The sequence below is a fragment of the Halomonas sp. THAF12 genome (assembly GCF_009363675.1).
Classification (GTDB): Bacteria; Pseudomonadota; Gammaproteobacteria; order Pseudomonadales; family Halomonadaceae; genus Halomonas; species Halomonas smyrnensis.
Map to the genome: position 1 here is coordinate 1 of NZ_CP045399.1, position 113596 is coordinate 113596.

Genomic DNA, 113596 nt, shown 5'->3' on the forward strand with positions numbered 1-113596 from the left:
GTGTCGCTCGCTCTCTGGCAACAATGTCTGGATACCCTGCAGGACGAACTGAGTTCTCAGCAGTTCAACACCTGGATTCGCCCCTTGCAGGCGGAGGAAGGTGAGGCCAACCAGCTGCGTCTGCTGGCACCCAACCGCTTCGTGCGCGACTGGGTCAGCGACAAGTTCGCCAAGCGCATCAGCGAGCTCATGCGTGAACTGTCGCCGGCCAAGCCGCCCAAGGTGGTGGTGACCGTGGGCAGTCGGCGCGTGGCGTCGCCGGCCCCGCAGACCCGCGAACTGGGCGACCCCGTCTCCGCCGCGCCTCGGGCCCCGGCGGTACAGACCCCGCCGCGCGGCGACGTGGCCGACGAGAGCGAGATCGACCAGCTGCGTGACGAGGGCGGCGACGTGCCCCGCCGGCCCGGCAGCGAGCGCCAGGTGCAGGTGGAAGGCAGCCTCAAGCACAACAGCGGCCTGAACCCGAGCTTTACCTTCGAGACCTTCGTCGAGGGCAAGTCCAACCAGCTGGCCCGGGCCGCTTCCCGTCAGGTCTCGGAGAATCCCGGTGGCGCCTACAACCCGCTGTTCCTCTATGGCGGCGTCGGCCTCGGTAAGACCCACCTGATGCATGCCGTCGGCAACGCCCTGGCCGGGCGGCGCGAGAACGCGCGGGTCGTCTACCTGCACTCCGAGCGCTTCGTCGCCGACATGGTCAAGGCGCTGCAGCTCAACGCCATCAACGACTTCAAGCGCTTCTACCGCAGCGTCGATGCGCTGCTGATCGATGACATCCAGTTCTTCGCCGGCAAGGAGCGCTCCCAGGAGGAGTTCTTCCACACCTTCAATGCCCTGCTCGAGGGTGGCCAACAGATGATCCTGACCTCGGATCGCTATCCCAAGGAGATCAGCGGGGTGGAGGAGCGCCTCAAGTCGCGCTTCGGCTGGGGGCTGACGGTGGCCATCGAGCCGCCGGAGCTCGAGACCCGGGTGGCGATCCTGATGAAGAAGGCCGACCAGGCCAAGGTCGATCTGCCCCATGACGCCGCCTTCTTCATCGCCCAGAAGATCCGCTCCAACGTCCGCGAGCTGGAGGGCGCCCTGAAGAAGGTCATCGCCGATTCCCACTTCATGGGGCGGCCGATCACCCAGGACTTCATCCGCGAATCGCTCAAGGACCTGCTGGCCCTGCAGGACAAGCAGGTCGGGGTCGACAATATCCAGCGCACCGTCGCCGAGTACTACAAGATCAAGCTCGCCGATCTGCTCTCCAAGCGGCGCTCGCGCTCGGTGGCCCGCCCCCGCCAGGTCGCCATGGCGCTGGCCAAGGAGCTGACCAACCACAGCCTGCCGGAGATCGGCGACGCCTTCGGCGGACGCGACCACACCACCGTGCTGCACGCCTGCCGCAAGGTGCAGGCGCTTCAGGAAGAGAACGCGGACATCCGCGAGGACTACAAGAATCTGCTGCGTCTGCTGACCAGCTGATTGCCCGAATGCGAAGGGCCGGGCGCGGCGCCGGCCCCCATCCCTCCAGGACAAGAGAAGTGGAGTCGACATGAAATTTTCCATCTCCCGTGAAGCGCTGCTGCGCCCGCTGGCGCTGGTCGCCGGCGTGGTGGAGCGTCGTCAGACCCTGCCGGTGCTGTCCAACGTGCTGATTCAGGTCGAGCAGGACCAGGTCTCGCTGACCGGCACCGACCTCGAGGTCGAGCTGATCGGGCGCACCGTGGCCAGCCAGGTCGAACAGCCGGGCGGCATCACCGTGCCGGCGCGCAAGCTGATGGACATCTGCAAGTCGCTGCCCGACCAGTCCGAGATTCAGCTGTCGCTGGAAGAGGGGCGGGCGGTGCTGCGCAGCGGCCGCTCGCGTTTCACGCTTTCGACCCTGCCGGTGGCCGAATTCCCGAGCATCGAGGACGGCCAGAGCAGCGTCGAGCTGAGCCTGCCGCGCGGCACCCTCAAGCACCTCATCGACTCCACCTCCTTCGCCATGGCGCAGCAGGACGTGCGCTACTATCTCAACGGCATGCTGCTGGAGTTCGCCAGCAACCTGGTGCGCGCGGTGTCCACCGACGGCCACCGCCTGGCGGTCTGCTCGCGTCCGGCCGAGATCCAGGTCGAGCCGTCACAGAAGCTGATCGTGCCGCGCAAGGGCATCCTCGAGCTGGTGCGCCTGCTCGACGACAGCGACGAGCCGGTCAGCCTGACCCTCGGCGCCACCCACATCCGCGCCCACACCGGCGACTTCACCTTCACCTCCAAGCTGGTGGACGGCAAGTTCCCCGACTACGAGCGGGTGGTGCCGCGCAACGGCGACAAGGTGTTCATCGCCGATCGCTCCGAGCTGCGTCAGGTCCTGTCGCGTACCGCCATCCTCTCCAACGAGAAGTACCGCGGCGTGCGCCTCAACCTGGAGGAGGGCAACCTGCGGGTCATGGCCAACAATCCCGAGCAGGAAGAGGCCGAGGAGAACGTGGCCATCGAATACGCCGGGCCGGCCATGGAGATCGGTTTCAACGTCGGCTATCTGGTGGACGTGCTCAACGTGCTCGACCAGGAGCGGGTGCAGATGACCCTGGCCGATCCCAACAGCAGTGCGCTGATGGAAGAGACGGGCGGCGGCGACGCCCTCTACGTCGTCATGCCCATGCGCCTCTGACGGAATGCCCCTCGATCGTCTCTCCTTCCAGGGCCTGCGCAACCTGCAGGCCCTGGAGCTCGCGCCCGGGCCGGGCATCAATCTCTTCACGGGCGCCAACGGCAGCGGCAAGACCAGCCTGCTCGAGGGCATCCACGTGCTGGGCATGGGGCGTTCGTTCCGCACGCGCCGCCTGCCCAACGCCATCGCCCACGATGCCGAGAGCCTGACTCTCCACGGTCGCCTGGTGGGCGACCCGCCCGTTCCGCTCGGCGTGCGCCGCCGCCGCGACGCCGAGGAGCTCGAGCTGCGTCTCGGCGGCGAGCGCCTGGACCGCCTCTCGGGGCTGGTCGAGGTGCTGCCGCTGCAGCTGATCAATCCCGACGCCTTCCGCCTGCTCGAGGGCTCGCCGGCCGGCCGCCGCGAGTTCCTCGACTGGGGCGTGTTTCACGTGAAACACGATTTTCTCGACGCCTGGCGGCGCTATCGTCGGGCCCTCAAGCATCGGAATGCCCTGCTCAGGCATGGTAGAATGCACGATGCTTCACTGGATGCCTGGGAGCAGGAACTGGTGCTGTGGGGCGAACGACTGGACGCCCTGCGTCGCGACTGGATGGCGGACTTCCAGCCGGTGTTCAGCGAGACCCTGGCCGGGTTGATCGAGCTGCCGGGCCTGACCCTGCGCTATTCGCGGGGCTGGGACCGCAAGCGCTCCCTGGCCGAGGTGTTGCAGCAGGGGCGGGACACCGATCGCCAGATGGGATTCACGCAGCAGGGGCCGCAGCGGGCCGACCTGGGCATTCGCCTCGACCGGCGGCCGGCCGTGGAGGTGCTCTCACGGGGCCAGCAGAAGCTGGTGGTGAGTGCCCTGAAGCTGGCCCAGGGGCGTCTGCTGGAGCAGGCCACGGGCCAGTCCTGCGTCTATCTGATCGACGACCTTCCCGCCGAACTGGACGAAGCGCACCGCCGAGTCTTCTGCACCTGGCTGGAACGGATGCGCTGCCAGGCATTCATCACCAGTGTCGACCCGGAGGCGCTGGACGGCGCGTGGAGCGCGCAGACGCCGGTGGCGATGTTTCACGTGAAACGCACCGAATCGGGGCAGGGGCAGCTGCTGCCAATGGACAGACAGACTTCATGACGGAGTAGTCAATGAGCGAACAGGCTTACGACTCATCGAGCATCAAGGTCCTCAAGGGCCTGGATGCGGTACGCAAGCGGCCCGGCATGTACATCGGCGACACCGACGATGGCACAGGCCTGCACCACATGGTGTTCGAGCTGGTGGACAACTCCATCGATGAGGCCCTGGCCGGCTATTGCAGCGAGATCCGGGTGATCATCCATCCGGACGAGTCGATCACGGTCAGCGACAACGGCCGCGGCATTCCGACCGACGTGCACGAGGAAGAGGGCGTGTCGGCGGCCGAGGTGATCATGACCGTGCTGCACGCGGGCGGCAAGTTCGACGACAACTCCTACAAGGTCTCCGGCGGCCTGCACGGCGTCGGGGTCTCGGTGGTCAACGCGCTCTCCGAGGAGCTCAAGCTGACCATCTGGCGCAACGAGCAGGTCCACGAGCAGGTCTACCGTCATGGCGTGCCCGTGGCGCCGCTGTCGGTGGTCGGCAAGACCGAGCAGAGCGGCAGCCGGGTGCACTTCCGGCCGTCGCCCGAGACCTTCCACAACATCGAGTTCCACTACGATGTGCTGGCCAAGCGTCTGCGCGAGCTGTCCTTCCTCAACTCCGGCGTCGCCATCCGGCTGATGGACGAGCGCACCGGCAAGGAAGAGCTGTTCCACTACGAGGGCGGCCTCAAGGCGTTCGTCGACCACCTGAACACCAACAAGACGGTGCTCAACCCGGTCTTCCACTTCAACATCGAGCGCGAGGACGGTGTCGGCGTCGAGATCGCCATGCAGTGGAACGACACCTTCGCCGAGAACATCTTCTGCTACACCAACAACATTCCCCAGCGGGATGGCGGCACCCACCTGGCCGGCTTCCGTGCCTCGCTGACGCGCACGCTGAACCACTACATCGAGGCCGAGGGCCTGCTCAAGAAGGCCAAGGTCAGCACCTCAGGCGACGACGCCCGCGAGGGCCTGACCGCGATCATCTCGGTCAAGGTGCCGGACCCGAAGTTCTCCTCCCAGACCAAGGACAAGCTGGTCTCCTCCGAGGTGAAGACCGCGGTGGAGCAGGAGATGGGTCGGCAGTTCGCCGAGTACCTGGTCGAGAAGCCGAACGAGGCCAAGTCCATCGTCAACAAGATGCTGGACGCGGCCCGCGCCCGCGAGGCGGCGCGCAAGGCCCGCGACATGACCCGTCGCAAGGGCGCGCTGGACATCGCCGGCCTGCCCGGCAAGCTGGCCGACTGTCAGGAGAAGGACCCGGGCCTCTCCGAGCTGTTCCTGGTCGAGGGTGACTCGGCCGGCGGCAGCGCCAAGCAAGGCCGCGATCGTCGTACCCAGGCGATCCTGCCGCTCAAGGGCAAGATCCTCAACGTCGAGAAGGCGCGCTTCGACAAGATGCTGTCCTCGGCCGAGGTCGGCACCCTGATCACCGCGCTGGGCTGCGGCATCGGGCGCGAGGAGTTCAACCCCGACAAGCTGCGCTACCACTCCATCATCATCATGACCGATGCGGACGTGGACGGCTCCCACATCCGGACCCTGCTGCTGACCTTCTTCTTCCGCCAGATGTCGCAGCTGATCGAGCGCGGTCACGTGTACATCGCCCAGCCGCCGCTCTACAAGATCAAGCGCGGCAAGCAGGAGAGCTACCTCAAGGACGAACAGGCGCTCACCGACTATCTGACCACCACCGCCCTGGACGGCGCACGCCTGCACGTGAGCGCCGAGGCCCCGGGCATCGGCGGCGAGCACCTGCAGTCGCTGGTGGATCAGTATCGTGACGTGATGCGCCGCATCGAGCGCCTGTCGCGGGTCTATCCGGACGTGGTGCTACGCAAGATCGTCCACGCCGCGCGCGTCGAGGGCGAGGAGAGCCTGCGCGACCGTGCCGCGATGCAGGGCTGGATCGACTACCTGCAGCGCGAGATGGATGCCCTGGTGGACTACGAGGGTGGCCCGCGCTACCACTTCCGCCTGGAAGAAGACAGCGAGCGAGGCTTCTACCTGCCGGCGGTGACCCTGCTCGCCCACGGCGTCACCAGCGACTACGTGTGGGGCGTCGACTTCTTCACCAGCGCCGACTACCGCGCCATCGCCGGCCTCGGCGAGACCCTGGACGGTCTGGTCGAGGAGGGCGCCTTCGTGGCCCGCGGCGAGCGTCAGCAGGCGATCGGCAGCTTCTACGATGCCCTGGAGTGGCTGATGAACGAGGCCCAGCGTGGCCTGTCCATCCAGCGCTACAAGGGCCTGGGCGAGATGAACCCGGAGCAGCTGTGGGAGACCACCATGGATCCCGAGACGCGGCGCATGCTGCGCGTCTCCATCGAGGATGCCGTGGCCGCCGACATGATGTTCAACACCCTGATGGGTGACGAGGTCGAGCCGCGCCGCGACTTCATCGAGCGCAACGCCCTGGTGGCCAACCTGGATATCTGATCCCCGGCACGATGTTTCACGTGAAACATCGCTGGCGCCGCGCACAAGAAAACCCCGAAGGTTAAGCCTTCGGGGTTTTCTTTTTGCTGTGGGCGACTCCCGTCTGCGCCGACTGGCAGCTTACGGCTGTCGTTCGAGCAGCCAGTCGACGAAGCCGGCCAGGTCGTCGAACACCCGTGTCTGATCGTCACTCGCGCGCTCGGGATGCCTGGCCAGGGTCCGTTCGCCCTTGCCGGTGCGTACCAGCACCGCTCGGCAGCCGACCGCTTCGCCGGCTTCCAGGTCGCGCAGGCTGTCGCCGACCATCCAGCTGCCGGTGAGGCTCTCGAGTTCGAGAGCGGCCCCCAGCCGCTCGAGCAGCCCGGGCAGTGGCTTGCGGCAGTCGCAGTTATCGTCGGGGCCATGCGGGCAGTGAACGATGTGGGCAATCTCGCCGCCGGCCGCGGCGACGAGCGCCTTCAGCCGCTCATGCATCGCCGACAGCGTTGCCTCGTCGTAGTAGCCACGGGCGATCCCCGACTGGTTGGTGGCCACGGCCACCGTCCAGCCGGCCTTCGACAGGCGGGCGATGGCGTCGATGGCCTGAGGGTAGGGCAGGAACTCGTCGAGCGACTTCACGTAGTCGTCGGAATCCCGATTGATCACGCCATCCCGGTCGAGGATGACTAGCTGGGCGGCAGGCGCCTCGTCACACGGCATGACGGCTCCGGGCAGAATGGGAACGGTCACGGAAGTGTTTCATGTGAAACAGAAGATGCCAAGCGTCGGGTGGCGCCCGACGCTCGACTTGGTGCGGCGTCAATCGGCCCGGTGACCGGCGACGGGCGATTCAAGGAATGACGCGTCGTTCCCGCAGACGATCCAGGGCATGAAGGAGCCGCTCATGGGAGTCGCAGCGGGGGGTGAAGCCGTACCGGTAGATCTTGTTGACGTCGGAGATGACGTCACACTCGGTACGGAAGATGAAGTCACCGAAGCCCCAGCCGACCAGTCGATCTAACCGCGCTTCGACCAGATCGTGACGCCTGGCGATGCGCTCCCAGACCGGCTGCTTGTCGGCCATGTGCTGCGTGAGCGGAATCGGCACGGGAGAGGCGCTTTCCAACCCCAGGTGCTCGGCGGCTTCCGGCCACAGCCGTTCCCAGCGGAAGACGTCACCGTTGGTAATGTTGAAGGCCTCGCCGGCGATGCCCTCGGCGGTCGCCGCCCAGGCGCTGGCCTCGCCGAGCAGGTCGGCATCGGTGAACTGCATCAGTACGCGATAGGCGGCCTCGGTACCGGGATAGCGCATCGGCACGCCCAGCTCACGCGACAGCGCCGCGAAGACACCGATGACGACGGCGATGTTCATGGGGTTGCCATGGACGTTGCCATCGATCATCAGGTCGGGGCGCAGCACGACATGATCCCAGCGGGCGCTGCGGGCGCGTTCCGTCAGGATGGCCTCCTGAGCCTGATACAGGTTGGGCGGCAGATGGCTGGGGTCGTCCTCGCGAGCGGGCGTCGGTACCTTGGCGCCCAGATGGATGCCGTAGATCTTGAACCCCTGGTAGATGACGACCCGTTCGAGTGGCGCTTCGGCTACCTCCAGGGCATCCAGCAGATTCTCGAGCATCGCCGCGTTGCGTTGCGCTTCCACGGCGAGGTCATCGTCCGGTGACAGGGCCGCATAGAACAGGTGGGTGGTGTCGGCGGCCTGCTCGGCGATCACCCGGCGAGTGGCCTCGGGATCGGTGAGGTCGACGCACAGGGTGTCCATGCCGTCGATGGGATGGCGTGCCAGCCCCCTAACCACGTTGTGTGGCGTATCGAGGGCGCGGTGCACGCCGTGACCGATGATGCCGCTGGCACCGGCGATCAGGGCCTTGATGGGCTGGCTCATGGGGCCTCCATGTTGGGTAAGGGGAGGGGCGAGGATGATGCGTCGTCGATCAGGCGATACGACCACCGCCGTCGACGTGTAGTACCTGGGCGTCGATATAGCCGTTCTCGAGGATCGCGAGACCCGCGGTGGCCAGATCCTGTACCTGGCCGATACGCCCCACCGGCAGGGTCCTGGCCGTCTCGTCAAACATCGTCTGGCGTGCGGATTCGTCCATGCCGTCCCAGGTGGCGGAGTCCACCACCCCAGGAGAAATGACGTTCACTCGACGCGGCGCGAGCTCGACCGCCAGTCCGTTCATGATGCCTTCGAGCCAGTGATTGGCGGACGAGACCAGGCTGGCTCCCGGTGCCGGACGGTAGGCCGCCACGCCGGAGTAGAACAACAGGCTGCCCTTCGGTGCCAGATAGTGATGGGCGGCGCGTCCGAGCTGGATCGAGGCCCAGATCTTGCTGTCCAGGGTGCGCTGGATATCCTCGTCGGTGAGCTCGATGAACGGTTTGAAGGTGAGGTCCGCGGCCGTGCTGACGATATGATCGACCTGGCCGACCTCGTTCAGTGCCGCCTCGAGCGATTCGCGCCGACTGATGTCCAGCGGATGAACGCTGACGGGGCCGTCGAGGGAGGCCGCCACGGTGTCCAGGCGTTCGCGGCGACGGCCCGCGAGGGCGATACGCGCGCCCTGGGCGCTGGCCTGGCGGGCCAGCTCGGCGCCCATGCCGGAGCCGCCGCCGACGATGAAGAGGGTTTGTTGATCGAAGCGTTTCATGCGTCCGTCTCCTCCGCGTGCGTAGCATGTGCATTCATCCTCACCGCGGTAGCGAATTCAATATACACTCGTATGACGAAACCACTCTTCAATATTGTCGAATAATGGACGAGCTTCTTACCTACCGACTCTTCATTGCCACCATAGAGTCAGGCAGCCTGTCGGCGGCCGCGCATCAGCAGGGCATGGCACTGTCGTCGGCGAGCTACCGATTAAAGCGCCTCGAACATCGTCTTGGCGTCACGCTGCTCAATCGAACCACGCGCGTACTGTCGCTGACCGAGGAGGGCGCGGCCTTCCTCCAGGGATGCCGGCAGGCCGTTTCGGCCATGGAGCAGGCCGAGGATCGCATGCATCGTCGCCAGGCCGCGCTGTCCGGAGATCTGGTGGTGACCGCTCCCCATGATCTGGGTGAACGACGGATCGCTCCGGCCTTGCTCGCTTTCCAGCGTCGCCATCCGCGTGTCTCGCTGGAATTGCACCTCAGCGATGGTCTATCGAGAGGCGTCGGTCGGGGGATCGATCTGGCCATCAGGGTCGGCCCGTTGACCGATAGTGCGTTGATCGGTGTGCCGCTCGCCGACGACAAGCGTCGGGTCGTGGCATCGCCAGACTACTGGGCGCGCCGCGGTCGCCCGATGCACCCGCGGGAACTGCATGCGCACGACTGTCTGGTACTGACGCGAGACGGGGAGCCGCAGACCCCGTGGCACTTCCAGGAGGGTGGCAAGGCTTTGAGCGTGCCGGTTGCCGGCTCACTCAGGGCCAACTCCGGGACGCTGTTGAGGCGCTGGGCCATGGAAGGCGCGGGCGTGATTCTCAAGTCGTCTGCCGACATTCGTGCGGCTCTCGATGAGGGAGTCCTGGAGAGCGCCCTGGACGATTACATGCCGCCGTCCTCCGGCATGCATGCCCTGATGGCGAGAGATCGCTATCGTCCCCAGCGGCTGGAGGCCCTGGTGGCCTGGTTGAAGCAGTGGTTTCGTGACGCCTGTCAGTCCCCGTGACCGCGAGATGTTTCACGTGGAACATGGTGATCGTGAGGGGAGCGGTGGTCGCCGCCTTCTGTCGCCGGGAGGCTTTCTTGCCTTGCCCTCCTTGCCCCAATGTTTCACATGAAACATCGGCACAAAAAGAAGGGCCGGCGAGTCGCCTCGCCGGCCCTTTCGCATCGCTCGCTTCGCTCAGTGCTGGAGCTCGGCGATGTCCGCGACCTCGAGGAACAGCGCCTGGAGGCTGGCCAGCAGGACCAGACGATTGCGCTTCACCGCCTCGTCGTCGGCCATCACCATGACGTCGTCGAAGAAGCGGTCGACCGGCTCGCGCAGGGTCGCCAGCACGTCCAGGGCATCGCTGTAGCGTGCCTCGGCGAACAGCGGGGCGACCTTCTGGTGGCAGCCGCTCAGCGCCTCGGCCAGGGCCTTCTCGGTGTCTTCCTGCAGCAGGCCGGCGTCGACCTCGACGGTCACGTCGCCGCCCTGCTTGGCGAGGATGTTGGAGACCCGCTTGTTGGCGGCGGCCAGGGCCGCGGCTTCCTCGCGGCGGGCGAAGGCGTTCACCGCCTGCAGGCGACGGGCGAAGTCCAGCGGCTTGGTGACCGGGCGGGCACGCACGGCCAGGTAGACCTCGGCGCCGATGCCTTCGTCCTGGGCCCAGGCGCGGAAGCGGTCGAGCATGTAGGCCAGTACCTCGTCGACCAGGCCGTCGGCGTAGGGCAGTTCCTGATGCTGGGCGGCGGCCAGCTCGAGCAGCTCGCGCAGGTCCAGGTCCAGCTCGCCCTGGATCAGGATGTTCAGCGCGCCGATGGCGGCGCGGCGCAGGGCGAACGGGTCCTTGGTGCCGGTGGGGCGCTGGCCGATGCCGAAGATGCCGGTCAGGGTGTCGAGGCGGTCGGCCAGGGCCAGGGCCTGGCCGGCGCGGGTCTGGGGGATGGCGTCGCCGGCGAAGCGCGGCAGGTACTGCTCCTCGAGCGCCTGGGCGACCTCGGCATCCTCGCCGTCATGGGTGGCATAGTAGCGGCCCATGATGCCCTGCAGCTCGGGGAACTCCAGCACCATCTCGGTGACCAGGTCGCACTTGGCCAGTTCGGCGGCGCGGCGAGCCTGATGCACGTCGCCGTCGATGCGACCGGCGATGAAGGCGGCCACGGCGGCGTTGCGGTGGGACTTGTCGCCCAGCGAACCGAGCTTCTGCTGGAAGACCACGCTGGCGAGGCCCTCAACGCGGGCGGCCAGCGGCTGCTGGCGGTCGGTCTCGTAGAAGAAGGCGGCATCGGCCAGGCGCGGGTGGATCACCTTCTCGTTGCCGCGGATCACCTGCTCCGGCTCGGCGCTGTCGATGTTGGAGATGGTGATGAAGCCGGGCTTGAGGTTGCCCTCGGCGTCCAGCAGGTGGAAGTACTTCTGGTTGGCCTTCATGGAGGAGACCAGGCACTCGGCCGGCACCTCGAGGAAACGTTCGTCGAAGCCGCCGGCCAGGGCGACCGGCCATTCCACCAGGCCGCTGACCTCGACCAGCAGGTCCTCGTCGATGACCGCCTGGGCCTCCTGTACCTCGGCCTCGGCCAGCACCTGCTCGCGGATGCGCTCGCGGCGCTTGTCGCGGTCGGCCAGCACCCAGGCCTGTTCCAGCGCCTCGAGGTAGTCGTCGGCGTGGGCCAGCTCGAGCGGCTCGGGGGCGTGGTAGCGGTGGCCGCGGGTGGTGCGGCCGGCGCTCAGGCCGAGGGCGCTGGCCTCGACGACGTCGCTGCCGTAGAGCATCACCAGCCAGTGGGCGGGGCGGGAGAACTCGATGCGCGAGGCGCCCCAGCGCATGTTCTTCGGCACCGGCAGCCCGGCGATGGCCTTCTCGACGATGGCGGGCAGCAGGGCGGTGGTGGCCTCGCCCTGCTGCTGCTCGCGGTAGCCGAGCCAGGTGCCCTTGTCGGTCTCGAGGTGGATCAGCTGGTCGACCTCGACGCCGCAGGAGCGGGCGAAGCCCTGGGCGGCCTTGGTCGGCTCGCCGTCCTTGAAGGCGGCGGCCAGCGCCGGGCCGCGACGCTCGACCTCGCGGTCCGGCTGCTTGTCGGCCAGCGCCTCGACGCGCACGGCCAGGCGGCGCGGGGAGGCGTAGGCGGTCACCTCGCCGTGGGCGATATCGGCGTCGGCCAGCCCGCGGGACACGCCCTCGGCCAGGGCATCGGAGAGTTTGTCGATCGCACTCGGCGGCAGTTCCTCGACGCCCAGTTCGACCAGAAAGCTATCGGCTGCCATCTCAAGCGTCTCCTTCGGCAAGCAGTTCGCGGCGCAGGGCTTCGGGGGCCAGCGGGAAGCCGGCGGCCTTGCGCGATTCGTAGTAGGCGTGGGCCACGTCACGGGCCATGGTGCGGACGCGCAGGATGTAGCGCTGGCGTTCGGTCACCGAGATGGCGTGACGGGCGTCGAGCAGGTTGAAGGTGTGCGAGGCCTTGAGCACCTGCTCGTAGGCGGGCAGCGGCAGGCCGGCCTTGATCAGCTTGGTGCATTCGCCTTCCTGGTGGTCGAAGGCGGCGAACAGCGCCGGCACGTCGGCGTGCTCGAAGTTGTAGGTCGACTGCTCGCGCTCGTTCTGCAGGAAGACGTCGCCGTAGGTGACCCTGGTGCCGTCGGGAGCAACGGTCCACACCAGGTCGTAGACGCTGTCGACGTCCTGGACGTACATGGCGATGCGCTCGATGCCGTAGGTCAGCTCGCCGGTGACCGGGTAGCACTCCAGGCCGCCGGCCTGCTGGAAGTAGGTGAACTGGGTCACCTCCATGCCGTTGAGCCACACTTCCCAGCCTAGGCCCCAGGCGCCGAGGGTCGGGGATTCCCAGTTGTCTTCGACGAAGCGGATGTCGTGAACCAGCGGATCGAGGCCGAGACGCTTGAGCGAGCCCAGGTAGAGCTCCTGGAGATTGGCCGGGGACGGCTTCATCACCACCTGGAACTGGTAGTAGTGCTGCAGGCGGTTGGGGTTTTCCCCGTAGCGGCCGTCGGTGGGGCGGCGGGATGGCTGCACGTAGGCGGCATTCCAGGTCTCGGGACCGATGGAGCGCAGGAAGGTCGCCGGGTGGAAGGTCCCGGCGCCGACCTCCATGTCCAGGGGCTGGAGGACCACACAGCCCTGCTCGGCCCAGTACTGCTGCAGGGCCAGGATCAGGCCCTGGAAGGTTGTCACGTCTGGCGTCGACTGTGTCATTGGCGGGTCACCGTTGGCCATGAATTCACGAGCGGTCAAGTATACAATCACGGGCAGATCGGTTATAGGCGCAGCCCGGAATACCTGGGGTATAGGGCTGCGGGAAATCGCGAGGGGCGCCGGGGACAGCTCGCAGAGGAGGTCCTACGCCAGGGGTGAGGAGGATTCCTCCGAACGGGCTGGCCATGGATGGCCAGCACCGGCCCTGCAAGTGGCGCAGGATGCAAGAACGCCGCAGGGCGTCGGTAGCGCCCAGGGAAGGGTTCACAGCGCCTCCTCGGAGAGCTGTCGCCGGATCAGCCCCGTTCGGAGGCACACGGCTTGCCCGCTAGTGCCCGCATAGAGAGGAATCCCCATGATCGTAGTGACAGGCGGAGCCGGCTTCATCGGCTCGAATCTGGTCAAGGCACTCAACGAGCGCGGCCGCAACGACGTGCTGGTGGTCGACGACCTGAGCGACGGCACCAAGTTCGTCAACCTCGCCGATTGCACCCTCGGCGACTACCTGGACAAGGACGACTTCCTGGCCCGGGTGAAGGCCGCCCTGAACGGCGAGACCTCGCATCTGCCGCCCATCGAGGCGATCTTCCACGAGGGCGCCTGCTCCGACACCACGGAGTGGGACGGCCGCTTCATGCTCGAGAACAACTTCGAGTACTCCAAGGAGCTGCTGCACTTCTGCCAGCTCAAGGGCATTCCCTTCATCTACGCCTCATCCGCGGCCACCTACGGCGGCAGCGAGGTGTTCCGCGAGGAGCCCGAGCACGAGAAGCCGCTCAACGTCTACGGCTACTCCAAGCTGCTCTTCGACCAGTACGTGCGCGCCCGCCACGACGAGTTCGAGAGCCAGGTGGTCGGCTTCCGCTACTTCAACGTCTACGGCCCCCGCGAGCAGCACAAGGGCAAGATGGCCAGCGTCGCCTACCACCACCACACCCAGATCAGCGGCGGCCAGGATCTCAAGCTGTTCGGCGCCTGGGACGGCTACGAGGCCGGCATGCAGAGCCGCGACTTCATCTACGTCGGCGACGTGGTCGACGTGAACCTGTGGTTCCTCGACCACCCCGAGGCCTCCGGCATCTTCAACCTCGGCACCGGCCGCGCCGAGCCGTTCAAGGCGATCGGCGAGGCGGTGGTCGACTACTACGGCAAGGGCAAGATCGAGTACATCGATTTCCCCGACGAGCTCAAGGGCCGCTACCAGAGCTACACCCGCGCCGACATCACGCGGCTGCGCGAGGCCGGCTACGACCGCGAGTTCCACACCGTCGCCGAAGGCGTGAAGGCTTACCTGGAGTGGCTGAATGCCTGACCCGGGCGAGCGCATCCTGGTCGTCGGCCCGTCCTGGGTCGGCGACATGGTCATGGCCCAGAGCCTGTTCAAGACGCTCAAGGAACGCGACCCGGCGGCGACCATCGGCGTGGTGGCGCCGGCCTGGTCGCGGCCGATCCTCGAGCGGATGGAAGAGGTCGACGAGGTGGCCGCGCTGGAAGTCGGCCACGGCGAGTTCGGCTGGGCCGCGCGGCGCCGGCTGGCCGCCTCGCTGCGCGGGCGCTTCGATCGCGCCATCGTGCTGCCGCGCTCCTGGAAGTCGGCGCTGGTGCCCTTCCTGGCGCGCATCCCGCGGCGCGTCGGCTTCCACGGCGAGCAGCGCTACGGGCTGCTCAACGAGCGTCGCCGCCTCGACAAGGCCGTGCTCGACCAGACCGTGAAGCGCTTCGTGTCGCTGGGGCTGCCGGCCGGCGAGGCGGCGCGGGGCGACTTCCCGATCCCGCGCCCGGCGCTGCGGCGCGACGACGCCAATCTGGCGTCGCTGCACGCCTCGCTCGGAATCGGCGGCCGCCCGGCCATCGCCATGATGCCCGGCGCCGAGTACGGTCCCGCCAAGCAGTGGCCGCTCGAGTATTTCCGCCGCCTGGCCGAGGCGCTGATCGCCGAGGGCTTCGAGGTGCGGGTGATGGGCGGGCCCAAGGACGAACCCGCCGGCGAGACCATCGCCGGCGGGCTCGAGCATGCCCATAACCTGTGCGGCAAGACCCGGCTGGCCGACGCGGTGGACCTGCTCGCCGACTGCCGCCAGGCGGTGACCAACGACTCGGGGCTGATGCACGTGGCCGCCGCCGCGGGCACCCGCATCCAGGCGATCTACGGCTCCTCCTCGCCGGCCTACACGCCGCCGCTCACCGGCAACGCCGAGATCCACTACCTGGCGCTGGACTGCTCGCCCTGCTTCGAGCGGACCTGCCCGCTGGGGCACACCCACTGCCTCAAGCGGCAGCCGCCGGAGAAGATCCTGTCGGCCATCCTGGCCGGCTAGGCGCTACTCTACCGAATCTCCAGAATGCTCCGCCCGAACCGACGCCGGCTCCGGGCGGGGCAGATCCAGCCCCTTCCACAGTCGGCGCTGCAGGGCGGTCTCCTCCTGCATCCGGGCGTTGATGGCCTCCAGGCCGTGGCGCTCGACCAGCGTCGGTTCCCGCGACAGCAGCGAGACGCCGAGTCCCGCGCGGTGGTGCTCGACGCGAAAGCCCATGGCCTCCAGCACGGTGGGCAGCACGTCGAGGGTCGACCCCTCGCGGTCGAGGCGCCGCGGTATCAGGTCGTTGTGCAGCAGCATGAAGGTATTGGCGCGTGGGCCGGCGATCAGCTCGTCCCAGGCCGAGACGCGCATGGTCAGGTGATCGCTGGCGAGCACCACCAGGGTGTTGTCCAGCAGCCCCTCGGCCTCCAGGCGCTCGACCAGCCGCCGGGCCAGCCAGGCCGAGCATTCCACCGCGTAGAGGATGTCCTCGCCGTCGTGCTCGCCCTGGCGTGCCTCGCAGGCGCGGGCCGGGTAGCCGGCGGGCGGATGGGTGCCGAGGCTCAGCGCGATCACGCCCCAGGGGCCGCCTTCGGCCTCGCGGCGGCGGATCTCCTCCAGGGTGAAGTCGTAGAGGCTGTCGTCGTACAGCCCCCAGCTGTTGAGGTAGTCCGGATCCTCGAGCCGCGGTGACAGGGTCTCGCGGCCGCGCACCCGCGTGACGCCGTGGCCGGTGTAGAAGCGCCCCTTGCCGGCGAAGCGGGTGCTGGCGCCGCCGAGATAGCTCAGGGCATAGCCCTGCTCCTGCAGCAGGTCGCCCAGGCAGTCGACGCCCGGCACCACCCGCTCCAGCGGCTCGAACTGGCTGTCGTGGAGCAGGCCGGCGGGCATCAGCGGCGTGCCGCACTGGCTGGCGATCATGCCGGCCATGGTCCAGCCGGTGTTGTCGAGCTGGCGCACGCCCTCGAAGACCACGCCGCGTTCGCCCAGCTCGGCGAGCGGCGCATAGGCGTCGCCGAAGCGATCGCGATCGGCGTAGGTGCGCTCCAGGCTCTCCAGGTAGAGCACCAGCAGGTTGGGCGGGTCGGCCGGCGCCGCCTGGATCACCGGCGCCACATAGCGGCGATCGAGCCAGGCGCCGTCCTCGGTGACCAGGGCCATGCCGCGCTGGCCGAGCCCCAGCAGCATCGGGTTGCCGAGCAGCAGCACCGCGGCCAGCAGGCGTTCATGGCGGGCCCAGCGGTCGTCGCGTCGGATCAGCCAGGTGAAGGCCGCCAGCACCGCCAGCATGGCCAGGGTATAGAGCACGGCCGCGACCAGCCGCTCGCCGCCGCCGTGATCGCTGATGCCGGCCTGCAGATGGAAGAACACCGCGCCGAGATCGACCTTGCCGAAGCTGTCGGCCAGGTAGACGTAGATGCCCCACAGGATCAGCGGCAGCAGCGACCAGGGCCAGCGGCGGCGCGGCATCGACGCGGCCGCGTCGATGCCCCAGCGCAGGCGATGGGCCAGCCACAGCCAGCCGGCGGCGATCGGCCACAGCGCAAGCGTCGGTAGCCGGGTCACGGTGACGGCGGCGAAGCCCAGCGCCAGGCCGAGGGTCAGCAGGGCCCATCTCCGTGGGCGCCTGAATCGCATGGGCCGGGCGTGCTCAGCGCGGGTCATGATCGGCACGCTCGTTCTCGTAGAGTTCGTTGAGCTTGGCGTACTTCATGTAGGCGTGAAATGCCGTGGTCATGGCCACGGTGAAACCGTCCGCGCCCTGGAAGAGGCCGCCCTTGAGGATCAGCTTGCGGAAGGTGGCGGTGGCCGCGTGCAGCGCCGGCCGCACCGCCGAGGGCCGCTTGCCGCGCTCCTTCATCGCCCAGGCGTCGCGGCTGGAGAGCGCGTCGATGCGGCTGATCCAGTGCGACAGGTCGCGGTAGGTGAAGTGGCGGATATGGGCATCCAGATCGACCACCGAGGGCGCCTGCACCGAGGAGTGCGCTTTTTTAGGCAGATAGCCCGAGGTGGTGCGGTGGTAGAGCCGGGTGACCGGATCGGGATAGAAGCCCGCGGCGCGGATCCAGTGGCGGCCGGCGAAGTTGCGGCGCCTGAAGCGGTAGGCCTGCCGGGGATCGTCCAGCGCCAGCCCCTGGATCGCCGCGATGGCGTCGTCGTCGAGGCGCTCGTCGGCGTCCAGCGCCAGGATCCAGTCGTGGGCGGCCTGGGGCACGGCGAAGGCCTTCTGCGGGCCGTCGCCGAGGTAGGGCTGGTGGATCACCCGGGCGCCGGCGGCCTCGGCCAGCGCCACGGTGTCGTCCTGGCTGCCGGAGTCGACGACGATCACCTCGTCGCAGACCCGTTGCAGGGAGACGACGCAGTCGGTGACGTTGTCGGCCTCGTTGAGCGTGATGATGATGCCGGAGATGGGCGTCATGGGCGGGCCTCGCTGATCGAAGGGGAGGTCAGGCGTGCGGCGATGGCCTCGGCGGCGGCGGCCAGATCGATGGATGCCATGTCCGCCTCGTGGGCGCCCTCGGGCGGGCAGAAGGCCAGGCGCCGGTCCTCGGCGTTGCAGGTCTGCCAGCGCAGCGGCGTGGCCGAGCGCCGCGCGGGGTAGAAGCCCGCGGTGGGCCGGTTCAGGCAGGCGGCGACGTGCAGCGGCCCGGTGGAGCCGGCGATGAACACATCGGCGGCCGCGAGGCTTCGGGCGAAGGCCTCCAGCCCAGCGCTCGGCGGCAGGCGCCGGGCCTCGAGCCCGGCCTCGCGCAGCGTCTCGCACAGGGCGTCGGCGTTGTCGGTCTCGCCGGGGCCTGCCGTGATCACCCAGGCCGGCGCCGTGTCCGCCTCGCGCAGCCGGGCGTCGACGCCGCGGGCCAGCCGCGCATAGGCCTCGGGCGCGAGGTTGACCGCCGAGCCGCCGCTGCCGGGGTGCAGGAACAGCCAGGGGCGGTCATCACTGAGCCCGGTGGCCTCGGCCACGAGACGGCGCTGGCGCGCGTGCTCGGCGTCGTCCAGCGGCCAGCAGGGCGGCGCCGGCCGCGTCGGCACCGTGATGCCCAGCGCCTCGAGCAGCGCCTCGGCGAGCTCCAGGTTGTAGACGTACTCGGGTTTCTCCGAGCGCGACCTGCGCTGGGTGACGCGGCGGCTGTAGAATAGCTGGGCCCACTTGGTGGCCGGCGCCAGGCGCAGCGGAATGCCGGCCCGCCAGCCCAGCCAGCCGATGCGCGGCGTGGAGTAAAGCGTCAGCAGCGCATCGAAGCGGCCGGCCTTGAGCCCGGCCAGCAGCTCGCGGCGGCCCTCGCGGCCGGCGTCGTCGCCCGGGTCGAGGATCACCTCGTCGATCCAGGGGCAGGCGCGGGCCAGCGGGGCGGTGTAGCTCGGCACCAGCACGCTGACGTGGGGGCGCGGCGAGGCGGCCTTGAGGGCCGCCAGGGCCGGCCAGGCCAGCATGAAGTCGCCGAGCTTGTCGTTGCGAACCACCAGCAGGCGCGGCGGCCGTTGATCGGAGAAACTCGTCATGGGGCTCCCGAGCCCCGATACCGAATGGAGGATGCCTTGAGACCCAAGGTCATGCAGCTCTGCCTCTCGAACGGCTGGGGCGGACTGGAAATGTATCCTGCGCGGATTATACCCGAGCTGGCCCGTCAGGGGTGGGAGGCCCACGGCCTGGCGCTCGCCGGCTCGCGGGTGGCGGCGAGCCTGGAGGCCGTCGGCGTCACGCCGCTGACGGTGCCGTCCCGCGGCCAGGCGCTGTGGCGGGTCGGGCGTATCCTGGCCTACCTCAAGGCCCACGGCATCGAGGCCATCCACTGCCACAAGTCCAGCGACCTGCGCCTGGGCGCGCTGCTGGCCACGCTGCGCCCGGGGCTCCGGCTGTTCTTCACCGACCACATGGGCGTCACCCGGCCCAAGCGCGATGTCTACCATCGCTGGGCCTACGGCAGGGTCACTCGGCTGTTCTCGATCAGCGAGGCGACCCGCGCCCGCAACCTCCAGGCCTTCCCGCTGCCCGCCGAGCGCATCCGCCGGCTCTATCTCGGCATCGATCCGGCGCCCTACGTGGCCGAGCCGGCCGATGCCGAGCGCGCGACGCTGCGCGCCGAGCTGGGCGTGCCCGAGGGCGCGGTGGCGATCGGCCTGCCGGGGCGCATCACCCCGGGCAAGGGGCAGCGGGTGTGGGTCGAGGCGTTGGCGCGGCTGGCCGAAACGCGCGACGGCGCGGCCTGGCACGGCGTGATGATCGGCGGGCTGACGGCCGAGGAGGGCAGCAACGCGGCCTTCGTCGAGGCGCTGCGCGAGCGCGTCGAGGCGCTGGGACTCGGTGACCGCATGACCTTCGCCGGCTTCCGCGCCGACCTGCCGCGCTGCCTGCAGGCGCTGGACGTGGTCTGCACGCCGTCGCGCAACGAGGCCTTCGGGCTGACGGTGATCGAGGCCATGGCCGCCGGCCGGCCGGTGGTGGGGGCCTCGAGCGGGGCGATCCCGGAGCTGGTGAGCCCGGACACCGGGCGGCTGGCCGATCCCGAATCGCCCGAGGCCTGGGCCGCGGCGCTCGCCGAGCTGGTCGACGACGGCGCGCTGCGCGAGCGGCTCGGCGCGGCGGGCCGGGCGCGGGTGCTGGAGGACTTCACCCAGGCGCGCCACGTCGAGGCGCTGGTGGCGGAGTACGCCGGTCAGGCGTCGCCGGCCTCGTAGCCGCGACGGATGGCGGTCATGGCGGGGGCGGCGTCGAACTTGGCCAGCGAGCGGGCCAGCCGCTCGAGGTTGGCCTCCTGCCACTTGCCGGGCGCACGCAGCCGGCAGCGGTCGAAGTCGATCAGCCACACGGTGCCGTCGTCGTCGATCAGCAGGTTGCGGGCGTTGAGGTCCACGTGGTCGAGGCCGGCGTCGTGGAAGCGGCGCACCGTGGCGCCGACCCGGGCCAGCAGGGCGTCGTCGGCGTCATGGAGCCGCTCGGCCAGGGCGCGGGCGCCGGAGAGGCGCACGGTGATCAGCGCGGCCTCGTACCCGGGGCCGTGGCGGGTCGTGACCGCCGCCACCGGGCGGGGCACCGGCAGGCCGAGCGAGAACAGGTGGGCGGTCAGGCGCAGCTCGCGGAAGGAACGGCTGCGCTCGGCGCCGGTCCACAGGTAGCGCGATTCGCTGACCCGGGCCACCAGGCCGCCGCGGCGGTAGGGGCGCAGCACCCACTCGGCCTCGCCGGCGGCCAGAAACAGGCTGGCGCCGCGGCCGGGGGCCTCGCCGGTGACCAGGCCCTGACGGCGCCAGTGGTCGGGATCGAAGGTCGACGGGCCGATTTGTGGCGCCCCATCGGCGTCACATAAACTGTCCGCATCATATAAAATGTAAACCTTTCCCGTTTGAAGCGTTGCCAATCGCATGAAGCATCCTCTGCCCGCCAGCCCCGCCCATATCGGCGTGCTGCGCCTTTCCGCCCTGGGCGATGTCTGTAACCTGGTTCCGACGATCCGCGCGCTGCAGCGTCAGTGGCCCGATGCGCGCATCACCTGGATCATCGGCAAGGGCGAGCACAGTCTACTGGCCGGTATGTCGGGGGTCGAGTTCGTCGTCTACGACAAGGCCACCGGCCTCTCGGGGATGCGCGAGCTGTGGCGGCAGCTGGCGGACACGCGCTTCGACGTGCTGCTGCACATGCAGCAGGCGCTGCGTGCCAGCGTGCTCTCGCTGGGCCTCAAGGCCGACCTGCGTATCGGCTACGACAAGGCCCGCGCCAAGGATGCCCAGCACTGGTTCACCCACCGCCAGCTGGCACCGCACCCCCGCGCCCACGTGCTCGAGTCGTTCCTCGACTTCGCCCGGCTGCTGGGCGTCGAGGACCTCTCGCTGGCGTGGGACATGCCGATCCCCGACGCCGCCCGGCACGAGGCCGCGACGCTGACCGGCGACGCGCCCTATATCCTGATGAGCCCCTGCGCCAACCCGCGGCTGCGCAACTTCCGCAACTGGTCGGCGGAGGGCTACGCCAGCGTGGTCGAGCACGCCTGGGTCCAGCACGGGCTGAAGACGGTGCTGACCGGCGGCGGCAGCACCCAGGAGCGCGAGATGGGCAGCCGCATCCAGGCGCTGTCCCAGCCCGGGGCGGTGATCGACGCCATCGGCGGCTCCTCGCTGAAGGGCCTGCTGGCGCTGATCGACGGCGCCCGGGCGGTGGTGGCGCCGGACTCGGGCCCGGTGCACATGGCCAACGCCTTGAATACCCCCGTGGTCGGCCTGTTCGCCACCACCAACCCGGACCGGGCCGCGCCCTACTGCTGGCGCGAGCACGTGGTGAACCGCTATCCCGACGCGGTGCGCCAGTTCCTGCACAAGGATCCCGAGACGCTGTCCTGGGGGCAGCGGGTCCGCCATCCCGACGCCATGTCGCTGATCCAGGCCGACGACGTCATTCGTAATCTCGAGGCGGTGCTGGCCATCGCCGCGTCCCGTCAGGAAAGGGAGCCTTCCGATGAAGCTTGATCTGACCGCCCTGGAGCACTCACGCCTGCTGGTGGTGGGCGACGTGATGCTCGACCGCTACTTCCACGGGGGCACCTCGCGGATCTCGCCCGAGGCCCCGGTGCCGGTGGTGCGGGTCGAGGAGGCCGAGGACCGTCCCGGCGGCGCCGCCAACGTGGCGCTCAACATCGCCTCGCTGGGTGCGCGGGCGGCGCTGGCCGGCCTGGTCGGCGACGACGACAACGCCGACCTGCTGAGCCGCCGCCTCGAGGACGCCGGTGTAAGCACTCACTTCGCTCGCAGCGCCGAGATTCCCACCATCACCAAGCTCCGTGTGATGAGCCGCAACCAGCAGCTGATCCGCCTCGACTTCGAGCAGAGCCTCGGTGACGTGGACACCGGCCCGCTGGCGGAGGAGGTCGAGACGGCCCTGGAAGACGCCGACCTGGTGATCCTCTCCGACTATGGCAAGGGCACCCTGGCCGATGTCCAGGGGCTGATCGGCCGCGTGCGGGCCGCCGGCAAGCGGGTGCTGGTCGATCCCAAGGGCAGCGACTTCCGCAAGTACCGGGGCGCCAGCGTGATCACCCCCAACCTGGCCGAGTTCGAGGCCGTCGCCGGCCCCTGCCCGGACGATGCCACCCTGTCCGAACGCGGCGAGGCGCTGCGCGCCGAGCTGGAGCTCGAGGCGCTGCTGATCACCCGCAGCGAGAAGGGCATGACGCTGATCCGCGAGGGCCACGAGCCGTTGCACCTGCCGACCCGCGCCCGGGAGGTGTTCGACGTCACCGGCGCCGGCGACACCGTGATCGGCGTGCTGGGGCTGGCGCTGGCCGCCGGCCACGGCTTCCCCGAGGCCATGACCCTGGCCAACCTGGCCGCCGGCCTGGTGGTCGCCAAGCCCGGTACCGCCACGCTGTCCGTGGCCGAGCTCTACACCGCCCTGCACGGCGACAAGCTGGCCGAATTCGGGGTGATCGGCGAGGCGCCGCTGATCGAGGCGGTGCGCGCCGCCCAGGCCCGCGGCGAGCGGGTGGTGATGACCAACGGCTGCTTCGACATCCTCCACGCCGGCCACGTGGCCTACCTGGAGCACGCCCGCCGGCTCGGCGACCGGCTGATCGTGGCGGTCAACGACGACGCCTCCATCGGCCGCCTCAAGGGGCCCAAGCGGCCGATCAACCCGCTGGCGCGGCGCATGCAGGTGCTGGCCGGGCTGGGCGCGGTGGACTGGGTGGTGCCCTTCGCCGAGGACACCCCGCAGCGGCTGATCGAGGCGGTGCTGCCCGATGTGCTGGTCAAGGGCGGCGACTACCGGCCCGAGGACATCGCCGGCGGCGAGGCCGTGCGGGCGGCCGGCGGCGAGGTGCAGGTGCTGGGCTTCGAGGACGGCGTCTCCACCACGGCGATGATCTCCACCATCCTCGACCGCGAGGCCTGATGGCCGGCCATCCCTGGGCGCGGCGCGGCTACTCCGCCGCGCTGCTGTCGCTCTCGCCGCTGGTCTGGCGGCGAGTGTGGCGGGAGAGCCTGCCCGGGCGCTCCCGTGTCGAGCGGCTGGGGCGCATCGCCGCCTCGCCGGAGGGCGCCCATAGCCTGTGGCTGCACTGCGCCTCGGTGGGCGAGGTGCAGGCCGCCCGCCCGCTGATCGAGGCCCTGGCGCGCCGTCATCCCGACCGCCGCCTGGTGATCACCACCATGACCGCCACCGGGGCCGAGCGCGCCCATGCCGTCGCCGAACGCCTGCAGGACGAGGCGGATGTGGCCGAAGTGAGTCATCACTTCGTGCCGCTGGACTTCCCCGGCGCCGCGCGGCGTTTCCTCGATCGCCTGCGCCCCGATCTCGCCATCTTCTTCGAGACCGAGCTGTGGCCCAACCTGCTGGCCGGCTGCGAGCGACGGGGCATTCCGGTGGCGGTGGTCAACGGCCGGCTCTCGCCGCGGGCCTTCCGGGGCTATCGTCGCCTCGGGCGGCTGATGGCCGAGGCGCTGTCCCACGTGAGCTGGCTGGGGGCCAAGTCCGAGGCCGACGCCGAACGCTTCCGGGCGCTGGGCATGGCGGCGGGGAAGACCGAGGTGACCGGCTCGCTGAAGTTCGACCTGGCCCGTGATGACAAGGCCTTCGGCGTGAGTGAGCGCTTGCGTGCCGAGATCGGCAAGCGGCCGGTGTGGGTGGCGGGGTCGACCCACGAGGGCGAGGACGAGGCGCTGCTCGAGGCCCATGCGCGGCTGCGGGAGCGCTGTTTCGAGGCGCTGCTGATCCTGGTGCCGCGCCATCCACGGCGCTTCGAGGCGGCGGCCGAGCTGTGCCGCCACGCGGGCATGCCGCTGGCGCGGCGCTCGCGGGACGAGGCGGTGACCGGCGAGACCGCGGTCTATCTGGGCGACACCATGGGCGAGCTGTCGGCGCTCTACGGTGCGGGGGACGCGGCCTTCGTCGGCGGCAGCCTGGTGCCGATCGGCGGCCACAACCTGCTGGAACCGGCCGCCATGGGCGTGCCGGTGCTGACCGGCCCCGAGCTCGCCAACTTCACCGACGTGGCCGAGGCGCTGCGCGAGCGGCAGGCGCTGGTGGAGGTCACCGACGCCGTGACGCTCGCCGAGGCGCTCGCACGCCTGCTCGGCGATGCGGCGGAGCGTGAACGCCTGGCCGCGGCCGGGCGGGCGGTGGTCGAGGCCAACCGCGGCGCCCTGGCGCGGACGCTGGAAGGCCTGGATCGGCTCCTCCAGGCGAAGTGAGTGCTTGCCTTCATCTCGCCTTCGGCGTCAGGCGCGCCCCCGGGGCGGGCGGCAAGGCGGCTGCAGCATGAAGGTCTGAAACGTGAGGCGCTGAAACTCGCGATCCAGCATGCCGAGGCCGACCAGGGAGGTGACCAGGAGTGACAGGGCATAGCCGTAGCCATAGAAGGCCGGCCCCAGCTGTTGGCTCACCATCGTCAGCCCCAGGTTGGTTCCCGCGAACAACAGGCACAGGCACAGCGCCGGCCTCAGGCGGTCGAGATAGAACAGCACGTTGAGGATCGCCATGAACAGCACCTGGATGCCCACCGCCACCAGGAAGATATTGAACAGCGGCAGATACCAGGCCGAGAAGCCTAGCCAGTCGAGCAGGGTCGGCCCGGCCATCAGCAGGGCCAGGATGGTGATGCCCTGAACCTTGAAGATATCGTAGATGCCGCGTCGTACGCTGGTGATCATCTGGCCGCGCAGCAGCTCGATATGGTCGAGGGTATCGCCGCCGCGGACGGCCTCGTAATAGGCGCTGCAGCGCTCGGCGAAGTCCGTCTCCATGCGCATCAGGAACACGGCCATGCCGGGGACGATGGAGAGGTAGGCGAGGAAGAGCGGGAGGTCGTGAATCGGCGCGGCACGCAGCGGGCCGATGATGGACTCGGATGTGTCGGGATTGAACCAGAAAGCCAGCTTGTCGACCCAGATGCCCAGGTTGTAGCTCAGGCCGATCAGGATCAGCGAGAGATGGCGTTGCCCCCGACGGTGGAGGTCGAAGGCCCATAGCCGCTCGCTGGGATAGTGGCGGATCACCATGAAGAGCAGGCAGTAGAGCAGCAGCCCCTGACCCAGCACGAAACCGCCCAGCAGCCCTTCGAGCCCCAGGTCGCGCAGCAGCAGGCCCGCGCCGAGTGTGGCGCCATAGCCCAGGGCAAAGGCGCCTAGCACCTGATGGTAGGCCTTGACGCCCGCCACGAAGACAGCCACGCACCAGATGTTGCTCAGCAGCACGAAGGCGACCGCCATCTCCAGTCGATAGACCACGCCGGTGCCGGCGAAGGCGGGCATCGCCGCCAGCCCCAGCGTGCCTGCCGCCAGCGTCACCAGGGTCAGTAGTCCGAAGAGATTGGGCAGCACCCGCTCGGCGTGGTGCTCGAATAGCCGATCGGCCACGAAGCGGGTGAACAGCAGCTGCACCAGGCCGGTGAATATCAGCGACGCGGCCACCAGCCAGGTCACCGAAACCAGGAACTCGGTGACGTGACCGCTGGCACCCTGCCGGGTCGAGGCCGAGATCATCCCCAGCGCCATCACGGCCAGGATCGACAACACCCAGGGGCCGGAGCCGATGATGCCCGCGTAGCTGTAGGCACGCAGCAGCCCCAGGTAACTGTCCTGCCGCAGCAGCCTACGCAGTTCGAAGCCGATCCCCGCCATCTTTGCTCGTCTCCTTCCCGTCACCGGGCAGTGCCCCGGCATCGACGTAGAGTTGCCGGTAGCGGGAGAGCATCAGCGCCTCGGTATATTCCGCCTCGACGCGGGCTATTCCCGCCTCCCGAGCCTGTTGCCAGGCCTGGTCGTCTTCCAGCAGCTCTGCCATGGCAGCCGCCGTGGCGCCGGGACTGGCGATGGGCACGATGCGCCCCGAGGGTCGCTCTGACCGATCGCTTCCCAGCACCAGTTCACGACAGGCGCCGACGTCGCTGCATACCACCGGCACCCCGGCGGCCATGGCCTCGAGCGCCACCAGGGGCTGGGCCTCGCTGATGGAGGTCAGCACCACCAGGCGGGACTGTGCGAGGATCGTCTCGGTGCGCTGGAAGCCGAGAAAGCGCACCCGCGTCTCGAGGCCGAGCTGCTGCACCAGGTCGTGGCACTCGCGCGCATAGTCGGGATCCTCGCTCTCCGGCCCGACGATCCAGCCCTCGGCCTGGGGAACGCGCGACAACAGCTGGTGCATGGCGCGTATGAAGGTCTTGATGTCCTTGATGGGCGTGACCCGGCCGAGCAGCGTCACGACCTGCCGCCCTGCGCTCCTTGTGGTATCGCGCAGGGGGCGAAAGCGCTCGATGCCGATGCCGTTGGGGATCACGCGGGTGCGGTCCTCGGCGGCGCCGTCGAGCAGCTGACGCTGACGATTGCCTTCGTAGAGGGTGGTGATGCCGCAGGCCGAGGCGTAGGTCATGCGCCCGAGGCTCTGGAAGAAGCGAACCCACATGCGCCGCAGGTAACCGGTATGGGTCTGGAAGCCGTGGGTCAGGGGATCGGTCGGGTCGCGTATCCAGTCGGCCTGTACCAGGTCGATCTGGCGCTCCTTGGTGTAGATGCCGTGCTCGGAGACCAGCAGCGGCCGTCGGGTGATGTGGTGCGCCAGGGCTCCGAGAAAGCCGGCATAGCCGGTGGAGATGGCATGCAGACAGCGTCCCGGCGGCAGCTTCCTGGCGATGCGCGAGAGCAGAAACAGCGGGGTGTGCATGTTGCGCACCGACCAGAAGTAGTCGATGAAGGAAGGATCAGGGTAGTCGCGATGGTAGTGCTCGAGGATCTGCTCCCAGGCGGCCTGGCTGTACAGGAAGTCGTCCTGACTCAGGCCCCCGATACGCCCCAGCAGCCGAGCGGCCTGACACAGGGCGGCGTCCGGACTGGCCTCGGGAGCGCGCAGGGTCTCATGCAGCTCGCGACTGGCTGCGAAGGCGCGCCTGTTGCCGCGCCGTTGCCGCGGCGTGCCGGACCGCAGCATGTCGTCGAACAGGTAGTGGCACTCGAGGTGCACCACGTTCTCCGGTCGTGCATAGAGGATCCCCTCGTAGTCCTGTCGTCGTCCGCCCAGGAAGACCAGGGCGAAGCGCAGGTCGGGCAGTCCTCGGATCAGCTGGTCGACCCAGCCGGCGACCCCGCCGCGTACCATGGGGTAGGTGCCCTCGAGCAACAGGATGATGTCGGCGGGGCGCGCGCGCCGCCTGAGTGTCGGCCAGCCGTCCGTCATCGCCATGCCTCCTGTCTTTCCCGGGCGGCGGTCGTGGCCGTGTCGCCCCGAGGGGCGGCGTCCACACGCCAGAAGCTGGCCACCGGATGCAAGGTGGGATCGCCGGCAGCGGCGGCACTGAGCCGGGCCAGCTGCCGGCGCACTTCCGCGTAACGTCGCTGCCGGAAGGCCAGCTCCGCGCGATGCGGTGCCAGGTCGTCGTCGTTCATCCCCAGGCGCTCGCAATGCGCGAAGGCACGCTCGGCATCCGCGACATCGCCCAGCGTCGCGCACAGCCTGCCGCGCTGCAGCCAGCGCTGGGCAGTTGTCCGATGCTCCAGCGCCTGGTCGATGAACGCCAGGGCCTGTTCGAGCAGATAACGCAGCGTGCTGCCCTGCGCCAGGCCCAGGTAGGCATACTCCCAGTACAGGGTCGAGATGGCCTCGGCGCGGTGGCCGGCCGGGTCGTCGCCCTGTTCGATGGTCCGGGTCAAGGCGAGGAGTCGGCTATCCAGTTCGCGTTCGATGGCATTCAGCATCGAGTATGCGAGCAGGCGGACATCGTCGCTGGCATCCATCAGCCCCTGGCGTAGCAAAGGGACGGCCTGCCGCCGGGGCAGGTGTCGACAGGCCAGAATCGCCTGCTGACGCTGCTGGGGATCGCCGACGCCCGACAGCACGCTGCCCAGACCGTTGCGGAGGGTGGGGTCGTTCGCGGCCGGCAGGGGGACGGCGCGGAAGGGCAGGTCGGGGATGGGAAGCGGGCGCCAGGCCCTCGGCCTGGTGCGGCGAGCGCTGTGCAGGGCGGGCAGCACCCCCAGCGCGATCCCCACGGCACCGATGCCTGGCAGCAGGATCAGCGAGGCCAGCAGGAAAGCCAGCGTACCGGCCATGGGGTGTGCGATATCCCTCGGCAGTCCCTTCCACAGGCCGACGGCGAGCAGCAGGCTGGCCATCAGGTGCTGCGGCAGGCTGCGCCACCAGAGCAGTTCGGGAGTGAGCAGCAGGCAGTAGGCGGCGATGCCCTCCAGGGTCAGCCCGGCGAGCAGCCACGGGATGATCACCGGCAGCGGAGAACGCGGTGGCGCGTCAAGCCGCCGCATGGTGGCGCTCCTGAAGGTCGAGGCCGTCCAGCAGTGCCCTGGCCGAGCGGTGGCCGTCGATGAGCCGATGGCTAAGTCGTACGCCTTCCTGGCGAGGATCTTGTGGCAGCTGGGTCTCCAGGCGCTGCCAGAGACGCTCGGCAAAGGCGGTGGCGGCCCGCTCGTCGGCCAGCGGCATCAGGATATGCAAGCAGGTCGTGTGCAGCCTCGTGCCGAACACCCATCCCTGATCCAGGGCGCGCAGCTGGGCAAAGGCTTCGTCGATGATGGTCCGACCATGCGTCTCGTCCAGTGCCTCCGGGAGTTCCAGGGTGACGAGGAGTGAAGACAGGTGGTTGCGTCGGGCCTGGGCGACCCAACGGGCCAGGCTGGCGGATAGATCGGCGGGCGAGGCATGCCCCTGACGCGCTTCGGCCCGGTGAAGCAGGTCGCCGAGCTGGGCGCCGAGCACCGCCAGCAGATGCAGTTGTCCGCGATGGAAGTCGAGAAAGGGCATTTGCGTGACCGCCACCAGGGCATGGATGCGCTCATGCACATCGATCAGTGGCACCACCGCGAGCAGCGAGCCCTGTTCGGGTAGCTGGGGGTCGACGGCGTTGCCGGCATAGAGCATCTCGCGTTGCTCGAGGCAGGCGAGGATCATCGGGTCCTGGTGATCGATGCCGACCCCGCCGCCGTAGCAGACCGGTGCTTCCTTCAGGGGACGATGATGTTCGTCGAGGCGAATCAGCGCCGCCTGCTGGATACGGCCGTTGAGCGCCAGGAAGCTGAGGATCTCGCTACCGTGGTGGTGGAGCGGTGCTCCGTGCTCGGCCAGATGCTGAAAGCGCTGGGCGAGCCGATGCAGCGCATCGCGCAGCGTGAACGGATTGGCGGCCAGGCGCTCGGCCAGCTGATCGTGCGAGACGCGTAGCAGATGATAGTGTCGGACGAACTCGTCGAGCCGGGTGGCCTGATCGTGGTTGATGGTGGCCAACTGGCGCAGCCGACGTTGCCAGGTGTCGGCCATTTCGCCCGACAGCATTCCCACCAGCACCACCGCCACGGCATTGGGCAGTGCCTGCGCCTGGTCCGGCACCAGCGCCCCGGTTCGCCACCAGGTCTCGGCGCCGATCAGGGCGACGCTGATCAGGGCGCTGCCGAAGCCGAAGGCAAACCCGTAACGAATGCCGATCAACAGCGGTCCCGCCACCAGCAGCCAGGCCGTTCCGCTCTCCAGCAGCAGTGGATCCTCGGGATGCAGGATGAAGCCGAGCGCGGGTATCGCCAGGCTGATGACCAGGGTCTCCAGCATCCGTAGCCAGCGCGGTGGCGGCTCGACCGGGATGTGCTCGAAACGCGTCGCCATATTCACCTCAGCGCTCCAGGGGCAGTTCGTCGACCAGATCGGCCATCAGTTCCTGGCCGACGCCGCTGGTGGTGCTGAAGCCCCAGCCGCTGCGTGCGCCACTGGCGCTCCACAGCGTTTCGCCGCTGTTGACGTCGACCACCCGCAGGCTCAGGCCCACGGCGGGCTCGCCATCCAGGCCGGTCTTGTACTGCCATTCGTCCACGGAGCCCGTGACGCCGTAGCGGATACCCTGCTGCTGGGCCCAGTTCAGGGCCTCCTGCAGGTCATGGCCGCCGGTGAGGTCGAGCAGCCCCGAGGGAGGCGGGTGGGGGGCCTGGGTCAGCGACGCGACCCCATGCTGGTGCAGCAGGGTGGTCAGGCCGGATTCGGCGCGTCGTCCGGCCAACGGCGTTTCGGAGTGGTTGGCGATCGGCAGCAGCGCCCAGCGTGCATCGGGGTCCAGGGGGGCCGAGCGGTGCACGTCGGTCACGGCGCAGCCGCCGAGCGCGAAGAGACCGATGAGCGTCGCCATGGCCAGTGAGGAAGCGAATGAGCGGGACATGGGCATCACTCCTTGCTAGTGGCGGGCGGCCTTTTGGCGGCCCAGGAAGTACTGATAGGTCAGGGCAATGGCGAAGCGCGTGTCGTCGCTGTTGCTTGCCCCCTGTTCGGTGCCCTGATCGAGGGTGAGCCGCAGCCCCAGCTCGTCATTGCCCAGCAGCCGGGAGCCGACAGCGAAGGTGGTGTTGATGGCGAACTCGTCGTTCGGCATGTGGTAGCCGGCATCCAGGTCGAAACGCAGCCTGGGAGAGGCCACCCGGGGGTAGGCGTGGCCCGGCTCGCCTCGCGCAATGCCTATCCCGACGCCCACGAAGGTGTTGCTGTCGTCGAGCAGCCGGTCCGGTGTGCTGCCGGCGGGCAGGCGGGCGGCGGTGTCCTCGGGCAATTGGTCCACCGGATCGTGTTGCTCGTGACTGGCCATCAGGCGCAGCTCCAGCCGCCGGCTGGCGCCCGCCACCAGGGCGTGGCTCCAATCCGCCTCCAGGCGCATGCCGTCGCCCAGTCGTTCATGCTCCTCGCGGCTGCGGAAGATCAGGTGACTGGCATCGAACGACAGGACGTCACGGGCCGTGGGCTGCCATTCGAGATTGGCGCCGACTCGGTCTTCGACCCCCAGTACTCGCATCAGGTCGCCGATCTCGGAGGTCTGGCCCAGCGCACCGTAGACGCCGCCCGCCAGGCGCGATGTCGCCTGCCAGCGCTGGTCGAGCCGGAGCTGGACCCGGGTGTCGTCGTCGGTCTCGACGCCGCCCAGCTGCAGCCGGGTATCGCTGCGTGCGCCGTTCCAGCCGAGGGTCAGCCCTGCGACGCTCTCTTCTTCCAGGCCGTCCGCATCGAGATCGAGATGCCCGGTATCCAGCCGTCGCTTCGCCAGATCGAGCCTGCCCCACCAGCGTTCGCCGGCTCGCTCGTAGCTCAGCTGGCCGCCGTCGATGCTCAGGTCGCCGAGTTCCTCGTGGGAGGCACGAGTGACGAGGCGATGGGGCAGCTCGTTGGCCAGCGCCACGGCGTCGGCTCGCTGGTCATGGCCGGCGGCGGTCAGGTCGGTGGCCAGCGCCAGTGCTTCCTGGCGGCGGTCGAGCCGCTGGAGGGCCGCGAGCCGGTCGGCCGCGGACAGGGCGGCCGCGTCATCGTCGAGCAATCGCTTCAGGGTGGCGCGATCATTCTTCTCCAGCGCGACCGACAGGCGCTGCCAGTCGGGGCTGCGATGCCCCAGGTCGCGGGCCCGCAGCAGCAGGTAGCGGGCGTGCAGCGGCCGGTTCAGGGCCAGGTTGGCGTCGAACAGCCAATCGCTGTCTTCCACCGTCGGTGGCGTGTCGTCGAACGCCTTCAGCAGCAGGGTGTGGTACCAGCCCCGGCCGCTGTCGGGGCCGGCCAGCGTCGTCAGCGTGCCCAGTGCCCGGACCCGATCTTCCCGGCTGTCACGGCCCGGCTGCGTCGAGGCGTTCGGGTTGGCCGCGAGTTGGGGCAGCAGGTCGGCCAGCGCCTGATGACGTAGCCGGAAGGCGGCTGCCGCGTGACCGGTCAATGCCAGGGTGTCGGCATGATCGAGCCGGAGCCAGGTATCTCGAGGCGCACCCCGGGCTGCCGAGCGATACCATCTCAATGCCCGGTCGAGCTCCCCCAGCTGGCGATGGCCATTGGCCATGGCGGCCATCAGGTCGGTATGGCCGCGGGCGGCGGCGGCCCATTCGCCGAGGCGTTGGCGAAGCCTCTCGTGCTCCCCGTCGGCGGCCAGTGCATAGAGCATCCCGGCGCGGAGGTAGGGCTCGCCGGGGGCCAGGGCGAGGGCTTCCCGGTACGCCGAGACGGCACCGGGAGCATCCCGTTCCCGCAGCCGTTGGGCGCCCAGGGCCCCCCAGTAGTGGGGCGAGTCGGCCAGGGGGGCGGGATCCTGCTCGACCATCGCTAGAAGCGCTCGCGTGAGGTCGGGACGAGACTCACGCTGGGCAAGGTCAAGCATCTCCATGATCGCGTCGGTGTCGCGCTCGGCTTCCCAGCGCTCGCGAGTCACCCGCATGGCCAGCGACAGGTCGCCGCTGTCTCCCGCGGTGCGGATGAGGCGCGTCGCCTCATCGTTCTCCAGGCCACGGCGGGCGAACAGGGCCCGATAGGCCTGCCGGCTGCTCCTCGCATCGCCGACCTGCCAGGCCAGCTCGGCGCGCTGGCGCCAGTATTCGTCGGCCATGGCCGAGGTGCTGTCGGGGTCGATGCGGCCGAGGACGGTCAGGGCCTCGTCGAGTCGCCACTGCTGGGTCAGAAGGCGACTCCGCTCGCGGGTCGCCTCGACCTCCAGCCCGGAATGCCCCGCTAGCCTGGCCCAGGCATCTTGTGCGTCATCGAGACGGCCGACCTGTTCCAGCCAGGTGGCCAGGCGAATGCGCAGTTCCCGATCGCCGTCGCCGGCGGCTTCCCAGCGGCGAATCTGGGCGATGGCGGCGTCCGGCTCGCCCAAGGCATCGAGCAGGTCGACCAGCAGATGGCGCTCATCAGGCGTCAGTTCGCCGCGCTCGTTGAGGCGCCGCAGGGCGGCCAAGGCGGTGGTGCGATAGCGCAGACTCAGCGCGAGGGTCACGACCTCGCGATCATGCTCGGCCCGTTCGCTGGCCCGGGCCAGTCGCTCCAGAGTGTCCAGCGCCTGCCGGTGTTGGTCGGCCCACTGCTGGGTGTGGGCGAGGCGCTTGAGGTGGTCGAGCTGATTCGGTTCCAGGCGCTGCAGCCGCTCCAGGCCCTCGATGGCCGACCCCAGACGGTCGAGGCCCAGGGCGATCGAGACGTGGCGATCGAGGGCTTCCACGTCATCGGGATGCAGATCGAGATAGTGCTGTGACCATTCGAATGCCTGTTCCGGTTCGTCATGAGCCAGTGCCAGGCGAATCCCGAGCGTCAGCAACGTTTCATCATCGGGATAGTGGCTCAGATATTCCCGTGCATACGCCACGCCGATGCCGCTCTCGCTCTGTTCGGCGGCAGTCAAGGCGGCCAGGGCGGCTTCCCGGCGTGGCGGGTCCTCGGAGCCGAGGGAATCCTGCTGGGCATGGGCCGCGGGGATCACCCACCCCAGCCAGCCGAGATCGTGAGGGGCATTCCCGGCGATCTGCCAGGCCCGGTGCCAGGCCCTGGCCGAGCGCTCCGGTGCGCCGGCCTTGAGCCACCAGTAGCCGGCCTGGGTCAACCAGTGGTAGCCCTTCGGTGAGTCACGCTCGGCCAGCTGCTCGTAGCATTGGGCCGCGCGGGCGGGATGGCCGATTGCCAGCCAGTGATCGGCGATCGTGGCCAGGTGCGGTGGTGGAAGATCATCGCGCGACTCGAGCGCAGCGAGTTGCCGGGTCAGCCGCTCGAGGTGGCGAGCCCGCTCGGGAGCCTCTGCGGGCAGGGCCGCGTAGGCCTGCCAGTTCAGCTCCAGCAGCAGCCACTGGATGTCGATGTCGTGGTCGCCGCCCAGTGGCGCCAAGGTCTCGCGTGCGGCGGCGAGCTCGCCGATCTCCATGAGCTGGCGGGTCAGGGCAAGGCGCAGTCCGACGTTGTCGGGGCTGACCCTGAGCAGGGCCTGATGGTAGAGGATCGCCATGCGTTCGTAGGCAGTCTCCGGTGAGGCGCCGAGCTGCAGGAAGTGGCGGGCCGGGAAGAGGCCGATCAGGATGAGCGCCAGCAGGATGCCCAGCCCCCGCAGGGTCAAGGGCCGGAGCAGGTGACCGGCGCGCATGGGATGCCGGTGTCGGGAACGAAGGGGATCAGTCGTCACAGGACACCTCGATGCGATCGGAGTGGCTCCCAGCGTAGCTCAGGATCACCCGGTCGCCTTGCTGCTGCTGTCTGGCACCGGGGGCGTCGATATCGCAGTCATTCATGCCGGCCAGCTCGATGCGCAAGGAGACCTGTTCGGCGGCAAGGCGCAGCGAGAGGCGTTTGGCGTCGTGTTGCTCCCAGCGGGAGATACGGCCGTTGGCCAGCCTCAGGTGGGGGGTCTCGGGAGGCCGTGGTGACAGCTGAAGAAGGGAATCACCGGCGCCGCTCAAGGCGACATAGCGCCCGGTGTCGGTGTCCCTGACGCCGGCCACGCCCCGGGAGGCTGCCAGATCCGGCCAGCCCAGGGCCCGGGGCAGGCGCAGGGTGCGAAGCCGAGTGGCGGCGCGGATCTGCCAACCACCGTCGAGCCTGCGGGCGATACCCAGGTCGTACCACTGGCTGGCAACATCGCTCCACGTGCTGGTATAGACCGGGAGCGTCTCCTGGGTGCTGACGTAGTCGTAGACTTGCTGCAGCGCCTTCAGTGCGGCGGGGCTCGCCGCCGAATAGAAGTGGTAGTAGATGTCGATCGGCTTGAGCCGGCGGGGACGATCGGTCAGTCGGTAGGTTTCGATGACACGACGATAGCCCCACAGGGGGCCGCGCATGTGGTTGGTGTAGATGTTCTCGTTGGTCTGAGGGGCGTATACCTGAAGGTAGTCGCCCTGGGGACGCAGCATGGGCGACACCCGGGTCAAGGTGGGGAAGCTGTCGGTGATGTGGGTGTTGCCGCCGTTCATGTTTCGCAGGCCGATCCGTTCGGCGTGCGCAAGGGCCTCTTCCGGAGGCAAGGCGTTGCCGCTCCACAGCACCACGGACACCGACTTGTCGGGCGGCGCCAGGTGGTCATTGATGTATGCCGTGGCGCCGGCGATCTCGCGCTCAAGAGAGAACGCGTAGCCTGGTATCGGCAGGTTGTAGTTGAAGCCGGTCTGGGTCTCGCCCTGCCCGGCGAGATCGCCTTCGTCGAGCTTTTCCCACTGGAAGGGGTGACTGAAGGTGTGATTGGCCATCTCGACCCAGGGCAACTCGAAGATGCGTCGGGCGAGTGGTTCCAGCTGTGAGCGGAGATGTGGATGCATGCTGTGCGGTCCGAACTCTCCCTCGATCACCGACACGGTGGTCGGTACCCGGTAGCGTTGCAGGACCTCCGTCAACATGAGTTCGCCGGTGAAATGCGAGCCGGGAAAATCGGCTCGACTGACAAAGGCGTCGCCGTCGATCTGTGTCATCCAGTAGCGGGCGCCATTCTCCGTGGTGGGGTCCGGTACGGGTATCTCTGGGAGGGCCAGTGCGGTCTCGAGGAACGCAAAGGGATCGAGGATCCAGCGCTGCTGCGCCTCACCGGCCTGCTGAAGGATCCAGGGCCAGGTGGCGATCCCGCCCCAGGGCCCGCTCAGTACCGGGGACAGGGAACGGCCCCCCGGGGCCTCCAGGGTCAGGTGGGGGATGATGTCGGCACGTGTGGTCTGATAGCCGTGCTGATAAGGCGCGGGGCGTGAAGGCATGCCTTCGAATCCCAGCATGTCGTCGTGGTCCGCGATGCGCAGCTGGCGCTGCTCGGAGCCCTCGATGAGTCCCATGTGGTTGCCCAAGGCGCCATTCAATGGAATCCCGGGGTCACCCAGGATGACGACGCGCAGGCCATCGCGCATCTGTTCGAGCAGCCAGTCGGCGTAGCGTTGTCCATCGGGGATCGGACCATCGAACCAGCTGACAATGCCGGCGTAGCGGCCATTCAGGACGTCGTCGGGCAGTGCGGCGTTGACGTCATGATACTCCGCCGCATAGCCCATATATTCCAGCGGCATGGCCAGGTAACGGTGGGCATTGGTGTTGGCCAGCTCACCCGCCTCGGTAGAGGCCTTGTCATACAACATCAATATGCGACGAGGCACCGGCTCGATGAGCCCAACGCCCACCTGATTAAGCTGCGCCACGCTGACCCAAGGGATGAACCCCTCGGCCGCTATCCGCTCGGCGGTCCGGCGCGCCAGCGCACGATCGGCGGCCGGCACGTAATCGATGGCGATGGTGGGCAGGCCGTATTCGTCCCTCGCCCGACTCAGCTGATCATGCAGCCACTGACTGTCCGTGTCTGGCACCGAACCGTAGATGCCGGTCGCCGGGTTCCAGCGACGATAAAGGGACTCGGCTGCGATACCGACGATATCGCCATGAATGCGATCGAGGACCTCGAAACCGCGGTTGACCAGCAGCTTCATGTCGGGGAAGCGTTGTCGTATCTCCCCGATCAGCTCGACCAACGCCTGCTGCTGACGCCGAGCGGCCCTGCCCTCCGGGGCAAACAGCCGGTAGCTGTCGAGGGTGTCGAGGAAGAGTCCTCGGTAGCCGTCGTTCCACAGTGGCTGGATGCGTTCCTCCAGCAGGTAGCGTTGCCACTCGTCGCTGGTGAGGTCGGCCACCCTGCTGTTCCAGTGAGGGTTGTCCTCGAGGAGGACCGAGTCCGGAAGATGCGAGGGCTGGGGACGCCAGGCATCGAGTTCGCCGACACTCACGTAAGCAAAGGCCTGCGTACCATGGCGCTCCAGCCGCTCCCGCTGCCTGGGCGCGAGATTGGCCGCTTCTATCGCCACCCAGTCGAACTGATCCAGTAACTCCAGTGGGGCGTCATTCCCGTAGTAGAAGGCTACGCTGGGCGAAGAGGCGCCGTCCGGGGTGACCGCACGCGCGGTGTCAGGAAGCGCTGTCAGCGCTATCGCGATGAAGAGTAGCCCAACGATGTTGCGCATCTTTTCTACCTCGCACGCGGTGCCGTGCTTCTCTCAACCATGAGACGTCGTCGTGATGGCATCGGCCGGCTGCTGCTGAATCGTGCTGGACACCAGGGCGTGGAGCCCGTCTTCCAGCGACCACTCCGCCTGTATGCCGAGCCACTGCTCGAGGCGCTGGGTATGCCCGCACGAATCGCGAATGTCGTCTTGCCTGGCCGGCGAAAACTGAAGGGTGGGGGGGTGATGGGTCAGCGAGCCGAGAGTCTCCAGCAAGCCCAACAGGTTGGTGCGCTGCCCCGTGGCCACGTTACAGACGCCCTGGTGTCCGGTTTCCAGGGCCGACACGTTGGCCCGCGCGACATCCCGAACGTAGATGAAATCGCGAGTCTGGAGGCCATCGCCGAAGATTCGAGGGGACTGTCCGAGCAGGAGCGTGTCGAGGAAGCGTGCAATGACACCCGCATAGGGCGATTGCGGGTCCTGACGAGGGCCGTAGACATTGAAGTAGCGCAGCCCCAGGCTCGACAGACCCTGAGAGGTGTGCAGCAACTCTGCGTAACGTTCATCCGCCCACTTTTCCAGCCCGTAGGGCGAGATCGGAGATGGAGTGAGTGTCTCGCGTATTGGCAAATATCGGGGGATGCCGTAAACGGCCGCAGACGAGGCATAGACGATGCGCTCGACGCCAGCCGACGCTGCGGCGTGAAACACATTGAGCGTACCGAGGATATTGTGGCTGGCCGAGGCGGCCGGGTCCTCGACGGAGCGTACGACCGACACCTGAGCCGCCAGGTGGAGGCAGAGGCTGACGTCACGCATGGCCTGTGCCACGCTCGATGCATCGCGAATGTCGCCTTTGACGAACTCCAGACGCCTGTTCTGCAGAGGCAGGTTGGAGAGGTTGCCGCTGGAAAGGTTGTCCAGCACGCGCACTCGATACCCCCTTGCCAGCAGTAACTCGACGCTATGGGAGCCGATGAAACCGGCACCGCCGGTGACCAGCACCCGATGGGCGAACTGCGTCATGTTCCCTTACCCCCCCGTGTTGTCATGGCGTACGGCTTCTTCTGGCCGCTGCCATCTCCGTAACTGAAAGGTTACTCAGTTACAGAAATTAACCTATTGGGTGCAGGATAAGAGGGCGGGCCTACCGCTACCGCCTGTAATGGCTAATTATGCTGTGGTGGTTTTTCTCGTGGGGGAGTATGAGAGATGGGGCAGGGCCGGGCGATATCCGGCCCTGGGCAAGGAGACGTCAGGCCGGCGTCAGGCGCTGGACGCCCTGGTCGGTGCCCAGCAGCAGCACGTCGGCGCCGCGGGCGGCGAACAGCCCGTTGGTAACCACGCCGACGATGGCATTGAGTGTCGCCTCCATGGCCACCGGGTCGTCGATCATGAACTCGTAGCAGTCGAGGATCTGGTTGCCGTTGTCGGTGACCACGCCCTCGCGGTAGACCGGGTCGGCGCCCAGCTTGACCAGCTCCCGCGCCACGTAGGAGCGGGCCATGGGAATCACCTCCACCGGCAGCGGGAAGTCGCCCAGGCGCTTCACCTTCTTGGAGCCGTCGGCGATGCACACGAAGCGCTGGGCGCAGGCGGCGACGATCTTCTCCCGGGTCAGGGCCGCACCGCCGCCCTTGATCATCTGAAGGTGAGCGTTCACTTCGTCCGCGCCATCGACATAGACGGGCACGGTGCCGATCTCGTTGAGCTCGAAGACATCGATGCCGTGGCTGCGCAGGCGCTCGGCGCTGGCCTCGGAGCTGGCCACGGCGCCACGGAAGTCGCTGCTCAGCGCGGCCAGCTGGTCGATGAAGCGATTGGCGGTGGAGCCGGTACCGACGCCGATCACCACGTCGCGCCCGAGCAGCGGGCGGATCTCGTCGATGGCGGCAGCGGCCACGGCGTCCTTGAGTTCGTCCTGGGTCATGGAGTGCTCGTCTGGCTGGAGGGTGGAAATGCCGCGCCATTATAGGCCATGGCGCCTCGCCGTGCTGGACGCCGTGCCGGCGCGAATGCTACCAATAGAGGTTCCCTCCGCGCCGCGTCACGCGGCCCCTCGCGCTACTATCGGAATGTCAGGATGCTCGAAGATACCGTCAAGAAGATTCTCCAGGCCCGGGTCTATGAGGCCGCCCGGGAAACGCCGATCTCGTCGGCGCCGTTTCTCTCCAAGCGGTTCGACAACCAGATTCTGATCAAGCGCGAAGATCTCCAGCCGGTCTACTCCTTCAAGATTCGCGGCGCCTACAACAAGATGGCGCAGCTCAGCGACGAGCAGAAGGCCAAGGGCGTGATCGCCGCCTCGGCGGGCAATCATGCCCAGGGGCTGGCCATGGCCGCCAGGCAGATGGGGGTCAAGGCGGTGATCGTGATGCCGCGCATCACCCCGGAGATCAAGGTCGCCGCGGTGCGTGCCCGGGGTGCCAGGGTGGTGCTCAAGGGCGATGCCTTCGGCGAGGCCGCGGCCCACGCCCAGGAACTGATCGAGGAGCACGGCTACACCTACATTCCGCCGTTCGACGACATCGACGTGATCGCCGGCCAGGGCACCGTGGCGGTGGAGATCCTGCGCCAGAACCCCGGCCGGCTGGACGCCATCTTCGTGCCGGTGGGCGGCGGCGGGCTGATCGCCGGCGTGGCCGCCTACGTGAAGTACCTGCGCCCGGAGATCAAGGTGATCGGCGTGGAGTCCGAGGACAGCGCCAGCCTCAAGGCCGCCCTGGACCGCGGCGAGCGCGTGGTGCTGGACCAGGTCGGCGTGTTCGCCGAGGGCGTGGCCGTGGCCCAGGTCGGCGAGGCGCCCTTCGCGGTGATGCGCGACCTGGTGGACGATGTCATCACCGTCAACACCGACGAGATGTGCGCCGCGGTGAAGGACATCTTCGAGGATACCCGCGCGGTCTCCGAGACCTCCGGCGCCCTGTCGCTGGCGGGTCTCAAGAAGTACATCCAGCAGACCGGCGCCAGCGGCGAGACCCTGGTGTGCATCAACTCCGGCGCCAACACCAACTTCGATCGCCTGCAGCACATCGCCGAGCGCACCGAGCTGGGCGAGCAGCGCGAGGCGATCCTGGCGGTGACCATCCCCGAGCGGCCGGGCAGCTTCAAGAAGTTCTGCCGCACCATCGGCAAGCGCATGGTCACCGAGTTCAGCTATCGCTATGCCGACCCCGAGCAGGCGCACATCTTCGTCGGCGTGCAGGTCAAGCCGGGCGGCGAGGATCGCCAGGCGGTGATCGACAAGCTGCGCGAGGCCGGCTATCCGGTGGAGGACCTCACCGACAACGAGCTGGCCAAGCTGCACCTGCGCCACCTCGGCGGCGGTCGCCCCCAGGAGCGCTTCGACGAGGAGGTCTATCGCTTCGAGTTTCCGGAGCGTCCCGGCGCGCTGATGAACTTCCTCACCCACCTGCCCCACGACTGGAACATCTCGCTGTTTCACTACCGCAATCACGGCGCCGCCTACGGCCGGGTGCTGGTCGGCATGCAGCTGCCGGAGGACGATCGCGGGCACGTCGAGGAGCACTTCGACGAGATCGGCTATCGCTACTGGAAGGAGTCGGACAACCCCGCCTATCGCCTGTTCATGGCGTGACGCTCCCGGGCGGCGTGAGTGAGCGGTTGCTTGCGCGCTGCGCTCGGCCATGACAGCGCCGTTTGCTCTCATTCCCGAGCATGACGGTTGTCATGCTCGGGCGCTTCGGCTAGGCTGTGGCCCCGCTCGAGGCGGCCCCGACGGGCCTCCGGCCTTGCTCTCGCGGCCGGGTGGCCGGAAACCGTGAACAAACGGTGTTCGAGGGGGCAAATGCGCCTTTCGCGGCGGTCTCGACGCCGTATAGTCGAAAGCAGTCAACGTCAGCCGATGCCCGGAACGTCATCCGGACACGGCGCCGTCACATCGAAGGGAGTCGACGATGAAGCGCAAGCCCGACCTGGTCATGATCCTGGTGCTGATCTTCGGTATCGGTGTCGTGGCGACCGGCTACGCCCAGGCGCTGGTCGGCCAGTAGGCGCCAGCGGTCAGGACGATTCCCGAAAAAAAGCGGTCGATGCTCAGGCATCGGCCGCTTTTTTCATGCCGGAATGGCCCGCGAGGCCATCAGGGGCGCACGACGCGCCGGTCGCTGACGATGGCATCCAGCGGCACGTCCCAGGGCGCCACCGGCAGGCGCTCGACGCGCTGGCAGTCGTGGGCCAGGCCGATCAGGCGCGGCCGCGGCCCGCGGCCGCGGGTGAAGGCCAGGGTGCGGTCGTAGAAGCCGCCGCCCATGCCGATGCGCTGCCCGTCGTCGTCGAAGCCCACCAGCGGCATCAGGATCAGGTCCAGCGCCCAGGCCGGCGTGCGGCGGGCGCGATGGGCACCGTGACGGGTGCAGGGTTCGGGGATGCCGAAGCGGTTGGTCACCATCGGCGTGCCGGCGTGGTAGTGCACGAACCACAGGGCGTTAGGCGAAAGCGGACGCAGCACGGGCAGATGGACGCGGGCGCCGCGGCCGTTCAGCCAGGGCATCAGGCGGGTCGGGTCGATCTCGCCGTCGTTGGGCAGGTAGAGGGCCACGCGCCTTGCGCGCTGCACTTCGGGAAGGCGCCGCAGCTGGTGGCACAGGCGCCGGGCGGCCTGAGATTGCTCTTGCGCGCTCAGCCGGCGACGGCGACGGCGGAGGTCGCGACGCAGGGCGCGTCGCTCGTCGTCACGCACGGTGCAGGCGGCGGTGTCTTGCAGATCGGTCATGCAGAAAGGAGTTCCCCAGAGTGCCGCTGTCATTCTGGCCCTTGAACCCTGTGGTTCAAGGTGGGTGGCCGCAGCCGGACCGTCAGGCTTTCCGTCGCACGGACATGCACACGGGTCCGGACTAGCTGTTGGCCCCCTGGGTACTGCGCATAGGCTCGAGGGACTTAACGACTGGCGAACACCCCAGGGAACGCCTCTATCCTAGCAGAGCGAGGCCTGCGTCCAAAGCGAAGAATCCTCTAGCGCGAGGGCGCGTCGGCCAGCGCCTTCTCCAGGCGCGCGCTGAGCTCGCCGAGGCTCTTCTCGCCGGCGCGGCGCTCCTCGAGGGTCTCGAGCAGCTCGTGGGTGATGTTCAGGGCCGCCATGATGGCGACCTTCTCCCGGTCGACCACCTTGCCCTGGGCGTGGATGCCCTGCATGGCGCGGTCCAGGTAGCGGGCAGCGCGCTCCAGCTTGTCCTGCTCGTCCGGCGGACAGGCGATGACGTACTGGCGCTCCAGCAGGGTGATCTCGGTGGTGGGCCGCGAGGCGTCGGTCATGGGGGGCTCCGGCGGGCCCGGAGGAGCACGCGGGGTGCGGCGCCATGGGGGCCCGATGCGTTAACATCGTGGGGTATACGTACGTCAAGTCACTATAAGAGAGCCGTTTGCGGCCGGTCAACGCGCCGCGCGGCCCTCGCACCGGATGGTCCCATGTCTCTGATCAACGAACGCCAGGATTTCTCCGACATCGCCGACACCTTCCTGCTGCACGGCAGCATGCAGTCGCCGGCCTTCCTCGACGGCCGCCTGTGCGCCTCGCTGGCGCTGCACGACCTCAGCGCCGAGGGCTGGCTGGAAGTCGTGTGCCAGAACCTGAGCGTCGAGCAGCCCCGCGACGAGCCCTCCGCCGAGCGCCTGCTGGGCTGGCGCCGCCAGACCGTCGAGGCGCTCTCGGCCAGCGAGATGAACTACGAGCCGCTGCTGCCCGACGACCTGTTCTCCCTCGGCGAGCGCGCCCAGGGCCTGAAGGACTGGACCCTGGGCTTCCTCGAGGTGATCGAGGATGCCGGCGATGCGCCGCGCAAGGCATGGTCCGAGCCGCTGCGCGAGGCGGTCGACGACCTCAAGGGCCTGGCCGCCATCGACACCGACCTCGATGACGACCCGGAGAACGAGAACGACCTCTTCGCCCTCACCGAGCACGCCCGCATGGCCGCCATGATGCTCTATACCGAGCAGCATCCCGGCCAGCCGCAGGTCGAGAAGGTCGACGACCCCGAGTCCTACACCAAGCACTGAGACGGCCCGGGCCGCCGGCCCGGTACCGCGTGATGCCCGCCCCGCCGCCCGGCGGGGCTCCCGCCTGCCCCAGGAGCTGCCATGCCGCCCGAGATCCTGCCTCGCCCCGCCGCCATCGGCCTCGATGAATTCCGCGAACGCCGCCGCCGCCTGATGGCCACGCTGCCCGACGATGCCGCCGTGCTGCTGCCCGGCGCCGCGCTGGTCACCCGCTCCGGTGACAGCGAATACGCCTTCCGTCAGGACAGCGACTTCCACTATCTCACCGGCTTCCCCGAGCCCGATGCCCTGCTGCTGCTGCTGCCCGGCCGGGAGGACGGCGAGAGCGTGCTGTTCTGCCAGGATCGCGACCCGGAGATGGAGGCCTGGACCGGGCGCCGGCTGGGCGCGGAAGGGGCCGAGCGCGTGCATGGCCTCGACCAGGCCTTCGGCAACGCCGAGCGCGACGAGGCTCTCGCCGCGCTGCTCGACGGCCGCACCGCCCTCTATCTGCCGCTGGACGACAGCGAGGCGCTGCACCTGGCCGAGTCGATCCGCGCCGAGCTGCAGGCCGGCGCCCGTCGCGGCGCGCGGCCGCCGCTGGCCTTCGCCGACGTGTCCGCGCGCCTGCACGAGCAGCGGCTGATCAAGAGTCCGGCGGAGCTGGCGCTGATGCGCCATGCCGGTGCGGTCAGCGCCAAGGCCCACCGCCGGGCGATGCGCGCCTGTGCCCCCGGGCTCGCCGAGTACCAGCTGCAGGCCGAGCTCGAGCATGAGTTCCGGTGGCAGGGCGGCAGCGGCCCGGCCTACGCCAGCATCGTCGCTGGCGGCGACAATGCCCGTGTGCTGCACTACATCGAGAACGCCGATGCGCTGCAGGACGGCGACCTGGTGCTGATCGACGCCGGCGCCGAGTTTGACCTCTATGCCGGCGACATCACCCGTACCTTCCCGGTCGGCGGCCGCTTCGGCGACGCGCAGCGCGCGCTCTACGAGGTGGTGCTCGGCGCCCAGCAGCGCGCCATCGAGGCGGTGCGCCCCGGCACCACCCTGGCCGCCATCCATCGCGGCGTGGTGCGCGACCTGACCCAGGGGCTGATCGAGCTCGGCCTGCTGCCGGACGAGCTGGACGCCTGCCTCGAGCAAGAGGCCTGGCGGCGCTTCTATCTCCACGCCACCTCCCACTGGCTGGGCCTCGACGTCCACGACGTCGGCCAGTACCGCCAGGACGGCGAACCGCGTCCGCTGGTGCCGGGCATGGTGCTGACCATCGAGCCGGGGCTCTACGTGCCCGAGGACGACGACATACCCGTCGCCTATCGCGGCATCGGCATCCGCATCGAGGACGACGTGGCGGTGACCGAGGCGGGTCACGAGGTATTGACCGCCGACGTGCCCAAGCGGGTGGCCGATATCGAGGGACTGATGGTCAAGGAATAACCGTTAGCAAGCGCTAAAATATTACCGTTACGTAACGTACATTATGAAAAATGGGCCGTGAATCGGCGCCCCGGCGCCGAGGCATGAGCGCCGGATGACGAGGGCCGTGATGACAGTCGTGATGAATGAGAGGAGCCGGCCATGAGCGATCTGGGCGGGGGCGAGGCCCCGCGGCACGTGGACATCGCCATCGTCGGCGGAGGACTGGTGGGCGCCAGCCTGGGCTGTGCCCTGGCGCCGCTGATCGAGCGGCTGGGGCTGACGGTGGCCGTGATCGAGGCCGCGCCCATGGCGGCGGATCTCGACGCGCCCTGGCAGCCGAGCTTCGATGCCCGGGCCAGCGCCATCGCCCAGGGCTCGGTGGCGCACTTCCGCACCCTGGGGCTGTGGGACGGCCTGGCCGAACAGGCCTCGCCGATCCGCCGCATCCATGTCAGCGAGCAGGGGCGCCTGGGCGCGACCCGGCTGAACGCCGAGGAGCTCGGCGGCGAGGCCCTGGGCCAGGTGATTCCCAACGCCTGGCTGGGGCGCGTGCTGCATCGCCGCCTGGCCGAGCTGCCGCTGGACTGGCACTGCCCGGCCAGGGTCGAGCAGATCCGGCCCGTGGCCGGCGGCCACCGGCTGACGCTCTCCGACGGCGCCTGCCTGGAGGCGGGGCTGACGGTGCTGGCCGACGGCGGCCGCTCGGGGCTCAAGGAGCGCCTCGGCATCGAGAGCCGCGCGCGGCCCTACGATCAGGTTGCGCTGATCGCCGGCGTCGAGCTCGACCGGCCCCACGACGGCTGGGCCTACGAGCGCTTCACCGGCGACGGCCCGATCGCCCTGCTGCCGCTCAAGGGCCAGGCCATGGAGCTGGTCTGGACCCATGAGACGGGCCAGGAGAAGGGCCGCCTGGCGCTCTCCGACGGCGACTTCCTGGCCCAGCTGCAGCGCGCCTTCGGCGACCGCGCCGGGCGCTTCCGCCGGGTCGGCAAGCGCCACGCCTATCCGCTGTCGCTGGTCACGGCCCGGGAGACTACCCGGCCGGGACTGGCGGTGATGGGCAACGCGGCCCACTCGCTGCACCCGGTGGCCGGCCAGGGCTTCAACCTGGCGCTGCGCGGGGTGATGGACCTGGTGGCCGCCATCGAGGCCGGCGCCGCCCGCGGCGAAACCGCCGGCAGCGCCGAGACCCTCGCCGACTTCGAGGCCCGCCGCGGCGGCGATCGCCACGACGTGATCCGCTTCAGCGACGGCCTGATCCGGCTGTTCGGCCTCGACAGCCCCCTGCTCTCCCATGCCCGGGCCGCCGGCCTGATCGGGCTCAACCTGCTGGGCCCGCTGCGCCGGACCCTGGCCCGCCGGGCCATGGGGGTGGAGCGATGACGACGGTTCCCAAGAAGGAGGACGACGGCGTGAATGACGAGGCGAGCGGCATGCGCCGCGACGCGACGCCGGCCGGCGAGGCGATCATCGTCGGCGGCGGCATGGTCGGGGCGACCCTGGCCTGCCTGCTGGGCGAGGCCGGCGTGGCGGTGACGCTGGTGGACGCGCGCCCGGCGCCGCTGGACGCCGAGGCCGTGGGCCGCGGCCGCCCGGAGCGACGGGTCAGCGCCCTGACGCCGGTCTCCCAGCGCCTGCTCGAGGGGCTGGGCGCCTGGGCGTGGATGCAGGGCCGGCGCGTGACGCCCTATCGCGGCATGCGCGTGTGGGACGGCGAGGGCACCGGCGAGGTGGCGTTCTCCGCCGAGGAGGCCGGCCTGCCGGTGCTCGGCCATATCGTCGAGAACGACGTGGTGGTGGCGGCGCTGGAATCGCGGCTGGCCGGCCTGCCCACGGTGACGCGGCGCTTCGGGGCCAGGGTCACGGGCCTCGAGGACGGGTCGGGGGGGCGCGAGCTGGTGCTGGACGGCGGCGAACGCCTCGGCGCCCCGTTGGTGGTGGCCGCCGACGGTGCCCGCTCGCCGCTGCGCGAGCTGGCCGGCATCGGCGTGACGGCCAGCGAGACCGGCCATTCGGCGGTGGTGACCACGGTGCATACCGCCGAGCCCCACGGCGGCGTGGCGCGTCAGGCCTTCCTGGCCGACGGCCCGCTGGCCTTCCTGCCGCTGACGGTGGAGGGCGACGAGCATTACTGCTCGATCGTCTGGTCGACTACGCCGGAGCACGCCGAACGGCTCTGCGGCCTCTCTCCCGCGGCCCTCGGCCAGGCGCTGACCACGGCCTTCGACGGTCGACTGGGCGAGGTGGAGCCGGTCGACGGTGCCCTGGCGGTGCCGCTGACCCAGCGCCACGCCGAGCGCTACGTGCTGCCGGGGCTGGCGCTGGTGGGCGACGCCGCCCACAGCATCCATCCGCTGGCCGGGCAGGGCGTGAACCTGGGGCTGATGGATGCCGCGGTGCTGGCCGAGGAGCTGCTGACGGCGCGCCGGCGCGGCGTGGAGCTGGGCAGCGAGGCGTGGCTGTCGCGCTATGCGCGGCGCCGCCGCGGCGACAACGCCGCCATGCTGAAGGTGATGGACGGCTTCCGGCTGCTGTTCGGGGCCCGCCATCCGGCGCTGACCCTGGTCCGCAACCTGGGCATGTCCGGCGTCGACCGGCTGTCGCCGCTCAAGCGGCTGCTGATGCAGCAGGCGGCGGGGCGCCGGGGCCGGCTGCCTGGCTCTTGTAAATGAGGGCCTTCGCCCTCCGCTGAAGGCGCCTGCCAGCAAGGGTTCTTTTCAGGCGCTGAGGGCTCTCGCCTTCCGTCGAGGGCGCTTGTCCGATGCCGAGGGCGCTACGCCGGTCGTTGGGAGCCCTCGGCGCCTGCCGGCTTGGCGCTAGCCGTCGTTGCCTCGGCCGACGGCGGCGGCACCGCGCTCGCCGAGCACGTTGAGCGCCTTGAGCAAGTTGAGCGCCTCGCCGAGCTGGTAGTCGTCGCGCAGCCGCTCGCTCATCTCGCCGCGGGCGTCGTCCTCGCCGTTGCCGGCCAGGTGGCCTTCCAGGTCGGCCTCGCGTACCCGCATGCCGGTGTTCTCGGCGACCTCGAGGCGGCCGCGCACCACCTGCACGTCGGGCTCGATGCCCAGCGCCTGGATGGAGCGCCCGCTGGGGGTGAAGTAGCGGGCGGTGGTCAGCTTCAGCGCCTCGTCGTCGCCCAGCGGCATGATCTGCTGCACCGAGCCCTTGCCGAAGCTCTCGGTGCCCATCACCACGCCGCGGCGCTGGTCCTGCAGCGCGCCGGCGACGATCTCCGCCGCCGAGGCGCTGCCGCCGTTGATCAGGATGACCAGCGGCACGTCCGGCGCGGCGGTGTCGCGGTGGGCGGAGAAGCGCATGGCGCTGTCCGGCAGCCGGCCCTCGGTGTAGACGACCAGGCCGCTCTCGAGGAAGGCGTCGGCCACGTCGACCGCGGCCTGCAGCACGCCGCCGGGGTTGTTGCGCAGGTCGAGCACCAGGCCCTGCAGCGGGCCCTCGTCGCGCAGCGTGTCCAGGGCATCGACGACCTGCTCGCCGGTGCGGGTCTGGAACTGGCTGACGCGCAGGTAGCCGTAGCCCGGGGCCAGCAGCTCCTGCTTGACGCTCTCGGTGCGGATCACCTCGCGCTCGATGTTCATCTCGCGGGGCGCATTCTCGCCCTCGCGCATGATGGTCAGGCGGATGTCGGTGCCGGGCTCGCCGCGCATCAGGTCGACGGCCTCCTGCAGCGACATGCCCTCGGTGGGCGTGTCGTCGATGCGCAGGATGACATCCTGGGCCTGCAGGCCGGCGCGGGAGGCCGGGGTGTCGTCGATGGGGGTGATCACGGTGAGCTGGCCATCGCGCTTGCCGACCTCGATGCCCACGCCGCCGAACTCGCCCTGGGTGGACTCCTGCAGGCTCCGGTAGGCCTCGGCGTCCAGGTAGGTGGAGTGCGGGTCGAGCTCGCTGAGCATGCCGCGCATGGCGTTGCGCATCAGGGTGGCGTCGTCGACCTCCTCGACGTAGGCCCGCTTGATGCGCTCGAACACCTCGGCAAAGGCCTGGATCTCGGCCACCGGCAGCTCGTCGCCGGCCGGCTCGGCGTCGGAGGCGGCCTGCAGGGGCAGCGGCAGGGTCAGCAGGGCGACCGGCAGCAGGGCCGCCTTCAGGCGCCGCAGCGGGGCGTTCGTCGGGAACATGCACTCTCTCGCGGTGTGTCGCAGATGGGTTTCCAGCATAGCGTGGCGGCGGACGCGATTGGAATAGCGTGGCATCGGACGCTAATGAATGGCGTGGCGGCGGACGCTAATGAATGGCGTGGTAGTGGACGCTGTCGGAAGGGTGGAGGCTCTCGCAGGAGATCCCGGCAGTACTCCGCAGAGGAGCTCCTGCGCCATGGACGGCGCCGGGAGCTACAAGGAGGTATTCATGCGTCTCCTCGAGGGGTGCTGCCGGGGTGCCATTGCCCCAGTATGAACTCTAGCGCCGGGCGATCCAGCGGTTGGGATCGATGGGCTCGCCGTTGCGGCGCACCTCGAAGTAGAGCCCGGCGGACGACTGGCCGCCGCTGGCGCCCACCGCGCCCAGGGTCTCGCCGGCGCTGACCGCCTCGCCGACCCCGACCGTGAAGCGCTGCAGGTGGGCGTGGAGGGTCATCACGCCGTCGCCGTGGTCGAGGATCAGCAGGTTGCCGAAGCCGCGCATCCAGTCGGCGAATACCACCCGGCCGGCGTGGACCGCCTCGACCGGCGTGCCCTCGCGGGCGCGGATCACCAGGCCGTTGCGGTGCACGCCGTCGCCGCGGCCGAACGACGAGGTCACGCCGCCCTGCACCGGCCACGGCAGGTCGCCCTGGGTGGCGGCGATGTTGGTGGAGGGCGGCGGCTGCTGCATGCGTGCCAGGCGCTCCTGCACCTGGCGCAGCACCCGCTCGGCGTGGGCGCGATCCTGGTCGAGCTCGGTCAGCCGCGCCTGCTCGCTGGCGAAGCGGTCGTCGAGCCTCGCCACCAGGGCCTCGCGCTCGTCGACCCGGCGGGCGAGCTCGGCGCCCTGCTGCTGCAGGGTCTCGGACAGCTGCGCCAGGCGTTCGCCGCGCTCGTCGAGGTCGCGGCGATTGTCGGCCAGCGCCGCGTCGAGCCGCTCGAGCTCGTCGAGCCGCTGCCGGCGGGCCTCGGCGAGGCGGTTGAGATAGGCCTGCAGGCGATCCAGGCGGGCCGGGTCGTCCTGGTTGAGCAGCAGCTTGAGCTGCGGCGTCGGCCCCAGCCGGTAGAGGGCGTCGAGCTGCTCCTCGATCGCCGCCAGCTGGGCCTGGCGTTCGTCCTCGAGGGCCTGGCGCCGGTCCTCGAGCGCCGCGACCTCGTCACCCAGGTCGCGCTTCTCGGCCTGGAGCGCGTCCAGCCGGGCATGGGTCTCGGCCAGGGCGGTCTCGACCTCGCGCAGGTCCTCGTTGGCGTCGTCCCGCGCGTCGCGGGTGGCGGAGAGGTCCTGGGTGGCCGCCTGGATGCGCTCGCCGATGGCATCCAGGCGCTGCTGCGCCTCGCGTTCGTCCACCGCCGCCGCCTGGCTGGCCCCCAGGGCGGCGCTCAGCGCGGCGGCCATCACGAGGCCCGGCAGCCATCGCCGCCGGGCCGGGCAGCGCCGTCGGCTCACGCCTCGATCAGCACGCGGCCGGTCATTTCCTCGGGCACCGGCTGGTCCATCAGCGTCAGCAGGGTCGGGGCGAGGTCGCACAGCCGGCCGTCCTGGGCCAGGCTCAGCGGACGCGGGCCGACGTAGATCAGCGGCACGTCGAAGGTGGTGTGAGCGGTCTGGGCGACACCGGTCTCGGGGTGGACCATCTGCTCGGCGTTGCCGTGATCGGCGGTGATCAGGCAGGCGCCGCCGACCTTCTCGAGCGCCTCGACCACGCGGCCGACGCAGGCGTCGACGGCCTCGACGGCCTTGACCGCGGCGTCGAAGTCGCCGGTGTGGCCGACCATGTCGCCGTTGGCGTAGTTGCACACGATCAGGTCATGGGCGCCGGACTCGATGGCCTCGACCAGGCGGTCGGTGACCTCGACGGCGCTCATCTCGGGCTTCTCGTCGTAGGTCTTCACGTCCTGGGGCGAGGGCACCAGCACGCGGGTCTCGCCCTCGTACTCGGCCTCGCGGCCGCCGGAGAAGAAGAAGGTGACGTGGGCGTACTTCTCGGTCTCGGCGATGCGCAGCTGGGTCAGGCCGCGCTTCTCCATCACCTCGCCCAGGGTGTTGTGCAGCTCTTCCGGCGGGAAGGCGGCCGGCGCCGGGATGTCGGCGGCGTACTGGGTCATGGTCACCAGGCTGCCGCCGGCCAGCCGCGGGCGGGCCTGGCGCTCGAAGCCGGCGAAGTCGTCCTCGACGAAGGCGCGGGTCAGCTCGCGGGCGCGGTCGGCGCGGAAGTTCATGAAGAAGGCGGCGTCGCCGTCCTCCATGCGCAACGGGGTGTCGCCGCTGAGGATGGCGGTGGCGGTGACGAATTCGTCGGTCTCGCCGCGGTCGTAGGCCGCGTCCAGGCCGGCCTCGGCGCTCTGGGCGACGTGCTCGGCGCTGCCCTCGGTGGCCAGGCGATAGGCCCGCTCGACGCGATCCCAGCGGTTGTCGCGGTCCATGGCGTAGTAGCGGCCGATCAGCGAGGCCACGCAGCCGTTGTCGGCGCCGACCAGTTCGGCCAGCCTGGCGTTGACGCGCTCGATGGAGGCGCGGGCGCTCTTGGGCGCGGTGTCGCGGCCGTCGAGGAAGGCATGGACGTAGATGCGCGCGGCGCCGCGCTTCGCGGCCAGCTCGGCCATGGCGAGGATGTGGTCCTCGTGGCTGTGCACGCCGCCCGGCGACAGCAGGCCCAGCAGGTGCACGGCGCGGCCGGCCTCGGCGGCGGCGTCCAGCGGGCCGGTGAGGATGGCGTTGTCGCCCAGTTCGCCTTCCTCGACGGCCTTGGTGATGCGAGTGAAGTCCTGGTAGACGATGCGTCCGGCGCCGAGGTTCATGTGGCCGACCTCCGAATTGCCCATCTGGCCGTCCGGCAGCCCCACGTAGCGACCGTCGGTGTGAACCAGGGCATGGGCGCGGGTCTCCCACAGCCGGTCCATCACCGGGGTGTTGGCGGCCAGGATGGCGTTGTCGGTGGGGTCCGGGTTGTGCCCGTAGCCATCGAGGATGATCAGGGCCACCGGGCGGGGAGTCGGGGTCGATGAGTCGGTCATGCGTCGAAGCCTCTTGGTTGGGTCGTTGCCGCCCTGGCCCTGTGGCCTCGGGCGGGGTCGCGACTTGCCTCTGCTTGCGGCATCATATCGCACGGTCCCGCCGGGCGTCATATCGCACGCCCCCGGTGGTCCCACGGCTTCATGTATACTGGCGCCGCCGGCCCGGCCGGTTTTCGTTCACCGCGTACCCGAAGAAGAGTCTTTCCGAATCATGATCGATCAGCTGTTCGAATTCGTGCAGAACCACCCGCTACTGGTCGCCGCCTTCGCGCTGGTGCTGGTCGCCTGGATCGCCTACGAGATCCGCAGCGGCGGGGCCAACGGCGTGACCACCAGCGAGGCCACTCAGCTGGTCAATCGCGAGGACGCCGTGGTGCTCGACATCCGCGACAAGAACGACTTCAAGGCGGGCCATATCGCCGGCGCCCGCAACATCCCGCAGAGCGGCCTCGACGGTCGCCTGGGCGAGCTCGAGAAGTACAAGAGCAAGCCGATCATCGTGGCCTGCAAGCATGGCCAGACCGCCGGCGTGGCGATGGCCAAGCTGACCAAGGCCGGCTTCGAGCGCGTCTACAAGCTCAAGGGCGGCATGACCCAGTGGCAGACTGACGGCCTGCCGCTGGTCAAGAAGTGATCGCGCCCTCCTAACATTCCAACGACCAAAGGATTGCTTTCCATGGCGGAAGACAACAACCCGAACGGCGGCGCCAACGGCGAGGCAGCCGGCCAGCAGGACAAGCCCCAGGTGCAGTTCGCCCTGCAGCGTATCTACGTCAAGGACATCTCCTTCGAGGCGCCGAACTCCCCGGCGGTGTTCCAGCAGCCGTTCAAGCCGAAGGTCGGCCTGGACCTGAACACCACCCACCAGAAGGTCGGCGAGGACCTCTACGAGGTGGTGATCAAGGTCACCGCCCAGGTCACCCACAGCGAGGAAGGCACCACCTCCTTCCTGGCCGAGATCGAGCAGGCCGGCCTGTTCCGCATCGGCGGCATCGAGGGTTCCCAGCTCGAGCACACCCTGGGCGCCTTCTGCCCGAACATGCTGTTCCCCTACGCGCGTGAGTGCATCGACAACCTGGTCAACCGCGGCGGCTTCCCGCCGCTGATGCTCTCGCCGGTCAACTTCGAGGCGATCTACGCCCAGAAGAAGCAGCGCGAGGCCCAGCAGCAGCAACAAGGCGAGCAGGCCACGCAGTAAGCGGCCGTCGCCGGCAGCATCGCGCCGGGGCAGAGCGGCGCGAGGGCATCTCCCTCGCGCAGGCCTGCTCCGGCGCTTATCGTTTCGACCGTCCTCAGGAGAGTGTCTTCCCCATGGCGATCAAGGCCCCCCGTATCCATGTCGATGCCGCGCTGGCCGTCGGCGCCGACGTCGTCCTGCCGGAAGGTCCGGCCCGCCACGTGGCCCGGGTGCTGCGCCTCGGCGAGGGCGCCCCCCTGAGGCTGTTCGACGGCCACGGCAGCGAGGCCGAGGCGGTGCTGGTCGAGGCCGGCCGCAAGCGCGTGGTGGCCCGCGTCGAGGCGCTCCATGAGGGTCGCGGCGAATCGCCGCTGGCGGTGCACCTGGGCCAGGCGATCTCAAAGGGCGATCGCATGGACTACGCCATCCAGAAGGCCGTGGAGCTGGGCGTGGCCGAGATCACCCCGCTCTACACCGAGCACGGTGACGTGCGCCTCAAGGGCGAACGCGAGACCAGGAAGCTGGCCCACTGGCAGGCGGTGGCGGTGAGCGCCTGCGAGCAGTGCGGCCGTGCCACCGTGCCGCCGGTGCATGCGCCGGTCGCGCTCGCCGAGTGGCTGGCCGGCCGCGACGAGGCACTGCGCCTGGTGCTGCATCCCGGCACCCCGGGCGCGCTGGAGCGCGAGGACGCCATCGCCAGCGCGGCGCTGCTGATCGGCCCCGAGGGCGGCCTCTCGGACGCCGAGATCGACGCTGCCACCGCCGCCGACTTCGCCGCCCTGACCCTGGGGCCACGCATCCTGCGCACCGAGACCGCCCCGGTGGTCGCCCTGACGCTGCTGCAGGATCGCTTCGGCGACGTCTGAGCCCCGTTCGCTCCGCCCTCGCGCCCGGCGCCTTTTCCCGTCGTCGGGCCGCGCCCATAATGACGGCACACTCGCAGTGGAATCTCGATCATGTCCGACTCCCGCCGATCCGCCCCCCAGGCGGCCCATTCCCGCCGTGAGCCCATGCGCCGCACCCGCGAGCCGCGAGCCAGCGTCGGCGACGTTGCCTACCTGCCGGTGGTGACGGTCAACGAGACCGGCGCCTTCCTCGACTGGGGCCACTCGCGGGACCTGCTGCTGCCCTTCGGCGAGCAGCGCTTCCGCCCCACGGTGGGGCGCCGGGTGCTGGTGATGATCCGCGAGGACGACCGCGGCCGGCCCTTCGCCACCCAGCGCTTCGACCGCTACCTCGACGACCATGCCGAGGGCCTGGCCGCCGGCAGCGCCGTGGCGCTGGTGATCGCCGATCAGACCGATCTCGGCTACAAGGCGGTGGTCGACGGCCGCTTCTGGGGCCTGCTCTATCACGACGACGTGACCCGGCCGCTGCGCCGCGGCCAGCGCCTGGAGGGCCACGTGAAGCGGGTCCGCGAGGACGGCCGCCTGGATCTGTCGCTGCTGCCGCCGGGCCCGGCGCGGCTCGACGTGGTCGGCGAGGCGGTGCTCAAGGCGCTGCGCGAGAGCGGCGGCTATCTGCCGCTGTCCGACGCCAGCCCCGCCGGCGAGATCAAGGCCCGGCTCGGGGTCAGCAAGAACGCCTTCAAGCAGGCCATCGGCCGGCTCTACAAGCAGCGCCGCATCACCATCGAGAGCGGCGGCATCCGCTTCGCGCCCGGCGGGGAGCAGGACTGAGCGCCTTGGAGTCCATGGCGGCCCTGCGGCATACTGCTCGCCATCATTCCCCGCCGGGATCGCCCGGCGCAGACGAGTAGACCGATGAGCCAACGCCCCCTCAAGGTCGGCGTGGTGATGGATCCCATCGCCGACCTCAGCTTCAAGAAGGACACCAGCCTGGCCATGCTGTGGGCCGCCCAGGACCGCGGCTGGTCGCTGCACTACATGGAGCAGGAGGACCTGTTCCTGCGCGACGGCCGGGCCCACGCCCGGATGTGCGACCTCGAGGTGTTCCGCGACGCCGAGCGCTGGTACGCGCTGGGCGAGGCCGAGGCGCGCCCGCTGGCCGAGCTCGACGTGGTGCTGATGCGCAAGGACCCGCCGGTGGACGGCCACTTCCTCAACGCCGTGCACCTGCTGGGCTTCGCCGAGCGCGAGGGCGTGCTGGTGGTGAACCCCACCCGCGCGCTGCTGGAGTGCAACGAGAAGCTGTTCGCCCAGCAGTTCCCGCAGTGCTGCGCGCCGACCCTGGTGTCCTGCCGCGATGCCGAACTGCGCGCCTTCCACGCCGAGCACGGCGACGTCATCCTCAAGCCCCTCGACGGCATGGGCGGCAGCGGCATCTTCCACGTCCAGCCGGACGGCCGTAACCTGGGCGCGATCATCGAGACCCTCACCGAGGGCGGCCGGCGCCAGATCATGGCCCAGCGCTACCTGCCGGAGATCAAGAACGGCGACACCCGCATCCTGCTGGTCGACGGCGAGCCGGTCGAGTACGGGCTGGCGCGCATTCCCAGCGCCGGCGAGACCCGCGGCAACCTGGCCGCCGGCGGCCAGGGCGTCAGCCGCGAGCTGACCGACCGCGATCGCTGGCTGATCGGCCAGGTGCAGCCGATGATCCGCGAGAAGGGCCTGATGTTCGTCGGCCTCGACGTGATCGGCGACTACATCACCGAGATCAACGTCACGAGCCCGACCTGCGTGCGCGAGATCGACGACCAGCGCGGCACCGACATCGCTGGCCAGCTGATGGACGCCGTCGCCGACCGGCTCGCCGCGCGCCGGGGCTGACCCGGGAGACGCCGCCGTGGCCGCCCCCGTCAACGACCCGATCCGCTATGCGCCGGTGACGCGCGCCTACCGCTACTGGCTGGCCTGGGGCGTGTCGCTGCTGCTGCATCTGGCGGTCATCGGCGTGGTGGCCAGCCGCCAGTTCGCCCCGGCGCCGCCGGAGCGCACCGGCCTCGACGTGGTGCTGGTGACGCGGCACGCCGAGGCGCCGGTGGCGGCCGAGGCGCTGGCCGAGTCGGCCCAGCGCGCCGCCGGCGAGGCGGTGGAAGCGCCGCCGGCGGAGTCCCGCGCCGCGCCCCGGGCCGAGTCGTCGGCCCCGCCGGCGGAGGTCGAGCGGGCGGTGGACCCGGCCTCGCCGGCCGAGCCCGAGGCCCAGGCGCCCCCCGAGCCCGAGGCGCGTCCGGCACCGGAGGCGCCGGCCACCGCCGAGCGGTCGCGGCAGACGGCCACCCCCGAGCCGCGCGAGAGTGCGCCCCGCTCGGCCGAGGCCACGGCGATCGCGGCGGCCAGCGTGCCCGCGACCTCGGGGCGTGACCTGCTGGCCCAGGCCACCGCCAGCATCCGCGAGCAGGGGCTGTCCGCCGACTATGCCGGCGACGCCTCGGGCGCGGCGCGACCGGCGGCCCAGCGGGCCGCCGAGGCCCGTTACATCGACGACTGGACGCGGCGGGTCGAGGACTATGGCAATCGCGTCCACCCGGCGCCGCGCGAGCTCGCCGGCCAGCTGCGCATCCGCGTGGTGATCGGCCGCGACGGTCAGGTCAGGCGGGCGGAAGTGATACAATCCTCGGGACATCCCGAACTCGATCGGGCGGCCCTGGACACCGTCCACGGCGCCGCGCCGTACCGCCCCTTCGATGCGGGCATGGGCGAGCTGGACAGCCTGTCCATCAGCCGCATCTGGCGGTTCGGCGAAGGCAACGATTACGGCGTGCGCTAGCTACCCGACGGCGGCGCGCGCAGACAAACGGCAGGCGCGCCCGACGCGCGCCGCCTTCCGCTGGGGAGCCCCATGCAAAGCTTGAAAAACCACTTCCTGATGGCGATGCCGCACCTGGAAGATCCCAATTTCGCCGGCACCCTCAGCTACCTCTGCGACCACGACGACAAGGGCACCATGGGCGTGATCGTCAATCACCCCATGGAGGAGCTGACCCTCGAGGCGCTGTTCGAGCAGCTCGAGCTGGAATGCAGTGCCAGCCCGCACCTCAATGCCCCCGTCTACTACGGCGGCCCGGTGCACAAGGACCGCGGCTTCATCCTCCACGAGGGCGACAGCCAGCAGTGGGATTCCAGCCTGCAGGTGACCGACGACATCGCCCTGACCACCTCCATGGACGTGCTCGAGGCGCTGGCCGCCGGCCGCGGCCCGGAGAAGTTCCTGGTCTGCCTGGGCTGCGCCGGCTGGGAGTCCGGCCAGCTCGAGCAGGAGCTGATGGACAACACCTGGCTGACGGTGGAGGGCCGCGCCGACGTGCTCTTCGAGGTGCCGCCGGAGCAGCGCCTGGGCGCCAGCGCCAACCTGCTGGGCGTCGACCTGAACCTGATGACCCGCGAAGCGGGCCACAGCTGATGGCCGAGCCGGGCCAGCGCCTGATCCTGGGCTTCGACTTCGGCACCCGCCGCATCGGCGTGGCGGTGGGCAACGAGCTCACCGCCAGCGCCCGGGCGCTGGAGCCGCTGCCGGCTCGCGACGGCATTCCCGACTGGGACCGGGTCGCGCGGCTGGTGGACGAGTGGCGGCCCGACCTGTTCGTGGTCGGCCTGCCGCTCAACATGGACGGCAGCGAGAGCGTGATGAGCACCCGCGCGCGCAAGTTCGGCAAGCGGCTGTACGGTCGCTACGGCGTGCCCTGCGAGATGGTCGACGAGCGCGGCTCGACCCGCGAGGCCAAGAGCATCGCCCGAGAGGCCGGGCACCGCGGCAACTACCGCGAGGACAGCGTCGACGGCCTGGCCGCGGTGCTGATCCTCGAGGGCTGGCTCGCCCACCGCGAGGGCCTGCCCGGCGGCCGCGCCGGTGGCTGAGGCCGGCCCGGCGAAGGTGTCAGGCAGGCCATCGGCGACGGGGTGAAGGCCAGGCCGAAGGGGAGACCGCCCATGCCGAGCTCGGGCCGTGAGGGGAACGGTCGCGAGGGACGGTCGCGAAGGACGGTCGCGAGGGGCGGTCGCGAGGGGCGCCAGGCCGCTGGCCTGATCTTGCCCCCTGCCATTTCCGGTCCGCAGGATGGCGAGCCTCCGCGCCTCCCGTTGTCGCTAGCCTGGGACGGCGGGCCCTCATCGTTGAGGCGACGCGACGCCTCTGGCTCGATTATCATCAAGATCGAAAAAGTGATTGCCTTTTTCGCCCGGTTATCAGCAAGTCGGGCGGCAATTAAGCTCCTCTCCGTCATTCACATCAACGAGAGGATTCCTCCCATGTACATCCGACTGCCCCTTGCTGCCCTGGCGTTCGCCCTCCTGCCGCTGACGTCGCATGCCGACAACGCGGCGGAACGCGCCCTTCACCTCAACCAGGCGCCGCTGGCCCCGGTCACCGACAAGACGTCATCGGTCGAGCCCGCCCGGGAAGTCTTTCATTTCGCCGGCGAAAGCGAAGCGATGCAGAAGGCGCACGCGCGTCTCTCGGCGCAGGGCATCGAGACTCATGTCGTCAGCTCAACGGACCCGCTCGCCCCTGCCAAGCGTGCCACGACCGGTTGATGGCTGCAGGATGGCGACGAGGTCGGCTGGCGCCCCGTCGGGTCCCTCAGGGGATCACGGGGGGTGTCCCCCCGGCGTCTTTCTCCAGCAGGCGATCCCAGTAGGGCGGATTCCCGTAGTAGTCGGCGAAATGGTCGAGAAACGCCCTGACCTTGGGGGCCAGCTGGCGGGAACTGGGGTAGACGGCCCAGATATTGGTCTCGCTGCTCAAGGGATAGTCCTGAAGGATCGGCACCAGCTCCCCTCGCTCCAGGTGGCGATAGACGCTCCAGGTGGAGTTGACGGTCACGCCCAGGCCCGCCAGGCAGGCATCCCGCACCGCTTCGCCGTTATCGGTGCGCAGGCGTGCCCGGGTCTTGACGGTCATGGGCCCGGTCTCGGTATCGAAGGTCCAGTGCTCCAGCCCCATCAGATGGAGGCAGCTGTGGTCCTTGAGTGCGGCTGGACGATCCGGCTTGCCGAAGCGCGCCAGGTAATCCGGCGCGGCACACAGGATGCGCCGATCCGGCGCCAGCCGCCGTGCGATCAGGCTCGAGTCCTCCAGCGCCGAATTGCGGATGGCGATGTCGAAGCCACCTTCGACCAGGTCGATGATGGTATCGGTGAGCCGCAGGTCGATATTCAGCTCGGGGAAGCGGGTCAGCAGGCTTTTCAGGCCCGGCACCAGGTGCATGCGTCCGAAGGAGGCGGGGGCCGTGACCCTCAGCGTGCCGCTGGGGGCGATGCTGCCGGCCCCGACCGCGCCGCGCGCTGCCTCGACACTGGCCAGGATCGCCTCCGCATGAGGCAGAAATGCCTTGCCGTCTTCCGTCAGTGAGACCTGACGCGTGGTGCGATGCACCAGTCGCACGCCGAGGGTGCTTTCCAGCTTGCGGACATAGGAACTGGCCACGGCGGGAGACACCGCGAGCTCTTGCCCCGCGCGGGAGATGTTGTGGGTCGAGGCCAGGCGCACAAAGAGCCGAAGGTGGTTGAGATTCATCGCCTGCTTTCAACAAGAGTAGGAAAGTGGACGCCGACCGCGCGGGGGTAGCAACGCCCCGAGTGGCATGGGGGCTGTGCCAGGGCCCTCACCGCAGAGGGCGCGAGGCCGGGCGTTGCCCTGCAGCACCGGTGGATGGCGTGGCGAGCGCGGCCACCCCACAGGTATGGCATGGCCGATGCCTTGAGTCCATATCGCGCCGCCGAAGTTCCCGCAACACCTTCTGCATCGTGTTGAAACTGATTCGATGATTCATGCATAAAAAAGCGCCTGGCTGCCGGGTAGCGTTGGCGGGGGTGGGCAATAGATCGGCTATTGCCTCGTGCATCCCCGTCATCCGAAGGAGGCCCCATGCCATCCCTGTCCTCGAAGACCCTTGCCGCTCTGCTGCTGTCCCTGTCCTGTTCCGCCGCCATGGCCGGCCCGGAGATCACGCCGCGGGATCAGGTCCAATGGAGCCCGCTGAACGCCGCCCGTGGCGACCAGAGCCCCCAGGCCGGCGCCCTGTGGGGCGATCGCACCACGGCCTCCGGTCCCGCCGGTTTCCTGGTCGAGTTCAAGGACGGCTTCGCCTCGCCGGAGCATATCCACAACATCACCTACCGTGGCGTGGTCATCAGTGGCGAGATCCACAACGACGACCCGGCGGCGGCCAATCAGTGGCTGCCCGGCGGCTCCTTCTGGATCCAGCCGGCGGGCGAGTCTCACATCACCGCCGCGTCAGGCGAACAGAACCTGGCCTATATCGAAATCGACAACGGCCCTTATCTGGTCCAGCCGTCGAGCGAGGCCTTCGATAATGGCGAACGACCGGTCAACGTGGACGAATCCAACCTGGTCTGGCTCGATGCCGGCGACATCGCCTGGCTGCCGCAGGAGGGCGCCTCGGACGTTGAGCAGGCGCCACGGGTCGCCTACCTGTGGGGCGAGACCGCGCCGGGGCAGGACAACGGCCGCCTGATCGAGATGCCCGCCGGTGTCTCGGGGGTGCTCGAGAGCGAGGGTGACTACCTGCACGCCGTGGTGGTCAAGGGCAGTCCCCGGGTGGGAGATGGCGAAGAAGCGCTGGCGCCGGGCAGCTATGTCGGCGGGGACGGCGAGCAGCGCATCGAACTCCAGGGCGGCGCCGAGGCGCCGGCGGTGCTGTATGTGCGCACCAACGGCGCGCTGACGATTCGCTGAGGCACATCGGTCGCGGCAGGCCGTCATGCGGCCGACACGGGAAAAAACGCCAAGGGCCCGCTCGCGATGAGCGGGCCCTTGGCGTTTCGAGGCCAGGCGCCATGCGCTCAGTCGCGCAGATCGTCGACGCCGACGGTCTTCGGCACGAACCAGCGCACGTCGCGCAGGTCCTTCTCGATCTGGTCCTCGACCCTCAGCAGGGTGGCGAAGATCGCCATGCGCACCGGGATGCCGTTGTCGGTCTGGCGGAAGATCGCCAGGCGCGGGTCGCCGTTGAGGTCCACGTCCAGGTCGTTGGCGTCCGGGCGGCTGTCGCGGGGCAGCGGGTGCATGACGATGGCGTGGTCGTTGACGCGCTGGTCCATGAACGCCTTGTCCACCCTGTATTCCCGCGACAGGCTGAAGCCCTCGCTCATCTCGGCGGTGAAGCGCTCCTTCTGGATACGTGTGGTGTAGACCACGTCGACGTCGGAGAAGTCGCTGGCCAGGCTCTCGCGGGTCTCGACCCGGTGGCCGCGGGAGGCGACCAGCTCGATCAGGTGCTGCGGCATCTCCAGGCCGGGGGGCGAGACCAGGGTCAGGCGCATCGGCTCGTGCAGCGACAGCAGCTTGATCAGCGAGTGCACGGTGCGGCCGAACTTCAGGTCGCCGGTCAGCAGGATGTGGGCGCCGGTCAGGGCCTTGCCGCGCCGCGCGAACTCCTTCTCGATGGTGTAGAGGTCGAGCAGCGCCTGGCTGGGGTGCTCGCCGGGGCCGTCGCCGCCGTTGACCACCGGCACGTGGGTGGCCTGGGCGAATTCGGCCACCGCGCCCTGTTCCGGGTGGCGCATCACGATGGCGTCGCAGTAGCCGCTCATCACCCGGCTGGTGTCATAGAGCGACTCGCCCTTGGCCATGGACGAGAAGGTGAAGCCGGTGGTGTCGCAGACGCTGCCGCCGAGCCGGCAGAAGGCGGTATGGAAGCTGACGCGGGTCCGGGTGCTGGCCTCGAAGAACAGGTTGCCGAGCACCGCGCCCTCCAGCACCCGGGTGACCTTGCGGCGTTGGGCGATCGGCTCCATGCGCGCCGCCACGCGCATCAGGTGATCGACGTCATCTCGTGACAGGGAATCGACGGAGAGCAGGTGAGAACTCATGCGCGGGCCTCGGCTGGCGGTGGGGTCGCGCGCTAGTGTACTCCGCGTGGCGCCTGGCTTCAGCCCTTCCATGGGTGCCGCGTTACCCGTCGACAAGCCTGCGAGCGGGGCCGGCCCTCCGGAGGCGCTGTGAATACTTCCCTGTACGCTACCGACGCCATCCCTGGCGTAGGACCTCCTCTTCGGCTTGTCCCCGGGGCCCTCGAAGTTTCGTTGTGGTGCCACGAATTGATCCGAAATCAGCCCTCCCGCGCCAGGATATCCTCGTCCGGCGCGGGCATCTGGGCGCACTCGTCGAAGACGCGCAGGGTGCAGGTCCGGCATACCTCCGGGTCCAGCGTCGGCACGATGGCGTCGAGCGCCTCCGCGGACGATTCGAAGAAGCGCTCCTCGCCCAGCCGGGCCAGGTCGCCTCGTCGGCGCAGCTCGTCGAGCACGGTGCCCTTGAGCGAACTGATCATCAGGTCGCCGCCCTGGTCGCGCAGCCGCTCGGCCTCCTGCAGCAGCAGCTCGACGCCGGCGGTGTCGATGAAGTTGATGCCCTTGCCGATCAGCAGCACCCGGGTGCCGGGCGCGGCGCTGAACACCCGCAGGCGACGCTGCACATGGTCGGTGGCGCCGAAGAACAGCGAGCCGTCGATGCGCAGCATCTTCAGTTGCGGGCACTGGGTGAGCTCGTAGCGGTGGACGTTGCGGATATGGCGGCGCGGATGATCCTGACGCGGCGCCACCTCCATCACCGTCGGCCGCGAGGTGCGCTTGAGGTAGAGCACCAGCGACAGCAGCACGCCGATGTAGATGGCGAACTCCAGCGCCACCAGCAGGGTGGCGGCGACGGTGGCCGCCAGCACCATCGCCTCGTGGCGGCTGGCGCGCACCAGCTGCACGATGTGCCGGGCGTCGATCAGGTTCCAGGCGATCAGCAGGATGCCGCCGGCCATGGCCGGCAGCGGCAGGTAGGCGGTGATGCCCGGGGCGAAGACCAGGATCAGCACCAGCAGCGCGGCGGCGAACACCGAGGCCAGCGGGGTGCGTGCACCGGCGTCGTAGTTGGCGCCGGAGCGGGTGAAGGAGCCGGAGCTGGCGTAGCAGGAGAAGAAGCCGCCGACGATGTTGGACAGCCCCTGGCCGATGAACTCCTGGTTGCCGTCGATCACCTGGCGCGAGCGCAGGGCGATGGCCCGGGCGATCGACACCGCCTCGATCAGCCCCAGCAGGGCGATGGCGAAGGCGCCGGAGGTGAGCACGCGCAGGCTGTCCGGCGACAGCTCGGGCAGCGTCAGCGGCGGCAGGGTGCCGGGCAGGGCGCCGACCAGCGCGACGCCGTGGGCCTCGCCGTCCAGCAGCCAGCAGGCCAGGCTGCCCGTGGCCAGGCCCAGCAGCAGGTGCGGGCTGCGGCGGTTGAGGCGCCGCGCGACTACCGAGGTGATCAGCGAGATCAGGGCGACGGCCAGCGCGTAGGGATTGGTCTCCGGCAGCGCGCGGACGAGCCCGGCCAGTTCGACCAGGAAGCCCTGGCCGGGCACCTCGATGCCGAGCACGTGCTGCATCTGGCTGGTGGCGATCAGGATCGCCGCCCCGGTGGTGAAGCCGATCACCACCGTGTGCGAGATGAAGCTGACCAGGCTGCCCAGCCGCAAGAGCCCCATGGCCAGCTGGATCACCCCGACCAGCAGCGTGACCGTGATCGCCGCGCCCAGGTACTCCGCCGGCGTCAGCGTGCCCAGGCCGCCGACCACGCTGGCCAGCACGATGGAGAGCGCCGCGGTGGGCCCCGAGATCATGTGCCAGGAGCTGCCGAACAGCGCGGCGACGGTGGCGGCGACGATGGCGGTGTAGAGGCCGACCTCCGGCGGCAAGCCGGCGATGAAGGCGTAGGCGACGCCCTGGGGCAGCACCAGGATGGCGCCGGTGAGCCCGGCCATCAGGTCGGCGGAGAGCATCCTGCGATCGAGGTCCCGGCCCCAGCTCAGGAACGGCAGGTAACGCGAGAGTCGGGACGCCATGGGGGAACCTCGAATGTCGGATGGATGGGAGGCGCTAGCCTAGGAAAAAGCCGTTATCCTGAAAAACAAAATTTTTTGGCCTTCATGAACGGAAAAGCCGAAGGTGACCGCCCTGGATACTCAACTGCTGCAAACCTTCCTCGAGGTGAGCCGCCTGCGCAACTTCGGCCGCGCCGCCGAGAGCCTCAGCGTCTCGCCCTCCACGGTCAGCGCGCGCATCCGCCAGCTCGAGGAGCACATGGGCCTGGCGCTGTTCAGCCGCGGCCATCATCGCATCGGCCTGACCCCCGCCGGGGAGCGCATGGAGCGCCACGCGCGCTTCCTGCTCGACGCCTGGGAGCGGGCCTATGAGGACACCGCGCTCAGCGAGCGCCACCAGCGGCGGCTGGTGGTGGCCGGCGTCGCCAGCCTGTGGGACATCTTCCTCCAAGCGTGGCTCACCGACATCTATCGCGCCTACCCGGCGCTCGGCATCCGCGCCGAGGAGAGCACGCCGCTGCGGGTGGTGGAGAAGCTCGAGCAGAACATGATCGACGTCGGCTTCCTCTACGATACCCCGCGCATCCGCGAGGTGGGCGTCGAGGAGGTGGCGACCCTTCCGCTGGTGATGGTGTCGAGCCGCCCCGGCCAGCGCGCCGAGCAGGCGGTGGGCGATGGCTACATTCGGGTCGAGTGGGGCACCGCCTTCGCCAGCGTCCACGAGGGCCACTTCCCCCAGCGGCTGCTGGCGCGGGGCCGGGTCAACAGCGGGCGCATCGCCCTGAACCTGCTGCTGGAGTGCGGCGGCGCCGCCTACCTGCCGCGGGACATCGTGGCGCCTCACTGCCGGGAGGAGCGGCTGTTCCTGGTCGAGGACGCGCCGCCGATCGAACTCAGGGCCTACGTGGCCTATCGCCTCCACGGCGAGCATCGCGAGCTGATCCGGGAGCTGCTCGGCAAGCTCAAGTGAGTGAGCGTTCGCATCGAAGGAAAGGGCGCCGTTGGCGCCCTTCTTCATCGGGGGAATATGAGATGGGAGGTGGCGAGCTGCTGCCGAACGCTCAGCGCGCGTCGGGCTGCTCGCCCGGGGCCGCCCGCCGGAAGGCGTCCAGGGCGCGGGCGTTGTCGGCGATGCGCCGGATGCGCGGGTAGGCCGAGAGGTCGCAGTCGAAGCGCTCGGCGTTGAACACCTGGGGCACCAGGCAGGCGTCGGCCAGGGTCGGGGCGTCGCCGTGGCAGAACTGGCCGCTGCCGGCCTCTCGGCTGAGCATGGCCTCCAGCGCGGTGAAGCCCTCCTGGACCCAGTGGCGATACCAGCCAAGCTTTGCCGCCTCGTCGACGCCGAGCTCGCCGGTCAGGTACCTGAGCACCCGCAGGTTGTTCGGCGGGTGCATCTCGCAGGCCACCAGCTGGGCCAGGGCGCGTACCCGGGCGCGCTCGGCGGGGGCCTCGGGCAGCAGCGCCGGCTCGGGGTGGACCTCCTCCAGGTACTCGCAGATGGCCAGCGACTGGGTCAGCCGCAGGCCGTCGTCGGTGACCAGCGTCGGCACCAGCCCCTGGGGATTGTCGGCCAGATAGGCCTCGCCGCGCTGCTCGCCGGCCACCAGGTCGATCGGGGCCTGGTCGTAGGCCAGGCCCTTGAGGTTCAGCGCGATGCGCACCCGGTAGGCGGCGGACGAGCGGAAATAGCCGTAGAGCGTGGTCATGGCCGGCCTCCTCACTTCGCCTCGTGCTTCACGACCCGCTGGTCGATGGCGCCGAAGATGCTCTTGCCCTCGCGGTCGAACATCTCGATGCGCACCCGGTCGCCGAAGTGCATGAAGGGGGTGCGGCTCTCGCCGTGGAGGATCTTCTCGACCATGCGCACTTCGGCCAGGCAGCTGTAGCCCACGCCGCCGTCGGCGACCGGCTTGCCGGGGCCGCCGTCGGCGTCGGGATTGGACACGGTGCCCGAGCCGACCACGGCGCCGGCGCCCAGGTGGCGGGTGCGGGCGGCGTGGGCGACGAGCTCGGGGAAGCCGAAGATCATGTCCGGGCCGGCCTCGGGCTCGCCGAACTTCTCGCCGTTCAGGTGCACGGTCAGCGGCAGGTGGACGCGGCCGTCCTGCCAGGCGTCGCCCAGCTCGTCCGGGGTCACGCAGATCGGCGAGAAGCTGGAGGCCGGCTTGGCCTGGAAGAAGCCGAAGCCCTTGGCCAGCTCGCCGGGGATCAGGCCGCGCAGGCTGACGTCGTTGACCAGCATGATCAGCTTGATGTGGCCGGCGGCCTGCTCCGGCGTCACCGCCATCGGCACGTCGTCGGTGATCACGGCGAGCTCGCCCTCGAAGTCGATGCCGTGGTCCTCGCTGACCGCCTCGATGTCCTCGGTGGGCGCCAGGAAGCTGTCGCCGCCGCCCTGGTACATCAGCGGGTCGGTCCAGAAGGTCTCGGGCATCTCGGCGTCGCGGGCGCGGCGCACCAGCTGCACGTGGTTGAGGTAGGCGGAGCCGTCGGCCCAGTGGTAGGTGCGCGGCAGCGGCGAGTGCAGGGCGGCGACGTCGAGGTCGAAGGCGCCCTCGGCGCGGTCGGCGTTGAGCGCCGCGTAGCGCTCCTCGAGGCGCGGGGCGAGTTCGTCCCAGCGCTCGATCGCCTGCTGCAGGGTGGCGGCGATGTCGGTGGCGCGCACGGCGCGGGTCAGGTCACGGGAGACGACGATCAGTTCGCCGTCGCGGCCGACGTTCAGGGTGGCGAGTTTCATGGGGCGTTCCTGTTATTGAGATCGTGTTGAGTGCGTTGTCAGGGGTATGGCGACGGCGGAACTCAGCGCTTGTTCGGGTCGAAGTGCGAGGCCAGCCCCTGCCACACGTCGACGTAGTCGCGTTGGCGGAAGTCCGCCGCCAGCGCCGTCTCGGTGGGCTGGAAGACGTAGCGGCTCTCGAACATGAAGGCCAGGGTGTCGCCCTGATACCGGGGCTCGAGCTCGGCCTGGGTGGCCTTGTCGAAGGTCTCGGCGTCCGGGCCGTGGGGCGACATGGCGTTGTGCAGGCTGGCGCCGCCGGGCGAAAAGCCCTCCGCCTTGGCGTCGTATTCGCCGTGGATCAGGCCCATGAACTCGCTCATCAGGTTGCGATGGAAGTAGGGCGGGCGGAAGGTGTCCTCGGCCACCATCCAGCGCGGCGGGAAGATCACGAAGTCGATATTGGCGGTGCCGGCGGTGTCCGACGGTGAGGTCAGCACGGTGAAGATCGACGGGTCGGGATGGTCGAAGCTCACCGTGTTGACGGTATTGAAGTTGGCCAGGTCGTACTTGTAGGGCGCGTAGTTGCCGTGCCAGGCCACCACGTCCAGCGGCGAGTGGTCGAGCCGGGTGCGCCAGAAGCGCCCCGAGAACTTGGCCACCAGCTCGATGTCGCCCTCGAGCTCTTCATAGGCGGCCACCGGGGTCAGGAAGTCGCGCGGGTTGGCCAGGCCGTTGGCGCCGATCGGCCCCAGGCCCGGCAGCTCGAAGGGGCTGCCGTAGTTCTCGCAGACGTAGCCGCGGGCCTGCTCGCAGCCCCGGGCCAGGCGCACCTGGAACTTGACCCCGCGCGGGATCACCGCGATCTCGCCGTTGCCGATCTCGAGCTCGCCGAACTCGGTGCGCAGCCGCAGGGCGCCGAGCTGGGGCACGATCAGCAGCTCGCCGTCGGCGTCGTAGAGGAAGCGCTCGGTCATGTCGCGGTTGCAGGCGTAGAGATGCACGCCGCAGCCGGTCTGGGTGGCGGCGTCGCCGTTGACGGCGACGGTCAGCAGGCCGTCGAGGAAGTCGGTGGGCGCCTCGGGCAGCGGCAGCGGGTCCCAGCGCATCTGGTTGGGGTCGGCGGCGGGGCGCGTCGGCGGCGCGGTGGCCACGCGGCCGGCATCGAGCGGCTCGTAGGCGCTCTGCGCCACCGAGGGGCGGATGCGATACAGCCAGCTACGCAGGTTGTGCGGGCGCGGCGCGGTGAAGGCCGAGCCGGAGAGCTGCTCGGCGTAGAGGCCGTAGGGGCAGCGCTGGGGCGAGTTCTGGCCCTCGGGCAGCGCGCCCGGCAGCGCCTCGCTGGCGAAGTGGTTGCGAAAGCCCGGCTGATGGTCGAGCGATGTTGTCATTGTGGTGCCCTCGCGGGATATGGTTTCAAATGAAACTATGTGGGCAGGCTAGCCCCCCTTGGTTTCATATGCAACCATCCCACGACCTTGGTAGTACGCCCGACACCGCCCCGACGAGATGCCCATGACGCCCGATGATGCCCCCGCGGAACGCTTCGACCTCGACCAGTTCCTGCCCTATCGCCTCAACCACCTGGCCGACCGCATCAGCCAGGCGCTGGCGCGCCTCTACGAGACCCGCCACGACCTGACCGTGGCCCAGTGGCGGGTGCTGGCCTGGCTGCATCATCGCGAGGAGCTGACCGCCAAGCAGATTCGCGAGGCCACGCGCATGGACAAGGCGCGGGTCTCGCGGGCGGTGCAGGGGCTCGAGGCGCGGGAGCTGATCCGCCGGCGGCCCTCGCCGGAGGATCAGCGCCGCCACGAGCTCAGGCTGACCGCGGCGGGCGAGGCGCTGTTGGCGGCGCTGATTCCCGAGGCGCGCGCCTGGGAGGCCGAGCTGGTGGCGCCGCTGTCGATCGAGGAGTATCGCCAGCTGTTCGAGCTGATGAGCCGGCTGGAGAGCCAGCTGACGAAGCTGGAGGCGTGAGGAAGGTCTTGAGCCGAAAGGCCCGGCGGTGCCGGGCTCGAATCAGGCCGGCAGTTCGTCGGCGGCGGGAATGCGGCCGCCCAGCCGGGCGGTGATTTCCTCGGCGGCCTCGCGGATCTGCTCGCCGAGCTCGGGCAGGCGCTCCTCGGGAATCCGCGCCTTGGGGCCGGAGACCGAGATGGCGGCCAGCGGGATGCCCTGCTCGTCGTGGATGCAGGCGGCCACGCACTGCAGGCCGATGGCGTGCTCCTCGCGATCGCAGGCGTAGCCCTGGCGGCGGATCTCGGCCAGGCTCTCACGCAGCGTCGACGGGTCGTGGAGGGTGTTGACGGTCACCCGCGCCAGGCCGCGCTCGTCGAGCACCCGCTCCAGCTCGTCGTCGGGCAGCCAGGCCATCAGCGCCTTGCCCACGCCGGAGGCGTGCAGCGGCGCCCGGGAGCCCAGGCGGGTGATCATGCGCATCATCTGCGGCGATTCGCTCTGGGCCAGGAACACCGCGGTGCTGCCGTCGCGCACGCCGAGGTTGGCGGTCTCGCCGGTCTGGGCGGTCAGCCGGCGCAGGAAGGGCCGGCTGGCGGCGACGAAGTCGCGGGCCTCGAGGAAGCTGTTGCCGATGCGGAAGGTCTTGACGTCGATCTTCCACAGCCCGAGCTCGTTGTCCTGGGTGATGTAGCCCTGGCTCTGCAGGGCCTGGAGCAGCCGGTGGGTGGTGGAGGGGGCGAGTTCGGCCTGCTCGGCGATCTCGGACAGCGCCAGGCCGCCGGGATTGCCCGCCAGGCGCTCCAGCAGGTTGAGTCCGCGCACCAGGGACTGGCTGTGGCCGCCGCTGCCCTTGCCGCTCGCCGGGCGTCCCGCCGTTCTGCGCTTGCCTTCACTCACTGCCTGATCTCCTGCTGCGACTGGTCGAGTAGTCGTTCAGCATACCGCGTCGGGCAGGAACTGTCTTGCCAGCGGAAATGGTTTCCAACTTGCCGGCCGGCGCGCAGGGGGCCAACGAGACGGCCGCCTCGGGCGAGGCGGCCGGGAGGGGGCCGTCGGGCTGGCCGGAGCGGGCCTCGCGCGTCAGACGTCGTTGCGGAACACGCGGTCGCGGCCGGGCAGCACCAGGTTGAGCACGATGGCGCACAGCGCGCCGGGAATCAGCCCGGACTCGATGATCGCCTGGACGTTGTCGGCGAGGCCGGCGTAGAGGCCCTCCTGGGCCGGCAGGCCGATGGCCGCCGACAGCGAGACGCCGATGATCACCATGTTGCGGCGGTTGAAGTCGATGTGGGAGAGCATCTTGATGCCGGCGCTGGCGATCATGCCGAACATGATCAGCACGGCGCCGCCGAGCACGGCGTTGGGGATGCTCGAGATCAGCCCGCCGAGCTTGGGCAGCAGCCCCGCCAGCACCAGGAAGCCGCCGCCGATGGCCACCACGAAGCGGCTGACCACCCCGGTCAGCGCCACCATGCCGACGTTCTGGCTGAAGCTGATCTGCGGGAAGGCGTTGAAGACGGCGGCGAACACGCTGGCCAGGCCGTCGGCCATCACCCCGCCGGAGAGCTCCCTGGCCGTGGGCTCGCGGTCGAGGCCGCCGGCGGTGGTGCCGACGATGTCGCCGATCGACTCGGCGCAGGTCACCACCGCCAGCAGCACCACCGGCAGGATGGCGGCCAGGTGGAACTCCAGGCCGATGGTCAGCGGCATGGGCAGCGAGACCCAGTCCGCCGAGGCGATCGGGCCGACGTCCACCAGGCCGAAGGCGGTGGCCGCCGCATAGCCCGCGACCAGGCCGATCAGCGGCGCGGCCTCGGACCAGATGCCGCGGCCGAACTGGTGCAGGCCGAGGGTGACCAGCAGCACCAGCGCCGCCAGCAGCAGGTTGTGCAGGGCGCCGAAGTCCTCGGCGCCGAAGCCGCCGCCGACGTAGGCGAAGCCCACCGGCATCAGCAGGGTGCCGAGCATGATCACGAAGGTGCCGGTGACCACCGGCGGGAACAGGAAGCGGAACCAGGGCAAAAAGAGCCCCACCAGCGCCATGGCGATGCCGCCGCACAGGGCCGCGCCGAGCGCCGCCGGCAGGCCCATGCCCACGGCGATGGGAATCAGCACCGGCACGAAGCCGAAGCTGGTGCCCATGACGATCGGCAGGCGGGCGCCGATCGGCCCCAGCCCCAGCGACTGCACCAGGGTCGCGATGCCGGCGACGAACATCGCCGCCTGGATCATGAAGGCGGTCTGGTCCTCGGGCAGGTCGGCGGCGCCGGCGATGATGATCGGCACGGTGACGTTGCCGACGAACATCGCCAGCACGTGCTGCAGCCCCAGCGGGATCGCCCGGTGCAGGGGCGGCATGGCGTTGACGTCGTGGGTGCTGCGCACCCGTGGCGTCGCCGCCTCGCCGGCGGTCTCGGTGGTCTCGGGGGTCGACATGGTGGTGGCTCCTGTTGTCGTTGTTGAAGCGGAAACCCTGTGATGTGTGCTGTCGCTTTACGGTTTGCCGTTCGCTACGCCCTCAGCGCCCGGGCCGCGCGGTCGTGGCGGGCCAGCAGCTCGTCGAGGTCGACGCCCAGCGGCCGGCCCTCGGCCACTCGCCACCGGCCGGCGACCATCACCCGGTCGGCGCGATGGGCGCCGCACAGCAGCAGCGCGGCGACGGGATTCTCGGCGCCGGAGAAGCGGGCCTCGTCGAGGCGGAACAGCGCCAGGTCGGCCTGCTGGCCGGGGGCGAGGCCGCCGATGTCGTCGCGGCCCAGGCAGGCGGCCGAGCCGCGGGTCGCCCAGCGGATCGCGTCGTCGTGGCTGACCTCGCTCGGTGAGTAGCGCAGCCGGCCGAGCAGCAGCGCCTGGCGCATCTCCTCGGCGAGGTTGGAGTGGTCGTTGGAGGCCGAGCCGTCCACCGCCAGGCCCACCGGGCAGCCGGCGGCCTCCAGCTCCAGGGTGCGGCACAGCCCCGAGCCCAGCACCATGTTCGACGACGGGCAGTGGGCGATGCCGGTGCCGGCGGCGCCGAGCCGGGCGATCTCACCGTCGTCGAAGTGGATGCCGTGGGCCAGCCAGGTGCGCGACGAGAGCCAGCCGGTGGCCTCCAGGTAGTCCAGCGGGCGCATCCCGAACAGCCGCTCGCAGTAGGCGGTCTCGTCCTCGGTCTCGGCCAGGTGGGTGTGCAGGCGCACGTCTCTGGCCTCGGCCAGCCGCGCGCTCTCCTGCATCAGCTCGCGGCTCACCGAGAACGGCGAGCAGGGCGCCAGGGCGATGGTGGTCATGGCGCCGTCGCCGCGCTGGTGGTAGGCGCCGATCAGCCGCGCGCTCTCGTCGAGGATGGTGCGCTCGTCCTGCACCACCGACTGCGGCGGCAGGCCGCCGTCGTCGCGGCCCACGCTCATCGAGCCGCGGGTCAGGGCGGCGCGCACGCCGAGCCGGCGGGCGGCCGCCACCTGGACGTCGATGGCGTGTTCGAGCGCGCCGGAGAACACGTAGTGGTGGTCGGCCACGGTGGTGCAGCCGCTCATCAGCAGCTCGACCATGGCCAGCTCGCTGGCGACGGCCAGCTGCTCCTCGGTGAGGTGGGCCCAGACGTCGTAGAGCGTCGTCAGCCAGGGGAACAGTGCCTTGTTCAGCGCCGGCGAATAGGCGCGGGTCAGGGTCTGATAGAAGTGGTGGTGAGTGTTCACCAATCCGGGCAGTAGCACGTGCCGGGAGGTGTCGAAGGCGGCATCGATCGGCGTGGCGGGCGTGGCGCCCGCCGGCACGGCCTCGACGATGCGTTCGTCGCGGATCACCACCCCGCCGGCGGCGGCGGGATCGCTGCAGGCGCGGGGGTGGCGGAGCCACAGGGTCTGGGCATTGGCGGTCATGTTGTCCTCCCGAGGGTGCGGTGGACAACAAAGGGTTACCCAGGCCTCGTCGGGTCTCGGCGCGGGGCCTTGGTTCAGGTGCCTTTGTTGTGTTGTGTACGGCGTCTGTGTCGCAGACCAGGACAGTATTGTGTACAACACGGGGCGCTGTCGAGCCCGTCTCGCGACGAAAGTCTTAGAAAGTCTAACGGAGCCTGGCGTTTTCGCCCGGGCAAAAAAACCGCCGCGTCGAGGGCGCGGCGGTTTCGAGGGGCGAGGCCGGCGACGCCCGGGGCGCCGTGACGGCTCAGTCGGTCTCGTCGGCGGTCGGCCGAGGCGCCGGCTTCATCTGCCGCGGATCGCGGCCCAGCGGATGCGGCTCGCCGCGTTCCTTCGCCAGGCGGATCTGCTTCTGGCGTTCGCGGGCGGCGGCGCGGGTCTTCTCCGGCAGCGAGTCGAAGCAGTGCGGGCAGCTGACGCCGGGCTCGTAGGTCTCGGAGCGCTGGTCCTCGGCGGAGATCGGCATGCGGCAGGCGTGGCACTGGTCGTACTCGCCCTCGCTGAGGTCGTGGCGCACGGTCACGCGGTTGTCGAACACGAAGCAGTCGCCGTGCCACATCGATTCGTCCTCGGGCACCTTCTCGAGGTAGTTGAGGATGCCGCCCTTGAGGTGGAAGACCTCCTCGAAGCCCTCGCCCAGCATGAAGCTGGAGGCCTTCTCGCAGCGGATGCCGCCGGTGCAGAACATCGCCACCTTCTTGTGGCGGCTGGGGTCGTAGTGCGCCTTCACGTACTCGGGGAACTCGCGGAACGACTTGGTCTGCGGGTCGACGGCGCCCTCGAAGGAGCCGATGGCGACCTCGTAGTCGTTGCGGGTGTCGATCACCAGCACCTCGGGATCGTTGATCACCGCGTTCCACTGCTCGGGATCGACATAGGTGCCGACGGTGTCGTTGGGATCGACGCCGTCCACGCCCATGGTCACGATCTCGCGCTTGAGCTTGACCTTGGTGCGATAGAAGGGATGCTCGTCGCAGTAGGATTCCTTGTGATCGACGTCGGCCAGGCGCGGGTCGCGGGCCAGCCAGGCCAGCAGGGCGTCGATGCCCTCGCGGGTGCCGGACACGGTACCGTTGATGCCCTCGCGGGCCAGCAGCAGGGTGCCCTTCACGTCGTGCTCGAGCATGGCCTGGCGCAGGGGCTCGCGCAGGTCTTCGAAGTCGTCGAGGGTGACGAACTTGTACAGGGCGGCAACGACGATGCCCCCCGTGGTCTGAGGTGCGGTCATGGTGATCTCCTGGTTGTCGTCCTCGCAAAGGACGGACCGGGTTGGGGTGGCGGCATTCTACCGCTCCGCCGATGCGGGCGCATCCCGGGCCCGAACGCGACGACCCCGGCGCAGGGGCCGGGGTCGTCAGCGGGGCGAGAGGGCGTTCGGGCGATCAGCCCTCGAAGCTGGTCTCGGAGTAGAGCACCCGCACGCGCTTGGTGTGGGCGACCTGGCTCAGCGCTTCCAGTGCCTTCTGGCCGTAGTCCTTGTTGACGTCGATGACCACGTAGCCGATGCGCTCGTTGGTCTGCAGGAACTGGCCGAGGATGTTGATATCGTTCTCGGACAGCACCCGGTTGATCTCGGACATCACGCCCGGCACGTTGTCGTGGATGTGCAGCAGGCGATGCTTGCCCGGATGCGACGGCAGCGCCACCTCGGGGAAGTTGACCGAGGTGATGGTGGTGCCGTTGTCGGAGTAGGTCACCAGCTTCTCGGCGACCTCGATGCCGATGTTCTCCTGGGCCTCCAGGGTGGAGCCGCCGATGTGCGGGGTGAGGATGACGTTGGACAGGCCGCGCAGCGGGCTGACGAACTCCTCGTTGTTGCCCTTGGGCTCGACCGGGAAGACGTCCACGGCGGCGCCGTTGAGGCGGCCGGCCTCGAGCGCCTCGGCCAGGGCCTCGATCACCACCACGCTGCCGCGGGAGGCGTTGATCAGGATGCTGCCCGGCTTCATCAGCGCGATCTGTTCCTCGCCGATCATCCAGCGGGTGGAGGGCAGGTCCGGCACGTGCAGGCTGACGATGTCGGCGCGGGCCAGCAGCTCCTCGAGGCTGCCCACCTGGCGGGCGTTGCCCATGCCGAGCTTGGTCACCACGTCGTAGTAGATGACGTCGAAGCCGAGCGACTCGGCCAGCACCGAGAGCTGGGCGCCGATGCTGCCGTAGCCGACGATGCCGAGCACCTTGCCGCGGGCCTCGTGGGAGTTCTTGGCCGACTTCAGCCAGCCGCCCTCGTGGGCACGGGCGCTCTTCTCGGGGATGCCGCGCAGCAGCATGATCGATTCGGCCAGCACCAGCTCGGCCACCGAGCGGGTGTTGGAGTAGGGGGCGTTGAAGACCGGGATGCCGCGCACCAGGGCCGCGTCCAGGTCGACCTGGTTGGTACCGATGCAGAAGCAGCCCACGGCCACCAGCTTCTCGGCGGCGCTGAACACGCGCTCGTTGAGCTGGGTACGGGAGCGGAGGCCGATGAAGTGGACGTCGCGGATCTTCTCGATCAGCGTTTCCTCGTCCAGCGAGGTCGGCAGGTGCTCGATGTTGGTGTACCCGGCATTGAGGAAGTGGTCCACCGCGCTCTGGTGGATGCCCTCGAGCAGCAGGATCTTGATCTTGCTCTTGTCCAGGGACGTCTTGGCCATGGTCGAATCAACCCTTCTACGGTGCGCGCCGCATGCCGCTCAGGCCGGTGCTGGCGCCCTTCGCCAGGGCGGAAGCCTGAACCGCTGTCGGCTCGAATATGAGGTGGCACATGCTACCACAGCGCGGAAATCCCGGGATGAAAATGCTGCGTCGCCGACTTGAGCCGCATGCATGATGAGGCCCGCCCGGCGTGCCGTGCGGAGCCGTTCGGCCCGGCACGTCCGGGGCAGACGACCCCCGGGGGGGAGCGTGTATACTGTCGCCCTCATGGTGGGAGCGACCGACGAGGAAAGCCATGGCGGAACAGCAAAGCCGGCCCCGGGGCGAGGCAGACGGCCCCTCCGAAGGCGAGGCCGCACCGGCGGACTTCGCCGCGACCGTCGAGCGTCTGGAGGCGCTGGTGGAGCGGCTGGAGTCCGGCGAACTGACCCTCGAGGGCTCGCTGGAAGCCTTCGAGAAGGGCGTGCGCCTGACCCGCGACGCCCAGCGCCGCCTCGACGAGGCCGAACTCAAGGTGCGCACCCTGACCGAAGGCGAGGGCGGCGGCATCGATCTGCAGCCCTTCGCCCCGCCCGCGGAGGACGATGGTGAACGCTGACACCCTGGTGGCGCGACTGGCCGCCGATCGCGCACGGGCCGATGCCCGCCTGGAGACGCTCTTCGCCCGCCGGGAGGTGGCCGATGCCCGCCTCGAGGCGGCGATGCGCCACGGCGTGCTGGTCGGTGGCAAGCGGCTGCGGCCGGTGCTGGTCTACGCCGCCGGCCGCGCCCTGGGCGCCGACGATGCCGAGCTGGACGCCCCGGCCGCGGCCCTGGAGCTGATCCACGCCTACTCGCTGGTCCACGACGACCTGCCGGCGATGGACGACGACGACCTGCGCCGCGGCCAGCCCACGGTGCATCGCGCCTATGACGAGGCCACGGCGATCCTCGCCGGCGACGCCCTCCAGGCACTGGCCTTCGAGGTGCTGGCCGAGACCGCCCATCCGCGGCTGCCGGCGATGATCGCCACCCTGGCCCACGCCGCCGGCCGCGACGGCATGGTCGCCGGACAGGCGCTGGACCTGGCCGCGGTGGGCGGCCACCCTGATGTCACCGCGCTGGCCACCATGCATCGCCACAAGACCGGCGCGCTGATCCGCGCCGCGGTGCGCCTGGGGGGCCTGGTCGCGGTGGCCGACGACGACCCCCGGCTGGCGGCCCTGGCGCGCTACGCCGAGGCCATCGGCCTGGCCTTCCAGGTCCATGACGACGTGCTCGACGTCACCGGCGACACCGAGACGCTGGGCAAGGCCTCCGGCGCCGACGCCGCCCGCGCCAAGCCCACCTATCCGAGCCTGCTGGGGCTCGAGGGCGCGCGGGCCCGGGCCGACGAGCTGGTCGAGGAGGGCGTGGCGTCGCTGGCGCCGCTGGGCGAGGCCGCCGCGCCCCTGGCCGAACTGGCCCGATACATGATCGAGCGTGACCACTGAGGCGGCCCGCGGCCGCCCTGACAGATAGAGTCTTCATGAAGCTGTTCGATGACATTCCGCTCGAGCGCCCGGCCACGCCGCTGCTCGACACCCTGGAAACGCCGGCCGCCCTGCGCGCCATGGACGATGCCCAGCTCGCCCGGGTGGCCGACGAACTGCGCGCCTACCTGCTCTACAGCGTGGGCGTCTCGGGCGGGCACTTCGGTGCCGGCCTCGGCGTCGTGGAGCTCACCGTGGCGCTGCATCATGCCCTCGAGACGCCCCACGACCGCCTGGTGTGGGACGTCGGCCACCAGGCCTATCCGCACAAGATCCTCACCGGGCGCCGCGAGGCGATGACCGGCATCCGCCAGTACGGCGGGCTGGCCGCCTTCCCGCGGCGCGCCGAGTCCGAGTACGACACCTTCGGCGTCGGCCACTCCAGCACCTCGATCTCCGCGGCGCTGGGCATGGCGCTGGCGTCCCGGGCCCGCGGCGAGAACCGCCGCGCCTGCGCGGTGATCGGCGACGGCGCCCTGACCGCGGGCATGGCCTTCGAGGCCCTGGCCCACGCCGGTCATGTCGACGCCAACCTGCTGGTGGTGCTCAACGACAACGAGATGTCGATCTCCGAGAACGTCGGCGGCCTGGCCAGCTACCTGGCACGGATACTGGCCAGCAAGCCCTACACCAGCATGCGCGAGGGCGGCAAGAAGGTGCTCTCGCACCTGCCCGGGGCGCTGGAGCTGGCGCGGCGCACCGAGGAGCACATGAAGGGCATGGTCAGCCCGGCCACGCTGTTCGAGGAGATGGGCTTCAACTATATCGGCCCCATCGACGGCCACGACCTGCCGGCGCTGCTGCACACCCTGCGCAACATGCGCGACCTGGACGGCCCGCAGTTCCTGCACGTGAAGACCCGCAAGGGCCGCGGCTTCCTGCCCGCCGAGGCCGATCCCATCGGCTACCACGCGATCACCAAGCTGGAGAAGGGCGAGCCGCAGAAGAAGGACACCCCGCCGCCGCTCAAGCCGGCGCCTGCGCCCGAGTCGGAACCCAGGCCTAAGCCCAAACCGAAAAAGTACTGCAACGTCTTCGGCGACTGGCTGTGCGACATGGCGGCGGCGGACGAGCGGCTGATCGGCATCACCCCGGCGATGCGCGAGGGCTCCGACCTGATCCGCTTCTCCCAGGAATACCCGGAGCGCTACTTCGACGTGGCGATCGCCGAGCAGCACGCGGTGACGCTGGCCGCCGGCATGGCCTGCGAGGCGATGAAGCCGGTGGTGGCGATCTACTCCACCTTCCTGCAGCGCGGCTACGACCAGCTGATCCACGACGTGGCGGTGCAGGAGCTAGACGTGACCTTCGCCATCGACCGCGCCGGCCTGGTCGGCGAGGACGGCCCGACCCACCACGGCGCCATGGACCTGTCCTTCCTGCGCTGCGTGCCGGGCCTGGTGGTGCTGGCGCCGGCCGACGAGGCCGAGTGCCGGGCCATGCTCAGCGCCGCCTACCATCACGCCGGCCCCGCCGCGGTGCGCTATCCGCGCGGCACCGGCCCGGGCAGCGAGATGCCGGCGCACCTCGAGCCGCTCGCCATCGGCGAGGCGCAGACCCGCCGGCGCGCCGGCGGCGGGGGCCCGAGGGTCGCCCTGCTGGCCTTCGGCAGCCTCAACGTCCCGGCCGCCGAGGTGGCCGAGCGGCTCGACGCCAGCCACCTGAACATGCGCTCGGTGAAGCCGCTGGACCGCGCGGCGGTGCTGGCCGCCGCCGCCGAGCATGACCTGCTGGTGACCCTGGAGGAGAACGTGGTCGCCGGCGGCGCCGGCAGCGGCGTCAACGAACTGCTGATGGCGGAGGGCCACCGCGGCGCGGTGCTCAACCTGGGGCTGCCCGACGCCTTCGTCGAACACGGCAAGCCCGCCGAGCTGCTGGCCGAGTGCGGCCTCGACGCCGATGGCATCGAGGCGGCGATCCGCCGCCGGCTGGCGGGCGATGCCACCCAATCGGGAGAAGCCTCATGAGAATCATGATATTCATCGGCGCCCTGCTGGGCTTCCTGATCGGCGGGCCGCTGGGCCTGCTGATCGGCGGCGGCCTGGGCTACTGGCTGGCGCGCCGCCTGCGCAAGAGCATGCTCGGCAAGCTGGCCGGGGTGCAGGCGCAGTTCCTCGAATCGACCTTCGCGGTCATGGGCTGCCTGTGCAAGGCCGACGGCCGGGTCTCCGAGGACGAGCTCGAGGCCTCGCGCACCCTGTGGGACCGCCTGCGCCTCAACGAGCAGCAGCGCGCCAAGGCGCGGACCGACTTCAACCGCGGCAAGGCGGCGGACTTCGACCTCGACGCCGAGCTGGCCAAGGTGCGCCAGATCGTCGGCGCCCAGCCGGCGCTGCGTCAGGTGTTCCTGCAGGTGCAGCTGGCGGCGATCGCCGCCGACGGCCAGCTGCATCCCGCCGAGCACGAGATGCTGACGCGGGTGATGCGCGGGCTGGGCTGTTCCGAGGAGGAGATCGCCCGCATCGAGGCGATGCTTCGCGGCGGCGGTGGCGCCGGCGCGGCGGCCGAGTCCGGCCCCTCGCTGGAGGAGGCCTACGGGGTGCTGGGGGTGTCGTCGGACGCCAGCGACGCCGAGATCAAGAAGGCCTATCGCCGCCTGATGAGCGAGAACCACCCCGACAAGCTCGCCGCCAAGGGCATGCCGGAGAGCATGCGCGAGGTGGCCAAGGAGCGCACCAGCGAGATCGGCAACGCCTACGAGCGCATCCGCAAGGCCCGCGCCGCGGCCTGATCGCCCCTGGCAGCATGCGTCAACGCGAAGAAGCCCCCGGCCTCGGTCGGGGGCTTCTTGCATCGGGAGGCGAGGCGAGATCGTGCTTGCCGGATCGTTCCGTGCCCCCTAGGATGCGCCTCGCCGTGACCGCGGCGAACGACATGACGACCCCGGAGATTCCCCTGATGTCATTCGGAGCCTTTTCCCTCCTGCCGCCCGTGCTGGCCATCCTGCTGGCGCTGGTGACGCGCAACGTCATTCCGGCGCTGTTCTGTGGCGTCTGGCTGGGCGCCACCATGCTGGCGGGCGGCAACCCCGCGGCCGGCCTCTACGACAGCTTCGGCGACTTCATCATTCCCAGCGTCGGCGACGAATGGAGCGTCACGGTGCTGATCTACTGCGGCCTGTTCGGCGTGCTGATCGGCGTGCTGCAGCGCACCGGCGGCGCCCAGGCGATCGCCCGCGCGATCTCCGCCCGGGTCGCCTCCCGGCGCGGCGCCCAGGGCGCGACCCTGGGGCTCGGGGTGCTGATCTTCTTCGAGGACTACTTCAACGCCCTGACCGTGGGCAGCGTGATGCGCCCGATCACCGACCGCATGCGCGTCTCGCGGGAGAAGCTGGCCTATATCGTGGACTCCACCTCGGCACCGATGTGCCTGCTGGGGCCGGTCTCCACCTGGGTGGTGTTCGTGATGGGTCTGATCGGCACCCAGCTTGCGACCCTGGGGCTCGAGGGCTCCGAGTACCTGATCTACCTGTCGTCGATCCCGCTCAACTTCTACGCCTGGCTGGCGCTGGGGCTGATCGTCTTCCTGGTCGTCACCCAGGGCGATTACGGCCCGATGGCCCGCGCCGAGCAGCGCGCCCGCACCACCGGCGAGGTGATGGCCGAGGGCGCCAACCCGCCCTCCGGCCACGAGGTCGAGGAGATGGTCTCGGTGCCGGAACATCAGTCTCGCAAGCGCAACATGCTGGTGCCGATCGGCGTGCTGGTGGGGATGATTCCCCCGCTCTTCCTGTGGACCGGCAACTTCCCCGAGAACGACCTGGTCACCGCGGTGGGCGAGGCCGACGGCGGCCAGTCGATCCTGATCGCCACCTTCGTGGCGGTGGCCGTGGGGCTCGTCATGGGCATGGCCCAGAAGCTGTTCGACTTCCGCGAGGCCATGGAGATCGTGGTCGACGGCATCAAGAGCATGACCCTGGTCTACATCATTCTCACCCTGGCCTGGTCGATCGGCAGCGTGACCACCGAGCTCGGCACCGCCGACTACCTGGTGACCCTGGCCGAGGCCAGCATCGCGCCGAGCCTGGTGCCGGTGCTGCTGTTCCTGATCGGCGCCCTGGTGGCCTTCACCACCGGCACCTCCTACGGCACCTTCGCCATCCTGATCCCCATCGCCATGCCGGTGGCCATGGCCATGGACCTGCCGCTGGCGCTGGCCATCGCGGCGGTGCTCAGCGGCGGCATCTTCGGCGATCACTGCTCGCCGATCTCGGACACCACCATCCTGTCCTCGGCGGGGTCGTCCTGCGACCACATCGATCACGTGCGCACCCAGCTGCCCTATGCGGTCACCGCGGGCCTGGCCGGCATCCTGGCGTTCTTCGTCGCCGGCCTGACCGGCAGCGCCCCGATCGGCGGGGCCACCGGCGCCGTCGCGATGGTGGCCACGGCCCTGGTGCTGCGTCGCTGCTGGGGCCTGCCGGCCGAGCGGGCCGCCGCCTGATCGCGCCTGGCCGCATGCGCCAACACGAAGAAGCCCCCGACCGAGGTCGGGGGCTTCTTGCATCGGGACGCCGGGAGGCGGTCGCGATGTGGCTGTCAGCCGGGCGGGTGAGGTGGTTTCCTCAGCCCTGAGTGGCCTGGCGGGCCAGCTCGGTGGCATCGCCGCTGGAGGCGATGTGGGTCTGCTGCCGCTGGGCGTTCAGCCGCAGGCGCGCCTGGGCCATGGCCTCGCTGGCGCCCCAGGTGGCGACGACGTCTTCCTGGCTGGCGTCCTGCGCCGCGGCGCCCTGGGCGGTCGCGGTGGACAGCGGCTCCGGATTCAGCATCAGGGCGCGCTCGGAGGCGTTGTCGGCCTGGGCGGCGAGGGGCAGGGCGGCGAGCAGCAGGCTGGCGGCGATCATCTTGGTCTTCATGAGGTGTCTCCTCTCTCTCGTCGGTCTTTTCGGTCGGTCTTTGTTTCGTGTGGCATCCGGTGTGTCCCGGGCCGTTCGATGAGGAGAATTATAGTAGCATGCTAAAGATAAACAAGAGTACTGTTAGCTATAGCGCCGATAAAGCCGGCCTATCTCGGCCCGGCCCACGCCGTCGAGGGGGCGCGAGCAGCCTGCGAGAGCCTCTGACCGCGCGAGCGCGGGGAGGGCATCAGCCCGGATGGGGCAGCACGTCGACGACCACGGCGGCGAAGTGGCAGGCGCTGCCGCCCATCACGCACAGGTGCCAGGCCGCGTGGTTGTAGGGAATGGCGCGGACGGCGAAGAACACCAGGCCCAGCGAGTAGGTCAGCCCGCCGCCGACCAGCAGCGCCAGACCGGTGGCGGTGAAGGCGGTCGGAAGTTCGCCGGCGGCGAGCACGATCAGCCAGCCCATCAGCAGGTAGTTGCCCATGTGCAGGCCGCCCAGCGCGAAGGGGCGCATGACCTTCAGGCCGATGCCGGCCACGGCCAGGGTCCAGATCACCGCCAGCAGCGGCGCGCCCACGGAGTCGCGCAGGTTGACCATCAGGAAGGGCGTGTAGGTGCCGGCGATCAGGGCGTAGATCGCGCAGTGGTCGAGCAGGCGGAAGGCGCGCTTGAGGCCGGGATGGCGCGTGCCGTGGTAGAGGGTGGAGGCGGTGTAGAGCAGCACCAGGGTGGTGCCGTAGAGGGAGACCGCGGTGAGCTTGTAGGGGCCGCCGGTCAGTTCGCGGCTGCCCAGCGCGATCAGCGTCACCAGCCCGGCGACGCTGAGCAGGGCGCCCACGCCATGGCTGACGCTGTGCAGCAGCTCCTCGAGGAGCGAGTAGCCGGGATCGTCGCGGGGCGAGGGTCGAGGCATGACGGGCACCTCCCTTTGTCCTTCGACGGCGGCGTCGAAGGGGAGGTTCCCGTCAGATCAGTGCGGAGTCGATCAGGACTTGCGCTCGATATCCACGTCGCTGGCCTGGGTGAAGTCGTCCAGCGCCATCATGTGGCCGAGCTTGCCGGCCTTGGTGGAGAGGTAGTGCTCGTTGTGCGGGTTGAGCCCGGTGGTCAGCCCCACCCGCTCGCTGACCTCGACGCCGACCTGGGTCAGGGCGTCGACCTTGCGTGGGTTGTTGGTCATCAGCCGGAGCGCGCCGATGCCCAGCTGCTCGAGCATCGGCAGGCAGAGGTCGTAGCGGCGCAGGTCGGCATCGAAGCCGAGCTGCTCGTTGGCTTCCACGGTGTCGGCCCCCTGGTCCTGGAGGTGATAGGCGCGGATCTTGTTGAGCAGGCCGATGCCGCGGCCTTCCTGACGCAGATACAGCAGCACGCCGCGGCCCTCGGCGGCGATGCGCTTGAGCGCTTCCTGCAGCTGATAGCCGCAGTCGCAGCGCATCGAGAACAGGGCGTCGCCGGTCAGGCACTCGGAATGCACACGGCCCAGCACCGGCGCGCCATCATCGACGTCGCCCAGGGTCAGGGCGATGTGATCCTTGCCGGTGGCCTCGTCTTCGAAGCCGTGCATGGTGAAGGTGGCCCAGGGAGTGGGCAGCCGGGAGGCGGCGATGTAGCGAATCGTCACGATGTACCTCGATGCATGACCATGGCGTGGCCGATGGATATGCCCGCATTCTATCAGGACGATGACGGGCTCACGAGCAGCCCGTGCGGTTCCGATGGGTTACAATGGCGCCACATTTTCCGTGGATGAGCGCCCGCATGGAACTCAAGAACGATCGCCTTCTGCGCGCCCTGGCGCGGCAGCCCGTGGACCGCACCCCGGTGTGGATGATGCGCCAGGCCGGCCGCTACCTGCCGGAATACCGCGAGGTGCGGGCCCAGGCCGGCAGCTTCATGGACCTGTGTCGCGATCGCGATCGGGCCTGCGAGGTCACCCTGCAGCCGCTGGAGCGCTATCCGCTAGATGCCGCCATCCTGTTCTCGGACATCCTCACCATCCCCGACGCCATGGGCCTGGGGCTCTACTTCGAGACCGGCGAGGGGCCCAAGTTTCGCAAGCCGGTGCGCACCGCCGAGGCGGTGGACGCGCTCACCGTGCCCGACGCCGAGCGCGACCTCGACTACGTGATGAACGCGGTCTCCACGATTCGCCGCGAGCTCAATGGCCGGGTGCCGCTGATCGGCTTCTCCGGCAGCCCCTGGACGCTGGCCACCTACATGGTGGAGGGCGCCTCCAGCAAGGACTTCCGCCACGTCAAGGCGATGCTCTACGACACGCCGGACACCATGCACCGGCTGCTCGACACCCTGGCCCACGCGGTCACCGACTACCTCAACGCCCAGATCCGCGCCGGCGCTCAGGTGGTGCAGATCTTCGACACCTGGGGCGGGGCGCTCTCGACGCCGGCCTACCTGGAGTTCTCGCTGCGCTACATGGAGCAGATCGTCGCCGGGCTGATCCGCGAGCACGAGGGGCGCAAGGTGCCGGTGATCCTGTTCACCAAGAACGGCGGTCAGTGGCTCGAGGAGATGTCGGCCTCCGGCGCCGACGCCCTGGGGCTGGACTGGAGCACCGAGCTGTCCGTCGCCCGGGAGCGGGTCGGCCACCGGGTCGCCCTGCAGGGCAACCTGGACCCCAACGTGCTGTTCTCGCGGCCGTCGGCGATCCGCGCCGAGGTGGCGCGCATCCTCGACAGCTACGGCGAGGGCCCCGGCCACGTGTTCAACCTGGGCCACGGCATCAGCCAGTTCACCGACCCGGACCGCGTCAGTGCCTTCATGGACGCCCTGCACGAGCTGAGCCCGGCCTATCACCAACGCATCGCCCATGACTGAGCCCGCCCGGCTCATTGACCTGCTGCGGCGCTGGCACGACCGGCGCCGCCTGTGGGCCGGGCTGGCGCTGGCGGCGGCCCTGACGGTGGCCTGGGGCAGCCTGATGCCGAGCGACGAGCTGCCGCGCTCGCTGCCCTGGGACAAGCTCAACCACTTCCTCGGCTACGCCGCCATCGCCGGGCTCGGCGGGCTGGCCGGGCTGCGCCTGACAATGGCCTTCGCCGCGGCCGCGCTGTTCGACGTGGCGATCGAGTTCGCCCAGATCGCGGTGCCCGGGCGCTTCGGCGGCGATCCCGCCGATATCTTGGCCAATACCCTGGGCGCCGCTTGCGCGGTGCTGGTGCTGGCCGGCCTGCGGAGGGCCTTGCTGCCCGGGCGCGCCTAGACGTCCCCGTACGGCCGCCGCGGCGGCCATGGTTTCCTTTCACTCGTCACCCCGAGGGTTTCCGATGAGTTCCTCTCTTGATACCGGCCCCGACGCTGGCCTCGATTCAGGCCCCGACGCTGGCCTCAATTCCGGTGATGCCGGCTGGTTCACCGAAGTCTTCGACAGCCACGGCAGCGCCTTCTCGCTGAAGGTCTCCGAGAAGCTGCACGAGGTGCAGAGCCCCTATCAGCACCTCGAGGTCTACGCGACCGAGACCTTCGGCAACCTGCTGGTGCTCGACGGCTGCGTGATGCTGACCGACCGCGACAACTTCCTCTATCACGAGATGATCGCCCACCCGGCGCTGTTCACCCACGCCGACCCGAAGCGGGTGGTGATCATCGGCGGCGGCGACTGCGGCACCCTGCGCGAGGTGCTGCGCCATCCGGGGGTCGAGAAGGTCACCCAGATCGATATCGACGAGGAAGTGACCCGGGCCTCCGAGCGCTTCTTCCCGGCGCTCGTCGAGTCGAACGACGACCCGCGCGCCGAGCTGCGCTTCGACGACGGGGTGAAGTGGATCGAGGAGGCGGACGACGACAGCATCGACGTGCTGATCATCGACTCCACCGACCCGGTGGGCCCCGCCGAGGGCCTGTTCAAGACCGACTTCCTGCGCCGCTGCCATCGCGTGCTGCGCCCGGGCGGCGTGCTGGTGCAGCAGAGCGAGTCGCCGCTCTACCACAGCGGCTCGATCATCCGCGAGCTGCGCCATGACATGCGCAAGGCCGGCTTCGACAGCGTAGCCACGCTGCCCTTCCCGCAGCCGGTCTATCCCTCCGGCTGGTGGAGCGTGACCCTGGCCGGCAAGGCGACCGACGTGGCCAGCTTCCGCGAGGTGGAGGCCGCGGCCAGCGAGATGCCGCTCGACTACTACACCGTCGAGGCCCATCGCGGCGCCCTGGCGCTGCCGCCCTTCATGCGCCGGCTGCTGGCGGACTGAGCGAGTCTGGCAGAGGCGTAGAACGACGAACCCCGGCCAAGGCCGGGGTTCGTCGTTTCAGGGCTATTCCCCTTGAGCGGCAGACAGCGCCTAGAGCCGCGGCTCGTTGGCCGGCGCCGGTTCCGCGTGGCCGCCGGCCAGGTCCAGGCTCGGCTCGTCGTGGCGGCGCTGTGGCGGCGCCTGGCCCGCCACCCGGGCCGGGCTCAGCACCGCGTCCTCGGCGTCGACCTCGCGGGCGCCGGGGACCCAGGCGTGCTCCCGGTCGTGGACCGCGGGGCGGTGCTCGATCGAGCGGGTGACCACCGAGCCGGCGGAGAAGCCGGCGCGCTGGGCGGCCAGATGATGGGGCAGCAGCCACAGCTCGGCCAGCAGCCGCAGGGCGACCATGGCCAGCAGCGTCGCGCCGCCGCCCAGGGCCAGTTCGGGCCAGGCCTCGCGCCAGCCGGACTCGGCCAGCCACGGCGTGTGCGGGGCCAGCCACAGGCCGCCGGCCGCCAGCAGGCCGAGCTGCAGCATGGCGTGGCAGAACAGCAGGGTGCGACGCGGCAGGGGATGCCGCGGGAACAGGAAGTGGCGCATATCGTGTCCTCCGGGAGTCGGCCGTCGGGATGCCGGGCAGTCGTGCCGGCGCTCCGTGCCGGCGAGGGCGGCATCCTACCCCAGCCGGCGGCCGCGCGGCAGTGTCCGCGGATGCCGACGCCCAGGAGCCTGTCGGGTTTGACGCGGATCTACTGCGAACCCCGGGCCTTCGGCCGACTTCATTCGATCGCTCTCGCTCCTGGTGTCGCCGTTTGACGCTGGGCGGCGTCTTGCCAATGCTGTGGGAGAAGAGTGGCGAGCCCCTCACCGCTCTCTCATGCCCAGACAAGGAGCGACGATGACGACCTATATCGTGGTGGCCGATGCGGCCCGGGCCCGGGTATTCACCCGCGATGCCCTCAAGCTCGAAGAGAAGGACAGCCTGGTGCACGCCGAGGGGCGCCTGCACGAGGGTGACCTGGTGACCGACCGCGAAGGCGACGTGCATGAATCGTCCGCCACCTCCGCCCGTTCCGCCGGCGGCGAGAGCACGGCCTCCGACCATCACGAGGCGCTGTTCGCCCGCGAGGTGGCCGACCGCCTCTACCGCGCGCGGGTCGAGAACACCCTGGAGAAGCTGATCCTGGTGGCGCCGCCGCGCTTCCTCGGCCTGCTGCGCGACAAGCTCGACGGCCCCACCGCCAAGACGGTCATCCACTCCCTGGCCAAGGACCTGACCAAGGCCAGCGTCGAGGACATTCGCGAGGCGGTCAGCGACCTGCGCTGAGCCGGCGCCGACACGCCGCGACGGTTTTCCGCCCGGAGGCGTCAAGTCTCCGGGCGGTCTGCCGATAGGGGCAGGGAACGGCGTCATCCCGCGCCGTCATCGCACTTCCTTGTCCCGATACGCGAGAGTTCCCATGATCCGCCATGTCCCGATGCACGGGGCGGCCCGGCCGCCCCGTCGCCCCCTGCCGAGCGTCCGTCTCGACGGTGCCTCTTCGCCAGAGCGCCAGGAGACCGGCCATGCAGTTTAAGTCCCTGCGAACCCACGTCGCCCTGCTGGTGGGGCTGTGCATCCTGCTGGTGGCGGCGGTGCTGGTCGGCTACGCCACGGTGTCCGCTTCCCGCTCCCAGGCGCTGGTGGCCGATCAGGCCGGCGAGCTGCTGAGGGAGAACGCCGAGCAGCGCCTGCGGGCGCTGGCCGAGGCCCGCAGCGAGGAGATCCAGGGCGAGCTCGAGGGCGCCCTGGCGGTGGCCCGCGGCCTGGCCAACACCAACGCCCTGATGGGCAAGCAGGACGACGAGGGTCGGCCGCGTCTGACCATGGGGCGCCGCGAGCTCTCCCACCTGACTCGCGACGCCGTGGTCGAGAATCCCGACCTGCTCGACGCCTTCATCGGCTGGGAGCCTGACGCCTTCGGCGCCGACGCCTACTTCGCCGACATCGAGGACGGCGGCTACGGCGACGACGGCCGCTTCATGCCCTGGTGGTACCGCACCGCCGACAACGAGATCCGGGTGCTCGCGCTGGGCGACGGCATGGAGAGCGAGGAGCTCGACGATCTGGGCATCCGCGAGGGCGAGTACTACCTGTGCCCGAGGGAAACCGGCCGCACCTGCGTCATCGATCCGCACTATTACGACTACGACGGTGAACGCAAGCTGGTCACCTCCTTCAACGTGCCGATCCAGGTCGACGGCGAGTTCCGCGGCGTGGCCGGCGTGGACTTCGACGTGGCCTTCCTCCAGGGCCTGCTCACCGAGGCCAACCGGGGGCTCTACGACGGCGTGGGCGACATGGCGCTGGTGGCCTCGCGCGGCGTGCTCGCCGCGGCGACCCAGGCGCCCGACGCCCTGGGCCGCGCGGCCGCCGACTCGCTGGATGAATCGACCCGCGAGCCGCTGGCCGCCGCCGCCAACGGCGAGACGGTCTATCGCTTCGACGAGCAGGCCGGACGCTTCGAGCTCTATCGGCCCTTCACCGTCGGTGATGTGCCCGCCCCCTGGGTGCTGGCGATCCGGCTGCCCGAGGACGCCGTGCTGGCCGGCCTGCGCAGCCTCGAAGGGCAGCTGGCCGATCAGCGCCAGGCCGACTTCTGGGGCATGACCCTGGTGGGCCTGATCGTGGCCGGTCTGGGGCTGCTGGCGAGCTGGCTGATGGGCAGCGCCATCGCCCGGCCGCTGCGCCTGCTGGCCGATCGCATGCGCGAGATCGCCTCCGGCGACGGCGACCTGACCCGCCGCCTGCCGATCCGCGGCCGCGACGAGAAGGCCGAGCTGGCGCGCCAGTTCAACGCCTTCGCCGACAAGGTCAACGACGTGCTGGTCGACGTGCGCGACAGCAGCGAGTCGGTCAACGTGGCGGCCACCGAGATCGCCCAGGGCGGCCAGGACCTGTCGCGGCGCACCGAGAACGCCGCCTCCAGCCTGCAGCAGACCTCGGCCTCGATGGAGGAGATCACCGGCACCGTGGAACACACCGCGGATGCCTCGCGGCAGGCCAGCGGCCTGGCGAGTTCGGCCAGCGAGGTGGCACGCCGCGGCGGCGAGGCCATGGGCCAGGTGCGCGAGACCATGCAGGGCATCACCGAGTCGTCGCGCCAGATCGCCGAGATCGTGAAGATGATGGACAGCATCGCCTTCCAGACCAACCTGCTGGCGCTCAACGCCTCGGTGGAGGCGGCCCGGGCCGGCGAGCAGGGCCGCGGTTTCTCCGTGGTGGCCGGCGAGGTGCGCCAGCTGGCCAGCCGCAGCGCCGAGTCGGCCAAGCAGATCCGCGCGCTGATCGATACCTCGGCGACCCGCACCGAGGAGGGCGAGCGCCAGGTGAAGGCCGCCGGCGAGACCATGGAGGAGCTGGTCGAGAGCGTGACCCGCGTGGCCGACGTGCTGGGCGAGATCACCAGCGCCACCGGCGAGCAGAGCGACGGCATCGGCCAGGTCAACGTGGCGGTCTCGGAGCTGGACAACATGACTCAGCAGAACGCCGCCCTGGTGGAGGAATCGACCACCGCCGCCGAGCACCTCAAGGCCCAGGCCGACCACCTCGCCGACCTGGTCGGCGGCTTCACCCTGGCCCAGCGCTCCACCGGCGGCGCCCCGGCCCACGGCGGTGGCCAGGCACGGCCGGCGGCGCTGCCGCACACGCACCGGGAGGAAGCGCCGGCCTGAGGTGGCGGGGGCTTTCGCTCCCTCTCCTGAACGGAAAAGCCCGGCCATGTGCCGGGCTTTTTGGTGGGGAGGTCGCTGATCCAGCTCTCTTACGGGCACTTTGTTCAGATCGTGCTGCTTCGAAGCCAATTCGGCTCGTGGAGTTGGCGACCGAGCTCTTTTGCAGTGCTGTCTCTTGAGTTGGTTTGATGTTTTTTTATTGGCTCTGGGAACGTTCGGCCATAATCTTGAGGTTGTCATGGATCTTGAACAGCACGATCAGAAGCTCACACCAGATGCGCGCACTCAGGATGCCTCCCCCGATAGCGATCAGGCCCATGAAAATGGTACCTGCAGTCGGTCCTCTGTAGCCGGAGAACATCAGCGTGATGCCACCAATAACGGCGCCAAAGCACATCAGCCAGTAGATAATGGTAATGATCTTGGGAGTGACCATGGTGTCGAAGATAAGTAGTTTGTTCATCATGTAAGACGTCCTTGTGTGATATTGATGAGGCCATCCTCCGTCACTACCCGTTCGCAAGACAGAAGGTGGCTGTTTGCACGGCGATGGATGATCAAGCCGCCATGGCATCCAGCGGCTGGTAATCGCCTTGAGGAGTACGGCACCAGATGGCGCCGTCTGCCACGTCACGATCCTGCACGGAGAGGGAGGTGCGGGTAGCACGGCACTGGGTGCCGCTGGACAGGCTAGCCAGCTGGGCTTCTTCCTGAGACGTCAGCTCTGAGCCGCGGACGATGGCGAGGGAATCACCAGCCTGGCGGTCATTCGCGGCGATGGCCTGGCCATAGTAGATCTCGCCATCGACCCCTTTGCGCTGCTGACTGCTCCAGCTCATGGAACCGGCGCTATCTTCATTCGCATTCAGGGCCTGCTGGGTGGAGCGCGCAAGCGACTCCTGCTCTTTTTCGTTCAGGTAGTTGGCAAATTCGTTACCGACGAAACCGCCCACCACGGCGCCCAGCGCCATGGCTACCATACGGCCGTTGCCATCGCCAAGCGTCGAGCCGACGAGGGCGCCTGCAACCGAGCCGATTGATGTGCCCAGTGCAGTGCGCTGCTGGGCGGAGAGAGACTGGCAGCCGCTCAGCAAGATGCTGGAGGCCAACAAGAGCGCGATAAGAAAGGTGGGGCGAAAGGACATTTTCATTTTTTCTGTTCCCTGCATTACATGATGGGGCAATCTATAGAGTCTCGGGATCAGGGCCGTGACTCGGCGTCCAGCGGCAAGAGAGCGGGATTGTCACTATCTGCCAGCCGGTCGTTACGGAATCCCAAATGGCCCGAAAGCGTCTCTCGGCTGCCTTCCAGGAAAACGTTCTCGGGGTCTTCGAACAGCAGGGCCGTTGCTAGCTTGCCTTCCAGTTGGCACTGATCGTCCTGACTGCAGATCAGCCGCCCACTGTCGAAATGCGAGCTTCGGTTGCCGGCTCCGAGATCCAGATAGCTGTCGACCAGGCGCCCGTCGGCATCGGACATCAGTTGCATGCGCCCCTTGAGCTCGCGATTTTCAACCTTGATAGTCATGTCATAGCTGTTCGACATCGACGGCCGGATCGGGCGCACGGCCAGCTCGCGAGAGAACGCGATCGGATAGCCATTGGCCTGATACACGGCCTGCTGCATGAACTCACTCAGTGCATCCGTTGCCGCGGGGTCGTCCAGGCTCTGGCCGGTGCCGAAGCCGTAGACCATGGCACCCTGGAAATCGAGACGTGGCAGGCTTTCCAGAGCATCGCTTGCCAGTGTCAGGCGATCCTCGTCGGAACCGTTCAGGATGGCTGGTAGTTCAGCCAGATCGGAGTTCTCGAGCATGTCCGAGTAGAGGATCACGCGAGAGGGGGTGTCGCTGACGAAGCGCGCCGAGTCGGACTGAAGGGCGCGCAGGAGGTGACGCTGCTCCACTTGTTCGGCCGCCATCTGGCGACGCGTCTCGGGCGCATCGGCATACTCTGGGACGACCATGTCCTGCATCTGTACCACGATCTCCTGCTGAAGGTCGGGCAGTTGATCGATCAGGTCGTTGGTCAACAGGCCGCTGATACCCGAATTGGCAAAGCGCCCGTGGTAACGCTCCTCGATGACCGGATAGCAGAGTCCAGGGCCATGGGCCTTGGCCGTACCATCGGCGCTATCAAGCACGATGATTTCGAGTGGCTCAGCTGTGGTCATGGTCTGCTGCAGTGCCTGGTTCAGGGCGCTGAACCAGCCCTGCTCGTCGGATGACAGCGACAGTGATTGCTTGTCGACATATACCAGGGTGCGTCGAATCGGGTCGATGCCGGCGGCTTCGGCCTGTTCGCAGATAGAGCCGGAACCGCTGCGAAACAGACCACTTGCCTGAGCGTTGCCGATATCGCCGGCAAGAATAACCGCGTTCAGAGCCAGCATGGCGCTCAACCGACCCGTGTGCTTGAACGGCTTGATCATGCGGCGGCCTCCTCGGCTTCGCGGCGCTTGGCGGCGCGACGTTCGATGATCGGACCGAACTCCATGCGCTTCTTGAGGAGCGTGCTCGGCACCTCCACGGAATATGATTCATATTCCAGTGGGGACAGCTGTCCTTTATCCATATCGAGGAAGGCAATGGAAAGCCCCTCGGCTTTTACCATCCCCAGCAGATTACGCCGATAGGTCTTGAGGTGTTCGTCCACTGTTTCCTTCAGACGGCCATGCAGGAACTCCTCATGGACGTGGAACTGGTCGACCATATCCACCAGTAGGCGCCCCTGCTTCATGCGAGAATTGAGTGTGTTCTCTTCCTCTTCGATCTGCATGGTGAGGTGCTGATCGCGTTCATGCCTTTCCTTCGCCATGCGCTTGGACCAGGCATTGAGTTTCTGTTCGGCCTTGATATGCCGTACTCGGGCTTCCGCAAACTTCGGATCGCTGTCGTGGAACCAGTAGGCCACCATGGCGCCCAGCAGCCAGACGATCAGATTGCCCATCAGGGTCATGGCAACCGCCGTGTAGACCTCGCCGATCGAGCCCCGGGCGCCGAAGGGATTGTCGCCACCGAAGGCCGAGCCTCCCATCAGGTCGTTGAAGGCTAGCTTGTAGCGCATATATCCCACCAGCGTCATCGCAGCGATGAATAGTAGGGTGGTGAATGCCAGCGCCGTATAGTTGCGGTTACGTGTGCCAGGGTCGGCCGCGAATCCGCAGCGATGACTCCACTGCTTTGCCAGAGTGCCGTGCTCATGGGAAGCGGCTGCCACTGCCATGGCTACGACGATCACGATACCTGCGGCGAGATAGGGCTGAGCGAAGAGAGCATTGGCAGCCTCCCAGTTGATCAGCCATTCCACCATGCCAATCAGCGCCAGTGCAGGAAAGTAGAGCGCCAGCTTGACGAGCTTGGCATGGCGATTATGGCGTTCGCGAAGCCCTCTGTACTGTGTCTCGGCCGTGGCGGCCTCTTCACGATCTTGCTTGAAGCCGGCCTTTTGCTCTTCCCACTCCGTTATCAGATGATTCGTGAGGTTCTCGCGTCTATGTTCCAGCGAAGTTTTCTTTTCCTTAATATCGGCGGTCTGCTGAAGCAGTTCACTGTGGGGTGCCAGGATATTGGAGAAAGCCGTTCTGACCTCGACCCAGTCGGCGGTCTGGCGAAGCAGGCGCGAGAAGATCAGTCCCTCCATCTCGGGAGTATGGCCGTGCTCGGACAGCACGATCTGGCCCTGCGATTCTTTGGCTTCTGCAGCGGCCGTTTCTCTCAGTTCGCTGCGAAAGGTGGCTTCATCGGGGAAGGACCAGCGAAAGGCCAAGCATTGGTCTGCGACTTTTCGGACTTCGGCATCATCGATGGTTACGGCATCGTCACGGTACTTTTCGTGTTCCTTGCTCTTCATTGGAGCATCTCCCTGCAAGACGAATTAAGGCTGAAACCTGTCAGAAACCGCTGCGGCGAGTTCCGATCGCCGGCTCTCGGTAGACAATGGCGGGCAGATCCAGCGTTCGTTCGCGTCCACCTACGGTGATCTCGCGAGACTCCGGCTGGCCAGCATCCGCCTGGCGAGTAACGTCGTTCGTGTCGGCCTCGCGAACCTTTCCGGTATCCTGCGGCTGACGTGTTGTAGGGGTATGTACGGCCACTGAACGTTCACGCCCCACTTCTTCCACCTTGCGCTCGCGAGATGGCACTTCAGCCAGTCGGCGATTCGCCTCGTTCACGGGCACGCGGCTGACCGCTTCCAGCGTGATATTGGAGTAAGCTCCCAGGAAGAACTCGACTCGTCGGTTCTTGGCCATGCCGAGGGAAGTGTTGTTGGGGGCTACCGGCTGCAATTCACCCATGCCGATGTAGTCCACTTGCCTGGATCGTACACCCAGTTCGACCAGTTGATGGGCCACGTTTTTAGCTCGTTCCAGGCTCAGGCGTTCGTTGTAAGCTTCACTGCCTCTTGCATCGGTGTGTCCCACCACCACCAGATGAGTATCCGGTAGGTCTCCCTTCATCACGCCAGCGATTGCGCACAGCATGGGTTTTGATGTCGAGAGCGGGGTGGCGCTATCCGTGGCGAAGAAAATACGGTCGCTCCATGCCACTCGAATGACGGGAAGGTCACGGTCGGTGCCGAACAGCTGCTTGGGAAGCAAAAGCTGCTGATCCACGCTTGGCGCAGGCACATTGCACTGCCTGGCCAGGCGGCGAATGCGATGAATGCGATCGAGATGTTCCTGCTCTATCAGGGCTCCCGGACTTGTAAGAACCGCTCCAGTTGCAGAAGACGGGGTAGAGGTCGAGGGCAACAGCATGGCTGTCTTGCAGCCAGAGAGAAGCCAGGCACAGAGTAGTGCCAGAGTGGCAAGCCGCGTCATGACGATTCCGTTTTGCTTATGCGTAGGAAGGGGTAAGCGACGACTCCCCATTGTGGAGGTGTTGCTTTGAGGGTGCCGAAACGGCAGTAGTGGAGAGGCAACGTCAGGCGTTGCCACGACCGCAATCCTTGCGTCATGAGCTGTGTCCCTTGCGTTTTCTGCGAAGCCCATTGGGCAAACTACCAGGCGGCTTTCTTGCTTGTCTCTTGATAGCTTCGCGATGGTGCGTTTAGGCGCCCCCGCCATTAAACTACCGCTAAATTTAACTTAAGTAAACGGTAGCAAAAATTTCGTTTCGTTCTGATGAAAGCATTATCGTGCCCCGCCTTATGAAAGCTGGGATGCCTCAGGTGCTGAAAGAACTGTCATTAAATATCACAGTGACGTGATTTCAGTACCTCTGTTGTCGGTGGGCGCTTACCAACATTCTGGGTGGCTGGATTTTATGTGCCAAAGTGATCATCGATTTTCATGCTTTTTTGTCTTTGCCTTTGTTATTCGAATACGGCATCCAGCAACGCCAGGGTATGCGCTTTCTGGTCGCTGACGGCACGGGAGTAGAGGTCGTGAAGCTGCGCGTAGTCGCCCGCCATGTCTTCATCCATGCCGCTGGCCTCGAAGCGTTCCATCAGCGTGCGGGTATCCCGGATCACCGCGTCGAGCTCGTCGATCACCCGCCGGTGTTCGGCCTCGGTCATGTGGCCAGTTCCCGGGCGCGACGGTAGAGGGTGCGGGCGCTCTCGACGGCGACTGCCTCGTGGGCATCCAGCGTCAGCAGGGCGCGGTTGCCTGTTTTGCCGTTCTGCCGGGCGGCTTCCAGCTGCCGGGAGTAGCGCGTCATCGGATGCTCGAGATTCATGCGGATCATCGCGATCTCCAGCTCGAACTCGATCTTCAGCTCTTCCAGCTTGCTGGCATCGACCTGGTTGCTGCAGCGATCGATGCGGCTCTGCAGTGTGCTATCCACAAGCCGCTCGGTCGCCTGTAGCCTGGGGATAAGCTCGAAGACCACATCGTGGGCCGATAGGGATGGAGCCGCAGTCATCACATGTACCTCTTCTTATAAAAAACGGGCTCCCGTAGGAGCCCGTCTCGTATCACCCTGAGGATGACAGATTGGCCGCTTAGCCCAGCAGCGACAGGGCGCTCTGCGGCAGCTGGTTGGCCTGTGCCAGCACGGAGGTGCCGGCCTGCTGCAGGATCTGGTTGCGCGTCATGTTAGCCACTTCGGTGGCGTAGTCGGCATCTTCGATCCGTGAGCGCGCGGCGGAGAGGTTGGTTTCGGTGGTGCTCAGGTTGGTGATGGCAGACTCGAAACGGTTCTGAATGGCACCAAGATCGGAGCGAAGGGAGTCCACCTGAGAAAGGGCAGAGTCAAGAACGCCCAGCGCATCTTCGGTACGTTCACCTTCGGTTACGGCATCCATGGTCAGGGTGCCCTCTGCATCCTTGAAAACTTGAGCACCGGTGTTATCGGTCACCATGCCGCTTTCTTGAGCATAGTAGGTGGTGGTTTCCGTGGTTTCCGTGGCTTCCGTCAGGTTGCCTTCGGCATCGACATAGATGGCATCACCATCGGTCAGGGCACCGTTTGTGGCACCAGCGGTTACATTGCCATCGGCATCAATATCAAAGTCCGCCTGGGTCTGAGTTGCTTCTGCATCGTCTGTGACGTCGATGCCAGAAGCAAGAACCATGTTGCCACCGTCGGCAGCCAACATATTGGCAACACTTTCTTTGCTAACCTGGATGTTATCGACATCGATGCCGGCATCGTCTGAACCCGCATAGCTGGTGCCGGAATCGGTCAGGGTAATAGTGGCATTACCAATGGCAGAACCATCGATGTCGGTAGAGTTATCGCCTACCTCAAGAGTAGTACTGCCATCGGCAGCGGTTATCGTGGTGACAGTGCCACCACCTGATGCTGCATCATTATCTCCCGCCATGATGGCTGTCAGGTTATCGACGGTAGCGTTGGCATAGGTAGAGTTGTCGCCATTGGTGGTGGCGGTCAGGTTGCCAGAACCATCGATGTAGAGTGCTTCGCCACTGGCATTTTCAATGCTGCCATCTTCATTGATCAGGACGTCTGTGGATTGTCCTCCAATATCGATGGTGGCGGCCTTCTGGCCTTCTCCAGCGCCGGGGGTGAGGTTGGAGGCAACAGATGCCGCATCAGCGTTGGAGCTCAGGTCATAGGTGAAGTTGTCGTTGGCTTCACTATAAGAAAGAGACTCAGTGCTGAAGTTGATTCCAGTGCTGGTGTTGTCCGAGTAACTGGTGGCAGACGTGGATGCAAGGCTGACAGAGGCGCCGTCATCCAGCTTGCTCATCAGGTCAGCAGAAGTCATCTGTGCATTGTCAGTAGTGGTGTCCTTGGTATAGGTCACCGAGCCATTGGCATTGGTTGCCCCCTCTGTGAAGCCAGCCAGCGTCAGGTCATCTGCTGTGGCGGCCTCATTATCGACTTCACCGCTACCGTCCACGTTAAAACCCGCGAGGCCCAGGGTGTCGGCGGTGATCTCTTTCAGGTTGACGCTGATGGCCTCACCATCATTGGCGCCTACTTGGATCTTCAGGCCGGTATCTTCCTGCAGCACCTTGGTGCCGTTGAAGCTGGTTTCATCGGAGATGCGGTCGATCTCATCCAGGCGCTGGTTGATCTCGTTCTGGATGGAGGTCAAATCTTCCTGGGAATTGGTGCCGTTTTCCGCCTGAACCGCCAGCTCACGGATGCGCTGCAGATTATCGTTGACCTGGTTCAGGGCACCTTCGGTGGTCTGGGCGACGGAGATACCGTCGTTGGCGTTCCGCTGCGCCTGGGAGAGGCCGGTGATCTGGCTGCTCATGCGGTTGGCGATGGCCTGGCCGGCGGCGTCGTCCTTGGCGCTGTTGATGCGCAGGCCGGAGCTCAGGCGCTCCATGGAGGTGGACAGCGCGTTCTTGGATTCGTTGAGGTTCTGCTGGCCGATCATGGCCGTGATGTTGGTATTGATCACTGACATGGTGATTTCCTTCCAAGCTGTTGAGGGCTCCATTGGCGGGCCCGTCACGTTGGCGCTCCGGGCCTGCCGCAACGGCGCCGTTGGCCGTTACTTCCCTTTATCGGTGGCCGGGCGGGGAGCTTTAGGGCGAGGAAGGAAATTTTTTGCCGGGCGGCGCCGAGCAAGGCGCCACGCCGCCCGGGCGTCGGTGGGCAAGGAGAGCGATGATAGAATCCGGTTCCTTATTCCCTGCCGCTCTTCTCTCCAAGTGCCCATGCCCACCATCGATGTGATTATCGAACTTTCCCATGACGCCTGCCTGGCCCACTACGAGGGCCGGGCGGGTGTGGTGCACACCCGCAGCCTGGACGGGCGCAGCGTGGCGTTTCCCGCCGAGGCGCTGCGGCGGGTGGTGACGCGTGACGGGGTGCACGGCGTCTTTCGACTTACTGTGTCACCCGAGGGTCGCTTCGAGGGTATCCGGCGCCTGTCGAGCGATCGCGCCCGATCGTAAAGGATTCGCCCTCAAGCCTTGCCATGAACGGCCGATAGCTCTCGATCCGCTACAAGGAATGATTGCGAGAGGCACAGGGATGGCAGAGGACGGTTACACCCGCGTCGACAACCCCATGGAGATCGAGACGCTGCTCGAGACGCTCAGCGAGCCGGGCGGCGCTTCGCTGCAAATCGGTGAGCAGGGCGAGCCGATGCCCGTGCTGCTTGCCGGGATTGAGGCCGGCGAGGCGCTCGAACTGGATATCAGCGCGGTCAGCGAGATCGCCGGCGAGCTGAGGGGCGGCAAGGCCTTCCGCCTGCTCGGCCAGGCCCACGGCAAGCTGGTGCGCACCCCCGAGATGACCATGGAGCACTGTCGTCAGGACGAAGGCCGCGTGCTCTGCCGCTGCGATTTCCCCCATCGCCTGGAGGTGTTGCAGCGCCGCGATACCTTTCGCGCCCGGCTGCGGCTGGGCATGGAAGTCGGTGCCATCCTGCGCGATGCCGAGGGCAACCGCGCCCAGGGCGATCTCAAGGATCTGTCGCTCGAGGGCTGCCGGCTGGAGCTGCCGTTGACGGCCACTGCCCTGCTGGCCGAGGCGCCGCTGCCGCTGGGCATCGAGCTGTGTTTTCCCGATGGAACCTGTTTTCAGGCGCGGGGCAGGGCGCGGCATCGGCGGGCGGACACCGAGCGCCAGACGTTGACGGCTGGCTTCCAGTTCGAGGGCCATGGGCCCGAGCAGGAGCGCCGGCTGTGGTATTTCGTGCGTGAGATCGAGCGGGAGGCGGCTCGCCATATCGAGGGCGGCGAGGCCACGCGGTCTCCTTCTCCGCTGTTCCAGGGGACGACCGGCGCCGAGCCGAAGGTGGGGCGCCGCGGGACGCAGCGTTACGCCACGCCGATGACGTGCCGTCTGGCGCATGTCGCCGGCTATCTGGACACCCAGCTGCTCGAGCTGCGTGAAGGCGGGGAGATCGACGGCGTGCAGCTGTCGCGCCATGCCGACCGCCTGCTGCGACTCCACGAGGAGGATCGCGAGGGGCTGCTGTTCGCCTGCGATGCCCTGTATGGCGAATCCTGGCTGGTGGGCCACGGCCTGGGCGTGGCGGTGCGGCTGCTCGACCTGGTCGGCCGCGACTCGGTGCCCCAGGAGCTGCGCAAGGCGCTGGTGGCGTCCGCCATGGTGCATGACCTCGGCAAGGCGCTGCTGCCGGATGACGTCTGGCAGTCTGCCATGCCCGACGACGGCGGTTCGCCGGAGCTGCATCAACATGTTGCCCTGCTGGAGGCGCGCATGGGCGGCTGCCAGTGGCTGTCTTCCGCGGTCTTCGCCTCGGTGGTGCGCCGCATCAACGAGCGCCTGGACGGCAGCGGCTATCCGGCCGGCCTCTCTGCCGAGGCGCTGGGCGAGCTGGAGCGCGCCGCGGCGGTGGTCGATGCCGTGGATACCCTGCGTCGCCCGCTTGGCGAGCGCCCCGCCTGGCGCGTCGGCGCCATCTATCGTCACCTGCTCGATCGTGAGCAGGCCTTCGATCCGCGCTGGGTCAAACGTTACATCGCCCGCTTCGGGCTCTATCCGATCGGTAGCCTGGTCCGCTTCGGCGGAGGGCCGCTGGCCTGGATCCAGGGGCTGGACGATGACGGCCGGCCATCTCGAGTGCAGCTGGCCGATGCGGATGAGGTGTCGCGCGCGGGGCTGGAAGACAAGGTGCTGCAGGGCGAGGTGTTGAAGGGCGAGGTCATCCGCCGCCTCGGCGAACCGCGCGAGGAAGTGACGGGGGTTAAAGTCGCCGCGGCTTCCGCCGATAGCCGGAAATAGCCCTTCTGCCGGGAGCTGCTCGTCGTCATGCGTGGCGCTCGCTCCTGCCAGACTCACCGCACACAGTAAGGAAGCGTCATGGCCTCGATTTCATCTTTGGGTATCGGCTCGGGCATGGACCTCAACGGCCTGCTCGACCAGCTGGAAAGCGCCGAACGCGAGCAGCTGGCACCGCTCGAAACGCAGAAGGCCAGCTATCAGGCGGAGATCTCCGCCTACGGCAAGCTGGAGAGCGCGCTGTCCTCGTTCCAGGACGCGGCGGCCAAGCTCAACGATGACTCGCTCTATCGCAGCCTGTCGACGGCGGTGAGCGGCGACAGCGCCACGGCCACCGCCACCAGCGAGGCCCAGGCCGGCACCTACGACGTCAGCGTCACCAACCTGGCGCGCTCCCAGAGCATCGCCACCGCCGGGTTCGCCGAGGGCGAGACCTTCGGCGGCGAGATGTCGCTCGGCGTCGGTGGCGAAGCGCCGCTGGCCTTCACCATCGAGGCGGGCAGCTCGCTGGAGGATGTGCGCGACACCATCAACGCCCAGGATGCCGGCGTCACGGCGAGCATCGTCAACGACGGCTCCGACAAGCCCTATCGCCTGGTGCTGTCCACCGACGATACCGGCACCGAGGCGGCGATCGATTCCATGAGCCTGAGCGATGCGGGCGCGGATGACGCGCGCTTTGCATTCGATATCAATAATCTGGCGCCAGCCGAGGGCGAGACGGGGTATGACCCCGCCTATGAAGGCGTTCGCCAGACCGTGGCCGCCGAGAACGCCGAGCTGACGGTCAACGGCATCGATATCACCAGCCAGTCGAACACCGTGGAGGGGGCCATCCAGGGTGTGACCCTGGAAGTCGCCGAAGAGGGAGATTCCACCGTCAAGGTGGAGCTCAACAATCGGGCGCTGCGCGAGGCGGTGACCGGCTTCGTCGATGCCTACAACGACTACCGCTCCACCGCCGATGACCTCACCAGCTTCGACCAGGAGAGTGGCGCGGCCGGCGAGCTGCTGGGCGACAGCACCATGCGCAGCGTCGAGTCGCGGGTGCGCGGCGTGCTGAGCGGCGGTACGCCGGGAGGCGGCATGCTCAGTGACATCGGCATCGGCCTGGAACTGGACGGCACCCTGAGCCTCGACGACGAGGCGCTGGACGACGTGATCCTGAACGATCGCCAGGCGCTGTCCGACTTCTTCGCCGGTACGGATGACGGCGACGGCATGTCCGATGTGGTGGATCGCACCCTCGGCAACCTGCTCGACGACGGCGGATCCCTGGACAACGCCACCTCCGGGCTGGAGTCGAGCATCGAGCGGCTGGACGAGCGCTACGCCAGCATGGAGGACTCCATTGCCAATACCGTCTCGCGTTATCGCAGCCAGTTCAGCCAGCTCGACGGCATGATCGCCAACATGAACCAGACCAGTACCTACCTGACTCAGCAGTTCGATGCGCTGAGCGCCCAGCTGGGCCAGTAAGCCCGATGCCACAACACGAAGGGGAACGAGGATGAGTGCCATGCGAGGAGCCGCCGCCTACGGGGGCGGGGCCAGTGCCTATGCCAGGGTCGGGGTGGAGAGCGGCGTGATGTCCGCCAGCCCCCATCAGCTGATCGTGATGCTGTTCGATGGCGCGGTGGCGGCCATTCGGGCGGCGCGTATCCATATCGAGGCCGGCAACACCGCGGAGAAGGGCAAGGCGATCTCCAAGGCGCTGGATATCGTCAACAACGGCCTGGCGGCGGCGCTGGACGCCGAGCAGGGCGGCGAGGTGGCCGGCAACCTGGCCTCGCTCTACGACTACATCGCCCGGCAGCTGCTGGCGGCCAATCTGCGTAACGACGTGACGAAGCTCGACGAGGCCGAGCGCCTGTTGAACGACATCGCTTCGGCCTGGCGCGAGATCGACCCCCAGGCCGCGGGAGGCTGAGATGACGAGCGCTCGCGAGGCTGCTTCGGAGGCGGTGATCGATGGCTATCAGGACCTGCTGGAGCGCAGCAAGCGCATGCTGGCGCTGGCGAGAGAGGCCGACTGGTCGGCACTCGTGGATCAGGAGGCCGGCTATGTGCAGCAGGTGGCGCGTGTCGCCGAGCTGGACGCGCAGCATGCCCCGACGAACGGCGAGCGGCAGCGCAAGGCCGAGCTGCTGGAGGCGATCCTCGAGAATGACCGGGAGGTTCGCCGCCATCTGGTTCAGCGCCGCGATGAGCTGGGTGAGCTGATTGGCACGGCACAGCGCCGACGCGATCTGCAGCAGGCCTACGGCGCCGGTGGCAGAGGGGCCGGCAGTGGCCGGGTGCTTCCGGCGGCCTCGCGCTTCGGGCAGGGTGCGTCGTGAGCGGGATCACGCCGCTGATCGATACGCTCCTGCACCAGGTGCTGGGCAAGCGGGTCGATACGCCCGCGCCTCAGCCGCTCAACCAGCCGGTCAAGCCGACCTCGCCTTCCGATGCGGCGCGGGCCGTGCACAGCGATTCACGCCTCGATGCGCGGTCCCCCGGCCCCGCCGTCGGCGAGGTGGCCCGCGGGCAGGGGCGCGAGGCACTTGCGCCACAGGCGCCATCTGGTGGCGCTCCCGGTTCGGCGCTGACCCACTTCAGCGCCACGGCGCGCACCATCGCCGACCTGCTGGGGCGCTTTCCCGCGCCGCCCTCGGCGGTGTCGCCGGCCGCGCCGCTGCTGGCCGCCGGCGAGACGGCCGCGCCCGAGCAGCTCGCCCAGCGGCTCTCGGGCAGCATCCGCGACAGCGGCCTGTTCTACGAATCCCATCTGGCGCGCTGGTATCGAGGCGACGTGCCCCGCCAGCAGCTGAACCGCGAACCGCAGATGCTGCAGCTCCTGCAACAGCTGCGCTTTGCGCCGGTGGCTGCCGCATCCGGCGGCTCTCCCGGCGCGGCGCTGGCCACGGCCGCCGCGCCTGCTTCCGGGGCGCCTGCCTCCGGGCATGCCGAGGCGCTGGCCGCGCGTGTCCAGGCGCTGCAGCCGCCGGTGCCCCTCCTGATCCGTACCGCCATGCCCCGGGGCGAGGCGCCCATGCTGTTGCCGAGCGTCGCGGCCGGGGCGAATCCCCAGGTGCCGCCACCCGCGCCCACGATGCCTGGCACGGCGACCGCGCCGGCGGGGCACGAGGCGGCGATGGCCCGAGGATCGTCGCCCGCGGCCGAGGCCGGGCGGGCGGCCATCTCGCCGGCCTCCGATGAGGCCTCACGCGTCGTCGAGGGCCGCCGCGAGCCGGTCGCCGACGGCCTGCAGCACCTGGTGCGCCATCAGCTGGAGATGCTGGCCACGCCCCAGCTGCGCTGGGAGGGCGACGTCTGGTCGGGGCTGTTCATGGCGCTGGTGATTCAGCTGCCGCAGGGGCGTCGGGACGGGCGTCAGGAGGGAGCTGAGGGCGATGAGTCCGGCCGCGACGAGTCGGGCGGCTGGCGCTCGCGGCTGACGCTGGACGTGGTGGGGCTGGGGGCGCTGGAGGTCTCGCTGTGGATGCGCGAGGTGCGTCTCGACATCGACGTGCAGGTCCGGGACGTCGCCGTCAGGTCGCGGCTGGAGGACGGGCTCGAGACCCTGCGCCAGCGTCTGGCGGGGCACGGCTTCGATGACGTGCGCCTGCGGCTGACCCTGGCCACCGAGGGGGCTTCATGACCGAACGATCACCCCGGAAGCCTCGCCGCCAGGCGGTGGCGCTGGCCTATCAGGAAGCCGAGGGCGCGCCGCGGGTGGTCGCGCAGGGCTACGGCGAGCTGGCCGAGCGCATCGTCGATGAGGCCCGGCGGCAGGGCGTCTACGTGCACGACTCCCCCGAACTGGTGGGGCTGCTGATGCAGCTCGATCTGGACGAGGAGATTCCGCCGCGGCTGTATCAGGTCGTGGCCGAGCTGCTGGTCTGGGTCCGCGAGCTGGCCGAGGCGCAGGACTAGACGGAGGATGGGTACAAGGGGAAAAAGTGGCTTCTTTCATGCATTGAACAAGCGAGCAATATCACCGCGGGTGAGAGCTTTTCTCATACTTTTCCATGGGTTTGATCTAGGTCAATGGTATTGCGTCGTCTACCGTTGGAGACTGCGCATTGAACAAGCCCCGCGACGAGGGCAGTGTTACGAAAATGAAAACAAAGCGCACTACGCTCTGCCCTACGCAGACGAAGGCTTGCCTATAACGAACGCGGCGAAAGACCGTGACGTGGAATAAGCCAATAAAAGCAGGGAATTATGAAAATCAATCCGCACGTCTCCGAGATTCGCGAGCTGAATCTCGGCTATCTGCTGCTCGCGCAGCGACTGCTTCAGCACGATCGTGCCGAGGCCAGGTTCCGTCTCAAGATCGATGACGAGATGGCCGATCTGCTGGCCTCGCTGAACGTCCAGCAGCTCTCGCGCCTGGCGAACACCAATCAGCTGCTGTGCCATTTCGGCGGCGAAAGCGCCGAGCAGCTGCGCCAGGTGGTCGACAACCCCCGCGATCAGGGGCTGTCCCATGTCCACGCCTCGCTGCTGATGGCCTCGCGCTCGATGCTGTCGGAAGGGGGGGATCATGTCGGCTAAGAGCCTGCTGGAAGAGCTGGAGCAGGTGCAGCTCGCCATCGACCTGATCGAGCTGGGCGCCCGTCTCCAGGTGCTCGAGACCGAGACCGATCTCAGCCGCGCGCGGCTGATCCGCCTGTTCAAGGAGGTGCGTGGCATGTCGCCGCCCAAGGGCATGCTGCCGTTCTCCACGGACTGGTTCATCACCTGGATGCCCAACGTCCATTCCTCGCTGTTCTACAACATCTACCAGCGCCTGCTGGGGGACCTGGGCTGCGGGCGGATGGAGGCCTTCATCAAGGCCTATCGGCTGTATCTGGAGCAGATGGCAATCGACGACGCCGAGGCCGTGCTGGGGCTGACCCGGGCCTGGACCCTGGTGCGCTTCTTCGAGAGCGACCAGCTCCAGCTCTCCGAGTGCGGTCGCTGCCACGGGCACTTCGTGGCCCATGCCCACAGCCCCACTCACGATTACGTCTGTGGCATCTGCCAGCCGCCTTCCCGCGCCGGCAAGACCCGTAAATCGCGCGCCAGGCCGGCCGTCGCCAGCGCCGAGCCTGCCAGGGCCGTGCGCCAGGCCTGAGGCCGTTCACCGGAGCGGGCATCGTCCCGCTCCGGCAGCCACTTTCTTTCCTCTCTTCCCCTCAAGTCCCCGCCGTTTCCGGCCGATAACCTTCGTCAGTAACACCATTCACGTGTCGGCGAAGGAACTCGTTGTGCTGATCCTCATTGGTTATCTGGTTGTCCTGATCACGGTCTTCGGCGGCTTCGTGCTGGCCGGCGGTCATCTCGGGCCGCTCTTCCAGCCCACCGAGCTGCTGATGATCGGCGGCGGCGGTCTCGGCGCCTTCATCGCCGCCAACAACGGCAAGGCGCTCAAGGCCTCGTTTCGCATCCTGCCGCGGCTGCGTCGCTCCAAGAAGTATGACAAGGCGCTGTACATGGAGCTGATGGCGCTGCAGTACAAGATCCTGGCCAAGATCCGTCGCGACGGCATGCTGGGCATCGAGCGCGATATCGATAATCCCCAGGAGAGCGCGCTGTTCAACGAGCACCCCAAGGTGCTCGCCGACCCGACCATCATGACCTTCCTGACCGACTACCTGCGCCTGATGGTCAGCGGCAGCATGGACCCCATGGAGATCGACGAGCTGATGCTCCATGAAATCGAGGCCTTCGAGCAGGAGGCGCACATTCCCGCCGACGCCATCCACAAAGTCGGTGACGCCATGCCGGCCTTCGGTATCGTCGCCGCGGTGATGGGCGTGGTGAAGGCGCTCAGCGCCACGGCGGCCGATCCCGATCAGATGGGCGTGATGATCGCCCACGCCCTGGTCGGCACCTTCCTTGGCATCCTGCTCGGCTACGGCTTCATCCTGCCGCTGTCGAGCCGCATCGAGCGCCAGGCCAAGGAGGTCGAGAAGGTGCTGCAGTGCATGCGCGTGACCCTGCTGGCCAGCCTGCACGGCTACGCGCCTCAGCTGGCGGTGGAGTTCGGCCGCAAGGCGCTGCACAGCCAGGAGCGTCCCGGCTTCAGCGAGCTCGAGGAGTACGTGCGTGAGTCCAAGGCGGGTGTGGGGAGCGCATGAGTCAGGGGGACAACCGCCGGCCGATCATCATTCGGCGCAAGAAGGTCGTCAAGGGGCATCACGGCGGCAGCTGGAAGATCGCCCTGGCGGACTTCATGACCGCCCTGATGGCGCTGTTCCTGGTGATGTGGATCCTCTCCTCCTCGAGCCGCGAGCAGCGCGAGGGGGTGGCCGACTACTTCAGCACCCCGCTGGTGGCGGCGATCACCAGCGGCGATCGCGTGGCTGTCAGCCAGAACGTGATTCCCGGCGGCGGGCCCGACCCGACCTATCAGGAGGGCGAGCGCGCACGCATCGACCTGCGTCAGCAGACCCGTCCCAGCGAGCAGCAGCGGCGCGCCTTCCGCGACCTGCAGCGGCGCATCGAGGCGGCGATCCAGGCCGATCCGGACCTCAAGGAGCTGCGCGACCAGCTGCGCTTCGACATGACCCCCGAAGGCCTGCGCATCCAGCTGCTGGACAACGAGCAGCGGCCGATGTTCGAGCTCGGCAGCGCCCGGGTGGCGCCCTACATGCGCGACCTGCTCTACCTGATCGCGCCGCTGCTCAACGAGCTGGACAACGACCTGAGCATCAGCGGCCACACCGACAGCCTGGCCTATCTCAACGGCCACCGCGGCTACGGCAACTGGGAGCTGTCCTCGGCGCGCGCCAACGCCTCGCGCCGCGAGCTGGTGGCCGGCGGGCTGGATGCCGACAAGCTGCTGCGCGTGGCGGGCTTCGCCGATCAGGTGACGATGCCCGACACCGTGGCGAGCGACCCGATCAACCGGCGTATCGAGCTGCTGGTGCTGTTCGAGGCCGTGGCCGAGCGCATTCGCTCGCCGCGGGTGGTCGACGGCATCGGCCTGCCATCGACGCTGGGCGGCGGCCGCGAAGCGTCGCCCGCCGAATCGCCGATGGAGCGTTTCAACCAACGACTCAACGAGGCCCTGGGCCCGGCATCATCGCCCTGAGAGGCGCCATACATCCTGGGTAGGGAACCGCATGGATATCACCGATTTCTATGACACCTTCTTCGAGGAGGCCGAGGAGCTGCTGGCGGACATGGAACGCCATCTCCTCGAGCTCGACGTCGATGACCCGGACGCCGAGCAGCTCAACGCCATCTTCCGGGCGGCGCACTCGATCAAGGGCGGCGCCGGCACCTTCGGCTTCGACGTCCTGCAGCGCACCACGCACCTGTTCGAGAACCTGCTGGATCACGCGCGCCAGGGCGAGCTGACGCTGCGCCGGGATATCGTCGACACCTTTCTGGAAACCAAGGACATGCTGCACGACCAGATGGACGCCTATCGCAACGGCGAGGAGCCCGACCAGGAGGCCTTCGCCCGCATCTGCGAGACCCTCAAGCGCCTGGCGCTGGAGGAGATCGGCCAGTCGCTGGACGGCGGTGAGTCGGCCCCCAAGGCCGCCGAGCCGGCACCTGCTCCGGCTCCCGAGCCCGCTCTTGAGACCCAGCCGGCGCCCGCCGAGGCGTCGTCCCAGGAGGGCGAGAGTCGCCTGACGGTCTCGCTGCTCAACGTCGGCGACGAGAATCGCGCCCTCCTGGTCGAGGAGCTCGAGCAGCTCGGCACCATCGAGTCCCAGGCGGGCGATGCGGCCTGCTACCGGGTGACGCTCGCCACCTCGGTCGACGCCGCGGACATCGAGGCGGTGATGTGCTTCATCGTCGAGCCCGAGCAGCTCAAGATCGAAGCCGCGGCGAGTGATGCATCGGCCGCCGGCGAGCGCCGGCTGACCGTGTCGCTGCTCAAGGTCGGCGACAAGGATCGCGCCCAGCTGCTGGAGGAACTCGGGCAGCTCGGCACGATCGAGGCCCAGTCGGGGGACGAGGCCTGCTACCGGGTCACGCTCTCCACCTCGGTCAGCGCCGAGGACATCGAGGCGGTGATGGGCTTCATCGTCGACGCCGACCAGCTGAAGGTGGAGAGGTCCGACGCTTCGGCGGCCGGCGTTCCGGCGGCCGGCGTTCCGGCGGCCGCCGCGTCGCCGGCCGCGGAGCCGCCGAAGGCGGAGCCGGCTTCGTCCAAGCAGGACGCCCCGAAACAGGAAGCCGCCAGGCCAGCAGCGCCCAAGCCGGCGGCAGGCAAGCCCAAGGCCAAGGCCGGCGGCGGCGAGTCCTCCTCGATCCGCGTCTCGGTGGAGAAGGTCGACCAGATCATCAACCTGGTCGGCGAGCTGATCATCACCCAGTCGATGCTCGACCAGACCGTCAGCGAGCTCGACAACGTCAATCACAGCGGCCTGCACAACGGCATGAACCTGCTGCAGCGCAACGCCCGCGACCTGCAGAAAGCGGTGATGTCGGTGCGCATGATCCCCATGGACTTCGTGTTCAGCCGCTTCCCCCGCGTGGTGCGCGAGACCGCCGGCAAGCTGGGCAAGGACATCGAACTGGTCACCGAGGGCGCGGCCACCGAGCTCGACAAGAGCCTCACCGAGCGCATCATCGACCCGCTCACCCACCTGGTGCGCAACAGCCTGGACCACGGCATCGAGTCGCCGGACGCCCGCGAGGCCGCCGGCAAGCCGCGCACCGGCAAGCTGACGCTGTCGGCCAAGCACCAGGGCGGCAACATCCTGATCGAGGTGATCGACGACGGCGGCGGCCTCAACCGCGAGAAGATCCTCGCCAAGGCGCGGGAGAGCGAGCTCAACGTCTCCGACGGCATGAGCGACGACGAGGTCTGGCAGCTGATCTTCGCCCCGGGCTTCTCCACCGCTCAGGAGGTCAGCGACGTCTCCGGCCGCGGCGTCGGCATGGACGTGGTCAAGCGCAACATCCAGGGCATGGGCGGCAACGTCCAGATCATGTCCCAGCCCGGTCAGGGCACCACCATCCGCATCGTGCTGCCGCTGACCCTGGCGATCCTCGACGGCATGTCGATCAAGGTCGGCGGCGAGGTCTTCATCCTGCCGCTGTCCGCGGTGCTGGAATCGCTGCAGCCGAGCCCCGACGACCTCTACGCCATGGCCGGCGACGACGTGGTGCTCAAGGTGCGCGACGAGTACCTGCCGGTGGTGCCCGTCCACGAGGCGCTGGACGTCACCGGTGCCAGGACCGAGCTGGCCGAGACCATCGCCGTGATCGTCCAGGGCGAGGGCCGTCGCTACGCGCTGCTGGTGGACGAACTGATCGGCCAGCAGCAGGTGGTGGTGAAGAACCTCGAGACCAACTATCGCAAGGTCCCCGGCGTGTCCGCGGCGACCATCCTCGGCGACGGCAGCGTGGCGCTGATCCTCGACATCACCGACCTGCACCGCCTCAACCGAGCCAAGAAGGAAGCGCGGCGCGGTGCCCGTTCCGCCGCCGCGACCACGATCCTGAATCCCAAGGAGGTAGAGCCGTCATGAGCATCGAGACCACCGAAGCGGCGCTGGCCGCCACCGAGGCCGAGAACCGCGAGTTCCTGGTGTTTTCACTGGGCGACGAGGAATACGCCATCGATATCCTCAAGGTGCAGGAGATCCGCGGCTACGAGAACGTTACCCGCATCGCCAACGCGCCCGAGTTCATCAAGGGCGTGACCAACCTGCGCGGCGTGATCGTGCCGATCGTCGATCTGCGCATCAAGTTCCACCTGGAGAGCGTCGAGTACGGCGGCCAGACCGTGGTGATCGTGCTCAACGTCGGCGAGCGCATCGTCGGCATCGTGGTCGACGGCGTCTCCGACGTCATGACCCTGACGCCCGAGCAGATCAAGCCGGCGCCGGAGTTCGGCGTGACCCTGTCCTCCGACTTCCTGAGCGGCCTCGGCAGCCTCGAGGACCGCATGCTGGTGCTGGTGGACATCGACAAGCTGCTGACCAGCCAGGAGATGGCGCTGGTCGACACCGTGAGCGAATGACCCGACACGCCGAGGCCATAACGCCAGACCACGGGAACCATGAGCGCCGGGATGGCGCTCCCGCCATCGCCAGAGGACGGCGCCGATAACAACGACCCGATCGCGAGGTAGCGCGTGCGCCAGCTGACAACGACAACAAAACTGTGGGCCTCCCTGGGCATCATCTGGCTCGCCATGGGCCTGATGATGGCCTGGAGCGCCTGGGAGAACCGCCAGACCATGCTGGAGGAGCGCCGCGGCGCCCTCCAGGACACCGTCGACCTGGCCAGGAGCCTGATCGCCGGCCAGGCCGAGCGGGCCTCGTCCGGCGAGATCGCCCCGGACGAGGTCAGGGCCCGCGCCGCGGCACTGCTCCGGGAGATGCAGTACGACCAGGGCCGCGGCTATCTCTACGTCTTCGACGACGACTTCTCGATGATCAGCCATCCGCGCCTGGCCGCGGGCACCGACGTCGGCGACTTCGAGAACGTCGAGGGTCGCATTCTGTTCCGCGAGTTCGCCGAGGACGTGGCCAGCGACGACGGCTATGTCGACTACCTGTGGCCGCATACCGAGGGCAGCGAGCCGATACCCAAGTCGTCCTACCACGAGCGCTTCGCGCCCTGGGGCTGGACGATCGGCACCGGTGTCTACATCGACGACGTGAACGCCGCCTTCATGGCCTCGCTGGCTCGCTCGCTGCTGGCGCTGCTGATCATCGGTGTGCCGGTCAGCCTGCTGATGGGCTGGGTGATCCGCGGCGTGACCCGTGCGCTGGGCGGCGATCCGCGCTACGCCGCGGCCTCGGTGCGGGCCATCGCCGACGGCGACCTGACTCGTGAGGTGCGCCTGCGTGGCGGCGACCAGCGCAGCCTGCTGTTCGACATCGAGCGCATGCGTCGGGCCCTGGCCGGCATCATCGGCGATATCCATCGCGACAGCGACGCGGTGCATCGGGAGGTGGAGGCGCTGGGCGAGGGCAACGACGAGCTGTCCACCCGCACCGAGCAGCAGGCCGCGGCGCTGGCCGAGACCGCTTCGAGCATGGAGCAGCTGACCACCACCGTGGGCCACAACGCCGAACACGCCGACCAGGCGCGCGCGGTGGCCGGCGAGACCGCCCAGGGCGCCGAGCGTGGGCGCCAGGCGATGGCCGAGGTGGTGAGCGCCATCGACGCCATCAATGCCAGCGCCAGCGAGATGACCGGCATCGTCGACACCATCGACGCGATCGCCTTCCAGACCAACATCCTGGCGCTCAATGCCTCGGTGGAGGCGGCCCGGGCCGGGGAGCAGGGCCGCGGCTTCGCCGTGGTGGCCGAGGAGGTGCGCCAGCTGGCCAGCCGCTCGGCCGAGGCGACCCGGGAGATCAAGGCGCTGATCGAGCGCGCCGACGACCAGGTCGTGGCGGGAAACCGCCGGGTCAAGGAGACCGACGAGGTGATCGTCGGGATGGTGGATGACATCCGCCGTCTTACCGGCCTGGTGGAGGAGATCTCCACCGCCACCGGCGAGCAGCGTCAGGGCATCGAGCAGGTCGGCGAGGCCGTCACCCAGATGGATCGCATGACGCAGCAGAACGCGGGCCTCGTCGAGGGCAACGGTGATGCCTCGCGGCGGCTGGTGGCCCGGGCGCGGGGGCTGCGCGAGCGGGTGGCCCATTTCCGCTTCGCGGCTCAGGCCGGCGATGAGGCGCCCCCCGCGCCCTCGGCCTCGGCGCGCGAGACCGAGCCGGCGATGGCCTGACGGCGATATTCGTGATTCGGGGCGGCAGGGGTCGCCCCTCCAGAGAAAGGGAGTGTGTGGTGAGGAAGCTACTCGACAACATGAGCGTGCGGGTCAGTTGGAGCCTGGTGCTGGCGCTGTTTGCCGTGCTGATCCTGGTGCTCAGTGCCCTGGGGCTCTACGCGGTGCGCTACAGCGAGGCCTCGCTGCGCACGCTCAACGAGGTCAACGTGGACCAGCAGTCCACCCTCAACCGCACCAACGCGCAGATGCTGTTCGCGCAGACGGAGCTGCGCGGCCTGCATGCCCGCCTGGGTCAGGCGGTATGGCCGGAGGAGCGCGAGTCGGTGCAGGCCGAGGCGGCCGCCCTGGGTGCCACCTTCGACGAGGTCGAGGCGACCTTCGAGGACTTCCTGGCGCTGCCGCGCCAGGAGGGCCAGGGCGCCCTGATCGCGCCGATCGAGGAGAGCTTCGGCGCGCTGATGAACGACGGGCTCCGCCCGCAGCAACAGGCGCTGGAGGAGGGCAGCGCCCAGGCCTTCGCCGACCTGAGCGAGGACGTCGACCGCTTCACCGAGGGCTTCTACGCCGATGCCGTGGCCTTCTTCGAGGCGTCGGAGGCCAACGGCGCGGCCCTCTACGAGGACTTCTTCAGCCTGTCGGGTCTGGTGGAGGGCCTGATGATCGCCGTGCTGGCGATCGCCGCCCTGGCCATCGCGGTGGTGATGTGGGGCGTGACGGCCAACGTCATCCGCCCGCTCGGCCGGCTGGTCGGCTACTTCGAACGCATGGAGGAAGGCGACCTGTCCCAGCGGATCCCGCAGTGCGGCAACAACGAGATCGGCCGCCTCTACCGCTCGCTGGACGAGATGCAGCGGGGCCTGGCCGAGACGGTGGGCAGCGTGCGGTCCAGCGGGGAGTCGATCTACGCCGGCTCGCAGAGCATCGCCAGCGGCAACAACGACCTCTCGTCGCGCACCGAGCAGCAGGCCTCCTCGCTGCAGGAGACCGCCTCGAGCATGGAGCAGCTGTCCTCCACCGTCGGCCAGAACGCCGACAACGCCCAGCAGGCCAGCCGTCTCGCCGTCGAGGCCACGCGCACCGCGGAAGAGGGCGGCCAGGTGGTCGGCGAGGTGGTCTCGACCATGCACGAGATCCAGCACGGCTCCCAGCGGGTGGCCGAGATCATCGGCACCATCGACTCGATCGCCTTCCAGACCAACATCCTGGCGCTCAACGCCTCGGTGGAGGCGGCCCGCGCCGGCGAGCACGGCCGCGGCTTCGCGGTGGTGGCCGAGGAGGTCCGCAGCCTGGCCGGACGCTCGGCGGACGCGTCCAGCGAGATCCGCGGCCTGATCGAGGCCTCGGTGAGCCAGGTCGAGGCCGGCACCGCCCGCGTCGACAAGGCCGGTCAGACCATGACCGAGATCGTCGCCGCCGTGCAGCGGGTCAGCGACATCATGGACGAGATCGCCGCCGCCTCCAGCGAGCAGAGCAACGGCATCTCCCAGGTCAACGACGCCGTCACCCAGATGGATCAGGTGACCCAGCAGAACGCCACCCTGGTCCAGCAGGCGGCCAGCGCGGCCACCCAGCTCGAGGCCGAGGCCGGTCGGCTGCGTGACGTCACCGGCCGCTTCCGCCTGCCGGATAGCCTCGAGGCGCCGCGCCGTGACCGCGCCGGGCAGGACGACCTGGCGCGCTGGATGCCGTCGCTGGTGGCCGCCGGTGGTCGGGACGACGGCGCGCAGCGCCAGGATCGCAGCGCCCGGACGCCGGCGCCCCGCGATCAGGATCCGAACGAGGAGTGGGAATCCTTCTGAAGGCCGGTTCGCCGCCGGCGTTATCCGGCGGCGCTCCAACTCCATAACAAATGGCCAGATTCAGGCACGCCTTAGGGAACAGAGACATGAGAAACAATCAGCCGATCACGCAGCGGGAGGTCGTCCTCGACGACGACCACTTCCTGATCTCGCGCACCGACCTCAAGGGGCGCATCACCTATGCCAACCCGGCCTTCATCGAGGTCAGCGGCTTCTCCAGGGACGAGATGATCGGGGCACCGCACAACCTGGTACGCCACCCGGACATGCCGCCGGCGGCCTTCCAGGACCTGTGGGAGACCCTGGCGGCCGGCGAGACCTGGCACGGCCTGGTCAAGAATCGCTGCAAGAACGGCGACCATTACTGGGTCGATGCCAGCGTGTCGCCGATCCTCGAGGACGGCGAGGTGGTGGGCCATGCCTCCATGCGCACCAAGGCCGATCCGGCCGACATCGAGCTGGCCGAGGCGGTCTATGCGCGCATGCGCGAGGGCCACAGGACCGGCTATCGCCTCGACAAGGGGCAGCTCCAGCGGCGCGGCCTGCGCGGCGCGCTGGGCCGGCTGAACCTTGGCAGCATGCGCGCCAAGATGGTGGCCATGGTACTGGTGTCCGGCGTGCTGCTGGGCGTGACCGGCGGCATGGGACTGTTCGGCATCGACGATGCCGGCCAGCGCCTGCAGGCCCTCAACAGCGACGGCCTGCAGGACGTGGCGCGGCTGCAGCAGATCGGCCAGGTGGTGACCCAGAGCCATCAGGCCCTGACCAGCCGCGAGCCCTTCGAGCTGATCAACGAGCGTGAGGGCGTGATCGCCGACCTCGAGCAGGCCGAGGCGCGACTCGACACCCTGTGGCAGGCATTCCACGGCGGCGACCGCAACCGGTCGGCGGCGGTCGAAGGCTTCGGCGAGGAGCTCGACCACTATCGCCAGGCCGGGCTGGGCGAGGCCGTATCGCTGCTCAATTCCGACGACAACTTCCAGGTGTTCACCAACCTGCCGCCCCACGCCAAGGAGATGCGCGACTGGGGCGACGAGCTTTCCGGCGTCGTCAACACGCTGA

Annotated in this window: 100 protein-coding genes and 1 other RNA gene (1 of these 101 cut by a window edge); 54 read left to right on the forward strand and 47 right to left on the reverse strand. The window is 68.7% G+C overall.

Features of this window, described 5'->3' with window-relative positions; genetic code table 11:
• The 4 genes from dnaA (at window position 1) to gyrB (ending at window position 6193) form a co-directional block, all read left to right on the forward strand.
• Complete coding sequence (gene dnaA, locus FIU88_RS00005; RefSeq protein WP_026068327.1) at window positions 1–1467, forward strand: chromosomal replication initiator protein DnaA; 1467 nt, start codon at window positions 1–3, stop codon at window positions 1465–1467.
• A 70-nt stretch (window positions 1468–1537) separates the two neighbouring features.
• Window positions 1538–2641, forward strand: a complete 1104-nt coding sequence (gene dnaN / locus FIU88_RS00010; protein ID WP_152477708.1) for a DNA polymerase III subunit beta — start codon at window positions 1538–1540, stop codon at window positions 2639–2641.
• 4 nt (window positions 2642–2645) lie between these two features.
• Entirely contained in the window at window positions 2646–3761 is a 1116-nt protein-coding gene (gene recF / locus FIU88_RS00015; protein ID WP_152477709.1) for a DNA replication/repair protein RecF, read from the forward strand.
• 11 nt (window positions 3762–3772) lie between these two features.
• A complete protein-coding gene (gyrB, locus tag FIU88_RS00020; RefSeq protein ID WP_152477710.1) occupies window positions 3773–6193 on the forward strand; it encodes a DNA topoisomerase (ATP-hydrolyzing) subunit B in 2421 nt (806 codons plus the stop codon).
• 120 nt (window positions 6194–6313) lie between these two features.
• On the opposite strand, the gene gmhB is transcribed toward gyrB, so the two are convergent.
• The 3 genes from gmhB to FIU88_RS00035 all read right to left on the reverse strand — a co-directional run bounded on the left by gmhB (window position 6314) and on the right by FIU88_RS00035 (window position 8844).
• Window positions 6314–6892, reverse strand: coding sequence for a D-glycero-beta-D-manno-heptose 1,7-bisphosphate 7-phosphatase (gene gmhB / locus FIU88_RS00025; RefSeq protein WP_152480070.1), 579 nt, complete (start codon window positions 6890–6892; stop codon window positions 6314–6316).
• Window positions 6893–7022: 130 nt separating this feature from the next.
• Window positions 7023–8075: an SDR family oxidoreductase gene (locus FIU88_RS00030; protein ID WP_152477711.1), complete on the reverse strand. Its 1053-nt coding sequence runs from the start codon at window positions 8073–8075 to the stop codon at window positions 7023–7025.
• Window positions 8076–8124: 49 nt separating this feature from the next.
• Window positions 8125–8844, reverse strand: a complete 720-nt coding sequence (locus FIU88_RS00035; protein WP_152477712.1) for an SDR family oxidoreductase — start codon at window positions 8842–8844, stop codon at window positions 8125–8127.
• A 104-nt stretch (window positions 8845–8948) separates the two neighbouring features.
• On the opposite strand from FIU88_RS00035, the gene FIU88_RS00040 reads away from it, so the two are divergent.
• Window positions 8949–9851, forward strand: coding sequence for a LysR family transcriptional regulator (locus FIU88_RS00040; protein ID WP_172977624.1), 903 nt, complete (start codon window positions 8949–8951; stop codon window positions 9849–9851).
• Window positions 9852–10028: 177 nt separating this feature from the next.
• Here the strand turns inward: FIU88_RS00040 and glyS are convergent, their stop codons facing one another.
• Complete coding sequence (gene glyS / locus FIU88_RS00045; protein ID WP_152477714.1) at window positions 10029–12095, reverse strand: glycine--tRNA ligase subunit beta; 2067 nt, start codon at window positions 12093–12095, stop codon at window positions 10029–10031.
• A 1-nt stretch (window position 12096) separates the two neighbouring features.
• On the reverse strand, window positions 12097–13041 hold the full coding sequence (glyQ, locus tag FIU88_RS00050) for a glycine--tRNA ligase subunit alpha (protein WP_152477715.1): 945 nt from the start codon (window positions 13039–13041) through the stop codon (window positions 12097–12099).
• A 355-nt stretch (window positions 13042–13396) separates the two neighbouring features.
• Between glyQ and rfaD the strand changes: the two genes are divergently transcribed.
• Both rfaD and waaF read left to right on the forward strand, forming a co-directional pair.
• Entirely contained in the window at window positions 13397–14353 is a 957-nt protein-coding gene (gene rfaD / locus FIU88_RS00055) for an ADP-glyceromanno-heptose 6-epimerase (RefSeq protein ID WP_152477716.1), read from the forward strand.
• Complete coding sequence (gene waaF / locus FIU88_RS00060; RefSeq protein ID WP_016854171.1) at window positions 14346–15359, forward strand: lipopolysaccharide heptosyltransferase II; 1014 nt, start codon at window positions 14346–14348, stop codon at window positions 15357–15359. The genes rfaD and waaF overlap by 8 nt, the downstream gene beginning before the upstream one ends.
• A gap of 3 nt (window positions 15360–15362) precedes the next feature.
• On the opposite strand, the gene FIU88_RS00065 is transcribed toward waaF, so the two are convergent.
• The 3 genes from FIU88_RS00065 to FIU88_RS00075 are packed head-to-tail and all read right to left on the reverse strand — an operon-like array spanning window position 15363 to window position 18845.
• A complete protein-coding gene (locus tag FIU88_RS00065) occupies window positions 15363–17006 on the reverse strand; it encodes a sulfatase-like hydrolase/transferase (protein ID WP_152477717.1) in 1644 nt (547 codons plus the stop codon).
• Complete coding sequence (locus tag FIU88_RS00070) at window positions 16993–17760, reverse strand: glycosyltransferase family 2 protein (protein WP_152477718.1); 768 nt, start codon at window positions 17758–17760, stop codon at window positions 16993–16995. Before FIU88_RS00070 ends, FIU88_RS00065 begins: the two co-directional genes overlap by 14 nt.
• The gene (locus FIU88_RS00075) at window positions 17757–18845 is read right to left on the reverse strand and encodes a glycosyltransferase family 9 protein (protein ID WP_152477719.1); all 1089 of its coding nucleotides are present in this window, start codon (window positions 18843–18845) and stop codon (window positions 17757–17759) included. The genes FIU88_RS00070 and FIU88_RS00075 overlap by 4 nt, the downstream gene beginning before the upstream one ends.
• 36 nt (window positions 18846–18881) lie before the next feature.
• On the opposite strand from FIU88_RS00075, the gene FIU88_RS00080 reads away from it, so the two are divergent.
• A complete protein-coding gene (locus tag FIU88_RS00080) occupies window positions 18882–20021 on the forward strand; it encodes a glycosyltransferase family 4 protein (RefSeq protein WP_253742633.1) in 1140 nt (379 codons plus the stop codon).
• Here FIU88_RS00080 and FIU88_RS00085 read toward each other — a convergent pair.
• A complete protein-coding gene (locus FIU88_RS00085; protein ID WP_152477720.1) occupies window positions 20000–20707 on the reverse strand; it encodes a 3-deoxy-D-manno-octulosonic acid kinase in 708 nt (235 codons plus the stop codon). The two genes, FIU88_RS00080 and FIU88_RS00085, sit on opposite strands and share 22 nt — an antisense overlap.
• On the opposite strand from FIU88_RS00085, the gene FIU88_RS00090 reads away from it, so the two are divergent.
• The 3 genes from FIU88_RS00090 to waaA are packed head-to-tail and all read left to right on the forward strand — an operon-like array spanning window position 20706 to window position 24521.
• Window positions 20706–21803, forward strand: coding sequence for a glycosyltransferase family 9 protein (locus tag FIU88_RS00090; protein ID WP_152477721.1), 1098 nt, complete (start codon window positions 20706–20708; stop codon window positions 21801–21803). The genes FIU88_RS00085 and FIU88_RS00090 overlap by 2 nt on opposite strands.
• A complete protein-coding gene (hldE, locus tag FIU88_RS00095) occupies window positions 21793–23223 on the forward strand; it encodes a bifunctional D-glycero-beta-D-manno-heptose-7-phosphate kinase/D-glycero-beta-D-manno-heptose 1-phosphate adenylyltransferase HldE (protein ID WP_152477722.1) in 1431 nt (476 codons plus the stop codon). The genes FIU88_RS00090 and hldE overlap by 11 nt, the downstream gene beginning before the upstream one ends.
• Window positions 23223–24521 (forward strand): lipid IV(A) 3-deoxy-D-manno-octulosonic acid transferase, encoded by a 1299-nt coding sequence (gene waaA / locus FIU88_RS00100; protein ID WP_152477723.1) that lies wholly within the window; start codon window positions 23223–23225, stop codon window positions 24519–24521. Before hldE ends, waaA begins: the two co-directional genes overlap by 1 nt.
• 27 nt (window positions 24522–24548) lie before the next feature.
• On the opposite strand, the gene pelG is transcribed toward waaA, so the two are convergent.
• The 9 genes from pelG to rpiA all read right to left on the reverse strand — a co-directional run bounded on the left by pelG (window position 24549) and on the right by rpiA (window position 38925).
• The gene (gene pelG / locus FIU88_RS00105) at window positions 24549–25949 is read right to left on the reverse strand and encodes an exopolysaccharide Pel transporter PelG (RefSeq protein WP_152477724.1); all 1401 of its coding nucleotides are present in this window, start codon (window positions 25947–25949) and stop codon (window positions 24549–24551) included.
• Window positions 25921–27498, reverse strand: a complete 1578-nt coding sequence (pelF, locus tag FIU88_RS00110; protein ID WP_152477725.1) for a GT4 family glycosyltransferase PelF — start codon at window positions 27496–27498, stop codon at window positions 25921–25923. The genes pelG and pelF overlap by 29 nt, the downstream gene beginning before the upstream one ends.
• Window positions 27495–28580, reverse strand: a complete 1086-nt coding sequence (locus tag FIU88_RS00115) for a HEAT repeat domain-containing protein (protein WP_152477726.1) — start codon at window positions 28578–28580, stop codon at window positions 27495–27497. Before FIU88_RS00115 ends, pelF begins: the two co-directional genes overlap by 4 nt.
• Window positions 28567–29928 (reverse strand): PelD GGDEF domain-containing protein, encoded by a 1362-nt coding sequence (locus FIU88_RS00120; RefSeq protein WP_152477727.1) that lies wholly within the window; start codon window positions 29926–29928, stop codon window positions 28567–28569. The genes FIU88_RS00115 and FIU88_RS00120 overlap by 14 nt, the downstream gene beginning before the upstream one ends.
• A gap of 7 nt (window positions 29929–29935) precedes the next feature.
• Entirely contained in the window at window positions 29936–30472 is a 537-nt protein-coding gene (locus FIU88_RS00125; RefSeq protein WP_016854158.1) for a hypothetical protein, read from the reverse strand.
• Between the two features lie 15 nt (window positions 30473–30487).
• On the reverse strand, window positions 30488–34177 hold the full coding sequence (locus FIU88_RS00130) for a tetratricopeptide repeat protein (protein WP_152477728.1): 3690 nt from the start codon (window positions 34175–34177) through the stop codon (window positions 30488–30490).
• 28 nt (window positions 34178–34205) lie between these two features.
• A complete protein-coding gene (locus FIU88_RS00135; protein WP_253742635.1) occupies window positions 34206–37013 on the reverse strand; it encodes a bifunctional glycoside hydrolase 114/ polysaccharide deacetylase family protein in 2808 nt (935 codons plus the stop codon).
• A gap of 33 nt (window positions 37014–37046) precedes the next feature.
• A complete protein-coding gene (locus tag FIU88_RS00140; protein WP_152477729.1) occupies window positions 37047–38021 on the reverse strand; it encodes an NAD-dependent epimerase/dehydratase family protein in 975 nt (324 codons plus the stop codon).
• Between the two features lie 229 nt (window positions 38022–38250).
• Window positions 38251–38925 (reverse strand): ribose-5-phosphate isomerase RpiA, encoded by a 675-nt coding sequence (gene rpiA / locus FIU88_RS00145; protein WP_152477730.1) that lies wholly within the window; start codon window positions 38923–38925, stop codon window positions 38251–38253.
• A 48-nt stretch (window positions 38926–38973) separates the two neighbouring features.
• Between rpiA and ilvA the strand changes: the two genes are divergently transcribed.
• Window positions 38974–40593 carry a threonine ammonia-lyase, biosynthetic gene (ilvA, locus tag FIU88_RS00150; protein WP_272943082.1) on the forward strand — a complete coding sequence of 540 codons (1620 nt, stop codon included), beginning with the start codon at window positions 38974–38976 and terminating at the stop codon, window positions 40591–40593.
• Between the two features lie 504 nt (window positions 40594–41097).
• On the opposite strand, the gene FIU88_RS00155 is transcribed toward ilvA, so the two are convergent.
• The 3 genes from FIU88_RS00155 to FIU88_RS00165 all read right to left on the reverse strand — a co-directional run bounded on the left by FIU88_RS00155 (window position 41098) and on the right by FIU88_RS00165 (window position 42269).
• Window positions 41098–41730 (reverse strand): 5-formyltetrahydrofolate cyclo-ligase, encoded by a 633-nt coding sequence (locus FIU88_RS00155; RefSeq protein ID WP_152477731.1) that lies wholly within the window; start codon window positions 41728–41730, stop codon window positions 41098–41100.
• Window positions 41731–41738: 8 nt separating this feature from the next.
• Window positions 41739–41923: non-coding RNA, 6S RNA (ssrS, locus tag FIU88_RS00160), on the reverse strand.
• A gap of 46 nt (window positions 41924–41969) precedes the next feature.
• Window positions 41970–42269, reverse strand: coding sequence for a cell division protein ZapA (locus FIU88_RS00165; RefSeq protein ID WP_016854149.1), 300 nt, complete (start codon window positions 42267–42269; stop codon window positions 41970–41972).
• 153 nt (window positions 42270–42422) lie between these two features.
• Here FIU88_RS00165 and FIU88_RS00170 point away from each other — a divergent pair, with 153 nt between their 5' ends.
• The 4 genes from FIU88_RS00170 to FIU88_RS00185 all read left to right on the forward strand — a co-directional run bounded on the left by FIU88_RS00170 (window position 42423) and on the right by FIU88_RS00185 (window position 47083).
• Entirely contained in the window at window positions 42423–43010 is a 588-nt protein-coding gene (locus tag FIU88_RS00170; protein WP_152477732.1) for a UPF0149 family protein, read from the forward strand.
• An 81-nt stretch (window positions 43011–43091) separates the two neighbouring features.
• The gene (gene pepP / locus FIU88_RS00175; protein ID WP_152477733.1) at window positions 43092–44429 is read left to right on the forward strand and encodes a Xaa-Pro aminopeptidase; all 1338 of its coding nucleotides are present in this window, start codon (window positions 43092–43094) and stop codon (window positions 44427–44429) included.
• A gap of 141 nt (window positions 44430–44570) precedes the next feature.
• Window positions 44571–45794, forward strand: coding sequence for a 2-octaprenyl-6-methoxyphenyl hydroxylase (gene ubiH / locus FIU88_RS00180; RefSeq protein ID WP_152477734.1), 1224 nt, complete (start codon window positions 44571–44573; stop codon window positions 45792–45794).
• 50 nt (window positions 45795–45844) lie between these two features.
• On the forward strand, window positions 45845–47083 hold the full coding sequence (locus FIU88_RS00185) for a UbiH/UbiF/VisC/COQ6 family ubiquinone biosynthesis hydroxylase (protein ID WP_172977737.1): 1239 nt from the start codon (window positions 45845–45847) through the stop codon (window positions 47081–47083).
• Between the two features lie 144 nt (window positions 47084–47227).
• Here the strand turns inward: FIU88_RS00185 and FIU88_RS00190 are convergent, their stop codons facing one another.
• The 3 genes from FIU88_RS00190 to gpmI form a co-directional block, all read right to left on the reverse strand.
• Window positions 47228–48547, reverse strand: coding sequence for a S41 family peptidase (locus FIU88_RS00190; protein WP_152477736.1), 1320 nt, complete (start codon window positions 48545–48547; stop codon window positions 47228–47230).
• Between the two features lie 280 nt (window positions 48548–48827).
• A complete protein-coding gene (locus FIU88_RS00195; protein WP_152480074.1) occupies window positions 48828–49946 on the reverse strand; it encodes a murein hydrolase activator EnvC in 1119 nt (372 codons plus the stop codon).
• A 47-nt stretch (window positions 49947–49993) separates the two neighbouring features.
• Window positions 49994–51565: a 2,3-bisphosphoglycerate-independent phosphoglycerate mutase gene (gpmI, locus tag FIU88_RS00200; RefSeq protein ID WP_152477737.1), complete on the reverse strand. Its 1572-nt coding sequence runs from the start codon at window positions 51563–51565 to the stop codon at window positions 49994–49996.
• 211 nt (window positions 51566–51776) lie between these two features.
• On the opposite strand from gpmI, the gene FIU88_RS00205 reads away from it, so the two are divergent.
• The 9 genes from FIU88_RS00205 (at window position 51777) to FIU88_RS00245 (ending at window position 58177) form a co-directional block, all read left to right on the forward strand.
• A complete protein-coding gene (locus FIU88_RS00205; RefSeq protein ID WP_016854141.1) occupies window positions 51777–52199 on the forward strand; it encodes a rhodanese-like domain-containing protein in 423 nt (140 codons plus the stop codon).
• A 42-nt stretch (window positions 52200–52241) separates the two neighbouring features.
• A complete protein-coding gene (gene secB / locus FIU88_RS00210; protein WP_016854140.1) occupies window positions 52242–52763 on the forward strand; it encodes a protein-export chaperone SecB in 522 nt (173 codons plus the stop codon).
• Between the two features lie 113 nt (window positions 52764–52876).
• Window positions 52877–53608 carry a 16S rRNA (uracil(1498)-N(3))-methyltransferase gene (locus FIU88_RS00215; RefSeq protein ID WP_152477738.1) on the forward strand — a complete coding sequence of 244 codons (732 nt, stop codon included), beginning with the start codon at window positions 52877–52879 and terminating at the stop codon, window positions 53606–53608.
• A 144-nt stretch (window positions 53609–53752) separates the two neighbouring features.
• The gene (locus FIU88_RS00220) at window positions 53753–54421 is read left to right on the forward strand and encodes a S1 RNA-binding domain-containing protein (protein WP_152480075.1); all 669 of its coding nucleotides are present in this window, start codon (window positions 53753–53755) and stop codon (window positions 54419–54421) included.
• 84 nt (window positions 54422–54505) lie between these two features.
• The gene (gene gshB, locus FIU88_RS00225) at window positions 54506–55474 is read left to right on the forward strand and encodes a glutathione synthase (protein ID WP_152477739.1); all 969 of its coding nucleotides are present in this window, start codon (window positions 54506–54508) and stop codon (window positions 55472–55474) included.
• Window positions 55475–55490: 16 nt separating this feature from the next.
• Window positions 55491–56414: an energy transducer TonB gene (locus FIU88_RS00230; RefSeq protein ID WP_152477740.1), complete on the forward strand. Its 924-nt coding sequence runs from the start codon at window positions 55491–55493 to the stop codon at window positions 56412–56414.
• A 72-nt stretch (window positions 56415–56486) separates the two neighbouring features.
• On the forward strand, window positions 56487–57047 hold the full coding sequence (locus tag FIU88_RS00235) for a YqgE/AlgH family protein (protein WP_152477741.1): 561 nt from the start codon (window positions 56487–56489) through the stop codon (window positions 57045–57047).
• Window positions 57047–57502 carry a Holliday junction resolvase RuvX gene (ruvX, locus tag FIU88_RS00240; RefSeq protein WP_152477742.1) on the forward strand — a complete coding sequence of 152 codons (456 nt, stop codon included), beginning with the start codon at window positions 57047–57049 and terminating at the stop codon, window positions 57500–57502. The genes FIU88_RS00235 and ruvX overlap by 1 nt, the downstream gene beginning before the upstream one ends.
• Before the next feature lie 390 nt (window positions 57503–57892).
• Entirely contained in the window at window positions 57893–58177 is a 285-nt protein-coding gene (locus tag FIU88_RS00245; protein WP_152477743.1) for a hypothetical protein, read from the forward strand.
• 46 nt (window positions 58178–58223) lie between these two features.
• Here the strand turns inward: FIU88_RS00245 and FIU88_RS00250 are convergent, their stop codons facing one another.
• On the reverse strand, window positions 58224–59159 hold the full coding sequence (locus FIU88_RS00250; RefSeq protein ID WP_152477744.1) for a LysR family transcriptional regulator: 936 nt from the start codon (window positions 59157–59159) through the stop codon (window positions 58224–58226).
• A gap of 351 nt (window positions 59160–59510) precedes the next feature.
• On the opposite strand from FIU88_RS00250, the gene FIU88_RS00255 reads away from it, so the two are divergent.
• Entirely contained in the window at window positions 59511–60341 is an 831-nt protein-coding gene (locus tag FIU88_RS00255) for a DUF4437 domain-containing protein (RefSeq protein WP_152477745.1), read from the forward strand.
• A 107-nt stretch (window positions 60342–60448) separates the two neighbouring features.
• Here FIU88_RS00255 and pyrB read toward each other — a convergent pair whose 3' ends face one another.
• Window positions 60449–61477, reverse strand: a complete 1029-nt coding sequence (gene pyrB / locus FIU88_RS00260) for an aspartate carbamoyltransferase (RefSeq protein WP_152477746.1) — start codon at window positions 61475–61477, stop codon at window positions 60449–60451.
• Window positions 61478–61716: 239 nt separating this feature from the next.
• A complete protein-coding gene (locus tag FIU88_RS00265; protein ID WP_152477747.1) occupies window positions 61717–63483 on the reverse strand; it encodes a SulP family inorganic anion transporter in 1767 nt (588 codons plus the stop codon).
• Between the two features lie 103 nt (window positions 63484–63586).
• Between FIU88_RS00265 and FIU88_RS00270 the strand changes: the two genes are divergently transcribed.
• On the forward strand, window positions 63587–64432 hold the full coding sequence (locus tag FIU88_RS00270; protein WP_152477748.1) for a LysR family transcriptional regulator: 846 nt from the start codon (window positions 63587–63589) through the stop codon (window positions 64430–64432).
• Window positions 64433–64523: 91 nt separating this feature from the next.
• Here the strand turns inward: FIU88_RS00270 and maiA are convergent, their stop codons facing one another.
• The 3 genes from maiA to hmgA all read right to left on the reverse strand — a co-directional run bounded on the left by maiA (window position 64524) and on the right by hmgA (window position 67569).
• Window positions 64524–65168 carry a maleylacetoacetate isomerase gene (gene maiA, locus FIU88_RS00275; protein WP_152477749.1) on the reverse strand — a complete coding sequence of 215 codons (645 nt, stop codon included), beginning with the start codon at window positions 65166–65168 and terminating at the stop codon, window positions 64524–64526.
• 11 nt (window positions 65169–65179) lie between these two features.
• Window positions 65180–66199: a fumarylacetoacetate hydrolase family protein gene (locus FIU88_RS00280; protein WP_152477750.1), complete on the reverse strand. Its 1020-nt coding sequence runs from the start codon at window positions 66197–66199 to the stop codon at window positions 65180–65182.
• A gap of 62 nt (window positions 66200–66261) precedes the next feature.
• Window positions 66262–67569 (reverse strand): homogentisate 1,2-dioxygenase, encoded by a 1308-nt coding sequence (hmgA, locus tag FIU88_RS00285; RefSeq protein WP_152477751.1) that lies wholly within the window; start codon window positions 67567–67569, stop codon window positions 66262–66264.
• Window positions 67570–67693: 124 nt separating this feature from the next.
• Here hmgA and FIU88_RS00290 point away from each other — a divergent pair, with 124 nt between their 5' ends.
• Entirely contained in the window at window positions 67694–68158 is a 465-nt protein-coding gene (locus FIU88_RS00290) for a MarR family winged helix-turn-helix transcriptional regulator (protein WP_152477752.1), read from the forward strand.
• A 42-nt stretch (window positions 68159–68200) separates the two neighbouring features.
• Here the strand turns inward: FIU88_RS00290 and FIU88_RS00295 are convergent, their stop codons facing one another.
• The 5 genes from FIU88_RS00295 to serA all read right to left on the reverse strand — a co-directional run bounded on the left by FIU88_RS00295 (window position 68201) and on the right by serA (window position 74672).
• Window positions 68201–69037, reverse strand: a complete 837-nt coding sequence (locus FIU88_RS00295; RefSeq protein WP_016854125.1) for an IclR family transcriptional regulator — start codon at window positions 69035–69037, stop codon at window positions 68201–68203.
• 183 nt (window positions 69038–69220) lie between these two features.
• Window positions 69221–70576 carry a uracil-xanthine permease family protein gene (locus FIU88_RS00300; RefSeq protein WP_152477753.1) on the reverse strand — a complete coding sequence of 452 codons (1356 nt, stop codon included), beginning with the start codon at window positions 70574–70576 and terminating at the stop codon, window positions 69221–69223.
• 74 nt (window positions 70577–70650) lie between these two features.
• Entirely contained in the window at window positions 70651–72000 is a 1350-nt protein-coding gene (locus FIU88_RS00305) for an 8-oxoguanine deaminase (protein ID WP_152477754.1), read from the reverse strand.
• A gap of 286 nt (window positions 72001–72286) precedes the next feature.
• Window positions 72287–73267, reverse strand: a complete 981-nt coding sequence (locus FIU88_RS00310; RefSeq protein WP_152477755.1) for a rhodanese-related sulfurtransferase — start codon at window positions 73265–73267, stop codon at window positions 72287–72289.
• Window positions 73268–73421: 154 nt separating this feature from the next.
• Complete coding sequence (gene serA / locus FIU88_RS00315) at window positions 73422–74672, reverse strand: phosphoglycerate dehydrogenase (RefSeq protein WP_152477756.1); 1251 nt, start codon at window positions 74670–74672, stop codon at window positions 73422–73424.
• A gap of 296 nt (window positions 74673–74968) precedes the next feature.
• Here serA and FIU88_RS00320 point away from each other — a divergent pair, with 296 nt between their 5' ends.
• The 5 genes from FIU88_RS00320 (at window position 74969) to FIU88_RS00340 (ending at window position 80627) form a co-directional block, all read left to right on the forward strand.
• On the forward strand, window positions 74969–75271 hold the full coding sequence (locus tag FIU88_RS00320; protein WP_152477757.1) for an exodeoxyribonuclease VII small subunit: 303 nt from the start codon (window positions 74969–74971) through the stop codon (window positions 75269–75271).
• On the forward strand, window positions 75258–76145 hold the full coding sequence (ispA, locus tag FIU88_RS00325; protein ID WP_152477758.1) for a (2E,6E)-farnesyl diphosphate synthase: 888 nt from the start codon (window positions 75258–75260) through the stop codon (window positions 76143–76145). Before FIU88_RS00320 ends, ispA begins: the two co-directional genes overlap by 14 nt.
• 35 nt (window positions 76146–76180) lie before the next feature.
• Window positions 76181–78151 carry a 1-deoxy-D-xylulose-5-phosphate synthase gene (gene dxs, locus FIU88_RS00330; protein WP_152477759.1) on the forward strand — a complete coding sequence of 657 codons (1971 nt, stop codon included), beginning with the start codon at window positions 76181–76183 and terminating at the stop codon, window positions 78149–78151.
• Window positions 78148–78915 (forward strand): co-chaperone DjlA, encoded by a 768-nt coding sequence (djlA, locus tag FIU88_RS00335; protein WP_040477862.1) that lies wholly within the window; start codon window positions 78148–78150, stop codon window positions 78913–78915. The genes dxs and djlA overlap by 4 nt, the downstream gene beginning before the upstream one ends.
• A 167-nt stretch (window positions 78916–79082) precedes the next feature.
• Window positions 79083–80627 carry a Na+/H+ antiporter NhaC family protein gene (locus FIU88_RS00340; RefSeq protein WP_152477760.1) on the forward strand — a complete coding sequence of 515 codons (1545 nt, stop codon included), beginning with the start codon at window positions 79083–79085 and terminating at the stop codon, window positions 80625–80627.
• Window positions 80628–80748: 121 nt separating this feature from the next.
• Here the strand turns inward: FIU88_RS00340 and FIU88_RS00345 are convergent, their stop codons facing one another.
• The 3 genes from FIU88_RS00345 to ribA form a co-directional block, all read right to left on the reverse strand.
• Window positions 80749–81039: a hypothetical protein gene (locus FIU88_RS00345; RefSeq protein WP_152477761.1), complete on the reverse strand. Its 291-nt coding sequence runs from the start codon at window positions 81037–81039 to the stop codon at window positions 80749–80751.
• A 229-nt stretch (window positions 81040–81268) separates the two neighbouring features.
• Window positions 81269–81940: a hemolysin III family protein gene (locus tag FIU88_RS00350; protein ID WP_016854114.1), complete on the reverse strand. Its 672-nt coding sequence runs from the start codon at window positions 81938–81940 to the stop codon at window positions 81269–81271.
• Between the two features lie 72 nt (window positions 81941–82012).
• Entirely contained in the window at window positions 82013–82648 is a 636-nt protein-coding gene (ribA, locus tag FIU88_RS00355) for a GTP cyclohydrolase II (RefSeq protein ID WP_152477762.1), read from the reverse strand.
• 137 nt (window positions 82649–82785) lie between these two features.
• Here ribA and hemE point away from each other — a divergent pair, with 137 nt between their 5' ends.
• The 3 genes from hemE to speE all read left to right on the forward strand — a co-directional run bounded on the left by hemE (window position 82786) and on the right by speE (window position 85232).
• Complete coding sequence (hemE, locus tag FIU88_RS00360; protein WP_152477763.1) at window positions 82786–83862, forward strand: uroporphyrinogen decarboxylase; 1077 nt, start codon at window positions 82786–82788, stop codon at window positions 83860–83862.
• Window positions 83855–84247 (forward strand): VanZ family protein, encoded by a 393-nt coding sequence (locus tag FIU88_RS00365; RefSeq protein WP_152477764.1) that lies wholly within the window; start codon window positions 83855–83857, stop codon window positions 84245–84247. The genes hemE and FIU88_RS00365 overlap by 8 nt, the downstream gene beginning before the upstream one ends.
• A 64-nt stretch (window positions 84248–84311) precedes the next feature.
• Window positions 84312–85232, forward strand: a complete 921-nt coding sequence (speE, locus tag FIU88_RS00370) for a polyamine aminopropyltransferase (RefSeq protein WP_152477765.1) — start codon at window positions 84312–84314, stop codon at window positions 85230–85232.
• 90 nt (window positions 85233–85322) lie between these two features.
• Here the strand turns inward: speE and FIU88_RS00375 are convergent, their stop codons facing one another.
• Window positions 85323–85811 (reverse strand): hypothetical protein, encoded by a 489-nt coding sequence (locus tag FIU88_RS00375; RefSeq protein WP_016854109.1) that lies wholly within the window; start codon window positions 85809–85811, stop codon window positions 85323–85325.
• Window positions 85812–86109: 298 nt separating this feature from the next.
• Between FIU88_RS00375 and FIU88_RS00380 the strand changes: the two genes are divergently transcribed.
• Window positions 86110–86538, forward strand: a complete 429-nt coding sequence (locus FIU88_RS00380) for a host attachment protein (RefSeq protein WP_016854108.1) — start codon at window positions 86110–86112, stop codon at window positions 86536–86538.
• Between the two features lie 239 nt (window positions 86539–86777).
• Window positions 86778–88925: a methyl-accepting chemotaxis protein gene (locus FIU88_RS00385; RefSeq protein ID WP_152477766.1), complete on the forward strand. Its 2148-nt coding sequence runs from the start codon at window positions 86778–86780 to the stop codon at window positions 88923–88925.
• Window positions 88926–89121: 196 nt separating this feature from the next.
• On the opposite strand, the gene FIU88_RS00390 is transcribed toward FIU88_RS00385, so the two are convergent.
• The 8 genes from FIU88_RS00390 to FIU88_RS00425 form a co-directional block, all read right to left on the reverse strand.
• Complete coding sequence (locus tag FIU88_RS00390; protein ID WP_216647288.1) at window positions 89122–89391, reverse strand: DUF4282 domain-containing protein; 270 nt, start codon at window positions 89389–89391, stop codon at window positions 89122–89124.
• Window positions 89392–89482: 91 nt separating this feature from the next.
• Window positions 89483–90076: a glycine zipper domain-containing protein gene (locus FIU88_RS00395; RefSeq protein ID WP_172977625.1), complete on the reverse strand. Its 594-nt coding sequence runs from the start codon at window positions 90074–90076 to the stop codon at window positions 89483–89485.
• 50 nt (window positions 90077–90126) lie between these two features.
• Window positions 90127–91356 (reverse strand): hypothetical protein, encoded by a 1230-nt coding sequence (locus FIU88_RS00400; RefSeq protein ID WP_152477768.1) that lies wholly within the window; start codon window positions 91354–91356, stop codon window positions 90127–90129.
• Window positions 91353–92777 carry a hypothetical protein gene (locus tag FIU88_RS00405; RefSeq protein ID WP_152477769.1) on the reverse strand — a complete coding sequence of 475 codons (1425 nt, stop codon included), beginning with the start codon at window positions 92775–92777 and terminating at the stop codon, window positions 91353–91355. The genes FIU88_RS00400 and FIU88_RS00405 overlap by 4 nt, the downstream gene beginning before the upstream one ends.
• Before the next feature lie 40 nt (window positions 92778–92817).
• Window positions 92818–93747, reverse strand: coding sequence for an OmpA family protein (locus tag FIU88_RS00410; protein ID WP_172977626.1), 930 nt, complete (start codon window positions 93745–93747; stop codon window positions 92818–92820).
• Window positions 93748–94241: 494 nt separating this feature from the next.
• Window positions 94242–94445 (reverse strand): hypothetical protein, encoded by a 204-nt coding sequence (locus FIU88_RS00415; protein WP_152477771.1) that lies wholly within the window; start codon window positions 94443–94445, stop codon window positions 94242–94244.
• Window positions 94442–94714 carry a hypothetical protein gene (locus FIU88_RS00420; protein WP_152477772.1) on the reverse strand — a complete coding sequence of 91 codons (273 nt, stop codon included), beginning with the start codon at window positions 94712–94714 and terminating at the stop codon, window positions 94442–94444. Before FIU88_RS00420 ends, FIU88_RS00415 begins: the two co-directional genes overlap by 4 nt.
• Before the next feature lie 157 nt (window positions 94715–94871).
• Window positions 94872–96755, reverse strand: a complete 1884-nt coding sequence (locus FIU88_RS00425; RefSeq protein ID WP_152477773.1) for a flagellin — start codon at window positions 96753–96755, stop codon at window positions 94872–94874.
• Window positions 96756–97008: 253 nt separating this feature from the next.
• Between FIU88_RS00425 and FIU88_RS00430 the strand changes: the two genes are divergently transcribed.
• The 16 genes from FIU88_RS00430 to FIU88_RS00505 all read left to right on the forward strand — a co-directional run.
• The gene (locus FIU88_RS00430; RefSeq protein ID WP_152477774.1) at window positions 97009–97248 is read left to right on the forward strand and encodes a DUF2835 domain-containing protein; all 240 of its coding nucleotides are present in this window, start codon (window positions 97009–97011) and stop codon (window positions 97246–97248) included.
• A gap of 79 nt (window positions 97249–97327) precedes the next feature.
• Window positions 97328–99049 (forward strand): HD domain-containing phosphohydrolase, encoded by a 1722-nt coding sequence (locus FIU88_RS00435; RefSeq protein ID WP_172977627.1) that lies wholly within the window; start codon window positions 97328–97330, stop codon window positions 99047–99049.
• Between the two features lie 78 nt (window positions 99050–99127).
• Window positions 99128–100525 carry a flagellar filament capping protein FliD gene (fliD, locus tag FIU88_RS00440; RefSeq protein ID WP_152477776.1) on the forward strand — a complete coding sequence of 466 codons (1398 nt, stop codon included), beginning with the start codon at window positions 99128–99130 and terminating at the stop codon, window positions 100523–100525.
• A 31-nt stretch (window positions 100526–100556) separates the two neighbouring features.
• Window positions 100557–100976 (forward strand): flagellar export chaperone FliS, encoded by a 420-nt coding sequence (fliS, locus tag FIU88_RS00445; RefSeq protein WP_152477777.1) that lies wholly within the window; start codon window positions 100557–100559, stop codon window positions 100974–100976.
• 1 nt (window position 100977) lies between these two features.
• A complete protein-coding gene (gene fliT, locus FIU88_RS00450; protein ID WP_152477778.1) occupies window positions 100978–101385 on the forward strand; it encodes a flagellar protein FliT in 408 nt (135 codons plus the stop codon).
• Window positions 101382–102689, forward strand: coding sequence for a flagellar hook-length control protein FliK (locus tag FIU88_RS00455; RefSeq protein WP_152477779.1), 1308 nt, complete (start codon window positions 101382–101384; stop codon window positions 102687–102689). The genes fliT and FIU88_RS00455 overlap by 4 nt, the downstream gene beginning before the upstream one ends.
• Window positions 102686–102964 (forward strand): EscU/YscU/HrcU family type III secretion system export apparatus switch protein, encoded by a 279-nt coding sequence (locus FIU88_RS00460; protein WP_152477780.1) that lies wholly within the window; start codon window positions 102686–102688, stop codon window positions 102962–102964. The genes FIU88_RS00455 and FIU88_RS00460 overlap by 4 nt, the downstream gene beginning before the upstream one ends.
• A gap of 291 nt (window positions 102965–103255) precedes the next feature.
• The gene (gene flhD / locus FIU88_RS00465) at window positions 103256–103588 is read left to right on the forward strand and encodes a flagellar transcriptional regulator FlhD (protein WP_152477781.1); all 333 of its coding nucleotides are present in this window, start codon (window positions 103256–103258) and stop codon (window positions 103586–103588) included.
• The gene (gene flhC / locus FIU88_RS00470; protein ID WP_152477782.1) at window positions 103578–104150 is read left to right on the forward strand and encodes a flagellar transcriptional regulator FlhC; all 573 of its coding nucleotides are present in this window, start codon (window positions 103578–103580) and stop codon (window positions 104148–104150) included. Before flhD ends, flhC begins: the two co-directional genes overlap by 11 nt.
• Before the next feature lie 133 nt (window positions 104151–104283).
• Window positions 104284–105156 carry a flagellar motor stator protein MotA gene (gene motA / locus FIU88_RS00475; protein ID WP_152477783.1) on the forward strand — a complete coding sequence of 291 codons (873 nt, stop codon included), beginning with the start codon at window positions 104284–104286 and terminating at the stop codon, window positions 105154–105156.
• Window positions 105153–106112, forward strand: coding sequence for a flagellar motor protein MotB (gene motB, locus FIU88_RS00480; protein ID WP_152477784.1), 960 nt, complete (start codon window positions 105153–105155; stop codon window positions 106110–106112). The genes motA and motB overlap by 4 nt, the downstream gene beginning before the upstream one ends.
• Window positions 106113–106143: 31 nt before the next feature.
• On the forward strand, window positions 106144–108513 hold the full coding sequence (locus FIU88_RS00485; RefSeq protein ID WP_152477785.1) for a chemotaxis protein CheW: 2370 nt from the start codon (window positions 106144–106146) through the stop codon (window positions 108511–108513).
• Window positions 108510–109007, forward strand: coding sequence for a chemotaxis protein CheW (gene cheW, locus FIU88_RS00490; protein ID WP_152477786.1), 498 nt, complete (start codon window positions 108510–108512; stop codon window positions 109005–109007). The genes FIU88_RS00485 and cheW overlap by 4 nt, the downstream gene beginning before the upstream one ends.
• Before the next feature lie 114 nt (window positions 109008–109121).
• Window positions 109122–110732, forward strand: coding sequence for a methyl-accepting chemotaxis protein (locus FIU88_RS00495; protein WP_152477787.1), 1611 nt, complete (start codon window positions 109122–109124; stop codon window positions 110730–110732).
• Between the two features lie 59 nt (window positions 110733–110791).
• On the forward strand, window positions 110792–112534 hold the full coding sequence (locus FIU88_RS00500; RefSeq protein WP_253742643.1) for a methyl-accepting chemotaxis protein: 1743 nt from the start codon (window positions 110792–110794) through the stop codon (window positions 112532–112534).
• A gap of 86 nt (window positions 112535–112620) precedes the next feature.
• Window positions 112621–113596, forward strand: partial view of a methyl-accepting chemotaxis protein gene (locus FIU88_RS00505; RefSeq protein WP_152477788.1) — the 5' end (the start) only. The gene runs 1217 nt beyond the window's last position; 976 of the gene's 2193 nt are visible here — the first part of the coding sequence; the start codon lies at window positions 112621–112623; the stop codon falls past the right edge of the window.

Bases quoted from the DNA above. Each gene is read 5' to 3' on its own strand.
- dnaN (WP_152477708.1), top strand. From the start codon at position 1,538: ATGAAATTTTCCATCTCCCGTGAAGCGCTGCTGCGCCCGCTGGCGCTG.
- ubiH (WP_152477734.1), top strand. From the start codon at position 44,571: ATGAGCGATCTGGGCGGGGGCGAGGCCCCGCGGCACGTGGACATCGCC.
- FIU88_RS00185 (WP_172977737.1), top strand. From the start codon at position 45,845: ATGCGCCGCGACGCGACGCCGGCCGGCGAGGCGATCATCGTCGGCGGC.
- waaA (WP_152477723.1), top strand. From the start codon at position 23,223: ATGGCCGGCCATCCCTGGGCGCGGCGCGGCTACTCCGCCGCGCTGCTG.
- FIU88_RS00435 (WP_172977627.1), top strand. From the start codon at position 97,328: ATGGCAGAGGACGGTTACACCCGCGTCGACAACCCCATGGAGATCGAG.
- FIU88_RS00310 (WP_152477755.1), bottom strand. From the start codon at position 73,267: ATGACCGCACCTCAGACCACGGGGGGCATCGTCGTTGCCGCCCTGTAC.
- hldE (WP_152477722.1), top strand. From the start codon at position 21,793: ATGAAGCTTGATCTGACCGCCCTGGAGCACTCACGCCTGCTGGTGGTG.
- FIU88_RS00155 (WP_152477731.1), bottom strand. From the start codon at position 41,730: ATGACCGATCTGCAAGACACCGCCGCCTGCACCGTGCGTGACGACGAG.
- motB (WP_152477784.1), top strand. From the start codon at position 105,153: ATGAGTCAGGGGGACAACCGCCGGCCGATCATCATTCGGCGCAAGAAG.
- FIU88_RS00460 (WP_152477780.1), top strand. From the start codon at position 102,686: ATGACCGAACGATCACCCCGGAAGCCTCGCCGCCAGGCGGTGGCGCTG.
- FIU88_RS00030 (WP_152477711.1), bottom strand. From the start codon at position 8,075: ATGAGCCAGCCCATCAAGGCCCTGATCGCCGGTGCCAGCGGCATCATC.
- serA (WP_152477756.1), bottom strand. From the start codon at position 74,672: ATGGCCAAGACGTCCCTGGACAAGAGCAAGATCAAGATCCTGCTGCTC.
- FIU88_RS00430 (WP_152477774.1), top strand. From the start codon at position 97,009: ATGCCCACCATCGATGTGATTATCGAACTTTCCCATGACGCCTGCCTG.
- maiA (WP_152477749.1), bottom strand. From the start codon at position 65,168: ATGACCACGCTCTACGGCTATTTCCGCTCGTCCGCCGCCTACCGGGTG.
- FIU88_RS00170 (WP_152477732.1), top strand. From the start codon at position 42,423: ATGTCTCTGATCAACGAACGCCAGGATTTCTCCGACATCGCCGACACC.
- speE (WP_152477765.1), top strand. From the start codon at position 84,312: ATGAGTTCCTCTCTTGATACCGGCCCCGACGCTGGCCTCGATTCAGGC.
- flhC (WP_152477782.1), top strand. From the start codon at position 103,578: ATGTCGGCTAAGAGCCTGCTGGAAGAGCTGGAGCAGGTGCAGCTCGCC.
- FIU88_RS00340 (WP_152477760.1), top strand. From the start codon at position 79,083: ATGTCATTCGGAGCCTTTTCCCTCCTGCCGCCCGTGCTGGCCATCCTG.
- waaF (WP_016854171.1), top strand. From the start codon at position 14,346: ATGCCTGACCCGGGCGAGCGCATCCTGGTCGTCGGCCCGTCCTGGGTC.
- FIU88_RS00395 (WP_172977625.1), bottom strand. From the start codon at position 90,076: ATGAAAATGTCCTTTCGCCCCACCTTTCTTATCGCGCTCTTGTTGGCC.
- hmgA (WP_152477751.1), bottom strand. From the start codon at position 67,569: ATGACAACATCGCTCGACCATCAGCCGGGCTTTCGCAACCACTTCGCC.
- FIU88_RS00125 (WP_016854158.1), bottom strand. From the start codon at position 30,472: ATGTCCCGCTCATTCGCTTCCTCACTGGCCATGGCGACGCTCATCGGT.
- FIU88_RS00235 (WP_152477741.1), top strand. From the start codon at position 56,487: ATGCAAAGCTTGAAAAACCACTTCCTGATGGCGATGCCGCACCTGGAA.
- FIU88_RS00425 (WP_152477773.1), bottom strand. From the start codon at position 96,755: ATGTCAGTGATCAATACCAACATCACGGCCATGATCGGCCAGCAGAAC.
- FIU88_RS00140 (WP_152477729.1), bottom strand. From the start codon at position 38,021: ATGACGCAGTTCGCCCATCGGGTGCTGGTCACCGGCGGTGCCGGTTTC.
- ilvA (WP_272943082.1), top strand. From the start codon at position 38,974: ATGGCGCCTCGCCGTGCTGGACGCCGTGCCGGCGCGAATGCTACCAAT.
- FIU88_RS00485 (WP_152477785.1), top strand. From the start codon at position 106,144: ATGGATATCACCGATTTCTATGACACCTTCTTCGAGGAGGCCGAGGAG.
- FIU88_RS00195 (WP_152480074.1), bottom strand. From the start codon at position 49,946: ATGGCCGCCGCGCTGAGCGCCGCCCTGGGGGCCAGCCAGGCGGCGGCG.
- FIU88_RS00290 (WP_152477752.1), top strand. From the start codon at position 67,694: ATGACGCCCGATGATGCCCCCGCGGAACGCTTCGACCTCGACCAGTTC.
- fliT (WP_152477778.1), top strand. From the start codon at position 100,978: ATGACGAGCGCTCGCGAGGCTGCTTCGGAGGCGGTGATCGATGGCTAT.
- pyrB (WP_152477746.1), bottom strand. From the start codon at position 61,477: ATGAGTTCTCACCTGCTCTCCGTCGATTCCCTGTCACGAGATGACGTC.
- FIU88_RS00135 (WP_253742635.1), bottom strand. From the start codon at position 37,013: ATGCGCAACATCGTTGGGCTACTCTTCATCGCGATAGCGCTGACAGCG.
- FIU88_RS00400 (WP_152477768.1), bottom strand. From the start codon at position 91,356: ATGATCAAGCCGTTCAAGCACACGGGTCGGTTGAGCGCCATGCTGGCT.
- FIU88_RS00215 (WP_152477738.1), top strand. From the start codon at position 52,877: ATGGCGATCAAGGCCCCCCGTATCCATGTCGATGCCGCGCTGGCCGTC.
- FIU88_RS00250 (WP_152477744.1), bottom strand. From the start codon at position 59,159: ATGAATCTCAACCACCTTCGGCTCTTTGTGCGCCTGGCCTCGACCCAC.
- FIU88_RS00130 (WP_152477728.1), bottom strand. From the start codon at position 34,177: ATGCGCGCCGGTCACCTGCTCCGGCCCTTGACCCTGCGGGGGCTGGGC.
- FIU88_RS00190 (WP_152477736.1), bottom strand. From the start codon at position 48,547: ATGTTCCCGACGAACGCCCCGCTGCGGCGCCTGAAGGCGGCCCTGCTG.
- FIU88_RS00375 (WP_016854109.1), bottom strand. From the start codon at position 85,811: ATGCGCCACTTCCTGTTCCCGCGGCATCCCCTGCCGCGTCGCACCCTG.
- FIU88_RS00365 (WP_152477764.1), top strand. From the start codon at position 83,855: ATGACTGAGCCCGCCCGGCTCATTGACCTGCTGCGGCGCTGGCACGAC.
- rpiA (WP_152477730.1), bottom strand. From the start codon at position 38,925: ATGACCCAGGACGAACTCAAGGACGCCGTGGCCGCTGCCGCCATCGAC.
- FIU88_RS00120 (WP_152477727.1), bottom strand. From the start codon at position 29,928: ATGGCGACGCGTTTCGAGCACATCCCGGTCGAGCCGCCACCGCGCTGG.
- FIU88_RS00380 (WP_016854108.1), top strand. From the start codon at position 86,110: ATGACGACCTATATCGTGGTGGCCGATGCGGCCCGGGCCCGGGTATTC.
- ispA (WP_152477758.1), top strand. From the start codon at position 75,258: ATGGTGAACGCTGACACCCTGGTGGCGCGACTGGCCGCCGATCGCGCA.
- dxs (WP_152477759.1), top strand. From the start codon at position 76,181: ATGAAGCTGTTCGATGACATTCCGCTCGAGCGCCCGGCCACGCCGCTG.
- FIU88_RS00245 (WP_152477743.1), top strand. From the start codon at position 57,893: ATGTACATCCGACTGCCCCTTGCTGCCCTGGCGTTCGCCCTCCTGCCG.
- FIU88_RS00220 (WP_152480075.1), top strand. From the start codon at position 53,753: ATGCGCCGCACCCGCGAGCCGCGAGCCAGCGTCGGCGACGTTGCCTAC.
- hemE (WP_152477763.1), top strand. From the start codon at position 82,786: ATGGAACTCAAGAACGATCGCCTTCTGCGCGCCCTGGCGCGGCAGCCC.
- recF (WP_152477709.1), top strand. From the start codon at position 2,646: ATGCCCCTCGATCGTCTCTCCTTCCAGGGCCTGCGCAACCTGCAGGCC.
- pelF (WP_152477725.1), bottom strand. From the start codon at position 27,498: ATGACGGACGGCTGGCCGACACTCAGGCGGCGCGCGCGCCCCGCCGAC.
- FIU88_RS00040 (WP_172977624.1), top strand. From the start codon at position 8,949: ATGGACGAGCTTCTTACCTACCGACTCTTCATTGCCACCATAGAGTCA.
- FIU88_RS00075 (WP_152477719.1), bottom strand. From the start codon at position 18,845: ATGACGAGTTTCTCCGATCAACGGCCGCCGCGCCTGCTGGTGGTTCGC.
- gshB (WP_152477739.1), top strand. From the start codon at position 54,506: ATGAGCCAACGCCCCCTCAAGGTCGGCGTGGTGATGGATCCCATCGCC.
- FIU88_RS00410 (WP_172977626.1), bottom strand. From the start codon at position 93,747: ATGACGCGGCTTGCCACTCTGGCACTACTCTGTGCCTGGCTTCTCTCT.
- FIU88_RS00085 (WP_152477720.1), bottom strand. From the start codon at position 20,707: ATGCGATTGGCAACGCTTCAAACGGGAAAGGTTTACATTTTATATGAT.
- FIU88_RS00320 (WP_152477757.1), top strand. From the start codon at position 74,969: ATGGCGGAACAGCAAAGCCGGCCCCGGGGCGAGGCAGACGGCCCCTCC.
- FIU88_RS00300 (WP_152477753.1), bottom strand. From the start codon at position 70,576: ATGTCGACCCCCGAGACCACCGAGACCGCCGGCGAGGCGGCGACGCCA.
- FIU88_RS00345 (WP_152477761.1), bottom strand. From the start codon at position 81,039: ATGAAGACCAAGATGATCGCCGCCAGCCTGCTGCTCGCCGCCCTGCCC.
- FIU88_RS00305 (WP_152477754.1), bottom strand. From the start codon at position 72,000: ATGACCGCCAATGCCCAGACCCTGTGGCTCCGCCACCCCCGCGCCTGC.
- glyQ (WP_152477715.1), bottom strand. From the start codon at position 13,041: ATGACACAGTCGACGCCAGACGTGACAACCTTCCAGGGCCTGATCCTG.
- rfaD (WP_152477716.1), top strand. From the start codon at position 13,397: ATGATCGTAGTGACAGGCGGAGCCGGCTTCATCGGCTCGAATCTGGTC.
- fliD (WP_152477776.1), top strand. From the start codon at position 99,128: ATGGCCTCGATTTCATCTTTGGGTATCGGCTCGGGCATGGACCTCAAC.
- cheW (WP_152477786.1), top strand. From the start codon at position 108,510: ATGAGCATCGAGACCACCGAAGCGGCGCTGGCCGCCACCGAGGCCGAG.
- FIU88_RS00035 (WP_152477712.1), bottom strand. From the start codon at position 8,844: ATGAAACGCTTCGATCAACAAACCCTCTTCATCGTCGGCGGCGGCTCC.
- FIU88_RS00350 (WP_016854114.1), bottom strand. From the start codon at position 81,940: ATGCCTCGACCCTCGCCCCGCGACGATCCCGGCTACTCGCTCCTCGAG.
- FIU88_RS00280 (WP_152477750.1), bottom strand. From the start codon at position 66,199: ATGAAACTCGCCACCCTGAACGTCGGCCGCGACGGCGAACTGATCGTC.
- FIU88_RS00390 (WP_216647288.1), bottom strand. From the start codon at position 89,391: ATGATGAACAAACTACTTATCTTCGACACCATGGTCACTCCCAAGATC.
- glyS (WP_152477714.1), bottom strand. From the start codon at position 12,095: ATGGCAGCCGATAGCTTTCTGGTCGAACTGGGCGTCGAGGAACTGCCG.
- FIU88_RS00115 (WP_152477726.1), bottom strand. From the start codon at position 28,580: ATGCGGCGGCTTGACGCGCCACCGCGTTCTCCGCTGCCGGTGATCATC.
- djlA (WP_040477862.1), top strand. From the start codon at position 78,148: ATGAGAATCATGATATTCATCGGCGCCCTGCTGGGCTTCCTGATCGGC.
- FIU88_RS00405 (WP_152477769.1), bottom strand. From the start codon at position 92,777: ATGAAGAGCAAGGAACACGAAAAGTACCGTGACGATGCCGTAACCATC.
- gmhB (WP_152480070.1), bottom strand. From the start codon at position 6,892: ATGCCGTGTGACGAGGCGCCTGCCGCCCAGCTAGTCATCCTCGACCGG.
- FIU88_RS00385 (WP_152477766.1), top strand. From the start codon at position 86,778: ATGCAGTTTAAGTCCCTGCGAACCCACGTCGCCCTGCTGGTGGGGCTG.
- gyrB (WP_152477710.1), top strand. From the start codon at position 3,773: ATGAGCGAACAGGCTTACGACTCATCGAGCATCAAGGTCCTCAAGGGC.
- gpmI (WP_152477737.1), bottom strand. From the start codon at position 51,565: ATGACCGACTCATCGACCCCGACTCCCCGCCCGGTGGCCCTGATCATC.
- FIU88_RS00205 (WP_016854141.1), top strand. From the start codon at position 51,777: ATGATCGATCAGCTGTTCGAATTCGTGCAGAACCACCCGCTACTGGTC.
- FIU88_RS00065 (WP_152477717.1), bottom strand. From the start codon at position 17,006: ATGACCCGCGCTGAGCACGCCCGGCCCATGCGATTCAGGCGCCCACGG.
- FIU88_RS00070 (WP_152477718.1), bottom strand. From the start codon at position 17,760: ATGACGCCCATCTCCGGCATCATCATCACGCTCAACGAGGCCGACAAC.
- ruvX (WP_152477742.1), top strand. From the start codon at position 57,047: ATGGCCGAGCCGGGCCAGCGCCTGATCCTGGGCTTCGACTTCGGCACC.
- FIU88_RS00255 (WP_152477745.1), top strand. From the start codon at position 59,511: ATGCCATCCCTGTCCTCGAAGACCCTTGCCGCTCTGCTGCTGTCCCTG.
- pelG (WP_152477724.1), bottom strand. From the start codon at position 25,949: ATGGCGGGGATCGGCTTCGAACTGCGTAGGCTGCTGCGGCAGGACAGT.
- flhD (WP_152477781.1), top strand. From the start codon at position 103,256: ATGAAAATCAATCCGCACGTCTCCGAGATTCGCGAGCTGAATCTCGGC.
- FIU88_RS00090 (WP_152477721.1), top strand. From the start codon at position 20,706: ATGAAGCATCCTCTGCCCGCCAGCCCCGCCCATATCGGCGTGCTGCGC.
- FIU88_RS00415 (WP_152477771.1), bottom strand. From the start codon at position 94,445: ATGACCGAGGCCGAACACCGGCGGGTGATCGACGAGCTCGACGCGGTG.
- FIU88_RS00265 (WP_152477747.1), bottom strand. From the start codon at position 63,483: ATGGCGTCCCGACTCTCGCGTTACCTGCCGTTCCTGAGCTGGGGCCGG.
- FIU88_RS00165 (WP_016854149.1), bottom strand. From the start codon at position 42,269: ATGACCGACGCCTCGCGGCCCACCACCGAGATCACCCTGCTGGAGCGC.
- secB (WP_016854140.1), top strand. From the start codon at position 52,242: ATGGCGGAAGACAACAACCCGAACGGCGGCGCCAACGGCGAGGCAGCC.
- fliS (WP_152477777.1), top strand. From the start codon at position 100,557: ATGAGTGCCATGCGAGGAGCCGCCGCCTACGGGGGCGGGGCCAGTGCC.
- pepP (WP_152477733.1), top strand. From the start codon at position 43,092: ATGCCGCCCGAGATCCTGCCTCGCCCCGCCGCCATCGGCCTCGATGAA.